We start from the raw sequence: 81,879 nt of genomic DNA on the forward strand, positions 1-81,879 counted from the left end.
TGATTACACAGGAGATCATTATGTCTACCTATCAAGACGCAATTAAAGCCGCTGACAAGCTAGTCAGCGAAAACGGTACCGCTTTCGCGGGTATTAACCCTGAATATGCAGCACGAATGAAGCTGCAAAATCGTTTCCAAACAGGTTTGGAAATTGCCAAGTACACAGCAGGAATCATGCGTAAGGATATGGATGAATATGACGCTGATTCATCAAGCTATACACAATCATTGGGTTGCTGGCACGGTTTTATCGGCCAACAAAAGCTAATTGCTGTTAAGAAGCACCATGGAACTACCAATAAGCGTTATTTGTATCTATCTGGATGGATGATTGCTGCTCTACGCTCTGAGTTCGGACCACTGCCAGACCAATCAATGCACGAAAAAACGTCGGTTCCAGCTCTGATTGAGGAACTGTACACCTTTTTACGCCAAGCTGACTCTAGGGAACTTCGTCACCTATTCAAAGAGTTAGACGCCGCTAAGGCTGCCGGCAACTCCGCCAAAGCAGAAGAAGTGCAAAGCAAAATCGATAACTTTGAAACACACGTTGTTCCAATCATTGCAGACATTGATGCGGGTTTCGGTAACGAAGAAGCAACCTACCTTCTTGCTAAAAAAATGATAGAAGCCGGTGCATGCGCAATTCAAATCGAGAACCAAGTTTCAGATGAAAAACAGTGTGGCCACCAAGACGGTAAAGTCACCGTCCCTCATGCAGACTTTTTGGCTAAAATTCGAGCAGTGCGCTACGCGTTCATGGAATTGGGCGTAGATGATGGCGTTATCGTTGCCAGAACCGACTCCTTGGGAGCTGGGTTAACCAAACAAATCGCGGTTACAAATGAGCCTGGTGATCTTGGTGATCAGTACAATGAGTATCTTGATTGTGAAGAGATGACTCCTGGTCAAATGCAAAATGGTGATGTGGTTATACATCGTGGTGGCCAGCTAGTCAGGCCAAAACGTCTGCCAAGCGGTTTATTTCAATTCAAAGAAGGAACTGGCGAAGATCGTTGTGTTCTTGACTGTATCACCAGCCTCCAAAATGGCGCCGATCTTATCTGGATCGAGACTGAAAAACCTCACGTTGGGCAGATCGGCGGTATGGTTAATCGGATCCGAGAAGTAGTACCTAACGCAAAGTTAGTCTATAACAATTCTCCTTCGTTCAACTGGACATTGTCGTTCCGTCAACAAGCGTATGATTTGATGGCTGAAGCCGGTGATGATGTCAGCGCTTACAACCGAGATGAGTTGATGCAAGAGAAGTACGACGGCACGCCTCTTTCATTGAAAGCCGATGACATGATTCAAAACTTCCAACGTGACGGTGCGCGCGAAGCTGGGATTTTCCATCATTTAATTACATTGCCTACGTATCACACCGCTGCATTATCTACCGATAACCTCGCTCAAGGTTACTTTGGTGAAGAAGGCATGCTGGCGTACGTCAAGGGTGTTCAGCGTAAGGAAATTCGACAAGGGCTTGCCTGTGTTAAGCATCAAGACATGGCGGGATCAAACATCGGAGACGATCATAAAGAGTATTTTTCTGGTGATGCTGCCCTAAAAGCAGCAGGTGAAGACAACACCATGAACCAATTTGGTTAATCTGTGACTTAGACCGCAGATCCCAATATAGAAACAGAAGGACTTGTTTCGTGGAGCTTGAAAAGGCGACCTAATAAGGTCGCCTTTTCTTTTGAACTCTAAAAGCAACGTCATTAAAGATCCACAGTCCTTTTTTAGTTTCTGCGCTTGGACCGTAAAAACTGATGAAATTCGTTCACATTCCCTCTTGGTTTAGACGTATTTAGCCTATAATCCGCGCAGATTTCACACAGAGAGCTTAGTTATGAGCGCGATTGCCCCGAAAATTGGTTTCATTAGTTTAGGCTGCCCAAAAGCCTTGGTTGATTCAGAGCTTATATTGACCGAGCTTCGCACGAATGGCTATGACATCGTGCCAACATACGAAGATGCGGATATGGTCGTGGTTAACACCTGCGGTTTTATCGATGCGGCAAAAAAGGAATCTTTAGATACTATTGGAGAGGCCCTCAACAACAACGGAAAGGTGATCGTTACAGGATGCATGGGGGCAACCGAGTCTGATATTACCGACATTCATCCCAGTGTGTTGGATGTTTCAGGGCCTCACGCTTATGAGCAGGTGCTTGGAGCTGTAAAGAAACACCTTCCATTCGAGAAAGACTACAATCCACATCTGGATCTAGTGCCGCCTCAAGGCATTAAGCTGACACCGAGACATTATGCCTACCTTAAAATTTCAGAAGGATGTAATCATCGATGTAGCTTTTGCATAATTCCGTCAATGAGAGGCGATCTTGTCAGCCGACCAGCTAACGACGTAGTAGCGGAGGCAGAAGGCTTGGTTAAATCTGGAGTAAAAGAGCTGTTGGTCATTTCGCAAGACACCAGTGCCTACGGCGTTGACACTAAGTATCGAACCACGTTTCATCAGGGAAAACCAGTAAAAACAAAAATGCTGGATTTATGTGAGGCTCTGTCTACAGTAGGCAATGACATTAACCCGTGGGTAAGGCTACACTACGTCTACCCTTACCCTCATGTTGATAACATCATACCGCTGATGGCTGAAGGTAAAATACTGCCCTACCTCGACATTCCGTTTCAACATGGTTCGCCTAAAATACTCAAGGCAATGAAACGCCCAGGCGCCATAGACAACACGTTACAAAGAATAAAAAAATGGCGAGAAACGTGTTCAGACCTTACCGTCAGAAGTACCTTTATCGTGGGGTTTCCCGGAGAAACTGACGATGACTTTAAACAATTACTCGACTTTATAGATCAAGCGCAATTGGACAGAGTTGGTGCCTTCACTTATTCGCCTGTTGAAGGGGCTCCGGCAAATCAATTGGCGAATCACGTACCTGAAGAGATCAAACAAGAAAGACTTGCCGAGTTTATGGCATTGCAAGCGGACATCAGTACGGCTAAATTAGCAAAAAAAGTCGGTAAGACAATCGAAGTGCTTATCGATCAAGTCGATGAGGAAGGCTCAGTTGCACGCAGCAAGGCTGACGCCCCAGAAATAGACGGTCTAGTCTATCTCAATGAAGAAACTCACCATCAGGTCGGCGATATCGTGACAGTCAAAGTACACGCAAGCGATGAACATGATCTATGGGCTAATCAACTGTAGCGATAGAACATGCCCATACCAGCTAGGTGGTGTTCAACGCCACCTACGGACTCTGTTGTCAGTTTTTAGCTAAAATCGACCGTAATTCATCCTTCATTTCGTCTCTTAGGCGTAAAGCCACTTCAATTGCTTTTTCATTCGCAAACCTAGGTAACTTAGGGTCATGAAGAGAAGCAAGCTCAGCTACCCCAGCTCTGTCTAAATCAAAGAAGCGTCCTGAAACTTCATGTGCAACTTTTGATGGTACACCAACTTTTTCAAGCGCCAAGCGCCCTGTTCTTACGGCGCTATCAAAGGTTTCTCTGACGATGCTTGTTGCACCGGCTGAGTACAAATCATAGGTATGAGGCCTGTCGTAGGAGCGCGCCAAAATTGGCAAATTTGGATTTAATTTACGCGCAATACTTACGGTCTTAATAGCTCTCTCTTTGTCATCTATCGCAACCACTAGCAGCTTCGCTTTTGAAATTCCAGCCGCTTCCAACATCTCGGGGCGAGACGCGTCACCAAAATAGGTCTTAATACCGAACTTCGAAAAGCCTTCGATCGACACTACGTCTAAATCTATAATGGTTGGGTGATGATCACACGCCATTAATAAACGACTGACAATTTGCCCAAAACGACCGTGACCTGCAAGGATGATGGGTCTGTGCTCATCTATCTCGTCCATATCTCGCTCATCGTCGGAAGCTAACTTTGGGAAAATAACTTTGTCTAACACAATGAAAAGCAGCGGAGTCAGAAGCATAGATAACGCAATAATCAAAAGTAACTGATCAGCGATTTCAGTGGGCAATACCGCGTTTTGAGTCATAAACGAGAGCAGCACAAACCCAAACTCACCTGCCTGCGCTAAGCCCAAAGCAAAGAGCCATTGATCAACCCCCTTCAATCGAAACAACTTGCCCAAAATCAAAAGCACCACCGCTTTTACCGCGATAACACACAACGTTAGTCCTAATATCGTGCCAAATTTAGCGAACAATAGCTCAAAGTCCACACCCGCACCGACGGTAATGAAAAACAACCCTAACAGCAGCCCTTTGAACGGCTCTAAGTTACTTTCCAGTTCGTGCCGGTATTCACTATTCGCCAAAACCACACCCGCTAAGAACGTTCCCAATGCTGGGCTCAGTCCAATTAAGTTCATTAAAGCAGCGATGCCAACCACTAGCATCAAGGCAAAGGCGGTAAATATCTCCTGCAACCTTGCGTTGGCAATGTAGCGAAATATGGGCTTGGATAGAAACGTTCCTCCCACGACGATGAACCCAATAGCCGAGAGTGTCACTATGGCCTTAAGCCACCCAGGAAGGTGAGATATTAGATTGGTTTGGTGGTGGCCCTCAACAGCCGTGTTAGCGAGCTCAGGCAGAGCTAGCAGAGGAACCAGCGCTAACATGGGGATGACAGCAATATCCTGAAACAACAGGACAGAAAATGTAGATTGGCCGCCTTGAGTACTCATCAAACCACGCTCATTCAAGGTTTGCAGAACAATGGCGGTAGAAGACAAAGAAATAACCAATCCAATCGCTATTGAAACAGTCCAAGGCAGCTGAAAAATAAGTGCTACCAACGTGCAGACGCCCGCCGTAATGCCAACCTGTAGACCACCTAAACCAAATAATCTGTGACGCAGAGACCAAAGCTTTTCAGGCTCCAGTTCAAGTCCGACTAAAAACAGCATCATCACAACACCGAATTCAGCTACGTGCTGGATGTCTTGCGCCTCCTCGCCAACAAGCCCAATCATGGGGCCGATTACAATACCGGCGATCAAGTAGCCTAAAACCGATCCTAACCCTAGCTTTTTCGATAAGGGCACTGCTATAACGGCAGCGGCTAAAAAAACAAAGGATTCTATGAGTAAGTCATTCATGAACTAATCAGATTTCTGTAAGTTTTATTGTTAAACCGATAATCGGTTTGGATCAAAATCTTTAAAATCAACTCGATATAGCAAGCTGTATAGGCAAGGGATTAACACTAACGTAATGATAGTTCCAAACATCAAGCCACACATAATGCTGATTGCCATCCCTTCCCATAGAGCGCCGCCACTTAAGTACAGCGGCAACAATCCCAACACGGTGGTGAACGTCGCTAACAAAATGGGACGAAAACGTTGCACACAGGCGTGAACTATTGACTCCTGAATTGAATGCCCTAGTGTCGAATTTTCGAATTCAATACGGTCTAACAGAACAATTGCATTGTTGATGACGATACCAGCCAGCGAGATAAGCCCCAAAAAAGGCATAAAACCGAAGGGCTTCTGAAACACCAAAAGTCCAAACGTGACGCCAATCAACCCCAACGGTATCGTGACAACCACCATAAATGTCTGGCGAAATGAATTAAACTGAAATACCAATAGGAGCACGATGATAATTCCCGAGAGTGGTAACCACTTAACAACAGCTCCCATACTTTCGGCACTGTTCTCGGCATCGCCTCCGGTGCTGTAGCTGTAGCCTGAAGGCCAATTCAATTGCTGTTCCATCAACCAAGGTTCAACCACGGACATTATTTGAGATGCATTTCCCGTGGGAGTTAGCTCACTTGAAACCGTCAATGTTCGGCTTAGGTCTGATCTCTTTATCTTTGCGTATTGCCAAGCTGGCACGATCTTGGCAACTTGCTGTAACGGAACGCTCGCACCAGACGCTTGGGCAAACACGCTCATGCTTTGCAACGATTGCAAGCTCTGTTGTCTTAGATTGCTCTTTAACAATATGGGTATGGTTTTATCGCCCTCACGGTATTCACCCGTATCAACGCCATCCAATGAGGTCTGTAGAGAGGTTGCAATGTCCGTACTCGTGACGCCGGCCGATTGAGCGCGAGCTTGATCTATTTCGATAATAAATTTCTTGCTTTTCGGCCCCCAATCGTCTTTAACATTCTTGGTACCAGCAATACTGATCAATTTTAGGCGTATCTGTTCCGAGATTAGCGCTAGCTGATCCGGTTGGTCTCCGGATACTTTGATCTCGATTGGCGTACCAGTGCCGCCCGCGGCTAACGTATTAACCAATATGTCCGCTTGAGGAATATGACTGGTACTGAATTCATCAAGTGTGTCGATGATCATGTTGTTTTGCTCAAACGAGCTTGTATTAACCAGAATATGTGCGTAACTCGAGTTTGCTTCATCAGCTGAGTAGCCTAAATCATACGAAGAAGGACCTTCTCCGATGTAAGAGGACCAGCTTGTCACGCCGTGAACTCTGGAATCGTTTACGATAAGCGTTTCGCTGATAAACTCAGAAATTTCGTCAACCACTTCTTCAGTCGTTTCTATTCTAGTTCCAAGGGGCAGGTTTATATTGATGGCAACCAAATTTCTGTCGCTGTCAGGGAAGAACAAAAATTCCACGTATCGAAACCCAAACAACGCGAGAAAGAGCAATGCCAAGGAGCCACCAATCACTAAGGCCTTGCGTGACAGAGCGTTAAGTATCAGAGCTTGATATCCGCCGCTCATTGAATAAATGATTTGATCAACCAAGCCGATTTTCTTTTCCTTAGAAGAGGAGACTCGGAGAAAGTAATAACACAATAGCGTTATGATCGACATTGCAACGAGCCAGGAAGTGGCTAAAGCAAATGTGATAACTAGGAAAATCGGCCCAACAATGTCACCCATATCTGACTCAGCCAAATAAAAGGCGAGAAATGCAATCGAGGACGTTAGCGTTGAAATAAGCAACGACATCCAAAGTTCACTGAACGCTTCACTCGCCGCTCTTTTACGATCGACTCCCTCCTCCATTTTCACCTGAATCATTTCCGCAACAACAATGGCATTATCCACCATCATTCCCAACGCCATAATGAGGGCCGCCAACGTCACTTGATTTAACCCTAACCCAAAGATATTCATCTGCAAGAGCGTCAAGATAGTCACTATTGGTATTAGACTGGCTATCACCAGCCCAGTGCGGAAACCCAAAAACGCCAACATGACCAACAAAATAATGCTGATTGACTGCATTAGGTTTACAACAAAATCATCTACCTTTTTGTCGATATAAGAATCTATGGAAACAACCCGTTGAAGTTCTAAGCCAATCGGCAACTTCGATACCCAGTCTTTTACCAACAAATTAATCTCTTGCCCGAGCTTAATTACGTTTGCCCCATCTTTTAGGGATACGTGCAACGTTAATGCTTTATTTCCATTAACACGGACAACTTGTTTGTAGGGATCAGCGTAGCCTTTTCGAACCCCAGTTATGTCACCTAAATATACGGTCTGCCCGCCATCGCCCACCGGTATTAAGGTGTCTCGAATGTCTTCAACGGTAGTGAAATTGCCAGTCGGTTCTAGATTTATCCTTTCATCGAGTAGGTTAATCTGCCCTCCTGAACTCAATATATTAAGCGAACCCAATATGCCCTGTAGTTTACTCGCCGTAAGGCCATATTCCGCCAATCGAGAATCATCAAACTCGATATATATGCGCTCTTCTTGCTCGCCATTGAGTTCGACTTTTGCGGCTTCATCCAACTTAATCAAATCATCTCGAATTTGATCCGCGTACTCTTTCATTTCAACGTAACTAAAGCCATCGCTGGTCAGAGCGATGGCGATTCCATAAGTAACACCGATATCATCGTCATTTAATTCAGGCTCAACTCCTTGCGGTAACCCCTCGACGTTCTCCACCTTACGTCGCAAACGATCCCAAATACCCTGTAGTTCATGTGCCTGAACTTCGTCCTTTAGTTGAACGGTAACAACCGACAAGCCGGTCCTTGAGGTGCTCGAGACCTCCTTTAATTCAGGTAACTCCTGCGCCTTTTTTTCTATTTTGTCTGTAACGAGGAGCTCAACCCGCTCAGGACTGGCTCCTGGAAAGTTCGAAACTATGGTGGCCACCTTAACGGTAAACGGCGGCATGCTGTCACGCGAAAGTGAGTCGTATGCACTGATCCCTGCGAGCAGAGAAACAACCAGCAAGAATAGCGTTATCCTATTGTTTTTAATAGACAGTTCAGCGAGATTCATAGCGCCCACCTAAGCTTATTTGCATCCCTGTGGTTATCTTGAAACGGTTTATTCATGATGCAACCTTTACTGTGGTAGTCTAACTTGTTGGCCATCCAGCACACTGTGAACACCAGCAGTTACAATGATGTCTCCGACTTCTAAGCCGGATTTGACTTCAAATGCATTATTCACCAACTCACCTATTTCAATCGCTCGTTTGCGTGCAATGGTGTTGCCGTCTTCAAGCCTTTCAACGACAAATGCATAGCGTCCATTGACATCCTCTCCGACTGCATACACAGGAATTCTAAGATCCTCTGTGGCTGCGTTTGATTGCGAAAAATCGAACACTACGGACGCCGCCATGCCCGATCGAACTTCTTTTGTTGCCTCAACCACCCTCACCCTGACAGGGTAAGTAGCAGATTGTTGATCTATCGAAGGGGCTACTTCGGTTACAATGCCTTCAAACAATTGATTTGCAAGAGCCGCGAAGCGAATCGTCGATCGACTGCCGACAGTCACTGAATTAATCACGTTCTCAGGAACCCCTAAATCGATTTCCATTTCTGCTCCCGCATTGAGGACGGCTATCGGCTCGCCAGAACTTGTGTTTTCCTCTAGCTCCTTGTTAACAGCAGAAATAACACCGTCTTCTGGTGCGAAGATCTTCCCGTACCGTATTTGTTCTTGTTGAATATCTACGCTTCGTTGAGAAGAACGATAGCTCGCTTGCGCGTTGCGATAGGCATTTTTTGCGCCTTCGTAATCGCTCAAAGATGCGCCCCCTTTTTCGTACAAATTTTGCACGCGCTTAAGAGAGAGGTTCTGAGTATCCAAATTTGATTTTGCGCTATTAAGTGATGCATTTGCTTGTTCGTACGCCAATCTAGCCGCAACATTATCAAGCTCAGCCAAGAGGTCGCCTTTTTTAACCGCCTGCCCCAACTTAATATTAAACAGAGTGATCACACCTGACGCCCTAAAGCTCAAATCAATAACCCGATCGGTACGCGCTTGCCCATTAAATGTTCTCGTAGACGCGGTCGACTCCAGCCCCAATTCCAGCGTGCGAACGGTTCGCACTGATACTTCTTCTGACGTTTCTTCAGCACAGCCAATCAAAACGATACTGAGTATTACCAGTGACATAGTTCTAGTAATCATCATATTACTTACCCTCTTGCTTTGAATTATTAATATTCTGGCGGAATTGTTCATAAAGATCAGTAAACTCTTCATTGTCTATTTTGGGATTGGGTAAAAAGAAAAAAGTACCCACTGAACGTTCCATGGCGATGGCGCGGTCTAAAAAATCGTAATAAGCATTGGCGCTCGCTAGCTGAGATTGCAGATAATTGTTTTGAGCATCAATCAATTCGGTGATTGTGACGGCGCCATTGGCGTAAGAAGATTCAATCAGAACCAGTGTCTGTTGCGCAGCCTTCTCGGCCACGCGAGATAACTCTATGTTTGCAACGCTGCTCGAAACGTTGAGAACGGAATCTCGGACTCGATTTTCGACGGTTAGAGTCTGGTTTTCTATTTGCAATTCAAGTTTTTGTCGTTGTTTTTGAGCACGCTTTCGTTGAACGTTATCGGAGTTTCCATTAAACAAGGGAATCGAAAACACAAGCCCCACATTGTAATCATCGTCCAAGGCAAAATTGGGGTCAGGCTGCCCAACACCACCGCGCTCAAATACCCTGTTCATTTGCGCATTAGCGCTAACCGTGGGAATGTAGCGTCGCCAGCCGTATTGTTTTAGATCTCGTTCAGTGGCGGCGAGGTTGTGTTTCAATATCGCAAGCTCAGGCGAATACTGAAGCGCCTGATTTATTAAAAATTGTTCAAATATTTCCTGCTCTAGCGGATTATCCAGAGTACGTTCTAAACGCTCGAAATCAAAGTCCTTCGGAGCTAACAATTCTCGATCGTTCAACACTCCTTCGATTCCTATTCGTAGCTGGACTGGGCGATTTAAAATAACATTCAAAGCGTGTTGCCCTTGTCTATAAGCATTCACGGCTTCAATCAACCCTTGTAGATTGGTTGCTAGCTCACTTCTAAACCTGAAAATATCGGCTTTTCCAGCACGACCTGTTTCAAAATTTTGCTCTGCGACCTTAAGATTCCGTTTGGTGATATCTAAATTTTCGGCACGTGATTGAAGAGCATTGCGCAGCCTAAGTAAGTTAAACGAGGCCTGGCTGGTGGTTAAAACAGTATCGAGTACAGCGGTGTTATAGCTCTCCTGCTGAGCGAGAAGTAATTCTTTGGTCACTCCAATTGCAGCGCTTGCATCCTCGGAGTACAAAACTTGAGTCACACCCAAACTGCCAGAGAGCGAACGTTCAGGGTTTTGCCCGCCTGAAACAGCGGCTAAATCGGGGTCCACGTACCGATTTGAACCGGTCAATGATAGGTCAGGATAATAACTTGTTTTCGCGTTGCTTACGTCTTGTCTCGCAAGGTCGACGTCGACATCGGCTGCGCGTAAGCTCAGATTACGTTCCAACGCTAGTTTGATCGCTTCTATTAATGTGTAGCTCTCATCGACAACGAAATCGGTAAAATTCCCCACTAAATTGGTCGATGCAATCTGACTGAAACGCACAGGAACGTCTATTTTTTCCGCGGTATTGAAATTCAACGTCAACGTATCACTCAATTCAACATAGACTGGCCTGTTTGACAGGTTTTCACCGTTTACAACGGCTTCCACGCTCAGAGCGATGCGCCTAAACAAGCGCTCTAAATTACTCTCGGATTGATTTGTGGCCAGCCACCCTTTTTCAACATTTTGAACTCGATTAGAGGTGAAGGAGGGTTTCTTCTGATCTATCAACATATCGGCCATCTTTTCGATATCCTGATTCGAGATTCCAAATCCTTCGGCTAAATACACGGAATCAAAACCAGCAACATCGCGCTCAAACCCACTAATGTCTTCAAACTGAAACATCTCAAAATCAGCGCCAAGATCACCGAATGCTTCGTTAAGAACCCTCCGTGATTCCGCCGTTATCCAAGGCCCAAAACCAAACACTGCGGTCTTTTTAAAAGGATAAACAGCGTGAAAATCAATCAAGTCTTTCTTATACGAAAGCGGAGCCACCATGTAGGTGAAGTTTGAAATCCCGGACGTTTTCTTGTCTAAGTCAATTTTAATAATGTCTGAGTTGACAGCACCGAACAAAATAGTTGGCTTCGAATGCTGACGCTGTTGGGTAATTAGGTCGTTATTAATTGCGCCAAAGGCCAAAATGATATCGATGTTTCGTGATAACAAGTCCTTATATTGCTCAGCCGCCCTGTCAGCGTCAAACTCATTGATTAACACATTACTCTCATCGGCCCGAATGATCGCATCATTGCCCACAACGGCCTTAATTTCATAGATCAGCTTATCTGTAACCGGCCGGAAATCTTCATTCAGGGAATCAGTTAAAATGCCGAGATTTACAATTCTTTTAGCGTAACTAGATTGGCACGCAATCAAGGAAAGAAAAAACAACCATACAATTGCAATTTTTTTGAGCATCATGGAGTAGAAAGTAGAGTCGTACTAAAGTCACTGATGCTAGCATAACAAGATGGCTTTGAACTCATGCAAACGTGAGTTTATTTCGTCAGCTAGCTACCAAGTTTAGCCAACAAAGATGATCATAAATACCGCTTAACATCAGCGACTAACTTGTGATACCGGTTACTTGACGAGCAACACGCAGTTAACCACCTGTCTTATGCTCGGTGGGAAATCGATCGCTGAGATAGCAATCATCGTGAGATCAATTGAAAAGCCTATTTTTAACCTATGATTGAGCTATGATTGAGCTATGATTGACCTATGATTATTGTAAAGACCGATAGAACGCCGCGTCTCGATCGCTGTTAGCTTCTGTAATTACATACGCTCGGATTGCTTCAGCGGTCTTCTCATCCAAAATCTTATCGAATTTTGGCATGCCTTTAGACTCAAAGGCTCCGCCACGCACGATTTGCTGCCAAGCAATGGCGTTCTTAGTGATCGCAGAATATCTTAGGTTGGGCACTAAGCCAGAAGAGTAAGCTTGATCACCGTGACATAAAGAACAACGATTCGCGTATGCTTTCAAACCTATTTTTAATGTTTCTTCAGAAGCCTCTATCGGGTCAGGTAATACCGGCGTCACACCAGTATCTTGATCTAACTCTGGTAAGTCGCCATCGGCTCCTAATTTAAAAACAAGAACCCTACCTACATTGTTCTTACTACCCGTCGGGAGCACTCCCCCTGTCGCAAGAACATAGGCGCCACCCCATCCTGAGGCAACGGCAATATATTGATCTCCATCTAATTCATAACTGATCGGCGCTGCAACAATCCCCGTTTGAGTAAAAAAGCGCCACAACCTCTTACCCGTCGTTGCGTTGTACGCTGAAAAATGAGCGTCAGCCGAACCTTGAAACACCAAATTACCGGACGTAGAGAGCACCCCGCCGTTCCACGGCCCGCCATGCTCGAAAGACCATGCCTCCTTCTGATTCACCGGATCCCAAGCGAGCAGCCTGCCTTTCAATGACATTTTCAGCGCTCGGATAATTGCCTTTTGTGTAGGCAACATACCTAAGGTAAAGTCAGTTCCGGTATTCCAGCCAGTTTCCGCGTATTGATAATCACTGTCTTCGCCATAGACCCAAGGGGTTTCCTGGGCTGGTATATACACCAAACCAGTATCAGGACTGTAAGACATTGGGTGCCAATTATGCGCACCGAGTGGACCAGGAAGTTGAATATTGGGCTTCTTTCCATAATAACGAGCAAAGGGAGTTTCCACTGGGCGCCCTGTCGCCTGGTCAATGTGAGTGGCCCATGTGACTGGCACAAAATTCTTAGCCGATATTAACTTTCCTGTTTCTCGATCAAGGACATAGAAAAAGCCGTTTTTCGGAGCTTGCATAATAACTTTTCTAATTTCTCCCTCTATCTTCAAGTCCGCCAAAATCATGTGTTGAGTGGCCGTATAGTCCCAGGTTTCACCGGGCGTGGTTTGATAATGCCAAACGTATTCACCCGTGTCTGGACGCACCGCGACCATTGACGATAAAAATAGATTGTCGCCACCTTCTGGGCTTCGCACACCATGATTCCAGGGTGACCCATTCCCAACGCCAACGTAGAGCAAATCGAGATTTTCATCATAAGCCATTGAATCCCAAGCAGTTCCACCTCCACCAGCCTTCCAATATTCACCAGTCCATGTATTAGCGGCCATCTCCATTGTTGGGCTTTCAAACCCGTCGGCCGGATTGCCTGGGACGGTGAAAAAACGCCATAATTGCTTTCCGTCCTGCGCGCTGTAGGCGGTAATGTATCCACGCACGCCTAACTCTGCCCCGCCATTACCAATGATGACCTTACCCTTTATAATTCTTGGGGCGCCGGTGATGGTGTAGGGTTTATTCTTATCAATCGTATTAACATCCCAATTGACGTCACCGGTTTTCGCGTTCAAAGATATTAGCCGCCCGTCTATAGTGGCAGTAAAGACATCATCCCCCCATATCGCAACTCCTCTATTAACGGCGTCACAACATCCCTTGGCGGCTTGTGCCTTATCTACTTGAGGATTATAGCTCCATATTTTCTTGCCATTACGGGCATCAATCGCGTGGACCACATTCCAGGTCGACGTTACGTACATGATCCCATCGTGGACTATGGGTGTTGCCTCTATCCCTCTGCTGGAAGCTAAGTCATACGACCAAGAAAGCCCAAGACGATTAACCGTCTCTGTATTTATTGTAGTAAGTGGAGAGTGTCGCTGTTCAGAATAAGTACGGCCGTGAGACAACCATCCTGAAGAATCGGCCGCCAAAATAAGCTCTGCTGTCACAGACCCTGAAGAAACACGGGCCTCAGGCGCATCACGAAATGATGAGCGGTCATCGACGGGCTCATTACTGCATCCTACGGAGAACTGGCAAACAGACCAGAGGAGCATGGCTTTTACAATCGATGAAGCATTGCTACTAGGAAAAAATCCCACGTCTGTTTTTCGCATGTCCTGCCCCTATAGTGATCATCAGTGCGTTAATGGATTCTAAGCTTGTCAAAAAAGCCCTGAAAGAAAGATGTTTAAAACGGTCAACTTTTGGCACCGTTTTAAACTCCATTTAACGTTACGGCGTCAAAATGCGGTTCTGGGCAAGAAAAAAGCGACCTTCGTATGCTAACTTCGGCATCGTCGCCTCTGATGGTTACCGCTTTCTTATAATTAAACTACCGATGGAATAGCCCGCCCCAAATGAGCAAATCACACCAAGGCTTCCTGCAGGTAGATCTTGATGATTTTTAGCAAACGCAATAATGGAGCCCGCTGAAGCCGTATTGGCGTACTCGTCTAACACTATCGGTGCTTCTTCTAACGTCGCATCCCGACCCAATAAGCGCTTGCTAATTAATAGGTTCATATTAATGTTTGCTTGATGCAACCACCATCTGCTTAAGCTATCCGCAGTCAAGTCGTGTTCACTCAAATGATCGGCTATGTGCTGAGCCGCCATTGGGCAAACTTCTTTAAACACACTTCTGCCTGCCTGATGAAATAGCTTGTCAGCAGAAAAAGGATCGGCATCGGTCGCGTGAGAAACGTAACCAAAGTTTGATCTTATATTATTTGAATACTTAGTAACGGCTTTGGTACCAAGGATGTCATAACTGTGCTTTGACCGGCAGGTTTGCTCCGACTCAACCACAACGGCCGTCGAAACGTCACCAAAGATAAAGTGCCCATCTCGGTCTTTATAATTGACTTGTGGCGATGTTAGCTCAGGATTGATGACCAACACGGACTTGGTAGTCCCAGCGCACACCATTTCAAAGGCGCGCTGTAGCGCAAAGGTCGCGGCTGAACAGGCGACCAACATATCAAAGCCGAATCCCTCAATGCCAAGTTCATTTTGAACTTCGATAGCAATCGCTGGATAAGCTCTTTCTGTATAGGCACAACTGACGATCACAGCGCCAATGTCTTCAGGCCTTTTGTTAGCGTCAAGCAATGCCAATTTCGCGGCATTAATGGCCATTTCCGCTTGATGTGAAAGCTCCTCATCGCCTCGTTCAGGTATTAATGGGCGCATTCGATCTATATCTAACGCGCCCTCTTTCATGTAAATATAGCGCTGTTTGATTCCAGAAGCTTTGTAAACAAATGCCGCAGAAGACAGTGGCATTGCCTCTGCATCCCCAGATTCGATTGCTAAGGCATTTTCAGAATTAAAACGTTCTGAATAGGCATTATAAGAATCAACCAACTCCTCATTGGTAATAACGTGCGGTGGGTTCCAAACTGCGGAGCCACTAATAACTGCCTGAGTCATATTATTTATGCTTCCTAATTAAAGAATGATCATGAGACCGTATAGGCTTATGGCTTAACATTCAAGATCTGAGTCGTTGCGGTTGTTGCAAGGGTTTGTGTTTTTGCTTATCACCAGGCCTTAGCGTTTGCCTCAGTCCAATCCTCAGCCCAATCCTCGGGAATCGTGGCTGGATCTAATAAGCAGTCTTCATCTAACGCTGGATAAAGCTCGGCGTAGCTCTTCACTTCAGTTCCTTGAACACGTCTATTTATGTGTTTGGGACGCAATTGGCTGAGTGACTCAAGGCCCGCCGCCCCGATCAACTCCATCAAGTTTTTAACGCTTTCATGATGGAAATTTGCGACTCTTTGAGATTTATCCGATACCACTAGAGCCTTGTTTCGCTCAGGGTTTTGAGTTGCAATACCGGTTGGGCAATGATCCGTGTTGCAAGCTCTCGCTTGAATACAACCAAGAGATAACATAAAACCACGCGCGCTATTAACCGCATCCGCACCCAGCGCTAAAGACCGTAACATGTGAAAGGCTGAAAACATCTTTCCTGATGCTATGATTTTGACTTTGGATCGCAGTCCTACGCCTATTAACGCGCTGTTAACAAAGATTAAGGCGTCGCGCAATGGCGTGCCAACTGAGTTGGTCATCTCTGTCGGCGCAGCGCCCGTACCACCCTCTCCTCCATCCACTGTGATGAAATCGGGGGTAATTCCGGTTTCAATCATCGCTTTACATATTGATAAGAATTGATCTCGTCGCCCGATACATAATTTGAAACCGACGGGTTTTCCGCCAGACAAAGATCTGAGTTTTCTAACGAACTCTAGCAAACCGACTGGACTGGAAAAAGCGGTGTGAGCAGCAGGAGATATAACGTCCTTTCCCATGGGAACGTTGCGAATTTTTGAAATTTCCTCGGTCACTTTTGAGGCCGGCAAGATTCCACCATGCCCCGGCTTTGCGCCTTGGGAGAGCTTTATCTCGATCATTTTAACCACCTCTTTCGATGCATTTTCTTCAAATAGAGTAGGGCAAAACCTTCCTTCATCGGTTCGACAACCGAAGTACCCAGTGCCAATCTGCCAAATAATATCGCCACCGAACTCTAGGTGATAGGGGCTCATGCTTCCTTCACCTGTATTGTGAGCAAACCCGCCAATCTGAGCTCCTTTATTGAGTGCTCGTATAGCGTTTCTGCTGAGTGAACCGTAACTCATCGCGGAAATATTTAGCGCAGAGGCAAGGTAAGGTTTTTCGCAATCTGGCCCTCCAATATGGACACGCGGGTCGGTGTCATGATTGTCTATCGGTTGCAGCGAATGATTAACCCATTCGTAGCCAGATCGATTAACATCAAATATTGTTCCAAAAGGTCTAGTATCTCTATCTCCTTTTGCTCGTTGATAGATCAGAGAGCGAAACTCTCTAGATATAGGCGTGCCGTTTGAATCCAACTCGACAAAATACTGCTGTATTTCTGGGCGCACAGACTCTAGTAGATATCTAAAATGGCCTAAAACTGGATACAAACGAAGCAAAGAATGTTTTGTCTGATGCATATCATAGACACCTAACAAAATAACTGGCAAAACCGCAGCGAATAGCCAAAGCCAAGTCATTGAAAAGGCGCTCAATAGCAATATAATGGCGCATAAAATAAACGAAGAAATTACGAACTTCTGACGCATTGTCATTGTTTTATCACCTACGAAGGTAGTATCCGATTGCCGTCTAACGCGACGTATTCTTCAACACATACTACGCATACAACTCAACCTATTCAACAGCATGCTCAAAGCATAAACTCCCCTTTTGCTATTCTTAACGATTATTTCTGCGCTACTACTCGATCGTTTTTTCGGCGAACCAACACATCACCACCCTCTTGTTGGGTTTGGCACTGTGGCCGGTACCTTAGAAAAAAAGCTTAATCGACCCAACTGCTCGGAGAAGGTCTTATTTTTTGGTCTAATTTCTGTATCGATTTTGATTAGTCTTCCAGTCGGGGCCTATTTCTTGATTGAACAAGCCGTCAGTCATTATGCCTGGCTATCAAATCTATTTGATATCGTCGTCTTGTACCTTGCAATTGGCAATCAAAGCCTCAAAGAACACGTCAAAGATGTCAGGGACTCCCTGATCAAGGGCGACTTACATCTCGCGAGACAATATCTCGCAAAGATTGTCAGCCGTGATGTAGAACAATGTCAACCAGAGCAGATAATTACAGGCACCATTGAAACCAACCTGGAAAATGGAAGCGACGCCGTATTTGCACCTATATTCTGGTTCATCTGTGCAGGTGCGCCGGGCGTGATTGTGTATAGACTCTGTAATACTTTGGATGCAATGTGGGGTTATCGCACAAACCGGTTCGAATACTTTGGCAAGCCAACGGCGTTGATTGATGACATTCTAAATTACATTCCAGCTCGGCTTGTCGCTCTAAGTTACGCGCTTGCCGGCAACACCAAATTGAGCCTCAATTGCTGGAGAAAGCAGGCTCAATTGTTATCCAGCCCTAATGCAGGACCCGTAATGACGGCGGGCGCCGGGAGCCTAAACATCAGGCTGGGTGGGCCAACAACGTACCATGGAAAAATGGTACAGAAACCTTATTTCGGAACTTGTGTGCCAGCTAAACTGATAGACATCGATCGATCTAATACGCTGATTTCAAGAGTTGTTTTGATCTGGGTTCTAACAGCGTTGGCGATCTCGTCAATCACATTATTGGACGTTTAAACCACAAAAGAAACAAATCACAATGACCTTCACTAACCCAAAACACGGTGGCAACCTAAGCGAAGCGATTCAAGTCCATGGCATTCCTTTCGAGGACTGGCTTGATATGTCGACAGGAATCAGCCCTTGGGGATACCCAGTACCGTCGTTCACAGAGCAACTTTGGAGTCAATTACCACCGCCAACCGAACGCCTGATTCACGCTGCCAAGACATACTACGGCGTTGATGATCGTTTTTTGGCACCGACCCCAGGCAGTCAATTGGCTATCAGGCTTCTTGCAGATCAATTTGAATGCTCTAGCGTAGCTGTTCCGCGTATCGGCTATCAAGAACACGCACACGCTTGGAGATTGGCTGGCCACGAAGTTAAGTTTTATAACACCATTGAACAGTTGCTCGCTTACGTATCAACCAATGCGGTAGAGCACGTGGTTGTTATCAACCCCAACAATCCAACCGGCGACATAGTCGGGCTAGCCGAATTACAAAGCGTATTAGATAACACTCAAGGAACACTGATCGTAGATGAAGCGTTTGGAGATCTATTTGACGACACTAGCGCATTGAACCTACCTGCCGAGAAGACGATAGTACTGAAGTCCATTGGTAAGTTCTTTGGCTTAGCTGGAGCTCGAGTGGGGTTTATTATCGGGAATCACAACGCCGCCAAACGTTTAGCCAACCTATTCGAGCCGTGGTCTTTATCAGGTCCTAGCATCGCAGTGTCGACGCTGGCGCTAGAAGACTCTAATTGGCAAGACTCTCATCGTCAGAGCTTAAAAAGTCAGTCTGAAAAGTTCAGAAACACGCTATTGCGCGTATCAAACTCTTACGATCTGGAAATTAAAGGAAACTCACACTTATTCTTTACTCTCTTCGGAATGAAAAAAAATGTAGACCGATTACACCGCGACTTGGTTAAGGTGGCGATTTGGACTAGACGTTACAATGCAGATGATCCTGAGTATTGGCTCAGAATGTCGCTTCCAAACAACATAAACGAGTTTAACTCTAGAATTGATGACATAGGACACTAAGCATACTTTTCGTACGTCACTTTACTGTCGATTTCTATCTTTTTCTCCCAACCATGCAGTTCTAATTCAGGCTTCTGCAGAAACTGGTCTACGTGCCCTAGGCAAAGGTAGGCTATGAGCTTATTTTTATGCGGCGCATTTAAGGTCTTTTTTACCTTTTCCTGGTCTAAAATACTGACCCAACCCATCCCTATGTTCAGCGCTCGGCTCATAAGCCACATATTTTGAATGGCGCAGACGACGCTATATTCTCCTGCCTCAGGCATTGAGGTCTGGCCCAACACGGGTGTATCTCGTGGGGTGTAAAAAACAGCCAAGTTAACTGCAGAGGCGCGAATTCCTTCTAACTTTAACAACGCATACTTTTGTGCCTTTTCGCTGGAAAATTGGCGCAAAGCCTTTTGGTTTTCATCCTCAAAAATACGGGCTATCTCCTTTCTCGTATGCGTATTTTTAACAACCACGAACTCCCAAGGTTGAGAAAAGCCGACCGAGGGTGACAGCGAAGCAGCCTGTAAAATCAGGGACAAGTCTTTATCAGAAATTTCCTTTTCCACAAAACGGTTTCCACGAACATCGCGGCGATGCAGCAAGAGTTCGTATAACGTTTCGCAATCTCGTTCGGTAAATCGTCTGTCGTTCATAGGGCCCGATTATTCATTGTATGGACTTTGATTTCTATATGTTTCTCATGAATATGATCATCACGATTCAAACTTCCAATTGAATTTAACAGACAGACGCATCAAACAGGCGTGCCTACCAAGGCCCTGCAGGCGTATTGATATGATTTCAACCCAGTCACTGGCCGAATATAACAAGCGCATCAACCAAGCTTTACTGTATATTTTGTCTCATACTAGCGAATAAGATAGGTGTGCGACTCTCGATGAAAATAACCATTAATAAGATTGTTCACGACATTGATGTAGACCCTAACATGCCACTGCTCTGGGTATTGCGAGATGAACTCAATATAAAGGGGCCGAAATTCGGGTGTGGAATTTCAATGTGCGGGGCCTGCACAGTGCACCTGAATGGGCAACCGATTAGATCTTGTTCCTACCCTGTGTCGGCCGTTAGCGGTGAAGTGACCACCATTGAAGGGTTAAGCAACCCAGATGATGATCCTAAATCTCTAAATGCCGTGCAGCAGGCCTGGCTCGAACATCAAGTAGCGCAATGCGGTTACTGTCAGTCAGGACAAATAATGGCCGCTACGGCGCTATTGCAGAAAACGCCAAATCCTACCGATGAACAAATTGACGCCGCCATGTCGGGCAATCTTTGTCGATGCGGGACCTACCCGAGAATTAAAGCGGCAATCAAAAGTGCATCTGCTTCGATTTCTGAACCTACGAGCCAAAATACGACGGAACCTGCCGTCAAACAGGGAGTGTAATTATGGGGACGCTTGCTAAAGTGACACGACGGACTTTTCTATTTGGATCAGTGGCGATTGCTGGCGGCGCTGCGTTTGGCTTTTGGAAATATCGTCAACCGTATGAAAACCCATTATCCAAAAGACTCGAGCCATCGGAAAAAACCTTAACGCCTTATGTAATTATCAGTAAAGATGGCATAAAAATAATTGCGCCAAGAGCGGAAATGGGACAAGGAAGCCATACTTCTTTGGCAGCCCTAGTTGCAGAGGAATTAAGAGTAAAACTGTCTGATGTATCGGTAATTCACGGGCCTGCATCGAAGGCATACTACAACGCTGCCGTAATGGAAGAAGCCGTGCCTTTTGCCCAAGTAGATGAAAGTTCGTTGGCGAGGAACGTGCGTGAATTCACGAAGGTGCCAGCGAAATTTTTAGGCTTGCATATCACCGGTGGGTCTTCGAGTATTGCTGACGGTTTTGACAAAATGAGAATGGCCGGCGCGGTGGCTCGCGATACGTTAATTGAGGCAGCCGCAATTAACCTTCGGGTGCCGGCTTCAACTCTTACAGCTGACGATGGAGCGGTGACTACCATTGACGGTCGACGTATAGCTTACATTGATTTGGCGGAGTCTCTCGACGGGATAGAGCTTGCAAAGGAACCTATGTTGACACCTCAATCTGAATGGCGGGTTTTAGGTCAATCTCAAGATAGAGTTGATATGTTCGGTAAAGTCACTGGCACTGCCGAATTTGGCATTGACGTTGAACTCCCAGAAATGCTTTTCGCAACCGTTCGCATGAATCCAAGCATTGGAGGAAAAATGCGAAGTTTTGATGCATCCAAGGCGCTCAATGAACGAGGCGTTGAATCAATAGTTGAATTAGATAACGGCATTGCTGTGATCGCCACCAACACATGGTATGCGTTTAATGCAGCCAGAAAAGTTGCTATTGATTGGCAACAATCTGATGGCCCTCAAACACAAAAAGAACTGCTTAACTTAGTGCTAGACAGTTTTGATGATGACTATAAAGACAGCCGTTTTAGAGACGATGGAGACTGCGATGAGGGGTGTGAAAATGCCGAAATCATTTCTGCGGAGTATCACGTTCCCTACTTAGCCCATGCGGCGATGGAGCCACTAAACGCAACAGCTTTACTTAAAGATGGGCATCTTGACATATGGGCTGGCAATCAATGGCCTACACTGGCGCGCTCGAAAGCCGCTGAGATTAGCGGCCTCTCTGAAGACGATATAGAAATACACACGCTGTTGATGGGTGGTGGGTTTGGACGTCGCTTAGAGCCTGTTTATATTGAGCAGGCAGTAAAATTGGCTATGAAACATGAAGGCCGCCCCATCAAGCTTACTTGGACGCGCGAAGAAGATACAACACACGACCACTATCGGCCGTTAGCCGTCGCCAGATTCCGCGGTGTCATGGGTGACCATATCCCTGAAACCATTGATTTCGAAACCGCAAGTGCCTCCGTCGCCGCCTCGCAGATGGGCGAACGAGCGGGTATTCCCGCTGTGGGGCCGGACCCTGCAATCGCGCAGTCTGCATGGGATCAACCCTACAAGGTACCCAATTATCGAGTCACGGCTTACCGAGCACCGGCGGCCATTCCAGTCAGTTCGTGGCGTTCGGTTGGTGCTTCTCAAAATGGTTTTTTCCATGAGAGTATGCTCGATGAACTAGCCCATTCTAAAGGACTGGATCCATTGAAGATGCGTTTGGATATGATCAACCATCTACCAAGTCAAAAGGTCTTAGAAGCCGTTCAAGCAATGTCTAACTGGGGCTCACCGTTACCTAAGGGCACGGGGCGAGGTATCGCCTATTGCCTGTCGTTCGGAGTTCCTGTCGCTGAGGTCATTGAAGTAGTCAACACAGACAGAGGCATCAAGATAACAAAAGCATTTGCGGCAGTTGATGTCGGCGTGGCTTTGGACCCAAGAAACATTGAAGCTCAAGTTTTTGGAGGCCTTAATTTTGGTTTGGCCGCGGCGATGATGGGTGAAGTAACGTTTGATAAGGGGGCTGCGCAACAAAGTAATTTTCACAACTATAATTCGATACGAATGAATCAGAGCCCAGATTTTTCGATTAAGATATTGGAGAACGGCACTCGCGTAAAAGGGATTGGGGAACCGGCAACGCCACCCGCTGCTCCGGCTTTGGCGAATGCCATATTTTCGGCTACAGGAAAACGCATTCGTGAGTTACCATTGTCTAAACATATAAAATTTGCTTGATAAGGAGCGCGTTAAATGATCAAACCTTACATTCTCACTGCTGTCGTGTTTTTAATTACGGCACCTTATTCTGCTAACGCCGTATCTGATGGTTCTGATTTAGCCGCCCAGGTGAGAAAGTGCGCCCTACTCCAGGACGATGCTAAACGAATTGGGTGTTATGACCTCATTGGTGACAGTTTACTCAAATCAGCGGACCCGATTAAGCCTAGCGAACACGTCGTTTCGGCCAAAGCAAACACAGATTTGCCAGACACATTAGGCGGGGGTAAGTTCGATACTTCGACTAAGGAAACCAAGACCAGCCGAGGTAAAATCACGTCTTGTAAAAAGACGCGCGACAATCGTTGGTTTTTCTTTTTTGAAAGTGGTCAGGTTTGGAAGCAAACCGATCGCCGACAACGGTTCTTTAAAGACTGCGACTTTTATGCGAATTTAACCGAAGATGGATTTGGTTATAAGATGACCTTAGAAGGCAAGAAAAGTAAAATCCGCGTTAAACGCGTTAGGTAAAGCCATCGTGCTCGACTATTTTAAAGCTCTGCACGTTTAAGGTTAGGCAAGTTGTGCGGTGACCTTGCACAACTCGCCGTCATAAATCGATCAATACGCTCTAGTTAGGTTTACGAAATAGCAGCGTAAAACGATCTGTATTTCCGGTCACACTTTTACGGCCAACCTCATACCTGAGCTCGTCATCAGCTCGGTAATGTAGATCGCTGAATCCATCAAACTCGAAACCTAAGTCGAGCAACTCCTTAATGATTTCAACTGGATCCGCGCGACGACGATTCTCAAGAGTGTGTGGCTCCATATGTCGCCGAGTGTGATCGACTATGCCGTAAATACCACCTTTTTTTAGTGATTTAAATACTTGCTGGTTTATGATTTTTCGGCTTGGAGCGTCAAAATTATGCATATTGCGAAACGTCAACGCCGCATCAAAGCCTTTCTCTTTAAACTCAAACTCGCTGATTGAGTTTGTTCCGGCCAGCTCTCCCTTGTCAAAATCAACAGCTATATCCAGAACCTTAACTTTATCGAAACCATCTACTTGACCGATCAATTTTTCACTCACTCGTCGAGTTCCTAGCGCAACGTGTAATTCACCCTCGTCCTTTAATACGGGTGCCAAGACTTTTGTATACCAACCTCCACCAGGAAAAATCTCCAACACCTTCATAGTGGGTTCAATTTCAAAAAACTCCAATGTTTTTAGAGGCTTACGATTTTTATCTCGTGCTTTTTCTTTATCACTTCTAATGTCGGATTCCAGCGCTTTGTTAACCGCCAGTGTTAGCGGGCTGCCCTCTTCAGATTGTGCAAAACCTGCTGTACTAAAAGATATGGCCATCGCCAACGCTATTGCTCTACGCATAAATATTCTCCAGTTATTGTTTATCAGTAAATGCTTTTAAAATCTCTTTTGTTAATTTCCAGCGGCTGAATCCTTGGCGCCCAAAATCAAGGCCCCGGCGCACTATGACAAGATCATGAGACGGCAAAACGATAACGAACTGGCCGCGATTACCTGATGTGGAATAAGCATCGCTGGGTACATCATCGAGAGTATCAGGGACCAACCACCAATGACCGCCATAGTCCGACCCGCGCACGCTGCTCGCTGGAGCGGGAGTTCGTATAAAATCGATCCATTCTTGAGAGATCAGCTGTTCGCCATCCCAAACGCCATTTTGCAGATACAACAGGCCTAGACGAGCCAAATCTCTGGCATTGGAATAAACCTGGCTACTTAGTATGAAGTCACCAAATCGATCCATGCCCATTACGGTATTACGCATTCCGATTTTGTGCAGTAACTCTTTATACCCAAATTGATGGTAAGCCGTCCCCAGTTCTTTTTTCATGGCTAGAACAGCGAGGATCGTGTCGTAATTTTCATATTCCCAGAGCTCACCTGGCTCTCGTATTAGGCCTCTTTTGCGAGCTCCAACTGAAGCACTTGAACCAGCCCAATATGACAACCCCGATCCAGTTGCATACTCCATCCCATAACTGTCTACCGGGTAAAGACCACTTGTCATATTCAACAAATGCCTCAAACTTATCGCTTTTCTTGGGTCAGATTCAGGATTAATTTTCTCTGGTAACCAATTGATATCTAAAGAGCTGTCGAGTTCAAGTCGCCCATCGTCCACCAATAGGCCGACAATGCTTGCGGCAATGCTCTTGGCGGTAGACCACGTTCGCGTCTTAGTGTGCATATCGAACCCATCGGCGTACCTTTCGTGCACTATTAGACCCTTATGAACAATCAATAAACTAATCGTGTCTTGTTCCTCTGTATCACGGTTGAACGCCCAGTCCGACGCAGCTTGAAGCGCCTTTTGATCAAATAAATCTTCGTCTATTGGTTCTGACAAGACATCGCCAAGGGGCCAAGGCGTAGAGGCCGGATTGAAGCTCGGCTCTTTGATCATCAGTTCGGGAAGACTTGAAACATCCTCCAACGATTGGTCTGGTGACATCACGACACAGCCCACACCCTCTCTGTACGCGGCGGTAATTTCGATACCATTTTTTCCACCGCCTACCGATACGCTTCTAATTGCTTTGTCGACTGAATAGTCGATCCCGTCTGTTGTTCCTAAGCGACCTCTGATATAGGCAAGTTCCTGCTTAAAAACCTGCTGCAAAGACCGATCGGAGGTGAACAAGCCATTGCACATTAATACGGCCTGCACGCCATTACGGATCATTTCTCGTTGAGGAACAAAATAATCACTTTCTTCGCCGTTATCGGCTAAAACAACTGACGCTGAAATTGTTACTACAAAGAGAGTAATCAATAGAATCGGCTTGTTCACGTTTTAGCGTCCTCTTGTGTGTAAGAAATTCTATAAATTGCTCCCGCTTGATCATCCGAAACCAAGAGTGATCCGTCAGGCAGCACAAGCAAGTCCGTGGGTCGTCCCCAATTTTTTGCTCCCTGCAACCACCCTCGCGCGAAGATCTTGGGTGTTTTAGGATGATCGCCGTCTAACTCAATGAAGCTTATATAATAGCCAGCTGGATCAGAACGGTTCCAAGAACCGTGATGAGGAATTAACACATTGTTATGGTACTGACTTGGAAACATATCACCAGTGTAGAATTTCATGCCCAGAGGAGCGGTATGAGCAGGCAACTCCAGCGCTGCTTTTGTGAACTCGAGGCCGGCGGGAGGGCTAAACACATAATCTTTATGGCTCTTTCCGTAAACATAAGGGAAACCGAAGTGCTGACCTTCCGTGCTAACTCTATTGAGTTCTTCGGGTGGTAAATCGTCGCTCCAAAGGTCTCGACCATTATCAGTAAACCACAGCTCCCCAGTATTGGGGTGCCAGTCAAATCCTACGGTGTTGCGGATGCCATACGCTACCGTCCTCTTGTCTTTGCCATCGAGGGTAATACTCGTTATAACCGCGTAGCGATCATCCGATTCGCAAATATTGCAGGGAGCTCCTACCGGTACATACAAGCGATTATCTGGTCCAAATGCGATGTACTTCCAGCCATGATGCTTGTCAGCTGGATAACTGTCGTTCACTACCACTGGCTCAGGGGTCTTGTCTAGATTAGATTCTATTTGGTCATAACGCAGAATTCGATTAGGTTCGGCAACATAAAGAGAGCCATCTCTAAAAGCAACACCATTGGGCATGAATAGGTTGCGCTCTAGCTCGAGCACCTTGTCTGCTTTGAAATCACTATTCGAGTCCACTACAGCGTAAACGCTGCCCAACCGTTCTGGACTACTACGACGCCCTCGAGTACCCACGAATAAGGTCCCATCGTCGCCCAAGGCCATCGATCGAGCGCCAGGCACTTGATCTGAATAGAGCTCTATCTTAAACCCCTTCGGCAGCTCAATCATGTCCAAGTACTCTTCCTTAAAGCCACCTTCATAAGGGTTTCTACCGACTACCACGGGGTTCTGATCCTGAACAGCGGCGGATTCAGCAAGGCCTTTTGCATTGAGCGAGGCTTGGTAACTTGAAACTAATACAAATAGCGCACCAATTAAAGATGCCTTTTTACTAAAAAAACAGGTCATGACAAGAGGTCCAATAGGTTAAAAAGTAAGTGTTCAATTCACAGGTATTTGACGCCCGCGAACCCCAAAAAATGCATCTTGCGGCTAAGATGCATGTGAATAAGAAAACGTCGCAAGAAATTGAAAAATAATGGATGGTTTCGGCCAGTCTATGTTGCCTACCTTTAAATCGGCACTACCACCAATCCAGAATACTAGAAACCGTCGAGTTAGGCGATTTCGCCCAACCAAAATGATCCGCCTTCACCAATGATTCCCTTTCTCCCAGGGAAAGCTCTTCGCTTGAATAGCTTACGCGAGTGACGTCGGCAATCGGCATCTTGTTCAAGATGGCTTCAACGGCAGCCTTAGGAGCCAAACCGTCGTCTTGAAAACTCACACTTAAAACCTTTCCTTTAAACTCTTCAAGTAATAAATCAATATTGCTTGTGACGCCCTGCACCCGATATTGATTGCGTTTTGCTAGATGACGCCAATCGTTCATAACTTGGCTGGACTCATTTCCTCCAAACCCCGTTAAACTGCCTCGATAATACCCAAACATAAAATTCATTGCCGGAATTAGGCAGAGAAGCGTAATTATTTGAATTCTAGGTAAACCTATATATGCATCGATCCAAGGAGAACCACATGCAGGCAATACAACTCGATCAACCCGAGAAAGGTTTAACGCACAATAGCACAGCGCCAAATGTCCACCGAGGCTATGGCCCAAAATAGCGGTGCTCCCGCCAAGTTCGGTATCAACCCAATCCAGAACAGCAGGAATATCTGAGTCGATCGGCTCGAAAAATCCCCACGTCGACGTCCGGCTGGGACGCACTGAACTCTTGCCATAGCCACGTTGCTCTAACAGGATCGCGTTAAATCCGTTTTCACAGAGCTCCTCGGCTAATACCTTATAAAACGAGGCGCGAACGCCCAATGCCGGCATCACCAAAATATTTCTAGTGTTGCCCTGCGTTGATCGAACGAAGCAAGGAACCGAATACCCGTCTTTAGCCTCAATATGAACCCAGTTTGCGATCACGCTCAACGTATCTACCTTTGCTTAGCCACATTGCGTATCACGCCGAGCCTTTCACTTTGTTCATCAACGTAGGCAATACATGCTCGCCAGTCATCAGCAAAATAATCTCTAATTGATTCTAAATCTTCTTGAAATATGAGAGGTTCAGAATCAAGCCAAGACTGAGGGGCGAACCGAGCAAGCCGCATAAAGAGACCTGACACCCTAATCAACACTCTCTCTTTGATGGACTTAAGCAATCGATAATCTTGTATAGAGGTATTGACTAGATTTTCTTTGTCTAGGCTTGGGTCTAGGAATTTTTGCGAGAATTGCCTTCTGAGTCTAAGTTGCTTATCCGTATACGACTTGTGTACCGCCTTTTGACTGATTTTCGACCGATCTATTTCACAGGTCAACCCAGCACAAAGCGTATCAAGGTAGAAATCGGGATCATTTTTATAATCTTCAAAAATTAGCACTAGCGGTCGTTTTCCAGTGATCTTTTCAACGTATTCGATTAAGCGCATGTACGTAAAATCTTCTAACTTTCGCACACCCTGATTGTTCTTAATGTCCAGAAACTCAGGAAATCGATAGGTATGGCCATTCTTAACGTTCAAGCGGTATGTGGATGCGGCCAGTGCATCATGACGACGAAGGGATATAATTATTGTACTGTCAAAAATCTCATGCACCTTCTCACAGCGGTCAAAAATATATTCCCCTGCTTCCCTACTCATGAGAACTTTAGAATCCTTAAACCTCTTCTTTTCGCTTTCCCGTACGCGAAAATTATTACGTGGAATGTACTGGATACCCATCAATGCTGGAAATACAGTCTTTTGCAAAAAGGTCGATGCGGCACGCGCATAACCCACATGGAAAAAAGTTTCTGGTACTGACATTTAATTAGTAATAAGGGTGATTAACGGGTGTGATTATACGGGTGCTTAGGCGCAAGCGTTAGCCAAAGTTGACGTTGATTCGACTAGTATCTAAAGCGTGTCTCGAGGTTCAAGTAAAGTCAGTGAACGATGGAGCTCAGCTTCAGACCGTTGATGCAAGTCGTAAAACCGTATGATGTCTGTGAATTTTTGGATACGGTCAACGTAATTTTTTGCCTGAACTCCTTTATCAAATGGAGTTCCATACAGTGTTGGGAGTAATTTACTGATGGTATTCCATTTGGACCGATCGAGCCCTTGATCGCGCGCTTTTTTATAGGCAGCCAAGATATGCTTATAGCCAATGTTATACGCACCTACGGCAAACCAAGTGCGCTCAGGCTCTTCTATCAATTTAGGAAGACGCTTTTTAAGTCGTTTTAGGTAAATCGCAGCGGCATCAATACTTTCATCCATATTAAGCCTGTCTTCTACCCCCAAAAACTGTGCAGTTTGAGTGGTCATCTGCATTATCCCTCGGACGCCGGTTGGCGAACGGGCCTCGTTTGACCAGTGCGACTCTTGATAAGCAAGCGCAGCCAACAGTTGCCAATCTAAATTCCCACGCCTAGCGGCGGTACGGAATTTATATTCGAAAGACGGCAGTATTGTTTCAATTCTACGGTGTAGCGCCAATGTGTCGTAAATCGACAGCCGCGGAGGCACCCCAAAGTGTCTTTTTGCTAGCCTTGCCGTCGTACCATCTGACGACGCGTTTCCTAGAAATGCGTTTAAGCTATCCAATAGTTTTCTATCATGCCGTTTTGGCAGAGCCCAAACAACGTCAAGCTTTTCGGGCAATATAAAACTTCTGTTTAAATTTGGTAAATAATACTTAGCGTTTTTGGCTCGGTAATCGGTACTCAGCACAAATCTTGCTGTACCTTGATCAACTGCACTGAGCAACTGATATTCGGATCTATAATCGTCTTCGATTTCAAGGTCAGTAAATTGATCTATTTGATAATAGCGGGAAGAAGCAAGTATTTTTACGTTTTCAAAATCGCTGAGCGTGCGTGGTGCCTTGGTGCCACGCTTGTAAAGAATCGTGGCTTTCGCTTTATACCAGGCTATGGTGGGCTGCGTTACTCTCCTTACGTATTTCGAGTCGATGATGCCTCCGACAGCTAAGTCACCAAAACCACCCTCCAAAAGAGTAAACAGTTCCGCGTACGGCACAACATCTAACTTGAGTTCAACGCCCAACATGTCAGCGTACCGCGCTAACAACTCATACTCGAACCCGTAGTTTTCCCTGTTAAAGACATACAATGAATCCGGTTCATCAGCGATCAAAACTCTCAAGGTGCCATTCGCCACGACCTGATCTAGAGACTGGTTTTGAGGCCTCAGGTAGTATTGAATAGCGGTAAAAACAATCAGCCCAGAAATTAATACTAGCTCTATATTCTTGACGGAAAAACGCAGAAAAATCGTTAATAACTTGACCAGTTTCTTGATGATTTGTATGAAGCCCATCAAGAGAGAATAACGATTACAAATATTCACTGCAATAAGCAATTGAATACAGACTCATTCTGGTTTATCCTCCGCGCCGTTGGTTACAATTAGTGTCGAAGACGTACTTGATATTGTGTACGGTACTTTCGAATTCTTAAGAACACTGATTTGTACCAAAGCAAAGAGCGAAGCTTAGGAAGCTTTCTCACAGCAAGTTTCGGAGAGGTGGCAGAGTGGTCGAATGCGCACGCCTGGAAAGTGTGTATACGTTTATAGCGTATCGGGGGTTCGAATCCCCCTCTCTCCGCCATAATTTAATGATCTTTTGAATGCAAAACTCTTCGGTCGTCTACACGCCGACATGCCTTTTGTTGTGTCGCCTAGCAGCACCGATTAAGCTTGACTCGAGCGAGTAGTAATCAATCGGTTCAAACGAGAGTTACGAAACCGAGATTGGCCTCAACAGGCGACGCAAGCAACAAGCGACGATCAACTAAACAACCCAAGTTTACCTGGTGCTTTATATCGCGACCTATCGGTACCGACTGCTACTAAATCGATACACAGTCCTCAAACTTATCAATCACTCTTTGAATCTCTGCTGCCTGAATGAGTTGATTTAGCTTTCCATCGACATGGTATGTTTTTGAGAGAATTCGATCGATTTCTTTTTTTAAACGAAGTAATGCCATGGTTTTTACTAATAATAAATCTAATTAGAATCTATCAGTGGGCACTCTACTCTGCTTCACCCGTTTGGGTGAATTTACTCTGTTTGTCTACAACTGAGTAAACAAAACATCCCTTATGCTGGCACTGATTTGTAAAAATTAGGTTGCTTAGCGATCAAGCCTATAAATCGCATGAAACTTATCGATATTTAGATTGATCGATCGTGTTCGACTCCCTGAATTGCGCCAAGACAATTATCCTTAGGACGCCTTAGAGTGTATTTTTAGCTCTCTTTAGCGATAGTTCTCGCTCCACCAACTGAAGGCGTTTATTCTCTATTTCAATTCGTTGAGCTTCAATCAACATTTGCTCTTTGAGAAGACGGTCTCGCTGTGTCGCTACGTCAGAACTCCGACTATTCTCCTGATCTTTAACAATGCTTGTTTTCGGCTCGCTAGAGGCGCCAGACCCCAGCCGTCTACAAACGGCTCTGGCCGCCGCAACTTTCTTCTTTGAACAAAATTTTTGTTCATCTTGTGAGCACCATTTTGCTCTTGAAGTGGCTTCCTTTCTCAAGTTTTGCAACTCTTCAACATCTGAGCATTTGACTGAGACTTCGTAATAAACGGAACCTTCTATATCAAATTCAGTTTCCAGAGAAATCACATCCACACCACCATAAACAGCAGCCTGCCCTGTCAAATAGAGAGATGCCATTACGATCATGTTACGAGTAAAGTTGCCTTTCGAGAATATATTAACCATTGCTGCGAGTAGAAATAATTTGGACAGTGCTTCCAGTGATAGGAGCACGTTTGGAATTAAAAAAAGCCGCCCAATCTCTTGGGCGGCTAACTCAATAAATCGAGGAGATTTAGAAGTTTGCGCGAAATGAGATGCCGAAATATCTCTGTGCGTCACGCGGAATTTGGTATCTGAAGCCATCACCACTGAACGTAGTTACATAACTTTCGTCACCCAAATTTTTACCAATCAACGACAGTCTGTATTTATCGTCATTGAATGAGAATGCCAAACTAGCATTCAGAATGTCATACTCCGGCAAGATTGCTTGTGGCGCGACGGAACCATCATTTGCAGGCAACCCAGCTACTTGCTCATCCACGTGAACAAACGAGGCGTCTAGGATCATATCGAAACTCGAAAACGGCATAATGTAATTGGCATTTAGGCTGTATTTCAAGTCAGGCGAAAATGGCACATCTAAGCCGCTACGATCGGTACAAGCAGTGCTTGGCACGCCAACTGGGCAATTAAAACGATCAATCTCAGCAGTTATCGATGCGAACCCACCAGACAACTGGAAGTTTTCAGTGGGCTGCCACACAAAGTCGACTTCAATGCCCTCTGTTGAGATATCACCAGCGTTAGTTAACGTGGTTGTAGCGGTACCCAAACTGGTGTCGATATTGTTAGCCTGCAAGTCTTCAATATCAGTACTAAAGATAGCGAAGTTGGCGAATAAATTACCCGTAGTTAGCTTATAACCAAGTTCGATCTGTTCAGACGACTCAGAACTGATAGGCAAAGTATTCGCCAAAGCTTGATTGTAGAAAACATTGAAAGCCGGCCCTTTATAGCCTTGAGATACGGTTCCATAAAACAAACCAGAATCGCCAATAGCCCAAGTAACACCCAATTTTCCTGATGTGTCAGTTTCATCAGTAACACCAGTAAAATCGCTATTATTACCAGCGCCTCTAACGCCTACACCACGACGACCGAATGGGTCATCGTTGATTCTGCGGTGGTTAAAAGACACCTCGTCATCGGTGTATCGCAGGCCAAAGATCACGTCTACGTTTTCAGTAACTGCGTATGAACCTTCACCAAAAACAGAAAAGTTTTTGAATTCAGTATCAAAGTTAGCCGTTGCCGCGACAATATCCGAATCTAAACAGGTCAAGCCTGGGTTGGCAGCCAATATTGGGTCATTATTCGGGTGTACTTGGCAGCTTGCGTCACGTCTGAATCGACGATCAGATTTCAAGTTCCAGTAGAAAAGTCCCGCCTGCCAAGTCAAGGCATTGCCCGTTGGTGACGCTAAACGAACCTCTTGAGACAATTGCTCCCAACTTTGCTCACCAATATCATGAAGTTGAAAAAATGTAGAACTGAAATCGACTGGACGCCCAAAGTCACCCGCCGTTGAGGTAAAATCACCTTCTCGGACCTCAGTGTTATCCCATTCACGATACGCGGTAATCGACGTTAATGTGTATTCGCCTACGCCCGCTTCAACTTGCATTGAAAGAGACGTGGAATCATCGATAGTTCGTGTGGTCAGATCATGATCAACTGATCGTTGATCAAGGTCAAGGTCGGCTACGCCGTTAACAACGCCTAGACTGTTAGGGTTAGCCGGAGAGTTCAAATCACGACCATTAGGCAGCAAGCTCAAATCGGCACAACAGTCATCATCAGCACTGTAGTCCTCTGCTATGAACAAAAATTCAACATTTTCACTGGCATCCCATTCAAGCATTCCTCTCACGCCTTGACGGTCATACCCTTGGATTGTATCTCCATTGAACTCGTTTTTAATATAGCCGTCAAAACTACCATCAAAGACCGTTAAGCTTGCTCTTGCATTGTCGCTTAGTGGCCCAGAAACGCGACCCTTGATACGAAATTCATCATCTTCGAAAGCAGACACATCGATTGAGCCCTCAAATTCCTCAGACGGACGCTTAGTCGTTAAATTTACCACGCCAGCGGACGCGTTTTTACCAAACAGGGTTCCTTGAGGGCCCCGCAATACTTCTAAACGTTCAAGATCGTAAAGATCTGTGAAGGCTTGGCCAGAGCGTCCTAATACCACGCCATCGACAACAGTCGACACACTTGGTTCCGCTGCAGTACTAAAGGAAATGGTTCCTATTCCACGAACTACAACGGCTGAATTTCTGTTGGTATTCCCTTTTCGGAAAGACACCGAAGGCACTAATTGCTGTAGGCTTTCAAAGCCAACTGCGTGTGCGTTTTCAATCTTATCGCTATCCAGAACCGACACCGCTATCGGCACATCCTGAACGCTTTGTTCACGCTTTTGCGCGGTAACAATAATCTCATCGAGAAAACCACCTTCAATCACATCACCCTCTTGAGCGTGCGTGATTGGGGAAACAATCGCTGCCGCGACAGCGGTTAGGGCAAAATTCCGAACACCAGTAAGTGCATTCGTTTTCATATATCTACTCCTCTTTTAATAATATATTCTGGTTATTGCTAGTAGGTATCGATCTACTTTGTTGATCAGAAACTATTTGGATGAATCTCATCAAATAATCACAAAATTCATCCAAGACAACAGTCTAGCTGATCGCGACACTCTTTTACAAGACATATCTTATATAAGACTAAATTGTGTGCAACGTGTTTCATGTAGAAATAGGGTTTTATTACGCTATTTTTTGATCAAAGTGCCTAACAGACCATCGACAGAAGCCGATATTAGCAATCGCTATAAGAACGAGAGCAATCCAAAACGCCGCATCAAGACCGCCTACTAAGCCGATTGGGGAAAACAAAACATACAAAGCGACTATGCACGCAAACAGGGTTCCACTCGCGGCCCATGAATACCTCCATGGCGTCAGATCAACTTTAGGGCTGGGTGTGAAGTACTCCCTACTTTGACGAGGAGTTTTAATACTAAAAAACCACATGATTCCGACCTCGATGGCAAACAAAATCGCGTACAAATGAATAAAATGGATGCCAATATCAACATTAAATTTAAGCTTCAAAACGACGTATATTCCATAAACGATCACGTGAAAGATGATTGCGACCTTAGCGCCGAGAGCTGGAACTCTCGTGGTGAAAAGACCCACTAGCACGATGGATATAACGGGAATGTTATAAAAACCAGTGAACATTCGAATAATTTGCCAAAGACCATCGGGCGCGTACTGTAGCAAGGGAGCCACTATGAATGAAAACAAGGCGATGACAACGCTGGCTACTTTTGCCACCTTTATCAATTGCTCATCTTTGAGCTTAGATTTAACCAGGGGTTGATAAACATCGAGCACGAACAACGTCGCCGCACTGTTTAACAGTGAGTTGAAGGAGCTAAAAACAGCTCCAAGCAACACGGCCAAAAAGAACCCTGACAGGTAGACTGGAAGAACATCTTTCACTAGTTGCGGGTAGGCCAAGTCAATGGTGGGAAGCTGTCCGCCTGCCGAACCATAAAGATGAAATGCGATCACACCTGGGAGCATCATCATAAATGGGACCAGCAACTTGAAATATCCTGAAAGTAAGACGCCTTTTTGCCCTTCGGCTAGACTTGCTGCGCCCAAAGTTCGTTGTATCACATACTGATTGGTACCCCAGTAAAATAGATTGGCCAGTATCATTCCTGTAAAAATAGTACCAAATGGAACTGGGTCCGTGGGCGCCCCGATAGCATTAAGTTTTTGCGTCTCGGTGGTGGCAATTTGTGTTAACCCAGCCAAAAAGCTACCATCACCAAGCAGCATCAGGCCCAGGGTGGGTACCAATATCCCTATTATTAACAACCCAATACCGTTAATGGTATCTGACACAACAACGGCTTTAAGCCCACCAAAAACAGCGTAGACGGCTCCGACACTGCCAACGATTAGTACCGTTACGATGATCGAAGCTTCTTTGCTCAAGTTCAATAGCGTAGGCACATCGAACAGCTTAAGAACAGCAAGCGACCCTGAGTAAAGAACTGACGGGATGGTGACAAGCCCGTAGCCAAGCATGAAAAGAATGACCGTCATCCGCCTCACATCGTCATCAAATCTATCTTTTAAAAAGCCCGGCAACGTTGTAAAAGCGCCTGAAAGATAACGAGGCAAAAACAGTAGAGCCATGACTATTGTGGCGACCCCTGCCGTCACTTCCCAAGCCATTGCGCTCATATTGAACCCATAAGCTGACCCATTAAGCCCGATTAACTGCTCAGCCGACAAATTGGTCAATAGCATGGAACCTGCGATAAACGTCCCAGTTAATCCCCTGCCCGCCAAAAAGTAACCATCTTTATCATCAACGCTTCCCTTTGTCTTTTGATATGAAATCCAGCCAACTAAGGCCATGAAAAACACGCAGGTTACAAAGGTAAATAGCAAGTCACTTGATTGCATAAATGATCTCCAGTCTTATTATTTTTATGTTCGTCTATTTCGAGTCTATTACGCTAGCCATACTGAGTCGTGAAGAAGCTCACCGTCGCTTCCATGAGACAATTCGTCGGTACTCAATACAGCCTTATTGATCGGCAAGCTGACCCCTTCGCGCACAAATACCGCCATTCCGTCTAACTCCAACACCTCGGTATAAACCTGAGAACCCAACAAAACTTCCGGCTCAGAGCTAGCTAAATCTAAGCGCGACCACCGTCCTTTGGGGAGATAGTACTCAACCTGCCCTGAAGGGTTAAAACACGGCGCTACCAGTATGTCTGCTCCGAACATGAATTGATTTTCAAATCCCCAAGCTTGCTTTTCATCAGGAAAGGCGATGACCATCGGGCGTTGAACGGGCATACCGGTAACCGTTGCTTCTATCATGGTCTTCTGAAGGTACGTTTGAAGACGATATCGCAGCTCCAATGCACCAAAGACAGCACTTTCGGCTTCTGAGGAATATGACCAAGGCTCTCTGGCTCCAATTCCGTGCAATCTAAAATGGGCGGAAAAAACAGCAGCTTGGGCCCAACGAACGTAAAGCGCATCGTCTCGGGTATCTTTGTAAAACCCGCCAATATCGGTTGCGTAAAATGGTGCTCCGGAAAGTCCCCATGACAGCCCTCCTCTGACGTTCCCCATCATGCCTTCCCAATCGGCTTGCGGATCCCCGCCCCACTGGCTGTTAAACCGTTGGCAACCGATCCATGAGGAGCGGCTAAAGAGAAATGGGCCGGACTTGCTGTAAAGCTCCGCCGCTTCGTAAACACAGCGGTTATACAAATGCGCATAGACATTGTGCAGGGCCAACCCCCTTTCACCATTGCTTGCAATCATATTGTCGTCTTCTAACTGCTCTCCAAAATCAGCCTTGATCATGTCAATGCCGATATCAAATAAGTCTTTGTGAGCATCTCGCCAAAACGCATAAGCGTCTGGGTGCGTAAAATCAACAATACCCGATTGCGGTAAGGTGGTTAAAACCTCTCCAAAGGCTTGTTGATCCCAGTCATACAAGTAAGCTTGATCGGTTCTAATGTCCTTGATTAACCACCCTTTTTCGGCAAATTCTGAGAACCAAGAATGGTTCACCGAAATTAAGGGGTATTCCCAAATACACACCTTAAAATTTAATTGTTTTAGCTCATCCATGACCTTCTTAGGATCTGGCCATCTGGAATCATCCCATTCAAACGCAAAGCGTGTATCAGTATCCTGCCAAGCACGACCATCAATCGTTATGGTGTCGCAAGGCATGTTTTTTGATCGAACTTCTCGGGCCACTTTGAGTAATTCATCGGGATCTTGATAGTATGCTTTGGACAAAATAACTCCGCCACTCCACGCTGGAGGAAGTGGCGCTCGCCCCGTCAACTGAGTTAATGCTGAGATCATCTCGGCACCTACATTCTCAGTAATAGACTTAGGTTTTAATAATAGAAATACATCAAATATCTCATCTTCAATCAGGCAACAATAGGACCGTTGAGACCAACTGGGATGCCCCACTGAATGCGTCACAACCGCAGGGGTGTGAACAAACATTCCCCATCCTTCGGGACTCCAGCAAAACGGTATGTTTTTATAAGATAGTTCGGCGTTCACTCCCAGCGCATCACTATTATAAGACCTGATTAACTGGCCGCGTTTATTCAGAGCTCCCCACTTTTCACCGAGGCCATAGACGGGTTCATTTGAACTTAAGCTCAAACTCAACATCCACCCATCTTGCGTCTTTGCCAATGGAGGAACTCTGTGCGTGCGTACGAAATGTCCATCAGACGCCGTTTTCAACAATGTATCGCCGGTTGTAACTTGCTCCACCGTTAGCGTCAGTGGTTTTGACCCTACGTGGATACGGTACAAGTCACTGCTAATGGTAAATTTTTCAGACTCAATATCCAGATTAAGATCTAAAAGATCAAAGTCAGCCACCAACAAACCATAATCATAATCCCGTTGTTTATGGCTAAACATCCGTACACCGTGGGATGAGACTTGAAGGTAAAAAGTACCAGAACCCGTTCTGATTCTCGCAGTAGTAGAATTAATAAGTTCTGGATCTTCAACTATATCTTCAGCAACAATAGAGTTCCAATCAGGCGTTTCTGGCAACGCGTGTGCCGGGGCTTTTGAGGTCATATAAGTCTGTGTTGTACGTAAAGGCCTCAAAAACATGTGGCCTTTTTACTTTAATGTTACGGAGTAAACAAAATTCTCGGTGCTGCAATAAGCCTGACTCCATTCCACAACACGTCCATCGATATTGATGCTACTGCGTTGAGTCATTAGGGCCGCACTACCTACTGGCAGATTAAGTTGTTTTGCTACTTCTTCTTCTAATTTGACGGCATGGAGCTCGTCACGCACCTCCACAATCGAGATGCCGTACTTCTCTTGATACAACGCATACAGAGAATTAGGGTATTCGGACTCTCTATCAATTCCTGGGAAAACTGAAAGAGGCTGAATCACTTTCTCGAATATGGCTGGTTTATCTTGTATTGATCTAAGTCGAACCATTTCAACCACATCAGACCCACAGTCAAGTGACAGTTTGCTTGATTCAAGTTCACTCGGCTCACGTCTAAGTACTGATATAATTTTGGTTTCAGGAATGACGCCCTTCCCGCCTTTTTCCCTGTATCTAAAAAAACGATAAAGAGAACTCTCGTTACTATGCTCGGCCACATAAGTGCCCTTGCCTTGTCGACGTCGCAAAATATTTTCAGCAACCAACTGGTTCAAAGCCTTTCTTACGGTGCCTTGGCTTACACCCAACTCTTCGGCCAATGCGAACTCGCTCGGAAGTGAATCGCCAGCTTTCCAAAAACCTTCCCCCAACCGTTTCACTATCTCGTCGTAAACTTGCTGATACAGCGGTTGATACTTGGTCGTTAGTGTCATCAAAAACCCCTTTTTGTGCGTCATCAAATGGCGCTATTTGTCAAACAGTTGTCTTCAACACTTGAGTTAAGTCTTATATAAGATATAATAATTTACAAGTAATGAAAACAATTTATAAAAAATGCGGCTCAAATTCCCAGAAAAAAACACTAAAGCGCGAAGAATTAGTCGATGCATACAACGACTAAATTGAACAAATTAAACGCTCTTGAGATACCACATTACCTAAAATACAAACCAACGCCAGTAGTATATGGCATTAACCTTCAAAGCTACGAGCATAAGCTGAAACTAAAAAAATGACTAAGACTACTCATAATAGCATCCCTCCGGTTGGGTTTGGTTTATGGAAAATACCAGAAGATCAATGTGCCGATGCCGTTTATAACGCAATAAAACTAGGCTACCGCCACTTAGATAGCGCCAGCGACTACGGCAACGAGGTTCAGGTAGGTGAAGGTATTAAACGAGCTATCAATGATGGCTTGTGCACCCGGGAGGACTTATGGATAACGTCTAAACTCTGGAATACTTATCATGCGCCTGAGCATGTTGGGCCCGCTCTCAAGAAAACGCTGGACGATCTACAACTTGATTATCTCGATCTGTACTTGATCCATTTTCCCATTGCACAGCCTTATGTGGCTTTCGAAGACCGTTACCCTGCAGGTTGGTTTCTCGACCCTGATGCAATAGAACCAAAAATGGAATTAGCAAAGGTCCCTCTGCATCTGACGTGGGAAGCAATGGAGCAACAACACGATGCTGGATTATCTCACCGAATTGGCGTCTGCAATTACAATACAGCCCTTATAGGCGATCTTTTGAGCTATGCACGAATTAAACCAAGCATGCTCCAAATTGAATCACACCCCTACCTGACGCAGGAGAAATTGATACGACTTTGCCAGCTGAATGACATATCAGTCACCGCCTTTTCACCGTTAGGCGCACTGTCTTATCTTGAGCTAGATATGGCTGCAAAAGAAGAATCAGTTTTGGAACAACCCTCGGTAGTAAACGCAGCAAAGAGACTTAATCGAACGCCAGCACAAGTGGTATTGAGGTGGGGCATTCAACGAGGAACGGCGATCATTCCAAAAACAAGCAAGGAAAGCCGCATGATTGAAAACGCATCACTATTCGACTTCGAATTGAACGCCGAAGAAATGAGCCAGATAAGCGCGTTGAATCGTAATCGTCGCTTTAACGATCCTGGAGACTTTTGCGAAGCCGCCTTTAACCGATTTAACCCCATTTACGACTAATAACACTGGAGGCACGTCAAGTGACAACAACAATTTTGTTTGAATCAGTAGAAAAGCAATTAAAATTTGATGATAGTGTGTTTCCGTTAGTGGTTACTCCCACGAACTCAAGCACATCTCTATCCGAGGCAATTGACTGGGTTAAGGAACACTTGGTAGAACTGGAAACGCAGCTTGAAAACGCTGGCGCAATCCTCTTTAGGGGATTTCCTCTGCACGATGCGGAGACCTTTGATGCATTCTCGGAAGCCTTTGGTTACCCAAGCTTCACCTATCAAGAATCGCTGTCGAACGCCGTGCGAATCAATTTCACGGAACGCGTATTTACTGCCAATGAAGCTCCGAAAGACGTTGAAATTTATTTGCATCATGAAATGGCGCAAACTCCGATTTCGCCAGATAAACTATTTTTCTTTTGTAAAACTTCGGCAGATCAAGGTGGCGCAACACCCATTTGTCGATCAGACCAACTATATTCAGCGCTCAAATTGGCCGACGCTTCATTGGCCAAAGATTTTTTAGATAAAGGGTTGAAGTACACTACGCACATGCCAGCGCAAGACAATCACGAATCCGGGCAAGGCAGAAGCTGGAAGAGCACATTAAGTGTCGACAGCGTAGAACAAGCAGAGTCGAAACTTGGTGAGTTGGGCTACACCTGGAAGTGGATGCCCGATGGAAGCTTAAAGGCCATCACTCCCGTGTTACCCGCGGTGAGGACTCTCAAGAACGGAGTTCAAGTTTTCTATAATCAACTGGTAGCTGCCTATTTGGGCTGGAAAGGTGTGAAAGAAAATCCAGCGAGCGCCATTACTTATGGTGACGGTACGCATATACCGGTGTCCGGTCTAGAGCTGGTTGTTGATCTATCTAAAGAGTTTACCTTCGATGTAGAATGGCAAGACGGCGATGTGGCATTAATCGACAATAAAATGGCGATGCATGGCCGCCGTCCTTTCACGGGTGATCGTAAGCGACAAGTCTTGGTTGCATTAGCGGCTTAAGGCAACTCTTAGTAAACAGGTCCATTGTTAAAATGTGGGCCTGTTTGGATTAATTAACAATTTTCCTCGGGAGTTCTGCTTAAAGCCGCAACGTAAAATCCATCAGTGCCCGTTAAGGCCGGATACGTTCTAAGCTGATAATCGTCTATAGCCACCTTTCCCTGCCAGGACAAAAAATCAGCGAAGTGGCCTGATTTACCTTGAAACTCGCTATTATCAGTCAAAAAACGATCTATTTGCTCTTCATTCTCTTCGGCCAATAAAGAACAGGTCGCGTACAATAAAGTTCCACCAGGCTTTACTAAACGTTTTGCGCTTTCTAGGATCGACGCCTGCAGCGATACTAAGTTACTAAGGTCCTCTTCGGACAAATTCCAACGACTGTCAGGACTCCGCCGCCAAGTGCCTGTTCCTGAGCACGGAGCATCCAGTAAGACAACGTCGGCCAGCCCTTTGTGCTTTTTAACCCATTTATCATGCTCAGAACTCAGAATATGAGTTCGGATATTATGAACACCAGCTCGTTTCGCCCTAAGAGTAAGCTGCTCCAATCGTTTTGAATGAACGTCACAAGCATAGATCGTACCTTTATTTGCCATCATGGCCGCCAGTGCTAACGTTTTACCACCGGCTCCAGCACAAAAATCCACGACTTTTTGCCCCGCACTGACACCACTAATCAAGGCCAATAACTGCGAGCCTTCATCTTGAATATCAAACCAGCCCTGCTTAAAGGCGTCTGTACCAAAAAGCGCAACACGGCGATTAAACCTCATACCCCACGGCGATAGCGTCGTGTTTTCGGCATCCAAATTATTCTTTTTAAAAAAATGACTAACTTGTTTACGACTACTTTTGAGCGTGTTGACTCGAATATCAGTGGTTGCTTGCTGGTTGGTCGCCATCATTTCGGCTTCAAACGACTCTTTTAAGGTCATTTGTAATTTAGCAGAAATCCAGCTCGGCACATTAAGCCTGACATTAAGAGGCGCATTGGATAAAGACGCCATATCAATGGACTCTATCGATTCAGCGTCAGAGATGGAAAGAGAGACCGGCGCATGCCCTTCACCAGTGAAAAAGTCGCTGACGGGGCGATTTAGTGACCTCAATAGCAGAGCCGCCAGACGCCGACTATTTACCGTCAACCCAACTTCTTCCAGAAGATAAGAAAAACTAAGCTTATTCCGTAAAATTGTATAAAAATACTCTGATATAACCGCCTTATCCTTAGATCCAATATACCGGCGTTGCTTAAAATAGGCCGCCATGGTTCGATCTGCTGGGTATCGGAATTGATCTATCTCGTCAAGCAACTCAATGGTTGCTTGTAGTTGGGCTGGTGCTTGCATGGGCGCGAATATAGCACGATTCAGAACATAAAAAGAACCCTAACTACCATGCTATTTTCCGCCCATCCCAGTTGAAAAATAGTCCGCTATCCTTTGAAGACAAAGACTCGACAACATTAACAATACGATGAGCCGTCACTTCTGGTGTGTAATATTTATCTCTGTCTATTCCAGCAGCAAAAGGCTTCGAAAGCCGCCCTATCGTGGTTCCTGGATGAATGGCAATCACAGCTGCGTTCTTATTGGTTCGATTAACTTCAATTGATGCGGTTTTAATCATCATATTTAACGCTGCTTTAGAACTTCGGTATCCATACCACCCTCCCAACGAGTTCTCGGCAATACTCCCAACCATCGCACTGAGCACAACGAACTTAGCATTTTGAGTTCTATCCAAAAGTGATGAGAAATGCTTCAAACAAAGAGAAGGGATTACCGTATTGACTCTAAAGTACTCCATGAGCATTTCTTCAGAAAGGTCTGATAAGCGCTTTTCTGGATTCAAGAACCTATCGTGCAAACTTCCTACACAACAGATAATCACAGAGAAATCGCCAGCCTTCTTTAATGATGAATTTAGTCTGCTCAAAGACGCATCAGAGTAATCGGTTGTGTCACGGCTAACGAGATGCACCTCATAGTTCGCGTGTAACGTTTTTGATAACGCCTCTCCAATTGTTCCATTCGATCCGATTAAAAGCGCCCTTTTCATATAATTTTCTCGCAGTACAGGTTAGTGTCAGCGAACCAACATTCTCACATCAAAAGTGAAGCAAAAGTGACCACAGGCTCAAACTTAGACGCGATTGTCGACTCTTCTGACATAAAAGCGATGAAACATCGCTACCGCACCAACCTCATAAACTCTATATCGGGCTTTAAATCGGCCAATTTGATCGGCACGCAATCAGCCAAAGGGATAACAAATTTGGCATTATTCAGTTCCGTTGTGCATTTAGGTGCTGACCCGGCATTAGTTGGGTTGATAGCTCGCCCCCCTAGTGTCGAACGACATACTTTCGAAAATATTCTCGACACAGGCACATATACGATCAATCAAGTATCAGCCAACATAGTTGATCAAGCTCACCAAACCTCAGCAAGATACGCTAAAGGGATTTCAGAGTTCGAGAGAACTGGACTAACAGAACAGTACACATCCCTAGGAGCACCTTACGTCGCACAATGTGAAATCAAATACGGCGTAGCATTGAAAAGCACAGTCCCTATAGAACTTAATAACACTGTCCTAATCGTGGGTGAAATTGTAGAGCTAATATGCCCACCTGACTACGTGCATCCCGATGGTAAAATAAATCTTATTTCCGCCAACACCTGCGCAGTCAGCGGCCTTGATGAATACCACACAACACAATCATTAGGGCGACGCAATTACGCCAAGCCTTAAAAAAAACCTTGAAAAATAAAAGACCGTCTCCAATTAATTACTGTCGGCGCCTTCGGGGCCGATAAAACAAGCTACGGCACTAGGCTCTTGATGAGGTAGTGACGTTAGCAAACTTTAAACTTTACGGCCTTAAATGGCGTAAACAGGAGAACTGAAAATGAACAGAATAGATTTAACCCCGCTTTACCGTAGCAGTGTAGGTTATGACCGATTTGGGTCTTTACTCGACGCCGCTTTTCAAACAGAAAAAACATCCACCGGCTACCCACCATACAATATTGAAGTGGTAGCTGAAAATAAATACGCCATTACCCTAGCCCTTGCAGGATTCAAAGAAAGTGAATTAGACATTCAAGTCGAGAACGGCGTGCTGACGGTCAATGGTAAAAGAGAAAGCTCAGATGAGCCAAGAAACTTTCTACATCAAGGGATTGCTAATCGATCATTTGAAAGAAAGTTCAATCTTGCCGACCATATTGAAGTAGTGAATGCAGAGCTGGCAAACGGCCTTCTCACGGTCTCTCTAGTTAAAGAGGTTCCAGAAGCAATGAAGCCTAAAAAGATTTCAATCAACGGGCTGGATGCTAAAGTCATCGCACACACCAGCAAGCCCGATCAGGCGGCTTAGTGTAGATTCATACATTCTTTTTAAACGTGGACCAAGCTCCCTGCATTGCAGGGAGCTTTTTTTTGCAAAATAGCTCACGCATTTACCTGCTTCTCCTGAAGATCCCTCGAACTATTAGTCAATCCTCGTTGACATTAGTGCCGTTAATCCTATAATTCGCGCAGAACTTAGGTCTGCCTTTCATTTCATGATCGAGCGGTTAAACTGGGAAGTTGGTTAGACTCCAACGCTGCCCCCGCAACGGTAATCAATAGTGAAGTGTCACTATTTGTTAAGCCCGGAACCGGCCTATTAACTCGTTTAAGAGTTTGTTCTAGACCGTTGATGGAGCGGAGGGCTACCATCCAAGGGCACGCATGTTATCGTGGCGTTTTTACTGTCGAAGTCTGATACATAGCTTTCCTTTGAATCCTCGCTTTATCACCTTAAATTAATTACTTACATTAAATTTGTAAGTTATTGAATTTCCTTTAATAAGGTGAAGAGAAATGAAAAACATATTTAGATCCAGTATCGCCGTGGCATGCGCGCTCAGTACTCCGTGGGCAATCGCTCAATCCCCAAACAATGACATTGACGAAATCGTTGTCTCTGCCAAAGGTGAGCAATCGCTAAAGGACATCTTGACAACAACTCACGTTTTCACTGAAGTTGATATAGAAGCAGCGCAGGTTAAGAGTATTCCAGCACTGTTAGAACGAATTGCAGGCATCAGTGTCTCTGACTCCGGTGGCCGTGGTTCAGCAACTGGCGTGTTTATTCGCGGAGTATCATCATCACAAACCATTGTGTTGATCGACGGCGTACGCGTTGGAAGCGCAACGTTAGGAGCCGCCGCTCTTAATGCTTACCCGATTGAGGCAATTGAACGAATCGAAGTACTAAAAGGACCATTTTCAGGCATCTATGGTGCCGATGCCGTTGGCGGCGTCATCCAACTGTTTACCAAAAAAGGCGGCGCAGACGCCAGTTCAATCTCAGTTTCCGCTGGGTCGGATGGCCTAAGTGAAGCAGGCGTAGGGCTCAGTATAGGCGATGAAAGAAATAGCCTATACGTTAGTGCGCAGCACGAAGAAACAGACGGAATAGATCGAACCAGCATCGTCTCAGGAGGAAATCAAGATAAAGACGCATTTGAAGAAACAGCGTTCAGCTTAGGCGGAAAATTATCCTTCGGCGAAAACACCACGGCGCTGCTCAATGTATTAGCGACCCAAAGTACAGTAGAGTTTGACAACCTGTTTGGCAACGGCGAAGGGAATTTAACTGACAATGAAACCTTGAGTACCGCTTTAAACGTAACTCACTCGTTCAGTGACTCTTTAACGTGGTCGACTACTGTCGGAATGAATGAAGATAAAGCCGAAACTACGTCGTCATTTCCGTCTACCTTTGAAACCAATAGAGACAGTCTAAGCACGGAACTAGAATTCAAATTATCCGACTCAGCGACGTTGACCAGTGGCTTGGATTACTACGAAGAAGACATTACCTCAACGAATGATTTTCCAACGACCAATAGAGATAACAAGGCAATTTTTGCACAACTTCAAACTGGCTCTGAGAAGGTCGATTTTGTGGCAAGTGTTCGCAGCGACGACAACTCCGCTTACGGAAGCGAAACGAACGGCAGCCTAGCAATGGGTTACAAGTATAGCGATTCTCTCCGTGTGACGGTCAGCTACGGCACAGCGTTTGTGGCGCCTTCGTTCAATTTTTTGTATTTCCCATTCTTTGGTAACCCAGATATATTGCCTGAAGAATCCAAAAACCTTGAAATGAGCTTGTTAGGAAACTATGGCCACACGAACTGGAGGCTGTCAGCGTATCAAACTGACGTAGAGAACCTGTTCAGTTTTGACCCAGATACGTTTTTAGCTGCCAACGTCGGCGAGGCGCAACTCAAGGGCATTGAAGCGGAAATCAATACCAAACTACTTGACTGGCAGATTGGCTTACAAGCAGACGTTTTAGACGCTCAGGATAAACAATCTGGTGACCAGCTTGACGATAGACCAGAACGGTCTTTGAGCATTAATGCTAATAGAAGCTTTGGCAACCTTACGATGGCATTTGATGTTCGATCGGAAACAGGCAGGGTCGATCGCGGCGGCACAAAAGTCGCGGGGTATGGCCTATTCGATATTAGCGCCTCATATAAATTTAGTGACAAACTAAGTGTTCTGGCAAACATTGATAATGTGTTCGATAAAGATTATACGCTTAACTTGGCAACCTCTACTGAGCGTTTTAATACCGAAGGTAGGCAGGCAAAGCTGTCTGTTCGTTATGCTTTCTAACGACTAAGCCAGTTTAACAAGAGCCCTAGTCTAGTAGCGATACGCTTGATTGGGGCTCTTTTTGTCTTAACTCGCCCTCGTGTGTTGTCAATACCGGAAACAATGCTTCTAATACCCTCAAATGATGCTGTTTTAGGGTTCAGGGTAAATTACTATTATAGTCAACAAATCATTTAACCATAGGCTCCGAACCATGACCGATTCTGAACAACTTTCAGCAAAGCAGAAGGCTCACAAGGCCAAAATGGAGAAACACAAGCAGAAAGTCGATTCCAGTATTGCCGCGGCAAAAATAGAACGTGGCGTCTCAATCCTAATGACCGGAAATGGCAAGGGAAAGACCAGTTCGGCATTTGGGATGGTGATGAGAGCACTAGGTTATAAACAAAAAGTCGGCATTATCCAATTCATTAAGGGCGCTCAAGACTGCGGCGAAGCCGACTTCATTAAAGCGCACTGCCCTAGCGTAGACCTTTATCAAATGGGAACCGGGTTTACTTGGAATACTCAAGACATGGATACCGACACTGCGGCCGCTGAAAAGACATGGGGCCTAGCCGAAGCCATGCTCAAGGATCCGTCCTACGACCTCGTTATACTTGATGAACTAACGTATATGCTCGGCTATAAATATTTGGATAAAGACACCGTCGTCAATGCTATTGAAAATCGTCCTAGCGAACAAAGCGTCGTTGTCACCGGCCGTGGAGGCGGCAGTAAACTAAGAAGCATCATGGATACCGTATCGGACGTGAAGGATATTCGTCACGGTTACCGCGATGGCTTAAAAGCGAGGAAAGGCGTCGACTACTAACTCGTACGTTTACAATGACTAACTCGATCCCGATCAACGAAGGCGCAAAAAACTAATATGCGATGAAAGACATGGAAAAACCGTCACTAAAACGCTTCTCATCAAATAAGACTCTGATGATACAGGGCTGTACGTCAGATGCTGGAAAGACGGTCATGGTAGCGGGCCTTTGCCGACTCCTGCGCAATAAAGGGTTGAATGTGGCGCCATTTAAACCTCAAAATATGGCCCTAAATAGTGCTGTTACGACTGATGGTGGCGAGATCGGCCGAGCTCAGGCGCTACAAGCCATTGCGGCCGGTGTGCCAGCACGGACTGATTTCAATCCGGTTTTACTAAAACCATCAAGTGATACTGGCTCTCAGGTGATCATTCACGGTAAAGCGATCAGTGATATGCAAGCCCAGGATTATCACGATTATAAACAAGTCGCGATGAACGCCGTTATCGAGTCTTTTGATCGTCTGACCACTCAGTTTAGTCATGTCGTGGTTGAGGGCGCTGGCAGCCCAGCCGAAATAAACCTCCGTGCCGGTGATATAGCCAACATGGGATTTGCTGAGGAAGTAGATTGCCCAGTAATAATTATCGCCGACATTGACCGAGGGGGCGTTTTTGCACACCTTGTTGGCACCTTAGATCTACTTTCAAAGACTGAGCAGCGACGCGTTGTGGGTTTTATCATCAATAAATTCAGAGGAGATATAGCATTACTTAACCCAGGCCTAGAATGGTTGGAAGAGCGAACAGGCAAACCGGTTTTGGGGGTTGTGCCGTACTTACATAACCTATTTTTGGATGCCGAAGACGCCATTAATATAGAGCAATCGCACAGCGAGAACGCACTGTCTGTCGTCGTCCCTATTTTACCCCGGATTAGTAATCACACGGACTTCGATGCTCTAAGATTGCACCCAAACGTCAACCTAAAATTTGTACCAGTGGACTCCATTGATCGATCAGCCGACCTCATTGTTATCCCTGGCTCAAAGAATGTCATCAGTGATTTACACGCTCTTTTTGACAATGGTTGGCAAGAAACGTTGAATAGACATTTACGCTATGGAGGGAAAGTTTTGGGGATTTGTGGCGGCTATCAAATGCTAGGTGAATCCATCAGAGATCCACTGGGTATCGAGAATGCTGGTATCTCTGCGCAAACCGTTGGGTTTGGCTTACTTAACTGTAAAACCGAATTAGCCCCAGCCAAACAGCTGACAAACGTTTCGGCTGTTTTTGATCATGCTAAATTCAATTCAGCCTCGGTCAAGGGCTACGAAATTCATTGCGGGCTCACTCAAATTCACGATCAATCTGAGGCACTATTCACACTGACCTCAACTGATAAATCAGGCGGCAAGGAAGGCTGCGTAAATCAAGATGGATCCGTAGCAGGCACCTATCTTCATGGCCTTTTTGATGAGCCCAATGCATGCAATGCCATTTTGAATTGGGCTGGATTAGATCAACAGAATGCACTTAATCTCGACGCCATCAGAGAACAACAACTTAATCGATTGGCTGACAGCCTAGAACATTCTTTGAGCAAAGAGTTCATAGAAGAATTCGTGATAGGCCTATAATGCACTCACCACCAAACGCTCAACCCGTTACCAACGAGGAACATTCTCGAAAAAGGCTTTTAACGATTCTGATGATAGTGGCTCTGCCTGTCAGCGCTCTCCTATCATTAAGCTTAGGAACCATTAAAGTACCAATATTAGAGGTCATTCAAGCACTAATTAGTGAAACGTCAAACAGCACTCACCAGTTAGTCATAGATAAAATTCGCCTGCCCAGAGCCCTCTTAGCCGCAACCGTAGGCGCTCTACTGGGAATTTGCGGGGCAACCACACAAGGGTTATTCCGAAACCCACTGGCTGACCCTTCACTCATTGGCGTTACCGCTGGAGCATCCGCTGGTGCCGCTATCACCATTTTCGGAGCAACATCAATCGCAACCGTGACCGGTATTGGAGGATTGTGGCTGCTCTCCCTAGGTGCGTTTATTGGGGGTGCAATCGCCGTTGTTAGCGTCTACACGCTTGCCACGAATAAAAATGGCACATCAGTGGCAACCATGCTGTTGGCTGGTATAGCCATTACCGCCATAGCCGGAGGGTTGACCAGCCTTATTGAGTTTTTTGCTGATAATGAGACGTTGCGCCGAATCAGTTTATGGAGCATGGGAGGGTTAAGCGGCGCGAGCACACCTCGCGTGTCTCTTGCCATGTTGATCGGGTTAATTATATTCACATTGCTGCCTCGATACAGTGTCGCTCTCAACGCATTTCTTTTGGGCGAGTCTGAAGCCAGGCATTTAGGAATAGCGGTACAAAAAACTAAGCTTCACCTAATTTTGTTGGTCGCTTTGGGAGTGGGAGTCTCGGTCGCGTTAGCAGGCACCATCTCATTTGTCGGATTGGTGGTGCCACATATCATTCGATTAATCATTGGGCCAAATCACGTTCATTTGCTTCCTCTTTCAGCAATTGGTGGCGCCATTCTTTTATTAGTAGCTGACACACTCGCTCGCACCGTGTTTAGCCCCATAGAGCTTCCGGTAGGATTGGTAACTGCATTATTTGGTGCGCCATTCTTTATTTCCTTGTTACGCCATCGCAACGACTACATGCCGAGCTAGAAAATACAATGAAACCTGTGCTAATTGTTAAAGACCTAACTGTTCCAGTTCCGAGCAACGGGTCCCACAACCTCGTTAGTAATTGTTCTTTTTCAATAGAAAGAGGAGAAATACTGGCCATCATCGGACCTAACGGTGCCGGAAAATCATCATTGATTAAAGCCATCGAAGGCAGTCTAAAGTACAAAGGAACAATAGACATGCCAACAATTTCGCATCTTCCAAAACTCCGCGCCAAGCAACTCTCTGTGCTTCCACAACAAAGCGCCTTGAATTTTCCGTTCACCGTAGAGGAGGTGGTCGAATTAGGGCGAATCCCACACTCAACGGGAAAGCAGAGAGATATCGAAATCATCAGAGACGCGCTGAGCATGATGGACATCAGCTACCTGTCTAATCGTCGCTATACTGAGCTCTCAGGGGGCGAAAAACAACGCGTGCAGCTGGCGCGCGTGTTCTGCCAAATTTGGGAGCCCGACGATCAAAACCAACAACGGCTTTTAATTTTGGACGAACCAACCTCTGCCCTAGATTTAGGGCACCAGCACCATCTAATGAGCGCCATTAAAACGTTTTCAAATCGAGGCGTAGCCGTCATTATGGTTTCACACGATATAAATTTAGCGACTCGGTACGCTGACTCACTACTTGCGATGATGTGTAGCGAACAATTGGCTTATGGAACACCCAAAGAAGTAGTCACAAAAAGCAATATGCAACGTCTGTTTGGCTTACAAGTAGAAATACTGGTGAGCCATGAATCTGGCCAACCCGTATTGATTGGCGCGTAACGGCCCTTTTTGACCGCTTGCAATGTCACACTCCATTTACATGATATTCAGTAAACACCGTCATGAGGCGTCCTTAAATGAACAATGAAGCTGTAACACATCTGGTTTTGGGAGGAGCTCGAAGCGGCAAGAGCAGATACGCTGAAACCCTGGCCACTGAATTAGCGGAGCGAACTAACACAGATCTAGTATATCTTGCGACGGCCACGGCCGATGATCACGAGATGAAAGTAAGAATCTCTAAACATCAGTCCGATCGACATGCCGGTTGGAATTTACTTGAGGAAGCAATGGAAATACCCGATCTCATCGCCTCGCTAACAAACAGATCTACCATTCTTATTGACTGCCTCACGCTCTGGGTTAGTAACTGCATGCATCAGCGGCCGACACAATGGCACGCTTATCAGCAGCAACTAGTACACCACGTACAATCGACCCAACACAATATCGTGATGGTCAGTAATGAAGTGGGAAGCGGCGTAATTCCGATGGGTACACTGAGTCGTGAGTACGTGGACAACATTGGCTGGCTGCATCAAGAACTAGCACAGGTATGCAGCAATGTTTCCCTAATTACCGCGGGCTTACCTCAAGTTCTTAAGAGTAACTCTCACCATCCAAAATCATGAAACCTAAACAATCAAAACATTGGGTATTCGAACCCTGCCCGCAACCAGACCGTGCCGCCTTAGAGGCGGCGTTAGCGAGACAAGCGACGTTAACAAAACCCGCTGGCTCATTGGGGCGACTGGAAGATATTGCGGTTAAATTCGCATCTTGGCAATCCAATGAAACCCCGGTTATAGATAAAATTCTAATTCGGGTGTTTGCCGCTGATCATGGCGTCTGCGCTCAAAATGTATCTGCATTTGGGCAGGAAGTGACGGGGCAAATGATTCAGAACTTTTTAAACGGAGGGGCTGCGATCAGCGTTTTAGCGAACTCCTTAGGCGCGGACTTTCGTGTGGTTAATTTAGGGACCATAGGATCCATCAACGACCACTCTAAACTTACTAATGCACAAATTGCCCCTTCGACTCAAGATTTGTCATTGGCCCCAGCGATGACCTCCGATCAATTAGAAAGAGCATTAAATGTCGGTAGGAGCGAAGTTTTAGATTTTACATTGCAGAGCACAACAAGTAATTCTGGCTGCCTTTTTATAGGTGGGGAAATGGGCATCGGCAATACCACGGCGGCGTCCGCTATTTATGCTTCACGGTTAGGACTTACCGCTAAACACACAGTTGGGCCTGGCACGGGATTAACCCCCTCTGAACAAACCCATAAATCGAATGTCGTCGACGCGGCGTTAAAATGTCATCAGTCGAAGTTGAATGATCCATTGAGCGTACTTCAGCACGTAGGCGGCTTTGAGATTGCCGCTCTAACAGGAGCGTACATCACCGCAGCACAATGCAAGATCCCGAGCCTTATTGATGGATTCATATGCACCGCAGCGGCTCTTTTGGCCTGCGAAATCAACCCCAATTGTCGGGATTGGATGTTGTTTTCACACACATCGGCAGAACCTGCGCACGGTCATGCTCTGGAGAAATTACGCGCGTCTCCCTTACTTGATTTAGGCCTTCGCTTAGGTGAAGGCAGCGGAGCAGCGGTTGCCGTGCCTATCTTGTTAAACGCCCTAAACCTTCACGCCAACATGGCAACCTTTGACGCCGCCGGGGTCAGCGATAAACATGCCTAATTTTCACGCCCACCTTCGTGGCTCTGTACCTCAATGGGGGGCAGTTTGGCTGACGCTGTTCTGCGGCTTACTGCTCACTTCCTGTGATGACAACAGCGGCTCGCAAAAGGCGGACATTCCAAATCCTACGACCGATTTTCAAAAAATTTCCGTAACCGATTTTTCAGGCAAAAAGGTCACACTAGACAAGCCGGCGACCCGCATTGTTGCACTAGCACCACATATCGTTGAGAACTTATACACAATCGGAGCGGGTGACCAAATCGTGGGGGTTGTCAGCCACAGCGACTATCCTGCCAATGCAGTCAAGCACCCGATTGTTGGGGGCTACCAACAAACCAATCACGAACGTATTGTCGAATTGAACCCAGATTTGATCGTTGCATGGGATTCTGGAAATTCCCAGGACAACATATCTAAGCTACGGGAACTTGGGTTTACCATTCTTATTGACCAACCGGACTCTCTGAACGATATAGCGAAAAGCTTGCGACTATTGGGCGCCGTCACCGGAAATGAGAACCAAGCAGACCGAGCCGCACAACAATTTCTCAATGCCATAGATAAGCATCGTATTGCAAATGCCGAAAAACCCAAAGTAACCACATTCTATCAAGTTTGGAACGACCCGCTAATTTCGATAAATGGGAACCACATCATATCTGACGCCATCCGGACTTGTGGAGGCACCAACGTATTCATGGAAGAAGTGGCGGTGGCACCGAGAGTCAGCATCGAGTCCATTATTGCGCTAAACCCTGAAGCAATCATCGCAAGTGGTATGGGAGAAGAACGCCCTGAATGGCTAGAGGACTGGAAACGCTGGCCAAGTCTTACCGCGGTAAAAGAGAACAATCTATTTTTTGTAAACCCTGATCATTTACAACGTCATACGATCAGGCAATTGCAGGCCATTAATACAATTTGTCAACAGCTAGACACAGCAAGAGCAAAGCGATAATGACACTTTTCAATCATCACGAAAAAACCCTGTTTTACACCGCGTTAATGTTTTACACAAGAATCAGGGTTCCGGTTAATACGCCCTATTCTGAAGACCTGCTTGCTGAATCAAGAAAATATTTCACCAGCATCGGACTGGTTATTGGCGCTATAGCGTGCACGACATTTTTATTTTTTCAATTGTTTCTGCCTTTATCCATCTCCGTGATGCTGTCGATGATTTCCACTGTGTTAGCAACAGGCGCATTTCATGAAGATGGTTTTGCAGACTCTTGCGATGGCTTTGGTGGTGGCTGGAATGCAAATCAAGTGTTAACAATCATGAAAGACAGCAGAATCGGCACCTATGGTACGGTTGCGTTGATTGGGATACTTAGCGTGAAATTTGGCCTACTCTATGAACTGGCTACAATCAGTCCGGCGGCCTGGTGCTTATGCACTCTTTCAGCTCATACCGTTAGCCGGCAACATTCCTCGCGAGTGATCGAGCATCATCAATACGTCCAAGACATAGACAAGAGTAAAGTAAAGCCGATCGCAAACAAACCTCTGACTCACGCCGCTAATCTTTTTTCAAACTGGGTTGCTCTGGCGCCGTGTTTACTTCTTGCTCTCTACTCAATCGAAGCAGTGATTATTGGAATGGTATCCGCCTACTGGGCTTCGAAGATCTTAATTCAATACAGTGCTAAACGCATAGGCGGATACACCGGTGATGTACTTGGCGCAATTCAACAGGTAACCGAAGTGCTGTTCCTACTAGTGTGTGTGGCGCTTATTTAGCCCTTCTGCTTAGACTTCTAACATTCTCGTACGGACACTTCGATAATGATCATTGATCTTATTAGACACACGACCCCCAACGTTGCAAAAGGCATATGTTACGGCCAAACTGACTTAGAATTAGCGTCAAACTACGAAAATGAATTCAAAGAAATTACGCTAAAGACTCATTCCCACTATGACGTCGTTATTACTAGCCCACTTCAACGTTGTTTGAAATTAGCATTATCATTGCCTGGAGACTTTCTGTTACAGGAGCCGCGCATAAAAGAGTATAACTTTGGTGACTGGGAGATGCTCCCATGGTCTGAGCTCAATTCCGAACAAGCTTTACGTTGGATGCAGGACTTCACCACGCAATCCACGCCTAACGGAGAAAGCATGCAGGAAATGCAAACCAGAGTCATGAATTTCTGGGAGGAGCTCTTATTAAATAATCACAAAAAGGTAGCCGTTGTAACTCACTCTGGCGTACAACGCTTGCTGCATTCACACATCATGGGAGCGCCTCTTGAACGCATGTTCAGGCTTGAACTCGACTTTGGAGCGATAATTAGAATTAATTATGACAAAGAAAATAGTTTGGCAACTCTCAGACATTTATAGGTTTTTTTCATCAAAACAATATTTGTCAGTCACAAGCAAAGTTTGACTGCTTTAATCTCCATTACAAATCGGTTATAAATACCCAATAATTACTTTACTCACCTTGCCAACTCAGTACTTGTAAAGCTCGCTGTATTGAGTCGCACGTTTTCAAAAATAAAAATACAATTAAATATGGCTACCGATCTACCTAACGGCCTACGTTTATTAACATCGTTCACACCGAACCACTTCCTATTTCCGGTTTTGAAGTGTTTAAATAGTCGTTTGCTATTAATCTCAACCCTAGTACTAATAACAACATCCTGCGTGCCGGTAGAACAACCAGTTTTGCCTGAGCCTATCGTAGAAGCGCCGCCCCCTCCGCCACCACTTAGCTCAGAGCCTATAAAGAAGGCTGAACGCAGCCAAATACTGTTCGCCCAAGCGGCACTGAGTCAGCTCGGCTACCGTATCGGGCAAATAGATGGCCTCTGGGGGCCGCGATCTGCCAATGCCGTCAGGCAATTTGAAAGCCAGCAAGAGATTCCCAGCGCCAACGGTTTTCTTTCAGAATTAAGCCTAGACAGGCTAGCCAAAGCCAGCGGATTAGACCCGGAAACGGTTAAACCACAACCAGTATTACCCAAAGGCGTCACCGCCAAATTGGCTGGAAAGCCATTGAGCACGGGCCCTCACCTCGTCATCATTGAACGTAATTACGACGTTTTCAGCAAACCCAACCCCTATTCTCAGAAATTGCTGAAATTACAATCTGGCACCGGTATTTACGTGATTTCTAAAAACGATGGGTGGTATCAAATTGAATCAATTAACCGTAAAAAGGGGTATATACAAGCCGATTAAGGGAATGTTACCTCTGAGGAATGACGTTTGAGTTGTGGTATATTTAATCAATTAACACTTAGCCTTCTACTAGTCTCGACGGGCTAAGTAACTGGCTATCTAATCACTTAACCATATATCGCGATGTCAAACCCACCTTCTAGATCGGAAATTGAATCGGCGTTGTCTGGTCGTACCAAAAAGGCGACTCCCTCGCAAACTCGTAAACCAGCGCCTGAATTGGATTTTGGCGAACCTCCGCGTAGGCAGCAAGTGATAGGAGGAAATCTTTCTGGCGTGAATAAGCGCAAGAAATTTGGTCTTTTTAGTCGATACAGTGATTTTAATGTAGCGAATTGGGTAGCAGGATTTGTTGTATTGTTAATCATCGCCGCGTTCTTTTGGCCGGACAAAAAGGACACCGTCACCGAAGTAGCAAAACAACTTGAAGAAAACCGAGTAGTAGAACTTGGTGGCCAAGAATTTGAAGAAACCGCTGCCGGAGTGTCAAGCTTCGCTCGAGAAACCGACGCTGGACGAGCAAACACGTACCGCGAAATAGACGCTACCGATACACAAATTCGAGAACTCTTAAAAGTGGCATCCGATCACGTTAGAGAGCGGCAATTCACTCAGCCACGGAACCAAAACGCCGTGGTGGTTTACAAGCAAGTACTTTCTCTCAATCCGAATAACGCCGATGCCGGTGAAGGGTTAGAAAAGATACAACAACATTTTCTGGTCCGAGGACTTAATGCGTTAAACGAAAACAAAGAAGCCCTAGCGTCCAACTACCTCGACAGACTGGCTTACGTCAACAAATCATCGCCCGAATACGAAGATCTAGATCTAGCCATACAGGACTACCAATTACAGAAAAATATTGTCAACACTCTGCGTAAAGCTCAAGATGCTTTCGATGCTGGAAACTTAATTTTACCGGCCAGATCAAGTGCGTTAACCTTTTTTCAACAAGCGCTTAGATTAGATGACTCCAATGAACCGGCCAGAATCGGGATTAAAAAGATCGCAGACCATTTTATCGATCAAGCCAACACCTCTGTTTTGACAGGAGACTTTGGCGCTGCCGCCGCACAACTAGCAACAGTAGCGCTAATAGATCCGGAACATAAATCCATACCGCTAATTGAAGCAATGATTTCTCGCGCAAAGCCTCTCGCTGAAACAGCGCAACAGCAATCGACCGCTCCGGTCGAACCCAACGTAGATTCGTCGACCACGTCATCGACCGCGTCGACGTCCGCAGTGCAGACACAAGCCTCGGCTGCTGATGCAGCTCAACCAACGTCTCCGATTAGCGAAGCCAGGACACCCATTGAACAGGCATCGGAACAAGAAGCTTTTGACAAACAGTATCTGCAACAAGGGTTAGATGCCTACTACAGCGGCGATTACGCAAAGGCCGGCGCTTTGTTGCAGCCTTTAGCCGATAAAGGCATTGCCAGAGCTCAGATGAGGCTTGCCTACATGCACTTTTTAGGTCGCGGTTTTCCGCGCAGTCGCGCTGAAGCGGATAAAATTGTGCGCTCATCTCTACCCGCCATCCGTAAATTTGCCAATGAAGGCCGAGGCTGGGCGCAATCGGACTTAGGTAGCCTATACGAAGACGGCCTTGTTTTACCCAGAGATTATGGAGAGGCCGTCTACTGGTATCGTACCGCAGCCGAGAAAGGCTACCCAGGCGCGCAAACCAATCTCGGATTGATGTACGCACGAGGTCGGGGTGTCGCTAATAGCCGTAGGACAGCGGTTGAGTGGTTTCAACGCGCCGCAAAACAAGGTGATGAAGTAGCCAAACGCAATCTTGAGGCACTTGGCATCAATTAATCCTACTGCTTTTAAGAAATAGAGTCGGCTGTGAATTCACTCACGTCAAACTCCGGTTCTGGGTATTCACATTTCATCGACTCAAGCGTATCTTTCAACACGGAAGCAATCATTACATCTCTGAAAAGCCTGTCTTGTGCAGGAACCACATACCACGGCGACGCTTCGCTGGCACAATTTTGCATGGCGTCTTCAAAAGCAGACATATAATCCGGCCATAGCTTTCGTTCATCCAAGTCTCCAGGGTTGAATTTCCAGTTTTTCTCAGCTCGCTCTAAACGACTCTTAAATCGACTCAATTGATATTCCGGCGAAATATTCAACATAAACTTGACCACTTTGGTTCCACGATCAGCAATCAATGACTCAAAGTTATTAATGTGTTGATAACGACGAATAATTTCGTCCTGATCAACCCAGTTATGGACCTTTACAATCAAGACGTCTTCATAATGAGAGCGGTTAAAAATACCAATCTCGCCAGCCTGCGGACTACATGCGTGGACACGCCAAAGAAAATCATGCGCCTTCTCTAGTTTTGTGGGGCTCTTAAAGCTATGTACTTTACAACCCTGCGCATTGAGATTTCGCGTCAGCTTTTCAATTGTGCTGTCCTTACCTGCCGCGTCCATCGCCTGCAAAACAACGAGCACAGACTGCTTCGATTCTGCGTAAAGTGCTTCTTGCAACTCGGCCACGTCTTCCCAAAGTTTTTCGCGGATTTTCTTTAGCTCTTTTTCACTTTCACCACCCGTCTCATGGGTTGAAAATTCGCCTAAATCTACGGATTGCCCTATGAGCTTATATTTCGAAAAATCCATGTTACTCTTTCACCATTAATTGATTTATAAATAGACTAAATATACTAGTGCAAGCTATACATGGTATTGATAAACTGCCCGCTTTGCAAAGTCCCAAAATCATACGGATGACCACCCCTTTCACCTCTAACAAGAGTAGCAACCAAAACCCAATACTTCGTGCGGATGACTTGGCTTGTGTTCGTGGAGACATGGTTCTGTTTGAAAACTTGAGCTTTGATTTAAGTCAACGTCGTTGCTTGCATGTGATTGGCGCCAATGGTTCGGGAAAAACCAGCCTGCTTCGAATTATCTGTGGCCTAAATAGCGCTGAAAATGGAAATGTGATTTACGATGGCACGCTTCTTGGACGATCTGAAACAGCCCGAGCTGAGATGGCCTACATAGGTCACAAAGACGGCTTAAAAAATGAACTGACTGCGATTGAAAACCTGCGTTTTCAACAGCGACTTGAAGGCCTGTCTGATGAAAACCATTTAGATGACTGTTTAGCGCAACTAAAGATACTTAGGTGCGCAGACCTGCCAGCACAGTCTCTATCGTTTGGTCAGAGACGCCGATTAGCGTTTGCACGGCTACTGCTCAGTCCAAAGAGAGTTTGGGTTTTGGATGAGCCTTTCACGGGCATAGACACACAAGGTCGAAGCCTAATAGAAAGTATATGTGTTCAGCACCTTGAGAGTGACGGCGCTATTATAATGACCCATCACCAGAGTTTAGACGCAAGCTCGATTAGCCCGTTCAAAGACGAGCTAATACTGAACGAGAGTGGTCACCACGAATGAGCACTCTCATATTGTACTTTCATCGTGAATGGCTATTGATGTTCCGAAACACCGGCGCGTTGGTCCAACCGCTGGTGTTTTTTGTGATCATTGCCCTATTGTTTCCATTTAGCTTACCCGCAGAGGTGAATCTTCTTCAGAGTATCGGCGGAGGCGTTATTTGGGTGGCCGCAGTTCTCGCGACTCTATTAAGCCTTGAAAGTATGTTTCACGCAGATTATCAAGATGGCACACTAGAGCAAGCCGTCATACATCAACGTAATCTGCCAGCGGCCATGCTTGGTAAGGTAATCGCTCACTGGACCGCAACTGGACTCTTTCTAAGCTTATTCAGCCCCGTTCTGTGCATTACATTTAATATACCTGTCGATCAATTTTGGGTATTATTTGTCGGCCTGTTATTGGGAACGCCAAGTCTTACGCTCATTGGCGCTATCGGGGCCGCGCTTACCGTTACATTACGTCGTGGTGGCGTTCTAATAGCCGTGATTATTCTGCCTCTTTATATTCCGATCTTAATTTTTGGAGCAGGCATGATTTCACAATCTGAACAAGGGTTGGAGACCATCAGTCAGGTCTACACACTTGCTGCAATTTTAACGCTAAGCTTAACACTCGCACCCTTTGCCATTGCAGGCGCACTGAAAGCAACCATAAACTAGAAGAGAACGATAAATCGTGAATCCATTCAGCATAATTTGGAAGTTTTTAGATCGCACCTATCATCGATTGGCATCGCCTAGAGAATTTTATGGCATTGCCCAGTATATGACGCCGATTTTCGGGCTACTAAGCTTAGCTCTCATCCTTTCAGGAGCTTACTTAGGGTTGTTTAAAGCCCCCGCCGATTATCAGCAAGGCGATAGCTTTAGGATTATTTACGTTCATGTTCCGGCCGCATGGCTCTCACTGATGGTTTATACCATCATGGCTGTAGCCGCCGCCATCGGCATGGTCTGGCGTATGAAAATGGCCTTTGTTGTGGCCATATGCTCCGCCCCCTTAGGAGCCGTGTTTACCGCGCTGGCGCTCATTACCGGATCTATTTGGGGAAAACCTATCTGGGGAACGTGGTGGACTTGGGATGCACGATTAACGTCAGAACTCATTTTATTGTTTTTATATTTTGGCGTAATGGCGACCTATCACGCCTTCGAGGAACGCAAAACGGCAGAGAAAGCCATGGCCATGCTGTCAATCGTGGGTATCGTCATCGTGCCAATTATTCACTATTCAGTAGAATGGTGGAGCAGCTTACATCAGGGCGCTACCGTATTTGCTGAAGGAGGCCCCAGAATGCCATCAGACATGCTGACTCCGCTTTTACTCATGATTGCCGGCTTTATGTTTTTCTATGGCTATGCACTCTTTCTTTCAGCACAAAATATGGTCTTAAATAATGAACGTAAGAGCCGTTGGGTTCGAGACCTGATTCAAAATACTGGAGATTCCCAATAATGAATTGGACAGACTTTTTTAACATGGGTGGATACGCATTTCATGTTTGGACTTCATGGGGGCTTAGCCTAGGCGCTCTGGTAGTGATTGTGATTCTAAGTAAGTTCAATAATGCTAAAATAAAGGCTGAACTTCTAAGGCAAATTGAGCGTGAAAGAAAGCTCGACTCTAACCAATAAGAAACAACGCAAATAACAATGAGCCCAACCCAAAAAAAACGTTTTACTGTCATCGCATTAGTTGTGTTTGGAATGAGCATAGCGACATTCCTAGCGCTTCAAGCAATGCAAAGCAGCATTGAGTATTTTCGAACGCCAACTCAAGTTGCCAATGACGGGGTTAGCACAGAGCAAACATACCGTGTGGCCGGACTGGTGCGCAAAGGCAGCGTAACTCGCCTTGAAGACGGAGTAACGCAACGCTTTAGGATTACTGACTGTGAAAACGACGTTGCAGTTCAATACACCGGTATCTTGCCCGACCTATTTAGAGAGGGCCAAGCAATCGTGACAGTTGGAAAATTTGATGCAAAACCCATGCTGATCGCGTCTCAGGTACTCGCCAAACACGATGAAAATTACGTTCCCAATGAAGCTGCCGATGCAGTTATGTTGGCTCAAGCAAATAAATGTGATGAGGCCGACGGCCCCGTCAGCTACTAGCAATTAGATAGAGGCATACTCACTATGTTGGGTGAAATCGGTAATTTTTGTTTAGTCTTGGCCTTGTGTGTCTCCGTAGCGCAATCCATTCTTCCATTGGCCGGCACCATGAATCGGCGCCAAAGTTGGATGATGTTTGGCCGCACCGCGGCCTACACTCAATGGTTGCTAGTGCTCGCTTCCTACGGTGTACTCACGTATGCGTTCTACATCAATGATTTCTCAATACAATACGTAGCGAGAACGTCCAACCTTGACCAACCATTAATGTATCGCTTATCCGGAGTATGGGGCGGGCACGAGGGTTCGTTGCTCCTTTGGATATTAATGTTAAGCAGTTGGACTGCACTCGTGGCCAAATTCAGCAAAGGTATCCCAAGAGATATGGTCGCGCGCGTAATGTCAGTACTGGGGATTGTTAGTATTGGGTTCATACTCTTTACGCTGGCAACCTCAAACCCATTTGACCGGCTGTTTCCAGTTCCTCTGAACGGAAACGAGCTTAACCCTTTACTTCAAGACCCGGGTTTTTTGATTCACCCTCCTATGTTGTACATGGGTTATGTTGGATTCAGCGTAGTATTCGCTTTTGCCATAGCAGCCATGTTGAGCGGAAAACTAGACACCGCCTGGGCTCGCTGGGCAAGACCATGGACCACCGTCGCATGGCTCTTTCTGACAATCGGTATCGTACTTGGCAGCTGGTGGGCCTACTACGAACTTGGCTGGGGCGGTTGGTGGTTTTGGGACCCAGTAGAAAACGCATCATTCATGCCTTGGCTTGTGGGAACCGCCTTAATTCACTCTTTAGCAGTGACTGAAAAACGAGGGGCATTTAAGGCTTGGACTATTTTGATGGCCATCCTAGCGTTCTCGTTGAGTTTGCTGGGCACATTTTTAGTCAGATCAGGCGTCTTAACCTCCGTTCACTCATTCGCCACCGACCCGACGCGCGGCTTGTTTATTTTGTCCTTTTTATTGGTCGTCATTGGCGGCTCTTTATCGTTATACGCCGCACGGGCACACAAATTGACCAGCGACATCAACTACGGACTGTTTTCAAAAGAAACCAGCCTGTTAATGAACAACATATTATTTGTGGTCGCTGCTTTCATGGTACTGGTGGGTACGCTAGCGCCGATTCTGTTTGATGCATTTGGCAAGAAAATCTCGGTTGGCGCGCCCTACTTCGATTTCATGTTCGCCCTACTTACAATTCCTCTCGCCATTATCGTCGGCATCGGCTCAACAAGCCGCTGGAAACGCGACGACCTCTCACGGTTCAAACCTCAATCACTGATAATACTGGCCAGTAGCTTAGTACTCGGTGGCCTAACAACCTTTATGCTGTCGGTCGATGAGTTTAAGTGGGGAGGCTTTTTCGGATCTAGTCTTGGTTACTGGGTGCTCTTATGGAGCCTTTATGGTCTGCTTGAAAGACTAAAACACCAAACCAGTGTTTTGACCGGCATTCGTAAGATTCCTGCTTCAATTTGGGGAATGAGCGTGGCACATTTTGGGGTCGCGGTGTTTATCATCGGTGTGACGCATGTAAACACCTACAGTTTGGAAAAAGACATTAGCCTCGCACCCGGTGACACCTACACCTTGGGAGAGTATGAGTTCACCTTTAATGGTGTCACTCAAAAAAGAGAGGCTAACTACACCGCCAATGAGGGCGACTTTTTGGTTTCCGTTGCGTCAAATAGCAACAACGCGTTCACCCTAAACCCTCAAAAACGCTTTTATTCTTCAGGAAATCCAATGACTGAAGCCGCCATTGATACAACCTTAGCGCGTGATATCTATGTTTCTTTAGGCGACGAACTGAAGAACGGGGCTTGGAGCGCTCGACTCTACATGCGCTCTTTTGTAGCCTGCATTTGGGTTGGGGGCTTCTTAATGGCACTGGGTGGCTTGATCTCGATCACTGACCGCCGCTATAGACGCCCTATTAAAAAGATGAGCAAGCAGCAAATGGCAGAGGTCACAACCGCTTAGTCGGCTCAAATGACATGAAAACTAAATTTTTAATTCCACTATTTGCTTTTTTTGCGTTGGCAATCTTATTAGGCGTTGGTCTCACGCTTAACCCTAAAGAGCTTCCGTCAGCATTGATTAATAAACCAGCGCCTCATTTTTCACTTGACCTACTTAACGGCAGCGGATCGACCTTCAGTCCATCAGACCTCAAAGGGGAACGTTGGATATTGAACGTGTGGGCTTCGTGGTGCCCTTCCTGTAAATACGAACACCCAATTTTTAATGAAATTGCGTCCAAGACTTCCATACCGCTTGTTGGCCTAAATTACAAAGACAAGCCACAAGACGCCACCAGATGGCTAGCTCAACGCGGAAATCCCTATACTAAAATCCCCAGTGATATTAATGGGGACGTCGGCATTGAATGGGGAGTGTATGGTGCCCCCGAAACGTTTGTTATCGACGAACAAGGCAACATAATTTATCGACACGCAGGCCCGATAGACCCGCAAATTCTCGAATCTGAGATAGCGCCGTTTTTTCCTCAACTGCAAACACTTTTTGCTAGTGCAAAGGGGTGAACATTGATGTTATCTAAACTGAAACTAAACGCGATTGTTTTGCTCACGCTTATCAGCATTTCTGGCGCTGCATTCAGTGTTGTCGAACTTGCTGAATTTAAGTCGGCGGAAGAGGAAGCTAGATATAAGAGCTTAATCGCCGAGCTACGATGCCCAAAATGCCAGAACCAAAATCTACTTGACTCCGACGCGCCGATAGCCGCAGATTTACGTCGTAAAACGCGAACGTTGATAGATGAAGGAAAGTCTAATCAAGAAGTTAAAGCATTCATGCTTGATCGGTACGGAGATTTTGTTCTGTATAAACCGAGATTTACCGCGGCCACCGCCTTCTTGTGGATTGGACCGTTCGTTCTGCTTGCCCTTGTCGTTTTTTCGTTATTAAGAAGGATTAGAAAAAAACAAGACGCGGAGCTCCTGAAAAGCTCCCAAGCTGACGATGAAGCCGTTCGAATTAAAGTAAGAAACCTAATGAGTAGCTCTCCGTCATTGGGAAAACCAAACGAAACCCCAAACAACGATTGAGTTAGGCAGATAGAATCATGGTTACTTTTGTTTTAGCAGCAATACTGATAGTTCTTGCCACACTCGCACTGTTAGTGTGGCCTCTGCTCTTCACTCGAAATACGTTTTCCTACGCTCGGCAAGCGCAGAATATACACTACGCAAAAGAACGCCTCGCGGAATTAGAAGAGCAATTAAAAAACGCAAGCATTTCAGCCACAGACTATGAGGCTCTAAAACTCGAAATCGAAACCACGCTAGCTCATGACATCGACCTAGCTAATACCGACAACGATGATAATGCCGTGCTGCCTCGACGCCCAAACAAAGCAGCGATTACGGCACTTTGCCTATTTTTACCTCTCGGTGCAGCTTCGATTTATACCGCGGTTGGAACGCCAGATGCATTAGATGAAAACAGGGTTATCGCGACACAGGCGGCAAGTAATTCTGAACAACAACCATCACCACAAGAAATCAACCAAATGGTTGTTAACCTTGAAAACCGCCTCAAAGAGGCACCCAATGACCTCCAAGGCTGGGCGTTACTATCAAGAACTTATTTAGCCCTCGGGGAATATTCTAAGGCCAGTCTAGGCTTAAGAAAGGTTTTGGAATTAGGGGGTGAATCTGCAGATATTTATGCCTCTTTGGCTGACGCCACGGCGCTGGCTGCTGGTGGAAACATGAGCGGTGAGCCGACTAGACACGCCGATAAAGCTCTGTCCTTAAACCCCAACAACCGGCAAGCTCTGTGGCTTAGAGGGTTAGCTGCGGTTCAAGCAACCGACAAAGTCACGGCAAGAAAGCACTGGGGATTGCTTTTGACCATCTTAGAAGACCAGCCAGAGCAACAAAATGAGCTAAGGGAAATCATGAGCGAAGCCCTTGGCCAAGATGCCATACCGGCAGCGGCAGTAACCGCGACCAATTCAACGGACCAAAAATCAGATTCTGACTCCCAAGCCAGCTCCGGCAACGGAGTGAATGTCACGATCAGTATTGCTCCGGAAATCCAGGCAGCACTTAACCCGCAAGACCCAGTATTCGTATTCGCACGAGCGGTCAATGGCCCGCCCCCACCGTTGGCTGTGAGACGCTTACGCGTCGCTGATTTGCCAATCAGCCTCGCCCTGTCAGATAACGATGCAATGGTACCGCAATTTAAAATGTCGCTTTTTAAAGAAATAACGGTCAGTGCCAGAATCTCAAAATCAGGCCAGCCAGTGGCCCAACCAGGTGACTATCAATCAGAAACAGTCAGTGCTGAACCCGGCCAATCTGAAGTCTTAACACTCAGTATTTCGACACTCATCGAATAAATACGCTGTTCATTTCTGGGTATGGTTTTCAGCCGATAGGTCAATAACGATCGATCGGCTTGAGACTTAAGCATGCTGACCTAAGCACGCTGCCTGACTGGTGTGAATCTATTGCGTTTAACCAACCTAACACAGCTGCCTAATTACCTACTCTACCCGAAGCTACCCGATTCGTTGATAACCGCCTTGAGAGAACAGTAAAGGCGACTGAGGCTCACTATCATAATCTTCCACAGCCCCGACGATGATTAAATGATCACCACCTTCGTAAACGTGCTTTGTTCTGCAATGAAATCTGGCCATACAACCAGGAATTTGCGGTACACCATGATGTCCTTCATACCAATCGGTATCATTAAAAACCGTATCGTCCCAGCTCCTTGAAGCGAACAGATTTGAAATTTCTTCCTGAGAAGAAGTTAGAACACTGATAGAAAAATACTCGGCTTGCGCAAACTCTGAAAACCTCGTGGATGATTTATCCACGCACCAAGAGACTAAAGCCGGATCTAAGGAAACCGACGCAAAGCTATTGGCCGTCAACCCTATTGGTTTGCCGTTGTTATCGACCGTCGTTACAACTGTCACTCCAGTAGCAAATTGCCCAAAGGCATCTCTGAGTGATCGGTGTTGCTTAGGTTGTGCGGTAGGCGCGTTTTCTTTAGACATAAATGCTCTCTTTTGTTGCGCGTATTATTATCTTTTTCGCACTGTAATGATACTGGTAGCCATACTCAAAATACGTGTATAGTCGTGAAATATTAAGATAAGTAGCCCAAAGAACATGAATTACGACGACAACAATATTTTTGCAAAGATACTTCGCAATGAAATTCCTTGCATTAAGGTTTTCGAAAACGAGACTACACTGGCATTTATGGACATCATGCCCCAAGCTCAGGGGCACACACTGGTGATTCCGAAAGAGCCCGCAATCACAATCATGGACCTAAGCACCTCCGCCGCTGTTGACCTAATAGAGTCCGTTCAGGTCATTTCAAGAGCGGTTAAGAAAGCAATGAACGCTGAGGGCATCACGTTGTTTCAGCTAAACGGAGAAGCGGCGGGCCAGACGGTCCCTCACATCCACTTTCACGTGATGCCGGGCTCAATTTTGGGCGCCAAACATCACGCTTCTACCATGGCAGATCCTGTTGAGCTCGAGTCTATTGCGCAGAAGATAAGAAGCGCGCTCTAGGGCACTCTTGTAAATACGTTCTGCGCCATACTAAACGCTGAGTTAAGCGTTTTTCGTTGCCGCCTTACTGCTCTTGGCTGCACGCCGCCTCGCTTTGAAGAATGCTTTGAGCATGGTCGCGCTTTCCTCTTGCAACAAACCGGTTTCGACCGTGCAGCGGTGATTAAGAGACGGATTATCAAGAATATTAAACACCGAGCCGGCGGCTCCTGCTCTAGGCTCAGGCGTCGCTATCACCACTCTATAAACCCTCGCGTGAACGATAGCCCCAGCACACATCGCGCAGGGCTCTAGAGTCACGTAGAGTGTGCTGTTTGGTAGCCTGTAGTTTTGTTTTTGATGGCACGCTGACGTTAATGCCAGAATCTCGGCGTGTGCGGTCACATCATGAGAGTTGATAGGCGAGTTTGATCCCTCGCCTATCACGATCCCGTCTTGTACTAATACCGCTCCAACCGGCACTTCACCGGAATCTTCGGCCTCCCTAGCAAGCTCCAATGCTCGCGCCATAAAAAGAGCATCTTGATCATCCATAGAGCACTATAAACTACTCACTCGGCGTTCAATGCCAGCGCGTTGTAGCATTCGGGCTGATATTTCTTCAATCGAGAGTTGTGTGGTATCAATATAGGGGATTCTATACTGCCTATATAACGTTTCAGCCTGTCTGATTTCATCAACGCAGGTTCTCAAGGCTGCGTAGTCACTATTCGGTTTTCTTTCATTTCGTATTTCAGACAACCTAGCTGGCCGGATTGTCAAGCCGAACAGTTTCTTTTGGTGATCAGCTAAAGCGGCTGGCAGTTTATTGCGCTCTAAGTCATCAGGGATCAAGGGGTAGTTCGCAGCCTTTACGCCATATTGCATACCCAAATATACGCTAGAGGGTGTTTTTCCCGTTCGTGATACACCGATCAGAATAATGTCAGCGTCAGCGTATCTGTTCAATTGCATACCATCGTCGTTTGCCAAGGCAAAATGCACAGCATCAATACGTTGCATATAGTTTTCGTCCACAACACGACTTCCTTCCACAAAGATAGGAAGGTGCCCCACGTTGTGGGCTGATTTCACACCGAGTTCACTTTCTAACGGGGACAAAAATGTTGAAAAAATATCGATGTAAAAACACTCTGCAGCGGCAATTACATTGCTGACGTCCGAATCAACGATGGTATCTACAACAATTGGACGGGTTGAGCTCGTCTGCGCTTCCTGATTGATCTCGATGGCTATTCGTTGGGCTTTTTCTGGAGTATCCACGAAGGGTCGAGTAATACTTTCGAACTGAATATGGGGAAACTGTGCCAATAGGCTTTTGCCCAAATTTTCTGCCGTCAGACCAGTACTGTCTGACAAATAAAAGACTTTGCGTTTCATAAAATCACCGATGGTAGTTAGGCGAAGTGTAACGCCATAAGACCATCAAGCACAATTCATAGATTCGCCAGAGTTATGTGCACAATTGCATTTCTTACGGTGTTAACAGTCGATATATAGGCCTTATATGTTAAACTTGACGACCCACGAAAAACCTTAATCCAATGAGGATTAAACTGTGAGCGGACAAGCTAACAAACACATCATTGCGTTCGACCTATTAACTATCAACGATGTTGAAAAAGTAGGTGGTAAAAACGCATCCCTTGGCGAAATGATCGGTAACCTAACCTCTCTCGGCGTTTCGGTGCCGAATGGTTTTGCAACCACTGCTGATGCGTATCGTGAATTTCTATCTACTGACAACCTGGATAAACGCATTAATGCGCGTTTGGACGCATTAGATGTCGACAACATAGACGATTTAACCTCAGCCGGTGCTGACATTCGTAAATGGATCATCGACACACCCTTCCCTTCAGAGTTCGATAGATCGCTTGAAGTAGCCTTTGCAGAAATGCAAGGAGGAAACGAAAGTCTAAAAGTAGCCGTTAGATCCTCCGCTACCGCAGAAGACTTACCTGATGCCTCTTTTGCCGGTCAGCAAGAAACGTTTTTAAATATAGAAGGTATTGAGGCGGTTAAGCACGCTGTGCATGAGGTGTTTGCTTCGCTATTTAATGATCGAGCCATTTCCTATCGAGTACACCAAGGCTACGCGCACGAAAACGTCGCCCTGTCTGCCGGCATTCAACGCATGGTACGAAGCGAAACCGGGGCAGCTGGCGTCATGTTTACTCTGGATACTGAATCCGGCTTTGATGACGTGGTATTCGTAACGTCTTCTTATGGTCTAGGAGAAACCGTCGTGCAAGGGTCGGTTAACCCCGATGAATTCTATGTGCACAAAGAAACCTTAAAAGCCGATCGACCTGCTGTGGTTCGTCGAAACCTAGGCAGCAAGCTTATAAAGATGGTTTACTCTTCTGAGACAACCGCTGGACGCTCAGTAGACACCGTTGACGTTGATGCCGCAGATCGGTCTCGCTTTTCAATCACCGATGCTGACGTTGAATCTCTAGCACGACAGGCCGTGATTATTGAAAAACACTACGGGCGTCCAATGGACGTAGAGTGGGCTAAAGATGGCGACGATCAGCAACTTTATATTGTTCAAGCGCGCCCCGAAACTGTCGCCAGTCAGAGTGATGCAAACCAAAAGGTTAGCTACAAACTCAATGAAACGAGTGACGTATTGGTTGAAGGCCGCTCGATTGGGCAACGTATAGCTTCAGGTAAAGTTCGTAAGGTCTTGAGTATTAACGAAATGAACATCGTTCAAGACGGAGATATTTTAGTCACAGACATGACTGACCCAGATTGGGAGCCGGTCATGAAACGAGCGTCAGCCATCATCACAAACCGAGGTGGAAGAACGTGCCATGCCGCAATCATCGCGCGAGAATTAGGAGTGGCTGCAATTGTTGGCTGCGGTGATGCAACCGAAAAGTTAGAAGATGGCATGCCTGTTACCGTGTCTTGCGCTGAAGGCGACACTGGCTATATTTACGCTGGTGAGTTGGATTTTGAAAGGCAAGTTACCCAACTCGATAACATGCCTGATATACCATTCAAAATCATGCAAAACGTCGGTAACCCCGACCGGGCTTTCACCTTTGCTCAACTTCCTCATGAAGGCATCGGGCTAGCGCGCTTGGAGTTCATCATTAATCGCATGATTGGTGTGCACCCGAAGGCCTTAATCGAATACGACCAGCAATCACCCGATGTAAAATCAATCATTGATGAATACATGGCTGGTTATGACTCCCCAACCGACTTTTTTGTTAAGAAGTTGGCAGAAGGCATATCCACATTAGGGTCAGCTTACAGCCCTAAGCGAGTCATCGTTAGGCTGTCGGACTTCAAATCAAACGAGTACGCTCATATGGTCGGTGGACATGACTACGAGCCCGATGAAGAAAACCCTATGTTGGGATTTCGCGGCGCTTCACGTTACATTGCCCCCTCAATGCGCGATTGCTTTGAACTCGAATGCCGTGCGGTTAAATACGTTCGAGATGAAATGGGCTTAACCAACGTTGAGATCATGATACCGTTCGTAAGAACCTTAGGCGAAGCGGAAGAAGTCATTAAATTGCTCGCCGAGAATGGTTTGAAACGAGGCGAAAATGGACTGAAAGTCATTATGATGTGCGAGCTTCCTGCAAACGCCTTGTTAGCGGATGAGTTTTTGGAGTTTTTCGATGGTTTCTCAATTGGTTCGAACGACATGACTCAACTCACGCTTGGATTAGACCGTGACTCAGGCATCGTTTCACACCTGTTTGACGAACGAAACCCGGCCGTCAAAAAAATGCTTTCCATGGCCATCGATGCGTGTAATAAGGCTGGAAAATACATTGGAATCTGCGGTCAAGGCCCAAGTGATCATCCTGATTTGGCGGAATGGCTATTTGAGCAAGGGATTGATTCTGTTTCACTAAACCCAGATTCAGTTGTCGAAACTTGGGAACGTCTATCGAAACTAAACTGATCGCACTTAAAAACACTATTTTCGAGAGGAGGCTTAATGCCTCCTCTTTTTTTACTTAAAGAAATCCACATAACTCTTTGTTAAAAAACGGATTTCCTCCTGATTTTGAATGAGTATTAAATCGCTTTCTATAATTTTGAAATTTGTACATATTTCAAATAAAATGGCGTTATGAGTAATAAAAAGCAAGAAAAAATTCCATCGCCCCTCCCCTCTCTCCAAAACAAAGCAGACAACTTCAATCGTTTTAACGAGTACCTGGCACAACAAGATAAAGAAGTTAAGCAACGCCTAACTGGAAAGGTATGGCGCGCTACGTCAAAGCCCCCTGCCTATAAAAACGCACACAACATATTAAAAACAGGTCACAAGCCACTTGATGAAGTCATTCAAGGATGGCGACTTGGGCTCACCACAGAAATCGGGCTGGATAAGGCTGGTGTAGGTGAATTACGGCTATTATTGCCAGCCATAAAAGCATTGCAGAAAAGCCCGTCTGGTGCCAAACAAGTGCTTTGGATTGCACCTCCATTAATGCCCTTTGCACCAGCTCTTGTTAAAGCAGGCTTAGACCTTAATTTTTTACATATTGTTCAAACACAATGCCTCAAAGACACTTTATGGGCATGCGAGCAAGCTTTGTCATCAGGAAGTTGCGCCGCAACCATCTGCTGGACAAACAACCAACCACTCAAAAATAGAGAAATACGACGCTTGCAACTCGCAGCAGAACAACACAATACGTGGCATGTGTTATTTCGTAATCGCCGTTTTTTGGAACAATCGTCCGTCAGCAATATGCGACTTCAAATTTCAAACAACAAACGCAGCCAGTTAAACGTGAAGGTTATTAAACAACCAAATAGTTGGGGCGGACAAAGCTGCACCCTTTCTTTACGACCCCATTACGAAAATTGGCAGCGTTTGCCGGTAGAGCTATTACCAGTGCCCCAATGTCAGCGTCAAACAAAGCAAACAGCAAACGTTGGAGTCATTAGCGGCAATAAAAGCAAGGTAACTTTAATCATGGCACTGCATGATATGCAGGTTGTTTTGTAAACTGTTTGATGACTTATCGGCTAGTAACACTAAGTTGACGCTGCCTCACAATCAAATAAGCGGCAAAACCAACAGCCACACCGGGCACTACTCCAACAATCAAACATACCCACCCGTTTCGAACACGGTACTCAGTCTTTTCAAACCAAATCCAAGTGGCCAGAATAAACCAACAAACGATAACATCGGCTGAGTATCCCGATGAATATGGATTTACGAACCCAGCAGCAAATGCGCCAAGAACATCAAAGTCGGCCAATAACGCCGGAACAACTGAGACAAAAAAGAAAGCAGTAAAGATGAGGGCCATCACAGCAACAATCATAGAAAATAATCGAACATTCATAATCTTACCTCAAGCCTCTGGAGGGACTGACCGAGCCGAGTGCGCCGTTCATTCACGCACAATTTTTTTAGCCAGCGGGTAGCAAAATACAGCAATCACAAGCCACGCTACTCCTAAATATTTAAAAGCATTATCCGGAGCCTGAAGGTTAATCGCAGCCAAGACAACAACAACCACAAAAAGAATACCAAAACTAATAATCAAAGAACCAATTACAAATTTCATATTAATCATCACATGAGAGAGCTGGCACATAACATTTGACCAGTCTGTTTACGTTTTTCAGTTACAACCGACAACCATCTAACACGTTGCTGTCGATCACTCAGGAAAACCGTCATAAGGTGTCGCATTTAACCCGCTTCTTAGCCAGCAGGCTTCTTCAGAAACGAAAATATTAGCCTGTGGAACAATGGCAGGGGCGTCGATCAACGAGCCAGCAGGAACAATGAGAGCCGATTTAGATTTATTTAAAAACGGCAATGCTGAACCACAACCTAAGCAAAACGCGTTAGAGAATTCCCTACTCGGGTGCTCGTAAACCTTGACTCTATCAGCGCCTGAAACCCAATCGATATTATCGGTATCAGTAAATAAGTTAGACGCGAACGCAGAGCCAGTTAACTGTTGGCACTGTTTGCAATGGCATTGATAAAACGCCTTAAAATCGTCCTTTAAAGAATAGTTAACATCACCACAAAGGCAACTCCCCTTTAGTGTATCACTCACACCTCACTCCTTAACTTCGTCCACTGATTTAAAAAAACACTTGTAACATAACCTATCATGCTTTTGAAATTCAAACATCAGGAGATAGCTAATAAACTCATAAGCTATATTCAAAAAGAGAAATTGTTTAACGCCTAGAGACAGATAAGCGCAGTACGTTTTTTCTTGCTAATAATTGTAAAACAAACCTCTTGTTCCTCTACAAAGACGCGCTCTTGATCAGGAGAATTCTGGTTCAATAAAAAAGTACCGTCCTTAAAAAATACGGTATTCAACGACTCATCCACCCAGCCTGGGTAGAGTCCACGCCTAATTTCAGAAACATTTGAAAAGTTTAGACTGTCTTGATCCGAATTAAGATTCTCAACAAATTCAATAGAAGCGTTTATATCGGCACGAGCAAAAACTTCTATGAACGTAGAACGAATGTCGAAGCCGTACCCATTCCAGCCATCACCACCATCACGGCTGGCATGACACAGCTGGCAACCAAGTTCAGAGGCTCGAACATCAGGATAAACTTCATTCCACGCATCCAGAAAGTCAGGCCTTGCAAGCAGTGAGTTCCAAGAAGAGAAATAGACAACGATAATCAAAACCAATAACTTACAATTCATTCCAACCTCAAAGCATGAATCCTAAATCAGAGGTATCAAACTCCATGAGATTAGGAAACAACTCATTAACTTCAGAAGTACTGAAATCCCCAAACCATTTAGCAATGGTCGCACTCATCTGATCGGTCGAAATGGTTGGCACGAGCGTCCCTCTAAAATCGATATACTGAGGGTCATCCGCACTGAATTCAGGGAATTCTCCAAAGACTTGACCGCCATCGACCTTGCCCCCCATGACCAGCTGAGTCCCCCCCCAAGCGTGATCCGAACCATTCGAATTAGGCACCAATGTACGACCAAAATCGCTATTCGTGAAACTGACGACTTGATCAGCCAATCCCATTTCTTCTGTGGCAGCGTAAAAGGCAGATAACGCGTCACTTAGCTCTTGCAAGTTATCTCGGTGGCGAAATAACAAATTGTCGTGATGATCCCACCCAGCACTGTTTACGTAGAACGTTTGTTGTGGCATTCCCAGTCCTTGCCTCGCATTTATTAACCTAGCAACATTCCTTAAGCTCTGTCCTAACCGTGTGGATGGAAATGGAGTGGTCAGTTCGATCAATTGCTCCTGAGAGCCCTCTCTCAAATTTCTACTTAAACTGAGGGAATCATGCATACGCTTCCCATACGCTCTGACTAACAAATTCTCATGACTTAGTTGGTTCATTTCATCCAATGCAACACGTCGCGCATCTTCTTGATCAAAACCAATTTCAGGCCGGTACCCAACAACGCGCGGTATTCCGCCCCCTGCAAGCGCATAAGCGTTAGTAATATTACCTCGTTGCCAAACATTGTCGCCAACCAGGCTGAGGTTTAACGGAGTGCGACCGTCATTATATAGGTCGGCAATACGTCCAGCCCAGCCGCTCACCTTTTCACCATTAAAAGGCAGCCCAATTCTAACGAAGTCTTTCTGTGACAAGTGCGAAAACAATTTTGGAGGTAATCGCACTTCTCTATTCGAAAAATTGCTACTCGTCGTGGGCTCTAACAACGCACCAACGTTTGCAACAAAAGCGAGTTTTTCATTTTCGTACAACGTCTTAATCGCGCCACACGCGGGATGTAAACCGTAACTTTGTTGATCTGCACCAATTCCCGAGCTAATCGTAAGTTGTTCATCATTTGCTATCGCTAGAGGCCCGCGAAGATCTGAATAGGTTTGGTATCGGCCAGAGTCGTTGGGTACGAGCATGTTGAGATCATTACCTCCCGTGAGGTACACGCAGACCATTGCACGATACTCGTTCGGTCTTCCCGCCGCGTTTGCGGTCATACTTAAACCACCCAGAGTGGCTGCCGCGCCGGTGTAACCAGCGGCGCTGGTTAACGCGCATTGCTTTAGAAATGACCGTCGATTAAGTTTTAAGTTTTTCATAAAATACTCCCTAACTAGCGCTGAACGGTGAATTCAGGCGACACAACCAATAGCAATAACGCTTCCTCTACACGACTCTTTCGTGTCTGTGCAAGGTCATCGCCCTCCGGCATATCTTGTAAATAGTTTCTAACCAAGTTGCGTAGGTTGTCGCTCATCAACCCTCCGAAAAGCAATTCATCTAAATACGTCAATAAAGAATTAAGATCATCGGCCTTTTCCATGGCTCGATCCAAATTCAAATTCATCGGCAAATTAAACGAAGGCGAATATATTGGATTAGGGTCGCCAAACTGCTTTGATTGAACTATTTGTGCCATGCGAGTGTAATACCGTATGTTTTGCCCGTCGCCTGTCAGCTTAAATTCGGGCGCAACCATATTAAGGTCTTGGATTTCTCCTTGCGGTGAAAACGTTGGCGGATAAAAATTAAACACCGTCGGTGCGGCCAAGGCGCGTTGTCCAAGGTCCCTGTCCGAATGAAAATAGCGTATGTAACGGATAGGGCTTTGAGCATCAAACGCTCGCCAAATTTGGGTCACACGCAACAGCGGTTCTTTTAACTTTCCTCCAGCACTATCAAGATGAGAATTAATCGACTCATCATCCAACAAGATGGCTTTGATCACCGCTTTAAGGTCTCCCCGCTCGCCACGTCCATTATCATTAAAAATCTTAGCCACTCGCTCAACATAACGACGACTGGGGTTGCTGGTTACGAACCGTTGTATCAATTGTTTCGATATAAATGGCCCCACATTATCGTGATTGAATACAGTATCGAGCGCACGTTTTAGATCTTCTTCAATCAGAAGATTGGCCGGAATCTCGACACCGCCAACGATTGTTTTCTTCTCTCGGTCATGAAAACGTCCGCCATCTGGGCCCCAGGGTTCCATTGGAAATCCCTCCCATCCAGGAAAGAATCGACCTGTAGCCACTTGCCAGCCGGTCAATGCACGAGCTAAGTCATGCACTTCAGAATTGGTGTAGGTTTCCACCGATTGACCATTAACTTTCTTTTCGCTGCCATCGATGTTTAACTCCGTGAGCCCTATCGAAAACAACTGCATAACCTCACGAGCGTAGTTTTCATCCGGACTCAGGAAGGGGCCAGCACTGTTAGCACTGCTGCCACGCATGCTTAAGTAGTTCCCCATCATTGGATTCAAAGTCACGTCATTGAGTAAATTTCGATAATTACCAAAGGCATTCTTCAGCAAAATATCGTAGTAAATAGAAAATGCTCTAGGCGGCCCTCCTTCACACCCTGTATCCCCAATTACCAATATTTGACTCAAGGCAAACGCCAATCGTTGACGTAACTGATCAGCGCCCTTCATGGTTGAATTCCACCAGGCGTCCATCCGAGTTACGCATAAGTTTCCTAACCCCAAACCACTGTCTAGAACAGACTGATTAGTTTCACCGTTAGCAATCAAGAGCTGATTTCGTCCGTTTTTACGATCGATAACCGCTTGATCAAAGAACGGAAGATTTAAGGTTGGGTTTGTCGATAATTGCTGATCAAGCCAACCTCGGTAGCCCATGGACAATAACTTGCCTATTTCGTCTTCAGTCGCCCCAAAGGTTGCTTTAGTCAAAAATCGCTGCGCTTGACCTCTTGTCTTTGGCCCTAGGCCATCCAAAAGTTGAATGGAATCAACGCGAAATCGGCCTCCCGCTTGAATCGGACGAATTGCAATCGAAGATTCAGATCTAGAGCTAACAGGCAAAGCAATCGTATGACTTCCGTTACCCAAGGTCGACACTAATTTTCCATCAAGATAGAGCCCCACCTGCTGCCCTACCGGAATCTGACTGAGAGTTATGAGCACATCCAGATTGCGATTGACAGCACGATAAGAAAACTCCACACCCGCGGGGAAATTCTCTGAGCTGAATGGTGTGGGGTTTATTGAGCCAACGATCAATGGGATACCGCTCTCCTCGAGCAGCATCATAATAATAGGCGCCATGGCTTTGGCATTGCGGTCAGTCGACTCAGCCGCAGCTAGTTCGGCATGGTGAGTAACAAAAATCGCCGATACAACCAGCGTGAACAGTCTTAAAACCGTCGAACGCTTATTCCATTTGAAAGACTTTGGGTGTCTTTGTAAATTACACAATTGAGGCATTCCATCACAGTTAATCCACCTACCCAACGGTTAACGCAACGTATTAAACTGTCGTTGCAAAGATTAGTCAACCATTGCCCATTGAAATAAGTTTGTGACAAAAAATGGCACGCTATTACCCAGCTACCCCTATTTGATCATTCTGTCTTTAAACCACGGGTACTCATTTGCTTTCTTAGGTACAGCTCGACCGGAATGAATGCAAATGGAATGATCGCCGCCAATAAAATAAGCAACCATACAACAACGGACCAGCCTTGTTTATGAGAGGCAACCAACGACAACACAAAATAGACAAAAAACAGCGCACCATGCCCCATCCCCAACTGGTATACAAAGTCCCTGCTAATAATACCAAGCGTGACGCTTAAAATAAGGAGATACGAAATCCCTTCCAAAATACTAATGAATCGAAAATACTTTAACATTCAGTGACTTTCCCTCTTAAAGAGTTAATGCACGCACTGTCGAACGAGCTCAATTTATTGTATTTGCTATTTTACAGGCAAACCAATTCTTTAGTTGACTATGATGATGCGTTTATACACTTCAACAACGATTAGCAGCCATGGCTCTCTGTCTTTCAAGATTAATCGCTTGGTAAATTAAAGCACTCCCGGACCGCGTACTTAGCCCCCCGCTAAACAGGCATCAGCTAATCTCGGCTTAGTAGAAGAGCAGAAAAAATGCACCACAGTACTAGAATCTACTTTGGAAGCTTGTTGACTCTCCAGGGAGGGTCTAACCGGTTCTCACCAGCCCAATACAGTTTGATTTTGTTTCCCGATGGATCATGAAGTACCGCTTCTCGCCAAAGATAACTTTCGTCTTTTGGCATTTGATCAAATTCTATTCCCTTAGACACTAAATCATTAACCCAAAGATCCAGCTGCTCATGTTCAAAATAGATAACGGTGGCGCTTTGATTTACCGAGTCGGAGAGTGACAACGAAAACGTAGATTGCCCTTCGGGACAAACGAAGCGAGCGTAATGGGGGGTATCAACTATCTGTGTAAACCCAAGCGTCAGGTAAAAGTCAACGGCTGGAGCCATATCCACAACTGGCATTGTTACTTGATTTAGATTCATAGTTTCTAAAGGTGCCTTTTACTGCTAAACCCGCTTTAGCAATCAGCCACTCGCTTCCTCTATCATTAAAATATTGCCACAACCGTCTTCAAAAAGGTTGCTAAGTCCCCACTCAGAATTCTCAATATCTGGCCGTAACGTTACCCCTACTCTTCTTAATCTTTCCATCTCGGAGTCCACGTCGTTCACTGAAAAAATCATGATGGGTAAATTGGCGTCAAATGCGGACCTCTGATAGCTTTCAGCAAAACTACCTACACACGGCTCCAGGAGTATCGCGGAACCGTCCGGATCTTCAGCAGAGATCACTATCACCAATTGGGCATTTTTATCAAACGTTTTTGTCTGAAAGCCCAACTTTGTAGTATAGATCTGATGCGCTTTTATGGGATCTTGAACCGGTATGCTGACTAACGACAATTTCATTTCATCCCCCTAACTGTGAGCCATGATCACAGTTCACACCAGCCAACAAAGAACAGCCACACCCATAAGCCCCAACCACCCTGGGTGCCTAGCCTTAGTGGCTATAAGAACAAGCAAACCTGACGAAAACATAGAAACAGCAATAACGTGGATCACTATTTGCTCCTCAACTTGACCGGTAAACGATAGACGCAAAAGTAGCGAACCAACTGCCCAACCAAAAATACTGGCAATATGCCACGTTGCCCATAAAATCCGCACGTGCTTTTCAAGCAAGGGCGGATTAGCCATCGTAGGTATGATTCCTCCATCTCGAAGCCTTCGAAAAATCAGAACCTCACCTAGAATCGAATGAACAAATCCTACAAATATCGAGAGAACGCCGGCCGCTAGTAATACCCCATTCGCAGTCACTGTGTTTCACCATTGCCTGAATCAGATTCGACGTAATACCTAACTTTATTTTCCTTAGCAATTCGCACAGACACCGCCCAAGCGCTATCGGGGCTATTATTCTTTCTGAACTTAATACACATGACGCCTCTCTAAAGATTCAAATATCTCGAAAGATGGTAATACAGATTCATCTTCTTCCGCCAGTTGAATATTGATTTCAAAGCAGACGGCGAATAAGCTGCACAACCAAAGCGGACAGATGAATCTCTCAATGAATCCAGAAAATAGTCACTTGACGAGTAATGGGGCTATCATTTGCACTGTAAGTAACCTTTGCGTTTAGGCAAACTAGAATTACGTAGAGCGCCTCTAAACCTCATATTAGCTCGTCTCCTGTTGCCTTCCAGGCATAACTACTAGGCAACGAATACTTTCGTTATTGATTAGTATCAGCCCATTACTAATTCGAAGAAACGATTGAAACGGTTCGCTCTATAAAGCGTCTAAATGCTTTGGAGGGAATAAATGTTGGCCTATTTTCGGTATTAAAACGTTGCAAAATTTCATTGATCTGATCATCTTTCATAATTTGATCCACCGACAATTTTTCCTTATTCAATTCTGATACGCGCTTCAACCAAACAATGGTATTTTCATAAAATGCTTTAACGACTTCTTTATTAGCTGGCGTACCATGGCCGGGTACAATTACCGTATTTTGATTTCCTATAGACAGGATTTTATCAATGGTCTCGGTGAAACCCTTAATGCCCCCTGCGTAGAATGTTGGATGCCAACTATTGTCAAATACGTCTCCCACAAATAGAACATTACTCGCCGAATGGAAGTATAGATAATCCTGAGACGTATGCGATTTTTCCTGAACTACATCAACCCCAAACTCCTTACGTAAAATCATTTTTTTGATACCTGAGGCTGATGCAGGCGCCTCATTCACACCATCAAGAATGGTGGCTCCTTTACTGTTGAAGTATTCATTTCCACCGATATGGTCTTCATGGCTATGAGTATTGGCAACGTATGAAATAGGCAGAACAGAGATATCTCTAATTAAGGAATGGAGTTCATCAAGCGCCTTCTCTCCTGGCATTGGATCGATTAATAAGATCCCATTGTCACTCATAATGACACCGACATTGGTGCCATATTCTTTGCCAATCAACACGTATGAAGTGTCATCAAATTTAGTAAGTTCAAACTGTTCATCTTTTTGTTTCGACAGTATTACCGAAGGAAGTAATAAAGCCAAAACCAACATTAATTTCACTGTCTTCATTTGTTCACTTTACTAATCAGTAGGATTGAATGGATTCGGTTCAAAATAGCAATTTCGTCGTGCACTGGTTATATGAAGATGCTGCTGATGTCGTTTTCGTCGCACTCCGCATCAAGTACGGTCCTTGACACAATGTCTTTATCTGCGGGCTAGCACCGAGTCAAAGGCATAAACGTCCTGTTCTTGATAGGCATTATGCCACTCGAATCAATTTCTTACGGTTTGAAAACATAAGGTACTTTGCACTTTTGGTTGTAATACTGAAATCATCAACCTCTCAATTGTTTCAAGGTTTTGCCTGCTTGATGAAAACTCAAGAGATGCTTGTCCAGATAGATCCAAAAAACGATCGGCCTTCAAATTTGAGATGCAAATACTGTCACTTTGAAAAAGTTTCGAGAGTACCGTTAACACCGAACATGTGTCGCAATGCCATTTTTCAAACTTCCAATGTATTTGGCCAACATCGATTCTTCAGATGCAGCCGTAAATAACCAGAACTCAATATCATGGGAAGTGATTTATGCCTTCATCTGCCTAACGCTAAAGGTATGCGGGCACTTGAAATCTGTCTGAACTGCCGAAAGCAGTATTTTAGTTCTTGTTAAGTGTTTTCATCTTGAAAGACTTCAAGCTCGCCTTTTTTACGAACCCATGATTGGACTTTGCCGACAGTAATTCCGTTATCATCATCGTATAAAATTTCAGTACCATCTGGGTCAATATCTTCGTAAATTGCCAATAAACTACTTAGACCCTCAAATACCCAGCGGCCTTTCCGACCTTTATCATTAGACCAATCACTTTTATCATCTATGCCGCTTTCGCCATACTTTATAGCTTTAGAGTAAGCTTCTTCACGATTTGTAGCTTTAAGTATAACTACATTTGAAAAAGCACGGCATCGACGTAGAGGGTTCTCTAAATCTTCATCATCAAACTGAAATCTTTCGATTAGAGTTGCA

The 81,879-nt window shown here is 45.5% G+C and carries 73 protein-coding genes, 1 tRNA gene and 1 riboswitch; of the genes, 36 read left to right on the forward strand and 38 right to left on the reverse strand.

The features are described from left to right. The first annotated feature begins 20 nt into the window (after positions 1-20). Together ABWW54_RS07105 and rimO are read left to right on the forward strand one after the other, a co-directional pair. Positions 21-1,616 carry an isocitrate lyase gene (locus ABWW54_RS07105; RefSeq protein WP_353411515.1) on the forward strand — a complete coding sequence of 532 codons (1,596 nt, stop codon included), beginning with the start codon at positions 21-23 and terminating at the stop codon, positions 1,614-1,616. Positions 1,617-1,860: 244 nt separating this feature from the next. Further along, on the forward strand, positions 1,861-3,195 hold the full coding sequence (rimO, locus tag ABWW54_RS07110) for a 30S ribosomal protein S12 methylthiotransferase RimO (protein ID WP_353411516.1): 1,335 nt from the start codon (positions 1,861-1,863) through the stop codon (positions 3,193-3,195). Between the two features lie 58 nt (positions 3,196-3,253). Here rimO and ABWW54_RS07115 read toward each other — a convergent pair whose 3' ends face one another. From ABWW54_RS07115 to ABWW54_RS07145, 7 genes are all read right to left on the reverse strand, one after another. Then, on the reverse strand, positions 3,254-5,080 hold the full coding sequence (locus tag ABWW54_RS07115) for a monovalent cation:proton antiporter-2 (CPA2) family protein (protein ID WP_353411517.1): 1,827 nt from the start codon (positions 5,078-5,080) through the stop codon (positions 3,254-3,256). A gap of 30 nt (positions 5,081-5,110) precedes the next feature. Continuing rightward, on the reverse strand, positions 5,111-8,215 hold the full coding sequence (locus ABWW54_RS07120; protein ID WP_353411518.1) for an efflux RND transporter permease subunit: 3,105 nt from the start codon (positions 8,213-8,215) through the stop codon (positions 5,111-5,113). 66 nt (positions 8,216-8,281) lie between these two features. Continuing rightward, entirely contained in the window at positions 8,282-9,367 is a 1,086-nt protein-coding gene (locus ABWW54_RS07125) for an efflux RND transporter periplasmic adaptor subunit (protein ID WP_353411519.1), read from the reverse strand. 1 nt (position 9,368) lies between these two features. After that, complete coding sequence (locus tag ABWW54_RS07130) at positions 9,369-11,744, reverse strand: TolC family protein (protein WP_353411520.1); 2,376 nt, start codon at positions 11,742-11,744, stop codon at positions 9,369-9,371. Between the two features lie 307 nt (positions 11,745-12,051). Next, entirely contained in the window at positions 12,052-14,244 is a 2,193-nt protein-coding gene (locus tag ABWW54_RS07135) for a PQQ-dependent dehydrogenase, methanol/ethanol family (protein WP_353411522.1), read from the reverse strand. A gap of 196 nt (positions 14,245-14,440) precedes the next feature. Continuing rightward, positions 14,441-15,562 carry a beta-ketoacyl-ACP synthase III gene (locus ABWW54_RS07140; RefSeq protein ID WP_353411523.1) on the reverse strand — a complete coding sequence of 374 codons (1,122 nt, stop codon included), beginning with the start codon at positions 15,560-15,562 and terminating at the stop codon, positions 14,441-14,443. 110 nt (positions 15,563-15,672) lie between these two features. Beyond that, entirely contained in the window at positions 15,673-17,250 is a 1,578-nt protein-coding gene (locus ABWW54_RS07145; protein WP_502907772.1) for an FMN-binding glutamate synthase family protein, read from the reverse strand. A gap of 124 nt (positions 17,251-17,374) precedes the next feature. On the opposite strand from ABWW54_RS07145, the gene cbiB reads away from it, so the two are divergent. Together cbiB and ABWW54_RS07155 are read left to right on the forward strand one after the other, a co-directional pair. Next, a complete protein-coding gene (cbiB, locus tag ABWW54_RS07150) occupies positions 17,375-18,307 on the forward strand; it encodes an adenosylcobinamide-phosphate synthase CbiB (protein ID WP_353411525.1) in 933 nt (310 codons plus the stop codon). A gap of 22 nt (positions 18,308-18,329) precedes the next feature. Next, positions 18,330-19,346 carry an aminotransferase class I/II-fold pyridoxal phosphate-dependent enzyme gene (locus ABWW54_RS07155; RefSeq protein WP_353411526.1) on the forward strand — a complete coding sequence of 339 codons (1,017 nt, stop codon included), beginning with the start codon at positions 18,330-18,332 and terminating at the stop codon, positions 19,344-19,346. Here the strand turns inward: ABWW54_RS07155 and bluB are convergent. Then, a complete protein-coding gene (gene bluB, locus ABWW54_RS07160) occupies positions 19,343-19,990 on the reverse strand; it encodes a 5,6-dimethylbenzimidazole synthase (protein ID WP_353411527.1) in 648 nt (215 codons plus the stop codon). The genes ABWW54_RS07155 and bluB overlap by 4 nt on opposite strands. Positions 19,991-20,235: 245 nt before the next feature. Here bluB and ABWW54_RS07165 point away from each other — a divergent pair, with 245 nt between their 5' ends. From ABWW54_RS07165 to ABWW54_RS07175, 3 genes are read left to right on the forward strand one after another with little or no spacing between them, the layout of a single operon-like run. Further along, on the forward strand, positions 20,236-20,748 hold the full coding sequence (locus ABWW54_RS07165) for a (2Fe-2S)-binding protein (RefSeq protein ID WP_353411528.1): 513 nt from the start codon (positions 20,236-20,238) through the stop codon (positions 20,746-20,748). Positions 20,749-20,750: 2 nt separating this feature from the next. Next, positions 20,751-22,994 carry a xanthine dehydrogenase family protein molybdopterin-binding subunit gene (locus ABWW54_RS07170; protein WP_353411529.1) on the forward strand — a complete coding sequence of 748 codons (2,244 nt, stop codon included), beginning with the start codon at positions 20,751-20,753 and terminating at the stop codon, positions 22,992-22,994. 15 nt (positions 22,995-23,009) lie between these two features. After that, positions 23,010-23,507 carry a hypothetical protein gene (locus ABWW54_RS07175; protein ID WP_353411530.1) on the forward strand — a complete coding sequence of 166 codons (498 nt, stop codon included), beginning with the start codon at positions 23,010-23,012 and terminating at the stop codon, positions 23,505-23,507. 100 nt (positions 23,508-23,607) lie between these two features. Here the strand turns inward: ABWW54_RS07175 and ABWW54_RS07180 are convergent, their stop codons facing one another. The 6 genes from ABWW54_RS07180 to ABWW54_RS07205 form a co-directional block, all read right to left on the reverse strand. Further along, positions 23,608-24,372 (reverse strand): class I SAM-dependent methyltransferase, encoded by a 765-nt coding sequence (locus ABWW54_RS07180; protein WP_353411532.1) that lies wholly within the window; start codon positions 24,370-24,372, stop codon positions 23,608-23,610. Between the two features lie 13 nt (positions 24,373-24,385). After that, positions 24,386-25,822, reverse strand: coding sequence for a serine hydrolase domain-containing protein (locus ABWW54_RS07185; RefSeq protein ID WP_353411533.1), 1,437 nt, complete (start codon positions 25,820-25,822; stop codon positions 24,386-24,388). After that, entirely contained in the window at positions 25,819-27,051 is a 1,233-nt protein-coding gene (locus ABWW54_RS07190) for a PQQ-dependent sugar dehydrogenase (RefSeq protein WP_353411534.1), read from the reverse strand. Before ABWW54_RS07190 ends, ABWW54_RS07185 begins: the two co-directional genes overlap by 4 nt. Positions 27,052-27,226: 175 nt before the next feature. After that, positions 27,227-28,081 carry an alpha/beta hydrolase family protein gene (locus ABWW54_RS07195; RefSeq protein ID WP_353411612.1) on the reverse strand — a complete coding sequence of 285 codons (855 nt, stop codon included), beginning with the start codon at positions 28,079-28,081 and terminating at the stop codon, positions 27,227-27,229. Positions 28,082-28,092: 11 nt separating this feature from the next. After that, positions 28,093-28,803 carry a hypothetical protein gene (locus ABWW54_RS07200; RefSeq protein WP_353411535.1) on the reverse strand — a complete coding sequence of 237 codons (711 nt, stop codon included), beginning with the start codon at positions 28,801-28,803 and terminating at the stop codon, positions 28,093-28,095. 255 nt (positions 28,804-29,058) lie between these two features. Then, on the reverse strand, positions 29,059-30,516 hold the full coding sequence (locus ABWW54_RS07205) for a transglycosylase SLT domain-containing protein (protein ID WP_353411536.1): 1,458 nt from the start codon (positions 30,514-30,516) through the stop codon (positions 29,059-29,061). A 171-nt stretch (positions 30,517-30,687) separates the two neighbouring features. Here ABWW54_RS07205 and ABWW54_RS07210 point away from each other — a divergent pair. Continuing rightward, positions 30,688-30,778 (forward strand) — tRNA-Ser (locus ABWW54_RS07210). Between the two features lie 632 nt (positions 30,779-31,410). Here the strand turns inward: ABWW54_RS07210 and ABWW54_RS07215 are convergent. From ABWW54_RS07215 to ABWW54_RS07235, 5 genes are all read right to left on the reverse strand, one after another. Continuing rightward, positions 31,411-32,085 (reverse strand): hypothetical protein, encoded by a 675-nt coding sequence (locus ABWW54_RS07215; protein ID WP_353411537.1) that lies wholly within the window; start codon positions 32,083-32,085, stop codon positions 31,411-31,413. Then, the gene (locus ABWW54_RS07220; RefSeq protein WP_353411538.1) at positions 32,015-34,351 is read right to left on the reverse strand and encodes a TonB-dependent receptor; all 2,337 of its coding nucleotides are present in this window, start codon (positions 34,349-34,351) and stop codon (positions 32,015-32,017) included. Before ABWW54_RS07220 ends, ABWW54_RS07215 begins: the two co-directional genes overlap by 71 nt. A 211-nt stretch (positions 34,352-34,562) precedes the next feature. Continuing rightward, positions 34,563-36,287 (reverse strand): solute:sodium symporter family transporter, encoded by a 1,725-nt coding sequence (locus ABWW54_RS07225; RefSeq protein ID WP_353411540.1) that lies wholly within the window; start codon positions 36,285-36,287, stop codon positions 34,563-34,565. Positions 36,288-36,335: 48 nt separating this feature from the next. Then, entirely contained in the window at positions 36,336-38,471 is a 2,136-nt protein-coding gene (locus ABWW54_RS07230; protein WP_353411541.1) for a glycoside hydrolase family 31 protein, read from the reverse strand. Positions 38,472-38,516: 45 nt separating this feature from the next. Next, positions 38,517-39,236 (reverse strand): GntR family transcriptional regulator, encoded by a 720-nt coding sequence (locus ABWW54_RS07235; RefSeq protein WP_353411543.1) that lies wholly within the window; start codon positions 39,234-39,236, stop codon positions 38,517-38,519. Between the two features lie 299 nt (positions 39,237-39,535). Between ABWW54_RS07235 and ABWW54_RS07240 the strand changes: the two genes are divergently transcribed. After that, complete coding sequence (locus ABWW54_RS07240; RefSeq protein ID WP_353411544.1) at positions 39,536-40,504, forward strand: aldo/keto reductase; 969 nt, start codon at positions 39,536-39,538, stop codon at positions 40,502-40,504. A 20-nt stretch (positions 40,505-40,524) separates the two neighbouring features. Further along, positions 40,525-41,508, forward strand: coding sequence for a TauD/TfdA family dioxygenase (locus tag ABWW54_RS07245; RefSeq protein WP_353411546.1), 984 nt, complete (start codon positions 40,525-40,527; stop codon positions 41,506-41,508). Between the two features lie 53 nt (positions 41,509-41,561). Here the strand turns inward: ABWW54_RS07245 and ABWW54_RS07250 are convergent, their stop codons facing one another. Continuing rightward, on the reverse strand, positions 41,562-42,860 hold the full coding sequence (locus ABWW54_RS07250; protein WP_353411547.1) for an RsmB/NOP family class I SAM-dependent RNA methyltransferase: 1,299 nt from the start codon (positions 42,858-42,860) through the stop codon (positions 41,562-41,564). Between the two features lie 43 nt (positions 42,861-42,903). Then, a complete protein-coding gene (locus tag ABWW54_RS07255; protein WP_353411548.1) occupies positions 42,904-43,572 on the reverse strand; it encodes an SDR family NAD(P)-dependent oxidoreductase in 669 nt (222 codons plus the stop codon). Between the two features lie 120 nt (positions 43,573-43,692). On the opposite strand from ABWW54_RS07255, the gene ABWW54_RS07260 reads away from it, so the two are divergent. The 14 genes from ABWW54_RS07260 to ABWW54_RS07325 all read left to right on the forward strand — a co-directional run bounded on the left by ABWW54_RS07260 (position 43,693) and on the right by ABWW54_RS07325 (position 58,181). Continuing rightward, the gene (locus ABWW54_RS07260) at positions 43,693-44,268 is read left to right on the forward strand and encodes a flavin reductase family protein (protein ID WP_502907779.1); all 576 of its coding nucleotides are present in this window, start codon (positions 43,693-43,695) and stop codon (positions 44,266-44,268) included. Between the two features lie 157 nt (positions 44,269-44,425). Further along, a complete protein-coding gene (locus tag ABWW54_RS07265; protein ID WP_353411549.1) occupies positions 44,426-44,896 on the forward strand; it encodes an Hsp20 family protein in 471 nt (156 codons plus the stop codon). Positions 44,897-45,048: 152 nt separating this feature from the next. Next, positions 45,049-45,202: riboswitch (cobalamin riboswitch) on the forward strand. A gap of 182 nt (positions 45,203-45,384) precedes the next feature. Further along, the gene (locus ABWW54_RS07270) at positions 45,385-47,196 is read left to right on the forward strand and encodes a TonB-dependent receptor domain-containing protein (protein WP_353411550.1); all 1,812 of its coding nucleotides are present in this window, start codon (positions 45,385-45,387) and stop codon (positions 47,194-47,196) included. Positions 47,197-47,389: 193 nt separating this feature from the next. Next, positions 47,390-48,010: a cob(I)yrinic acid a,c-diamide adenosyltransferase gene (cobO, locus tag ABWW54_RS07275; protein ID WP_353411551.1), complete on the forward strand. Its 621-nt coding sequence runs from the start codon at positions 47,390-47,392 to the stop codon at positions 48,008-48,010. Positions 48,011-48,081: 71 nt separating this feature from the next. After that, complete coding sequence (locus ABWW54_RS07280) at positions 48,082-49,593, forward strand: cobyric acid synthase (RefSeq protein ID WP_353411552.1); 1,512 nt, start codon at positions 48,082-48,084, stop codon at positions 49,591-49,593. After that, positions 49,593-50,654, forward strand: a complete 1,062-nt coding sequence (locus tag ABWW54_RS07285; protein ID WP_353411554.1) for a FecCD family ABC transporter permease — start codon at positions 49,593-49,595, stop codon at positions 50,652-50,654. Before ABWW54_RS07280 ends, ABWW54_RS07285 begins: the two co-directional genes overlap by 1 nt. Before the next feature lie 8 nt (positions 50,655-50,662). After that, positions 50,663-51,445: a heme ABC transporter ATP-binding protein gene (locus ABWW54_RS07290; protein ID WP_353411555.1), complete on the forward strand. Its 783-nt coding sequence runs from the start codon at positions 50,663-50,665 to the stop codon at positions 51,443-51,445. 77 nt (positions 51,446-51,522) lie between these two features. Next, entirely contained in the window at positions 51,523-52,077 is a 555-nt protein-coding gene (gene cobU / locus ABWW54_RS07295) for a bifunctional adenosylcobinamide kinase/adenosylcobinamide-phosphate guanylyltransferase (RefSeq protein ID WP_353411556.1), read from the forward strand. After that, positions 52,074-53,156: a nicotinate-nucleotide--dimethylbenzimidazole phosphoribosyltransferase gene (gene cobT, locus ABWW54_RS07300; RefSeq protein WP_353411557.1), complete on the forward strand. Its 1,083-nt coding sequence runs from the start codon at positions 52,074-52,076 to the stop codon at positions 53,154-53,156. The genes cobU and cobT overlap by 4 nt, the downstream gene beginning before the upstream one ends. Next, positions 53,149-54,117, forward strand: a complete 969-nt coding sequence (locus ABWW54_RS07305; RefSeq protein WP_353411558.1) for a cobalamin-binding protein — start codon at positions 53,149-53,151, stop codon at positions 54,115-54,117. Before cobT ends, ABWW54_RS07305 begins: the two co-directional genes overlap by 8 nt. Further along, positions 54,117-54,902, forward strand: coding sequence for an adenosylcobinamide-GDP ribazoletransferase (gene cobS / locus ABWW54_RS07310; protein ID WP_353411559.1), 786 nt, complete (start codon positions 54,117-54,119; stop codon positions 54,900-54,902). The genes ABWW54_RS07305 and cobS overlap by 1 nt, the downstream gene beginning before the upstream one ends. A 45-nt stretch (positions 54,903-54,947) precedes the next feature. After that, positions 54,948-55,508 (forward strand): alpha-ribazole phosphatase, encoded by a 561-nt coding sequence (gene cobC, locus ABWW54_RS07315; protein ID WP_353411560.1) that lies wholly within the window; start codon positions 54,948-54,950, stop codon positions 55,506-55,508. Between the two features lie 330 nt (positions 55,509-55,838). Beyond that, on the forward strand, positions 55,839-56,354 hold the full coding sequence (locus ABWW54_RS07320; RefSeq protein WP_353411561.1) for a peptidoglycan-binding protein: 516 nt from the start codon (positions 55,839-55,841) through the stop codon (positions 56,352-56,354). Between the two features lie 123 nt (positions 56,355-56,477). Then, complete coding sequence (locus ABWW54_RS07325; protein WP_353411562.1) at positions 56,478-58,181, forward strand: tetratricopeptide repeat protein; 1,704 nt, start codon at positions 56,478-56,480, stop codon at positions 58,179-58,181. 11 nt (positions 58,182-58,192) lie between these two features. On the opposite strand, the gene ABWW54_RS07330 is transcribed toward ABWW54_RS07325, so the two are convergent. Continuing rightward, positions 58,193-59,002, reverse strand: a complete 810-nt coding sequence (locus ABWW54_RS07330; protein WP_353411563.1) for a PPK2 family polyphosphate kinase — start codon at positions 59,000-59,002, stop codon at positions 58,193-58,195. Positions 59,003-59,109: 107 nt separating this feature from the next. Here ABWW54_RS07330 and ccmA point away from each other — a divergent pair, with 107 nt between their 5' ends. From ccmA to ccmI, 9 genes are read left to right on the forward strand one after another with little or no spacing between them, the layout of a single operon-like run. After that, the gene (gene ccmA / locus ABWW54_RS07335) at positions 59,110-59,787 is read left to right on the forward strand and encodes a cytochrome c biogenesis heme-transporting ATPase CcmA (RefSeq protein ID WP_353411564.1); all 678 of its coding nucleotides are present in this window, start codon (positions 59,110-59,112) and stop codon (positions 59,785-59,787) included. Further along, complete coding sequence (ccmB, locus tag ABWW54_RS07340) at positions 59,784-60,449, forward strand: heme exporter protein CcmB (protein WP_353411565.1); 666 nt, start codon at positions 59,784-59,786, stop codon at positions 60,447-60,449. Before ccmA ends, ccmB begins: the two co-directional genes overlap by 4 nt. A gap of 16 nt (positions 60,450-60,465) precedes the next feature. After that, positions 60,466-61,245, forward strand: a complete 780-nt coding sequence (locus ABWW54_RS07345) for a heme ABC transporter permease (RefSeq protein ID WP_353411566.1) — start codon at positions 60,466-60,468, stop codon at positions 61,243-61,245. After that, a complete protein-coding gene (gene ccmD, locus ABWW54_RS07350; RefSeq protein ID WP_353411567.1) occupies positions 61,245-61,424 on the forward strand; it encodes a heme exporter protein CcmD in 180 nt (59 codons plus the stop codon). Before ABWW54_RS07345 ends, ccmD begins: the two co-directional genes overlap by 1 nt. 18 nt (positions 61,425-61,442) lie before the next feature. Beyond that, the gene (ccmE, locus tag ABWW54_RS07355) at positions 61,443-61,907 is read left to right on the forward strand and encodes a cytochrome c maturation protein CcmE (protein WP_353411568.1); all 465 of its coding nucleotides are present in this window, start codon (positions 61,443-61,445) and stop codon (positions 61,905-61,907) included. A gap of 24 nt (positions 61,908-61,931) precedes the next feature. Then, positions 61,932-63,908 (forward strand): heme lyase CcmF/NrfE family subunit, encoded by a 1,977-nt coding sequence (locus ABWW54_RS07360; RefSeq protein ID WP_353411569.1) that lies wholly within the window; start codon positions 61,932-61,934, stop codon positions 63,906-63,908. A gap of 14 nt (positions 63,909-63,922) precedes the next feature. Then, positions 63,923-64,471 carry a DsbE family thiol:disulfide interchange protein gene (locus ABWW54_RS07365; protein ID WP_353411570.1) on the forward strand — a complete coding sequence of 183 codons (549 nt, stop codon included), beginning with the start codon at positions 63,923-63,925 and terminating at the stop codon, positions 64,469-64,471. Between the two features lie 6 nt (positions 64,472-64,477). Then, entirely contained in the window at positions 64,478-64,996 is a 519-nt protein-coding gene (locus ABWW54_RS07370) for a cytochrome c-type biogenesis protein (protein WP_353411571.1), read from the forward strand. 17 nt (positions 64,997-65,013) lie between these two features. Continuing rightward, complete coding sequence (gene ccmI / locus ABWW54_RS07375; protein ID WP_353411572.1) at positions 65,014-66,297, forward strand: c-type cytochrome biogenesis protein CcmI; 1,284 nt, start codon at positions 65,014-65,016, stop codon at positions 66,295-66,297. A 162-nt stretch (positions 66,298-66,459) separates the two neighbouring features. Here ccmI and ABWW54_RS07380 read toward each other — a convergent pair whose 3' ends face one another. After that, positions 66,460-66,966, reverse strand: a complete 507-nt coding sequence (locus ABWW54_RS07380; RefSeq protein ID WP_353411573.1) for a flavin reductase family protein — start codon at positions 66,964-66,966, stop codon at positions 66,460-66,462. Between the two features lie 115 nt (positions 66,967-67,081). Between ABWW54_RS07380 and ABWW54_RS07385 the strand changes: the two genes are divergently transcribed. Continuing rightward, complete coding sequence (locus tag ABWW54_RS07385) at positions 67,082-67,495, forward strand: HIT family protein (protein WP_353411574.1); 414 nt, start codon at positions 67,082-67,084, stop codon at positions 67,493-67,495. A gap of 42 nt (positions 67,496-67,537) precedes the next feature. Here the strand turns inward: ABWW54_RS07385 and tadA are convergent, their stop codons facing one another. Both tadA and ppsR read right to left on the reverse strand, forming a co-directional pair. Continuing rightward, positions 67,538-68,029, reverse strand: coding sequence for a tRNA adenosine(34) deaminase TadA (gene tadA / locus ABWW54_RS07390; protein ID WP_353411575.1), 492 nt, complete (start codon positions 68,027-68,029; stop codon positions 67,538-67,540). A 6-nt stretch (positions 68,030-68,035) separates the two neighbouring features. Beyond that, complete coding sequence (gene ppsR, locus ABWW54_RS07395; RefSeq protein WP_353411576.1) at positions 68,036-68,875, reverse strand: posphoenolpyruvate synthetase regulatory kinase/phosphorylase PpsR; 840 nt, start codon at positions 68,873-68,875, stop codon at positions 68,036-68,038. A 178-nt stretch (positions 68,876-69,053) separates the two neighbouring features. Here ppsR and ppsA point away from each other — a divergent pair, with 178 nt between their 5' ends. Then, complete coding sequence (ppsA, locus tag ABWW54_RS07400) at positions 69,054-71,432, forward strand: phosphoenolpyruvate synthase (protein ID WP_353411577.1); 2,379 nt, start codon at positions 69,054-69,056, stop codon at positions 71,430-71,432. A 171-nt stretch (positions 71,433-71,603) separates the two neighbouring features. Beyond that, on the forward strand, positions 71,604-72,491 hold the full coding sequence (imuA, locus tag ABWW54_RS07405; RefSeq protein WP_353411578.1) for a translesion DNA synthesis-associated protein ImuA: 888 nt from the start codon (positions 71,604-71,606) through the stop codon (positions 72,489-72,491). 13 nt (positions 72,492-72,504) lie between these two features. Here imuA and ABWW54_RS07410 read toward each other — a convergent pair whose 3' ends face one another. From ABWW54_RS07410 to ABWW54_RS07470, 13 genes are all read right to left on the reverse strand, one after another. Further along, positions 72,505-72,837: a DUF2834 domain-containing protein gene (locus ABWW54_RS07410; RefSeq protein WP_353411579.1), complete on the reverse strand. Its 333-nt coding sequence runs from the start codon at positions 72,835-72,837 to the stop codon at positions 72,505-72,507. A gap of 48 nt (positions 72,838-72,885) precedes the next feature. Then, entirely contained in the window at positions 72,886-73,062 is a 177-nt protein-coding gene (locus tag ABWW54_RS07415; RefSeq protein WP_353411580.1) for a hypothetical protein, read from the reverse strand. Between the two features lie 96 nt (positions 73,063-73,158). Then, positions 73,159-73,566 (reverse strand): GFA family protein, encoded by a 408-nt coding sequence (locus ABWW54_RS07420; protein ID WP_353411581.1) that lies wholly within the window; start codon positions 73,564-73,566, stop codon positions 73,159-73,161. A 134-nt stretch (positions 73,567-73,700) separates the two neighbouring features. After that, on the reverse strand, positions 73,701-74,183 hold the full coding sequence (locus ABWW54_RS07425; protein WP_353411582.1) for a hypothetical protein: 483 nt from the start codon (positions 74,181-74,183) through the stop codon (positions 73,701-73,703). 7 nt (positions 74,184-74,190) lie between these two features. Beyond that, positions 74,191-75,567: a DUF1501 domain-containing protein gene (locus tag ABWW54_RS07430; protein WP_353411583.1), complete on the reverse strand. Its 1,377-nt coding sequence runs from the start codon at positions 75,565-75,567 to the stop codon at positions 74,191-74,193. Positions 75,568-75,581: 14 nt separating this feature from the next. Then, positions 75,582-77,705, reverse strand: a complete 2,124-nt coding sequence (locus ABWW54_RS07435; RefSeq protein WP_353411584.1) for a DUF1800 domain-containing protein — start codon at positions 77,703-77,705, stop codon at positions 75,582-75,584. Between the two features lie 137 nt (positions 77,706-77,842). Next, positions 77,843-78,133, reverse strand: coding sequence for a DUF3817 domain-containing protein (locus tag ABWW54_RS07440; RefSeq protein WP_353411585.1), 291 nt, complete (start codon positions 78,131-78,133; stop codon positions 77,843-77,845). A 278-nt stretch (positions 78,134-78,411) separates the two neighbouring features. Next, entirely contained in the window at positions 78,412-78,795 is a 384-nt protein-coding gene (locus ABWW54_RS07445; RefSeq protein ID WP_353411587.1) for a VOC family protein, read from the reverse strand. Positions 78,796-78,837: 42 nt separating this feature from the next. Beyond that, positions 78,838-79,221: a VOC family protein gene (locus ABWW54_RS07450; RefSeq protein ID WP_353411588.1), complete on the reverse strand. Its 384-nt coding sequence runs from the start codon at positions 79,219-79,221 to the stop codon at positions 78,838-78,840. A gap of 33 nt (positions 79,222-79,254) precedes the next feature. Beyond that, on the reverse strand, positions 79,255-79,635 hold the full coding sequence (locus ABWW54_RS07455) for a hypothetical protein (protein WP_353411589.1): 381 nt from the start codon (positions 79,633-79,635) through the stop codon (positions 79,255-79,257). Beyond that, positions 79,632-79,757: a hypothetical protein gene (locus tag ABWW54_RS07460; RefSeq protein WP_353411590.1), complete on the reverse strand. Its 126-nt coding sequence runs from the start codon at positions 79,755-79,757 to the stop codon at positions 79,632-79,634. The genes ABWW54_RS07455 and ABWW54_RS07460 overlap by 4 nt, the downstream gene beginning before the upstream one ends. Positions 79,758-80,077: 320 nt before the next feature. Further along, positions 80,078-80,914, reverse strand: a complete 837-nt coding sequence (locus ABWW54_RS07465) for an MBL fold metallo-hydrolase (RefSeq protein WP_353411591.1) — start codon at positions 80,912-80,914, stop codon at positions 80,078-80,080. A 604-nt stretch (positions 80,915-81,518) separates the two neighbouring features. Beyond that, positions 81,519-81,879, reverse strand: a 361-nt coding sequence (locus ABWW54_RS07470; protein WP_353411592.1) for a DUF4288 domain-containing protein, incomplete at its 5' end; no start/stop codon positions are given.

The sequence above is a fragment of the Arenicella sp. 4NH20-0111 genome (assembly GCF_040366405.1).
Classification (GTDB): Bacteria; Pseudomonadota; Gammaproteobacteria; order Arenicellales; family Arenicellaceae; genus Arenicella.

Excerpts from the sequence above, each read along its gene's own strand:
- ABWW54_RS07415 (WP_353411580.1), bottom strand. The coding sequence starts at position 73,062 with ATGAAATTTGTAATTGGTTCTTTGATTATTAGTTTTGGTATTCTTTTT.
- ABWW54_RS07175 (WP_353411530.1), top strand. The coding sequence starts at position 23,010 with ATGATCAAACCTTACATTCTCACTGCTGTCGTGTTTTTAATTACGGCA.
- ABWW54_RS07255 (WP_353411548.1), bottom strand. The coding sequence starts at position 43,572 with ATGAAAAGGGCGCTTTTAATCGGATCGAATGGAACAATTGGAGAGGCG.
- ABWW54_RS07380 (WP_353411573.1), bottom strand. The coding sequence starts at position 66,966 with ATGTCTAAAGAAAACGCGCCTACCGCACAACCTAAGCAACACCGATCA.
- tadA (WP_353411575.1), bottom strand. The coding sequence starts at position 68,029 with ATGGATGATCAAGATGCTCTTTTTATGGCGCGAGCATTGGAGCTTGCT.
- ABWW54_RS07125 (WP_353411519.1), bottom strand. The coding sequence starts at position 9,367 with ATGATGATTACTAGAACTATGTCACTGGTAATACTCAGTATCGTTTTG.
- ABWW54_RS07105 (WP_353411515.1), top strand. The coding sequence starts at position 21 with ATGTCTACCTATCAAGACGCAATTAAAGCCGCTGACAAGCTAGTCAGC.
- ABWW54_RS07130 (WP_353411520.1), bottom strand. The coding sequence starts at position 11,744 with ATGATGCTCAAAAAAATTGCAATTGTATGGTTGTTTTTTCTTTCCTTG.
- ABWW54_RS07370 (WP_353411571.1), top strand. The coding sequence starts at position 64,478 with ATGTTATCTAAACTGAAACTAAACGCGATTGTTTTGCTCACGCTTATC.
- bluB (WP_353411527.1), bottom strand. The coding sequence starts at position 19,990 with ATGAACGACAGACGATTTACCGAACGAGATTGCGAAACGTTATACGAA.
- ABWW54_RS07285 (WP_353411554.1), top strand. The coding sequence starts at position 49,593 with ATGCACTCACCACCAAACGCTCAACCCGTTACCAACGAGGAACATTCT.
- ABWW54_RS07220 (WP_353411538.1), bottom strand. The coding sequence starts at position 34,351 with ATGAAAACGAATGCACTTACTGGTGTTCGGAATTTTGCCCTAACCGCT.
- ABWW54_RS07270 (WP_353411550.1), top strand. The coding sequence starts at position 45,385 with ATGAAAAACATATTTAGATCCAGTATCGCCGTGGCATGCGCGCTCAGT.
- ABWW54_RS07445 (WP_353411587.1), bottom strand. The coding sequence starts at position 78,795 with ATGAATCTAAATCAAGTAACAATGCCAGTTGTGGATATGGCTCCAGCC.
- ABWW54_RS07180 (WP_353411532.1), bottom strand. The coding sequence starts at position 24,372 with ATGCGTAGAGCAATAGCGTTGGCGATGGCCATATCTTTTAGTACAGCA.
- ccmE (WP_353411568.1), top strand. The coding sequence starts at position 61,443 with ATGAGCCCAACCCAAAAAAAACGTTTTACTGTCATCGCATTAGTTGTG.
- ABWW54_RS07200 (WP_353411535.1), bottom strand. The coding sequence starts at position 28,803 with ATGAGTAGGGAAGCAGGGGAATATATTTTTGACCGCTGTGAGAAGGTG.
- ABWW54_RS07410 (WP_353411579.1), bottom strand. The coding sequence starts at position 72,837 with ATGAATGTTCGATTATTTTCTATGATTGTTGCTGTGATGGCCCTCATC.
- ccmB (WP_353411565.1), top strand. The coding sequence starts at position 59,784 with ATGAGCACTCTCATATTGTACTTTCATCGTGAATGGCTATTGATGTTC.
- ABWW54_RS07265 (WP_353411549.1), top strand. The coding sequence starts at position 44,426 with ATGAACAGAATAGATTTAACCCCGCTTTACCGTAGCAGTGTAGGTTAT.
- cobS (WP_353411559.1), top strand. The coding sequence starts at position 54,117 with ATGACACTTTTCAATCATCACGAAAAAACCCTGTTTTACACCGCGTTA.
- cobT (WP_353411557.1), top strand. The coding sequence starts at position 52,074 with ATGAAACCTAAACAATCAAAACATTGGGTATTCGAACCCTGCCCGCAA.
- ABWW54_RS07230 (WP_353411541.1), bottom strand. The coding sequence starts at position 38,471 with ATGACCTCAAAAGCCCCGGCACACGCGTTGCCAGAAACGCCTGATTGG.
- ABWW54_RS07190 (WP_353411534.1), bottom strand. The coding sequence starts at position 27,051 with ATGACCTGTTTTTTTAGTAAAAAGGCATCTTTAATTGGTGCGCTATTT.
- ABWW54_RS07145 (WP_502907772.1), bottom strand. The coding sequence starts at position 17,250 with ATGCGTCAGAAGTTCGTAATTTCTTCGTTTATTTTATGCGCCATTATA.
- ccmD (WP_353411567.1), top strand. The coding sequence starts at position 61,245 with ATGAATTGGACAGACTTTTTTAACATGGGTGGATACGCATTTCATGTT.
- cobO (WP_353411551.1), top strand. The coding sequence starts at position 47,390 with ATGACCGATTCTGAACAACTTTCAGCAAAGCAGAAGGCTCACAAGGCC.
- ABWW54_RS07430 (WP_353411583.1), bottom strand. The coding sequence starts at position 75,567 with ATGAAAAACTTAAAACTTAATCGACGGTCATTTCTAAAGCAATGCGCG.
- ABWW54_RS07365 (WP_353411570.1), top strand. The coding sequence starts at position 63,923 with ATGAAAACTAAATTTTTAATTCCACTATTTGCTTTTTTTGCGTTGGCA.
- rimO (WP_353411516.1), top strand. The coding sequence starts at position 1,861 with ATGAGCGCGATTGCCCCGAAAATTGGTTTCATTAGTTTAGGCTGCCCA.
- ccmA (WP_353411564.1), top strand. The coding sequence starts at position 59,110 with ATGACCACCCCTTTCACCTCTAACAAGAGTAGCAACCAAAACCCAATA.
- ppsR (WP_353411576.1), bottom strand. The coding sequence starts at position 68,875 with ATGAAACGCAAAGTCTTTTATTTGTCAGACAGTACTGGTCTGACGGCA.
- ABWW54_RS07305 (WP_353411558.1), top strand. The coding sequence starts at position 53,149 with ATGCCTAATTTTCACGCCCACCTTCGTGGCTCTGTACCTCAATGGGGG.
- ABWW54_RS07135 (WP_353411522.1), bottom strand. The coding sequence starts at position 14,244 with ATGCGAAAAACAGACGTGGGATTTTTTCCTAGTAGCAATGCTTCATCG.
- ABWW54_RS07225 (WP_353411540.1), bottom strand. The coding sequence starts at position 36,287 with ATGCAATCAAGTGACTTGCTATTTACCTTTGTAACCTGCGTGTTTTTC.
- ABWW54_RS07460 (WP_353411590.1), bottom strand. The coding sequence starts at position 79,757 with ATGTGTATTAAGTTCAGAAAGAATAATAGCCCCGATAGCGCTTGGGCG.
- ABWW54_RS07440 (WP_353411585.1), bottom strand. The coding sequence starts at position 78,133 with ATGTTAAAGTATTTTCGATTCATTAGTATTTTGGAAGGGATTTCGTAT.
- ccmI (WP_353411572.1), top strand. The coding sequence starts at position 65,014 with ATGGTTACTTTTGTTTTAGCAGCAATACTGATAGTTCTTGCCACACTC.
- ABWW54_RS07360 (WP_353411569.1), top strand. The coding sequence starts at position 61,932 with ATGTTGGGTGAAATCGGTAATTTTTGTTTAGTCTTGGCCTTGTGTGTC.
- ABWW54_RS07165 (WP_353411528.1), top strand. The coding sequence starts at position 20,236 with ATGAAAATAACCATTAATAAGATTGTTCACGACATTGATGTAGACCCT.
- ABWW54_RS07140 (WP_353411523.1), bottom strand. The coding sequence starts at position 15,562 with ATGACTCAGGCAGTTATTAGTGGCTCCGCAGTTTGGAACCCACCGCAC.
- ABWW54_RS07115 (WP_353411517.1), bottom strand. The coding sequence starts at position 5,080 with ATGAATGACTTACTCATAGAATCCTTTGTTTTTTTAGCCGCTGCCGTT.
- ABWW54_RS07325 (WP_353411562.1), top strand. The coding sequence starts at position 56,478 with ATGTCAAACCCACCTTCTAGATCGGAAATTGAATCGGCGTTGTCTGGT.
- ABWW54_RS07235 (WP_353411543.1), bottom strand. The coding sequence starts at position 39,236 with ATGACACTAACGACCAAGTATCAACCGCTGTATCAGCAAGTTTACGAC.
- ABWW54_RS07330 (WP_353411563.1), bottom strand. The coding sequence starts at position 59,002 with ATGGATTTTTCGAAATATAAGCTCATAGGGCAATCCGTAGATTTAGGC.
- ABWW54_RS07250 (WP_353411547.1), bottom strand. The coding sequence starts at position 42,860 with ATGCAAGCACCAGCCCAACTACAAGCAACCATTGAGTTGCTTGACGAG.
- ABWW54_RS07240 (WP_353411544.1), top strand. The coding sequence starts at position 39,536 with ATGACTAAGACTACTCATAATAGCATCCCTCCGGTTGGGTTTGGTTTA.
- ABWW54_RS07465 (WP_353411591.1), bottom strand. The coding sequence starts at position 80,914 with ATGAAGACAGTGAAATTAATGTTGGTTTTGGCTTTATTACTTCCTTCG.
- ABWW54_RS07260 (WP_502907779.1), top strand. The coding sequence starts at position 43,693 with ATGAAACATCGCTACCGCACCAACCTCATAAACTCTATATCGGGCTTT.
- ABWW54_RS07385 (WP_353411574.1), top strand. The coding sequence starts at position 67,082 with ATGAATTACGACGACAACAATATTTTTGCAAAGATACTTCGCAATGAA.
- ABWW54_RS07435 (WP_353411584.1), bottom strand. The coding sequence starts at position 77,705 with ATGCCTCAATTGTGTAATTTACAAAGACACCCAAAGTCTTTCAAATGG.
- cobU (WP_353411556.1), top strand. The coding sequence starts at position 51,523 with ATGAACAATGAAGCTGTAACACATCTGGTTTTGGGAGGAGCTCGAAGC.
- ABWW54_RS07155 (WP_353411526.1), top strand. The coding sequence starts at position 18,330 with ATGACCTTCACTAACCCAAAACACGGTGGCAACCTAAGCGAAGCGATT.
- imuA (WP_353411578.1), top strand. The coding sequence starts at position 71,604 with ATGAGTAATAAAAAGCAAGAAAAAATTCCATCGCCCCTCCCCTCTCTC.
- ABWW54_RS07425 (WP_353411582.1), bottom strand. The coding sequence starts at position 74,183 with ATGAATTGTAAGTTATTGGTTTTGATTATCGTTGTCTATTTCTCTTCT.
- cobC (WP_353411560.1), top strand. The coding sequence starts at position 54,948 with ATGATCATTGATCTTATTAGACACACGACCCCCAACGTTGCAAAAGGC.
- ABWW54_RS07290 (WP_353411555.1), top strand. The coding sequence starts at position 50,663 with ATGAAACCTGTGCTAATTGTTAAAGACCTAACTGTTCCAGTTCCGAGC.
- ABWW54_RS07120 (WP_353411518.1), bottom strand. The coding sequence starts at position 8,215 with ATGAATCTCGCTGAACTGTCTATTAAAAACAATAGGATAACGCTATTC.
- ABWW54_RS07280 (WP_353411552.1), top strand. The coding sequence starts at position 48,082 with ATGGAAAAACCGTCACTAAAACGCTTCTCATCAAATAAGACTCTGATG.
- ABWW54_RS07215 (WP_353411537.1), bottom strand. The coding sequence starts at position 32,085 with ATGGCTTCAGATACCAAATTCCGCGTGACGCACAGAGATATTTCGGCA.
- ABWW54_RS07170 (WP_353411529.1), top strand. The coding sequence starts at position 20,751 with ATGGGGACGCTTGCTAAAGTGACACGACGGACTTTTCTATTTGGATCA.
- ABWW54_RS07450 (WP_353411588.1), bottom strand. The coding sequence starts at position 79,221 with ATGAAATTGTCGTTAGTCAGCATACCGGTTCAAGATCCCATAAAAGCG.